This is a genomic window from Janthinobacterium paucivorans (assembly GCF_051380805.1).
Lineage (GTDB): Bacteria > Pseudomonadota > Gammaproteobacteria > Burkholderiales > Burkholderiaceae_D > Janthinobacterium > Janthinobacterium lividum_D.
Genome location: NZ_JBNYXR010000013.1, coordinates 1 through 114,284 on the forward strand (window position 1 = coordinate 1; position 114,284 = coordinate 114,284).

Genomic DNA, 114,284 nt, shown 5'->3' on the forward strand with positions numbered 1-114,284 from the left:
GTTTGCGAAGTACTCAAAATCGTGGTGTGGCTCGACCTGGGACGGCCACGGCGCGTCATCTTCCCAGCGATGGCCAGCGGCTGGCGTACAGTTATTGACAGGACTCCAAGGACGGCAAACCCGAACGTCAACAGCAACCCCGACGCGGCGCCACGTGTAGCGGCTAGATGCGTAATTCACGTCCGGCGCGGCCCTGAAATGCACGCCTATCGGGCAATCGCGGTCCTGCATGCCGTAGCGGCCCGCTACGGCGCGCAACTCGCTGGTGATCGCTATGCGGTAGTGGCGGCCCATGTTGACGCCGCCCTGCGCCCGGATATAGGCCGCCCATGAGCATTTTTTCTGTCCGGCTATCTCGCCGGTTTCCTCGTCCACCAGATCGAGGCGATTGCACGCCACCCAGGCGGCGCGCACGTGTTCCGGCGCGTCAGCGATGATTTCCTCATCCACGCGGCGCACCTCGCGGTATGGCGTTACCGGGGGTTGGCCGAACGCCTGAAACTGGCGAATGCCCCACACGCCCGCCCAGGCGTTGACGCGCATTTCCTTCGTGATGATGTCGCGCCCGTTTTTGTCTTCCTGTATCTCGCTGGCGTCAATGTTCTTGCCGGTGTACTTCATCATGTATGCGGCGGCGGTTCCCTTGCTCGGGTCCAACTTTTCGAACTTCACGCGGCGCGTCTGCGCGCCCGCATCGTTTGCGCCCTCTTTCAGCGCGTACTTGCGCAGGTTGCGCTGGAATATCTCGATATGGTCAGCAGGCATGAAAACCATCATGTGCCAGTGCGTGCAGCCGTCATGGTGCGGTTCAGCGACGCGGAAGCCGTAGGGGGCGATACCGTCACGGGCGTTTTGCGCCCGTGTTTGCGCCCACACCTTGCGCATGTAAAGCTGTGTTTCGCGTGGCGTAGCGCCGTTATATTTCGGGTTCGGCATGCTGCTTGATTCCAGCACTGCATGGTAGGCAGACGGCGCTGTCAGCGTGACGAACAGGCCCTCATGGCCATCCTCTATCGCTACCTCATCCACGCCGTCCATGCGCAACATCAATTCATTTTGACGATTTACCGGGTTTGCCGTGCTTTTGTCCACCAACTCATCGAGCGCGAACTGCTGGCCGGTTTCGACGTTCTCCAGTGTGGTGTTTTCCAGCACGCGCTTATTGCGCCGGCGCTGGCCGATGCGGCTTTTTACGGCCTCGTCGCTGCAATACTTGCCCTTGCGACTCGATACGAAGCCGAGGCGCATGGCTGCATACTCGCGGGCGCGGCCATGGATGATGCGCAGGCCACGACGCCACCACGCCGGGTCTGTGTAGCGCGCCACAGCCTGGCGATCGTCTTTTATCTCGGACGCTTCCATGTTGTGCATGCGCACCACCAGTTCGACGCACACGCGCATGGTCGGTGCGTCATGCACGTCCAGGGCGACATTCATGCACTCGTTCGCGCACCGTTCGGCCAGCATCGTCAGCTGGGCTTCGGTGCTGTCCAGCGGCAACGGGCAAGCCGTCACCTCGTCCAGCATGGCCGACAGGCGCTTGTAGCCCTCTGGCATGGCACCAATCGTGCCCGCCTGCGCCGCATGCAATTCGCGGTAGGCAGGAATACCCCAGCGCAGGGGCAAGCCCTTTACGCTACGGATACCGTTTTCTTGCTGGATGATCGGCATTAGTGCAGCACCGTCGTTGTGCTCGTCGTCACGTCGCTGTCGTTCATGCACGATTCAGCCACAGATAGGTGCGTCATCATCGAGCGCAACGCGGCAGTGATGCGCGCGCGCTCGATGCGGGTGAAGGCCGTCAATTCGTCATTGGATCGGGCGTCTGGCATATCAGCGAAGGCCAGCACGAGGCGGCGCACCGGATGCGGCAACAGCAGCCATATCGTTATGCGGGCCTCTTTCCGGCTGTTTTTTTGCGCAGTAGCGAAGGCAGTTTTCATATGGCAACACCTGCTACACTGGATGCTTTTTTGCCAAGGGTAAATATGGACGAGGAAATCCACATCAAAAAAACCGGCCCAAGTGGCTGGGAAAGTCCTGAAAATGTTGAAAGAATCATCTCAGTTCTTCCCAGTATGTTGTCTGGATTGCTTGCCCAATCGCAAGAAACGAACAAGGCAAATACCGAGGCCGCGAATGTGATGCATCGCCGTTTGGTCATACTGACGAGCATTATTTGCGTCGGTTTCGTCGGCACTGCTGGCTATGCTGCCTACACTGGCAACTTCGACGTGGCTGAGAAGCTGCTCATTCCCCTTATCAGCTTTGCAGGGGGCTTTGGCTTGGCATCGCGCACAAAGTAACTTCATCATCAACGGGTCTTGTTCTAACACTTGCGTCATCGCCACGAAGACGAAGGCCCGGCTAATCACATCGGTACTTGCCATGATTAACGTTTCCTCAGCAATTGAGTGCGGATCAGATGGGCGAGTACTTCGGACTGTTTTTTTCCCTTCGACGTGAGCCAGGTCATGAACTCAGCGTGAAGCGCTTCCGGTAGCTGGACAGTCATTGGCACAATGCCATTACGCGCCATGTAGGCGCGCTGGCGGGCGGCAGGGTCGGCATGGAGGGCCGGACGCCCCCGCTTTTTCGTCACCATTGGCGGTTTGATGCCGGGTAGTTCCGGCTGGTCGGCTTGGCGCATACTCAAAACTCCGTCGTGAGACTGCCATCAGGCAGGCGGAACATCACATCGAATTTGACGTGGCAGGCACTAGCTGACCGCAAAGCCTCATGGAATGTGCCGAACCTTGCGTGGTCCCAAACGTCTTCATCCTCCGTTCCGGGATTCTGGACGACTACCCAGCGCCTCGCCTCATGTTTTGCGGCCTCACGCTCCTCGCGTAATTTGCACTGCTCAACGCGCTCCTCGCGTGTCACATGCCGCACTACGCGTGCCTCTGGTGGAAGCATATCGATGGCCTTGCTGTCGTCCGCCGTTCTCATGACGAGAATTCCACCAGGGCGGCGCGCAGGGCCGCCAGGCGCTGCCGTTCATACGGCGCAGCCGTCGCCAGATGGTGATACTCGGCCAGGCGGTTTTCCAAACCCGCAATTTCCAGGCGGATGGCCATTTCGATTTGAACGAATGCCCCCGTGGAAATGGTGATTGTTTTGTAATAAATTGTTTCGGACATGGTTGCCTCCTCAGGCTGTTTTGTTCCTCAGGCGAGAGTGCCGGGCGGGCGGCAGGGCCGCTAGTTGCCTGAGGAGGGACGGAAGAATCCGCCCGACAGAACGGAGAATACGCTTCAGTTGAAACACGTGTCAACAGAAACATGTTTCAGCTGTGCAGCTTGTCGCGTGACTTGTAAGCGTGTATGTTGCGGAAATACCGTCCATACAGGCGGCAAAGCCCTGAGGAGGAGCTATGAAAACCACTATTGAATTCCTTGATGCCGTTAAGGTAAAACTTGGCGTAGAGTCCGATTACGCCCTTGCCAAGCGGCTTGGCTTCTCGCTTTCCACGGTCAGCAACTACCGCACCGGGCGCCGCGTCCTCGACGATGATGCCGCTCTTACTGTCGCCCTTGCGCTTGACGTGCATCCATTTACCGTGATCGCATCTGTGAACGCCGAGCGCGCAAAAACGCCCGAGCAGCGTGCGCGCTGGTCGGGCGTCATGGAAAAATTCTCACTGTCTTTTAATGCCCTCCTATTGGGCCGTGGCCCGCATGCAGCCTTGTTCTAGCATGCGCCAATAGGTAGTAAGTGCCCGGTGAACACTCTATAAATTATGCGAAGTTACGGATGGATTTGAAAAAAACCGCATTTCCCCAACTTTCCAATCGCAAATGCGATTTCCCCCTTCCGTGCGCTGCTGTCGCCGCCGCTGGGCGCCAACGCTTGGATAAGCGGCATGAAGTACGGCTCGTCCCCTGTCTGTATTTTGTTTGTTCACGCCCAGGTTGGCGTGCTGTTGCAAGTCTGGCGCTTCGATGATGCAGCCGATCAAGTCTTCCACTGTCCTGCGCGACACGACGTTGCCTTTGAGTGGCGCGTAGCGCATTCATCTTCATTTGTCATCGGCGCCGGGCGCACGATGATGTCGCCATGCTCAACGCTTAGATGGCGTCGGCGGCGCGATGCAATGGCATCAGGCCTTCGGCCAGCATGCGGTTGTTCGATGCGCCAAACTTGCAGAGAACTTTGTCATAGATACTTTGTCTTAGCGGCGCATTGATAATAAAAAAGCCAGGCCTTCGACGCCAGCGGCCTGATCGGTAGTTGTCAACAATGATACTTGGCGTTGACACCGTGCTCGCGGCCTAGGCGAACGACCGAAGTTGCCGGCTCCAGCGAGGCGCCACCAATGCGCGTTTGAAAACCCAATGGATGCTGACCTTAGTGCTCAATGGTGAAATGACGAAACAGGAAAATCGTACGCCGAGGATTTTTCGGTTTTCCTGACTATTTTGTTGACTTGTTGCGGGCCAGTTAGCGGCGCTGTGATTTTTAAAAGAAAATAGGAAACAAGCCAAACTTGCTTTTATTTCAATGCGTTTTAATGTGGAGATTCCGAACTGACACGTCCACGCCCTGCCGCCTTTGCCAAATATAGTTGTGTATCCGCTGCCAACGGCGAGCCGTTGCGCCGAACGCGTTGCGTTTCACTCAACATTGCCTGCACGGTGCAGTACTGACATGGCTCATGAAAACTGCGCACGTAATTGCTCGCAATGACGGCGCGCAGCGGGGAAATCCAAGCGCGCGACACTGGCAGACAGCTCGGCCAGATGTGCTCCGCCATGCATGAGCTCAATGCGCTCCATGACGGCGAGCGCACGCATGTTCGACCCCTTCAGCAATAATGCCAACTCATCGAGCAGATCGCGCATCGGCAGCGATACCGGCGATGCTACTGATGTTGTCGTGCCCTCTGCCCGCAGCGCGTCTGCTAGCTTGGCTGTCACGTTGGCAAGTTCTGCGATGCTGGCGTGTACCAATCTACCCATTTCGGCCAGCACTCGGCTAACGTCAGAGGGGTGGATATTGTGACGTAGTTGCTGTTCCAAAGCGGCGCAGTACGACTGCAACGGTGCGGCGCCGACAATGCCGGCGGCGCTTTTAAATGTGTGTAAAAGGTCAGCAGCCGAGCGTATATCCGGCGATGGCAACTGTTCGCTCAAAGCGGCGATAAAGGCCTTCGCCTCAGTGGAAAATGTCACCGCCAGGCTGAGAAACAGCGTACGGTTGCCCCCGAGCCGGGAAAGAGCCGCAGGGAGGTCGATGAATGACGGCTGGTCGAAACCAGGCAATGGTTCTGGCGCTGGTGGCGTCGAGTCCGTTGTTTCCGAGACAGCCCCCTGCGCAAGACTGGCTCGGCAGTGGGTCTGCAAAAGGTCGACCATCATATCAATATCAATCGGCTTTCCCATATGCGCGTCCATGCCGGCAGCCATGCAGGCGTCGCGTTCCCGCGCCATCACGTTGGCAGTCATGGCAATGATTGGTGTGCTGCGCAGTCGCATGCTCGAACGCATGCGCATGGCACAGGCATAGCCGTCCATTTCCGGCATCTGAATGTCGAGCAGCACGGCATCAAAGACAGGCTCGGCCTCAAGCGCCATCGACAAGCCTAGCGCTCCACCGTTGGCGACGCTGACTTCAGCGCCTTCGTGCAGGAGCAGTTCGCGCGCCACTTGCAGATTCATCGCATTGTCATCGATGACGAGCACGTGCAGGCCAGATAGGCGCTGCAAACGCAGCGGGGGCGCCTGCGCTTCGGTTGTCATGACATGTCCTGCTTGCGCCGCGACGATCGCTTCGCGCAGCATGCAGGGCGTCACAGGCTTGGTCAGAAAACCGTTTAACATTCCACGTTCTGATTCCAGGCGCTCGGCCAGCGCATCGCGCCCGTGAGCAGTCACCATCAATACCATCGGTGCAGCGCTGGAGTGCGAGCGGATCCGGGCTGCCAACTCCCAGCCATCCATCCCAGGCATGCGCCAGTCAATCAAGACGGCATCGAACGCCAGTTTTGCCCTCGCGCTCTCGTCGAGTGTCGTCAACGCTTCGCTGGCGTTGCCCGCCGTCACGGCTGTCCAGCCGAAAGAAGTAATGATGGCGCTTAGCATCGTGCGTGCCGATGGGCTATCGTCCACAATCAGCACGCGCAGGCGGGTTGGTGCAACTGTATTTTCAGGCAACGACAGCGGCGCTATGGCAGGCACTGCAAGAGTCACCTGAAAGTGAAAGCAACTTCCGACGCCAACGGTACTTTCAACCTGCAGCTTGCCGCCCATCAGGCAGACCAGGCGCTGGCTGATCGTGAGACCCAATCCGGTTCCGCCAAAGCGACGCACAGTCGAGGCCTCGGCTTGCGTAAATCCCTCGAAGATGTGGTCCATATTATCAGCAGCGATGCCGATTCCCGTATCATTTACTTCAAACCTGATGTCACTCCCATGCTCGCCGCGCCGCAGCTGGGAAATGACGATACTTACCTCCCCCTGCTCGGTGAATTTAAGCGCATTGCTGGCCAAATTGATCAACACTTGGCGCAAGCGCGTCACATCGCCCATCAGCCATGGCGGCAGCGCCGGATCGACCGAGAACAGCACCTCGACGTCTTTGTCGCCAATCAGCGAGGAAAGGATGGTCGACAAATCGCGCAATAGCGCCTCAACGGAAAAGGCGGCGGTTTCGAGCTCTATCCGGTTCGCTTCTACCTGTGAAAAATCGAGGATATCGTTCAGCAAGCCCAGTAGCGAACTGGCAGCCGAGCGTGACTTATCGGCATACTCGCGCTGGAGTGCCGACAGTTGCGTGTATCGCAGCAAATCGAGCATTCCCAGCACTGCATTCATGGGAGTGCGAATTTCGTGGCTCATATTGGCCAGAAATTGGCTCTTGGCCAGGCTAGCTTGTTCCGCCTGATCGCGTGCATTGGCCAGCACGCTGCGGATATCTCGCTCAACGCTGATGTCTTTGGCAATGCCAAGATAGCCGTCGATCTGGCCATCCGCATTGCGTATTGCGGTGACAGTCAGATTGACGGGCAGATGCATGCCATCTTTACGCACATAGGTCCAATCGTGCGACACGGAAATTCCATCTCGCGCTTCGGCAATTAATACCTCGAAGCCCGATATCTGCCTGTCGTACTCAAGCGTTAAGGCCGCGCCGCGCGTCAGCAGCTCGTCTTCCAGGTGCAGGATGGCTGGCGTGAACAGTCCCACCATGTCGGCAGCAGCGTAGCCGAGCAAACGTTCGGCGCCGGGACTGAAAAGTTCGATGATACCGTCAACGTTGGTCTGAATGATCGAAAAGTCGCGCGCTGCATTCAAAACGCCTTGCAGCTTGCTTAAAGCATGAGCTTGCCCGGCTTCGGCCCGCTTGATTTGAGTGACATCACTGATAACACCGTATATGCCATCAATCCGGCCAGCCTTGGTGTCGGGTGTATAAGAAAACATGGCCTGGCGCCGCTCTCCCGATGCCAGGGTGATCGTGTCCTCGAACAGTTCGCTATTGCCTGACAGGACGGAATTAAGACGGGGGGCCATGTCAGCGAAAGCCATCGGTCCAAGGACCTGCGATAAATGCCGATCGCGCATTTCCTCTGGCGACAGTCCAAACCATTCCACGCTGGCTCGGTTGGCGAATCGGTTACGCAAATCGCGATCCCAGTACACCACCAACGCTGGCGTATGGTCGAGAATTGTTTGTAGATCTGCCTGGGCCTGCTCGAGTGCCTCTTGGGCAATACGCCGTTGCTTGTTTTCGGACTGCATGGCATCGACGAGCATGCGCTGCTTCGTTATGTCTTGCAAGGCGCCAAACAATCGTACCGGTTTGCCGGCTTCAAATTCGGCTTCACCGACTGAACGCACCCAGATACGCGCGCCGTCGGCGCGCAGGAAAGGCGCTTCCACATCCCATGGCGCTCCGGTTGCCATGGCAGTTTCCACCGCTGTCTGAATCAGATCTCGGGCTTCCGGCGCATAAAATGCGATTGCTTGAGCAAGATCTGGCACAAAATCTGGCGCCACGCCATGGATACGGCAAGTTTCCTTGGACCACTCGATGTGTTGGCTCGTCAAATCGACCTTCCATCCTCCGACACCGGCAACCTCGCCCGTGCGGTTGAGCAAAAGCTCATTCGATTTAAGACGCGACATGGTGTCGTCAAGGGCAGATACGGTCGCATGGGAAAACGCGGTGATCCGTCTCTCCTCGATCAGGGCACGGCGCCCCTCAAGCAGCTTGACGGCCGCGTGTGCCAAGTGCCGCAGCACTTCGCGTTGGCGATCGTCGAGCTTGCGCGTGCGGCGGTCGATGACGCAGATAGTACCAACGTTGGCGCCATCAGATAGCGTGAGCGAAGCACCGGCATAAAACCGAATATAGGGTTCCTTGAGCACTAAATCACTATCGCGGAACCGAGGATCTTGCAGGGCGTCTTCAACTTCGAACAGGTCGTCCTGAACAATCGTGTGTGCGCAAAATGCCAGTTTCCGCTCAGTCTCGAACACGCCTGGCAGCCCGATATTTGCCTTAAACCACTGACGGTCATGCGCAACGAGGCTAATCAACGCTATCGGTACTTCGCAAACCAAGGACGCTACACGCACCAGACTGTCAAATTCTTTCTCTGATTCAGTGTCAAGAATCTGCAGTTTATCAAGTGAATCGAGGCGTTCCACTTCGTTGCTTGGAAAGGGAAAACGCGTCATATAATTTTCCTTAGTCTCAGCTTTCCCCATGCCCGCCAGCGCCAAATGCAGCTTGGCGGGAATCGGCTGGAAGGGAGGCCCTTCGCTATGTCCTCTGGCCCACCTTAATGTAACAGAAATTCGACCAGTATTGTCTTTTTGAGACGTCTTGTACCGGCCTACCTTGCATACCTTCCCTCGGCGCTTCTTGCACGCACAAGCGAGCGAACGGCGCGCCTGGGTTCAAACTCTTCGATCCACTCAAGTTTGACGGTAATTGTGCCGCCGCCAGCATGGACAACGCTACGCCTTCCGCCAATAAGTACGAAGTCATAGATGCAAGCTATGAGTCCGGTTGGATTATTTTTCTTCCTTTTGCAAATGAGAATCGTTACTATTCAAGTCAGGAGTAAGCATATTCAACAAAAAGGAGCATCCCTTGTTCACCGCCATCAAAACATTCAGCCAGGTCAGCACGCACATGTCGATCGCCTTCAGCCTAGCCTATCTGCTGACGGGATCACTGGCGCTCGGTGGCTTGGCCGCACTCATCGAACCGATCATCAACGTTGCCCTGCTGCCGTGGCATGAAAAAGCCTGGCACGCAATACGCCGCCGCTACGCCGCCAGCCGCCGGGGCTTTGTCGCCCTGGCCGGCGAAAAGCTTAGCCAGACGGCCCTGCATATGGGCGTCGCTTTCAGCGTCATGTACTGGGCCACGGGTTCCATGGCCTTCGGCGGCTTGCTGGCAGTAGTCGAGCCGATCTGCAACGTGATTGTCCTGCCTTTTCACGACCGACTTTTGGAACGAGTCCGCTCTCGCCTGGCATGCCGCGGTGCTGCGCGCCTCGCCCCCCTGTAATCACCGATCTCGAGGCGCTGCTCATACGAGCGTCGCCACATCAGCGGATGCGCGTGGCCAACTGGCGGCGCGATGCGGATACCACACTAGCATCGCGATAGTCGGCAACCTACTTTCTCCTATGAAACCCCGGTTTTTGCCAGGTGCACGCGCCGTTGCAAAAACGCCCGCCTGAAAAAATATATGTTGCACCAATGCATGTTTGCCAGCATCGCGCTACCATGCAACGTCGGCACGCCGAGTGGCGCCGCCCCCAGCACCGGTTTCGCGCCGGCTTTCCCCTGCCGCAATGTGAAGGAGATTTTCATGCCCAAGTTTGCCCCCGCCGTTTGCCTGTCGTTCATCGTTGCCGCCTGCGCCTTACCGTTGGTGGCCGCTGCTGCCGAAGGCGGCGCGACACGCGCCGATGCCGAAGCCATGGTCAAGAAAGGCGTAGCCCAAATAAAGAGCGCCGGCGAAGCGAAGACGTATGCCGATATCACGGCAAAAGCGCCCGATTTCATCAAGCAAGATCTGTACTTGGTCGTCTATAAACTCGACGGCACGGTCGCCGCGCATGGCGCCAACCCGAAAATGGTGGGTAAGAACTTGATCGAACTGAAGGATATCGATGGCAAGGCCTTCGTCAAGGAACGCGTCGAGCTGGCCAGGAGCAAGGGTACGTTCTGGCAGGAATACAAATTCACGAATCCGGAAAACAAGAAGATCGAGCCGAAGATCATGTATTGCGAAAAGCTGGCCGAGACCGTCGTCTGCGGCGGCATTTACATGTAGCGGGCGGGCCGCCATCGCCGCCATCGCCGCGATGGCACACCGATTTCTCAACGATAGGGACCTCATGTGAAAATCGCACAGAAGATGTTGATCGTCCCGCTGGTCGCGCTGGCTTGCCTGCTGGCCATGGGGGCCTTGTCGTATTTCGCCATGCAGCAGAACGAGCAGCGCATGCGCGAACTGAAAGATGTCACCCTGACGGCCGAGCGGCTGGCCAATCATCAAGCGATTGCCCTGGGCCAAGTGCATGCCGATGTGTATGCGAAGATCGCCATCGCCGCCAGCCTGTCGGAGGAGCAATTCAAGCAATTCGGCACGCAAACGGATGGCCAGTTGAACGCCATCGTGCAAGGCTTGACGCAACTGAAGACATTTTCGGGCGCCGCGACGGAAGCGGCCCAGGCCCTGCCCGGCATCGAGCGCTACCGTGCCAGCGTGGCGCAGGCGCTGGACATGGCTTCGATGGACCCGAATACGGGCGTGGCCGCAATGCAAAATGCCGCCACGCACTACCAGCAAGTGCGTGGCCAGCTACGTCAGGTGATGCTCAACCTGGACCGCCACACTGCCGATGCGCTGCTGGAGACAAAAAACGCAGGCCAGCGCGCCGCTTGGCTGTCGCTCGGCTGCATGGCGCTCGGCTTTGCCCTGCTGGCCCTGATCGCTGCCTGGGTGGCGCGCTCTGTGGTGGGCCCCATCGACGCGGCCTGCCGCGCCGCCGAAAGCCTGGCCGCCGGCGACCTGACCATGCGTCTCGATGTTCGGGGCAACGACGAGGTAGGCAAGCTGCTGCGGGCGTTGGCCACGGTGCTGAAAAACTGGAACACTTTATTGGGCGAGATCCGTCAGGCGGGCTCGACCATCACGGTGGAAGCGAGTGAAATTGCGCTGGGCAATGCGGACTTGTCGGCCCGCACGGAGTCGCAAGCCCATTCCTTGCAGGAAACGGCAACGTCGATGCATGCCTTGACCGATACCGTGCGCGAAAACGCCAGTCATGCGCACCAGGCCAACCAGATGGTGCTGTCAACCTCGAACGTGGCGCTCGAGGGGGGCCGTGTGGTGGGCCAGGTAGTCGAGACGATGGGCGCGATCAAGGCCAGCTCCGGGCGCATCGTCGATATCATCGGCGTCATCGACGGCATTGCCTTCCAGACCAACATCCTGGCCTTGAACGCGGCCGTGGAAGCGGCGCGCGCGGGCGAACAGGGGCGCGGCTTTGCCGTTGTCGCCACCGAAGTGCGCAGCCTGGCGCAGCGCTCGGCCACGGCGGCGCGCGAAATCAAGCAGTTGATCGAGGATTCCGTTGGCAGGATAGAAACAGGTAGCGAACTGGCCGACAGCGCCGGGCGCACCATGGGCGACATCGTCGCCTCCGTCCAGCAGGTAACGGACATCATGAACGACATCACGGCGGCCAGCCAGCGCCAGAGCAAGGGCATCGAGGAAGTCAACAATGCCATTACGGAAATGGACGGATTGACCCAGCGCAACGCCGCCCTGGTCGAGGAATCGGCCGCCGCCGCGCAAAATCTGCAAGACCAGGCGCACGACTTGCTGAGGGTAGTCGACGCCTTCCGCCTGGGCGAAGGCAGTGCGCCGCTGCCGGCGCCTTAGCGCTGGATCTGCATGGCCGCTAGCGCGCAGTCGGGCATGGCTTGCCTGCCGCGGCCGGCGCCGGGTCGTCCTCTTCCTGCAGCAGCGTTCCCGCGGGACCTTGGCCGCTATAGCGCTGCCAGGTCACAGTATTTGCATGCATCACAACGATCAATGGAGTTCGGTATGGCAGGCGCAGTCGTGGCCGCTGGCCGCCCCGGACAGGTTTTGCAGTATGGCGCAGTCTTGTGACGGCTGCGGCTGGTCGCACTGGTGGCGCAGGGTCACTAGTTGCTGCTGCAAGGTGTGCAAATTGGCCATCTGCTCGGCGATGCGCAGAATGTGATGATCGAGCAATTCATTGACGCTCTGGCAGCCTTCGGCAGGATTGTTCTTAAACTCCAGCAAGGCGCGGATATCGGTCAAGCCGATCTGCAGCGAACGGCAATGACGGATGAATTGCAGCCGTTCCCGGTGTTCTTCGCGGTATTCGCGGTAGCCGGCGCTGTTGCGTCCCGGTTCCTGCAGCAAGCCCGCCTTTTCATAGTAACGCACGGTTTCCACGTCACAATCTGTCCGTTTGGCCAGTTCCCCGATACGCATGGCATCCCCTTTTCAGTCTTTCGTGCAAATTTCGCTTGACCCTGTAGCGGCTACAGGGTTTCTAATGAAAGCATACACGAATCCTGAAAGATAATGCGATGCCGCACGATAGCCATAAACACGCGCAGGACCACGACCATCAGCACGACCATCAGCATGAGCATGAGCACAAGCACGAAGGCGCCCCGGCCGCTGCGCACAAGGCGGCCAGCTGCTGTGCCAGCGAGCATGCATGCGCTGCGGCGCCGGCCGCCCCGCCCTCGCCTGCCCTGCCCAGCGCCGCCATCGCCGGCGCGAGCACGGCCAAGTACCGCATCGCCAACATGGATTGCCCTACGGAAGAACGCTTGATCCGCAACAAGCTGGCCACGATGGCCGGCGTGGTGGGCCTCGATTTCAATCTGATGAACCGCGTGCTCGATGTGCACCACACCCTGCCCTCGCTGGCCACGGTGGAAGCGGCCCTGCACGCCATCGGCATGCAGGCGATTCCCATGCAGGCGGACGCCGTTGTTGCGCGCGACCCGCACGAAGGCAGCCTGTCCGGCAGGCAAAAAGGCTTGCTGCTGGTGTCCGGCCTGGCCGCTGCCGCTGCCGAAGCGCTGGCGTGGACCACGCAGGCAGACAGTTCGCCGCTCGTCATCGCCCTGGCCCTGCTATCGGTCGCCACGGGCGGCTGGCCGACCCTGAAAAAGGGCTGGATCGCCCTGAAAACGTTCACGCTGAACATCAACTTTCTGATGAGCCTAGCGGTTTTCGGCGCCATCGCCATCGGCCAGTGGCCGGAAGCGGCCATGGTCATCTTTCTGTTCGCCATTGCCGAATTGATCGAAGGCTTGTCGCTGAACCGGGCGCGCAACGCCGTACAAAGCCTGATGCAGCTGGCGCCCGACACGGCGACGGTGGCCGACGCCAGCGGCGCCTGGCAGCCGGTAAGCGTGGCCACGGTAGCCATCGGCACCTTGATGCGCGTGAAACCGGGCGAGCGCATTGCCCTCGATGGCGTAGTCGCGAGCGGCGCATCGTCCGTCAACCAGGCGCCGATTACCGGTGAAAGCATGCCGGTGGACAAGGCCGTAGGCGACGTCGTGTATGCGGGCACCATCAATGAACGGGGCTTACTCGACGTCACCGTGACGGCCAACAGCGGCAACAGCACGCTGGCCAAGATCGTCAAGGTGATCGAGGAAACGCAAGGAAAACAGGCGCCCACGCAGCGCTTTGTCGACAATTTCGCCCGCTACTACACGCCCGCTGTCGTCGTGTTCGCCATCCTGGTGGCCGTGCTGCCGCCTTTGCTGCTGGGCGCACCCTTTATGGCCTGGGTGTATAAGGCGCTGGTGATGCTGGTGATCGCCTGCCCGTGCGCGCTCGTCATTTCCACGCCCGTCACGGTGGTCAGCGGCCTGACGGCTGCCGCGCGGCGCGGCATCTTGGTCAAAGGCGGACAATTCCTGGAAACGGGCTACCGCATCAAGGCCATCGCCGTCGACAAGACGGGCACCTTGACCATGGGCAAACCGGCCGTCACGGACGTGGTGGCAATGGAGGGCGGCAATCGCGACGCCATTCTTTTGCTGGCCGCCAGCCTGGACGCCAATTCCGCCCACCCTTTGGCCGCGGCCATCGTCAAGGCCGGTCCGCCCGCCAGCAGCCACTTGGCCGTGACCCAGTTTGCCGCCCTGCATGGACGCGGCGTGCAAGGCGACATTGCGGGCCAGACCTATTATCTGGGCAATGCGCGCCTGATGGCGGAACTGAAGCTCTTGACGCCGGCACTGCAAGCCATCCTGGCGCGGCTGGAACAGCAAGCGTACACAGCCATGGTGCTGGCGACCACCGCCGGCGCGCTGGGCGTGATCGCCGTGGCCGACGTGCTGCGCCCCACGGCGGCGGCGGCCATCGCCAAATTGAATGCGCTCGGTGTCACCACGGTGATGCTGACAGGCGACAATCTGTTGACGGCGCAGCGCATCGCTGCCGAGGTGGGCGTGAGCTTGGTCAAGGCGGAATTGCTGCCGGAAAACAAGCTCGATGAAATCAAGGCCTTGCAGCAGCAATTTGGCGTGGTGGCCATGCTGGGCGACGGCGTCAACGACGCCCCGGCCTTGGCGCAGGCCGACATCGGCTTTGCCATGGGCGCGGCCGGCAGCGATACGGCCATCGAAACGGCCGATGTTGCCTTGCTGGACGATGAACTGGGTAAATTGCCTGAATTCATCAGCCTGAGCCAGCGCACGCGCAACATCCTCGTGCAAAACATCAGCTTCGCCATCGGCATCAAGGCCGTCTTCTTTGGCCTCGCCCTGGCCGGCATGGCGACCCTGTGGATGGCCGTGTTTGCCGACGTGGGCGCCAGCTTGCTGGTGGTGGCCAATGGGCTGCGCTTGCTGCGTAATAAGCGCAACTGAAAAGATAACTTAAAAGAAAGAGCAACTAAAAAGAAAGACTCAGAACAGTAACGAAAGTGGGTAATATGCGTGGGCAACATACCAGGCATGCAGCTGCTGGAGCGTGGCAATAAGATGGCGCCGCGACTCAAGCGCTGATCGATCAAGCCACGCAACGCACCCGCAAATGCAGGTGGCGAATCGCCATGGCCGAGACTATCAAAATGCCCGACGCCGTGGCCAGCACGACAATAAACGCCTTGTCGAAGGCCGAACGGGCCAGCGCCGACACTTGCACGCCCAGTTCGGCCGGCAATTGCTCGGCGGCCAGCAGTGCCGCGTCGAGCGTGTCATGGGCATTGGGCAACAGGCCCGCGCTTTCCGGGATCACCAAAGTGGCGCTGTAGACGGCCGACAGGATGGTGCCCAGCACCGTCACGCCGATCACGGCGCCCAGTTCGTACGACACTTCCTCGATCGAGGCAGCCATGCCGGCTTGCTGGGGAGCGACGTTGAGCATCACGGCGCTGGAGGCGGCCGTCATGACGGCGCCCAAGCCCAGGCCCAGAGTCACCAGGCTGACCACTTGCGCCGAGACGGCGGCGTCATGCAGCACCAGATACAATGCCATGCCTATACCGGACAGCAACAATGAACCCCACAGTACCATGGCCTTGTCGGCGCGCGGCAGCATGAAGCCCGTCAATGGTCCCGCAAACACAGAGGCCAGCGGCAGTGGCAACAGCAGCAAGCCCGCTTCCAGCGGCGACAATTCACGCACCAGTTGCATGTGCTGGCTCAGCGCCAGTTCCATGCCGATCAGGGCTGCGGAGGCCACCATGGCGGCAGCGACGGCGCTGGAAAACGGCAGTTCGCGGAACAGGGCGAAGTCGATCAGCGGCTTGGCTTGCCGCTTTTGGCGGCGCACAAATTTGAGCATGAAGAAGGCGCCCACGGCGAACGAGGCGGCAGCCAGCGCATACGAAGGCTGCGACTTGCCCAGCTCCTTGATCGCATACACGCCACCGAGCAGGCCCATCATGATTTGCAAAGAACCGGCCAGATCCCACGGCTTGTCGCGGTTACCAGCCCGTTTCGGCAGGACGACGGTGGCCAGCACCAGGGTCAGCAGGACGATGGGCACGTTGATCAGGAAGACGGAACCCCACCAATAGTGTTGCATCAGGAAACCACCGAGCACGGGACCGAAGGCGGCGCCACCGGAGGCAATCGCCGCCCACACGCCGATGGCGAACGAGCGCTCGCGGTGGTCCGTAAAGGTCAGGCGGATGATGGACAGGGTGGCCGGCATCATCAGGCCAGCACCGATGGCCAACAGCACGCGGGCAAAGATCAGCCATTCGGGCGCGGGCGAAAACGCGGCGCACAGCGAGGCGGTGCCAAACACGGCCAGGCCGGCAAGGAAAACGGGCTTGTGGCTCAAACGGTCGCCGAGCGTGCCGAGGCCGGGTAGCAGAGCGGAGACGACCAGCGCGTAGACGTTGATGATCCACAGTTTTTGCGAGGATGTGGCCTGCAAGTCGCGCGTCAGCGCGGGCAAGGCGGTGTAGAGCACGGTCATGTCGACCACGATCAGGAACAGGGCGCTGGAGACGATGGCCAGCGTCAGCCATTTTTTCATTGGATGCATAAACAACTCATGTATTATTTAACAACTATCGGTTTGGATGAATTTGGTGCTGCGCAAATATTTACGTTCCAGGCTGCCACGGGCCTGGCCTTGTCGGGGGCGGCGGGCGTCAGCCACGGTCGCCATCCTTGTCATCCACGGCGGCGCTCGCTGTGCCAGCGTCGAGTTCGCGCAGCATGACGACGGACACTTGCTTGAAGCCACGGCCCCGGAAAAATGTTTGCGCCGTCAAATTGTGCGCGCCGCATTCGAGGAACAAGCGGGCGATGCCGTGGCTGCGCAGCTCGTCGGCGACCCACTCCACCAGCTGACTGCCGATGCCGCTGCCGCGCACGGAGGGCAGCAAGACCAGGTCATCGAGCGCGGCGAATGATTTCGAGGCGCGCTGGCGCGTATCGATAGAGACCAGGGCCATGCCGACGATGGCGTCGCCGGCAGTGGCGACGGCAAGCAGGGTAGAATCGCCATGCGCCCAATCGTGCGACAGGGCGGCGCGGATTTCGCCGCGTATCACCTCAGGCAAGTCAGCGCGCCAGTTGCCAGGCGCGTCGGCGCGTTCGCCCTGCAGTTCCGAATGGGAAATATAATCGGCGCTGACGTTGTCAAGATATAACTTGCACAAGGTATCTTCGGCGCTGGCGTCGTGACACCAGTTGAAGCTGATGGCGGGGGTATGGGCTTGGGCGTTTTTCATGGCGGATCTCATGTTGTTGAATTGGTAAAGACATTTTATGTCGCCCCTGAATGGCATTCAAGTTAAAATCCATCTGAAAAACAGATAGGTGATAGCCATGCAATGGACATTGGAACAAATGCGCTACTTTGAAGCGTCCGTCGCGGCCGGTTCTTTCTCGGGCGCGGCACGCCGGCTGGGGCGTGCCCAATCGGTGGTCAGTACCTCGATTGGTCTGCTGGAGGCGGAATTGGGTGTGGAACTGTTCGACCGCTCGCGCCGCAGCGCCGTGCTGACGGAAGCGGGCAAGGTGATGCACCTGGAAGCGTGCGAACTGTTGCGCCAGGCCGAGCGCTTGCAGCTGCGCGCCCAGCTGTTGAGCGCGGCGCCGGAAGCCCAGCTGACCCTGGCCCTCGACGAAGCCCTGCCCTACTTGGCCATCAGCAAGTTGGTCAAGGAGTTGGCGGCGCGCTATCCGGCACTGGAACTGGTGATGCTCAACGCCACCGCGTCGGAAGTGGCGCAATACGTGGAGCAGCAACAAGCCGACGTGGCCTTCCACTTCGACCGTGGCCCTATTTCGCCTGTGCTCGAACAGCAGCATATCGGCAGCGTGGCGCAAGGCGTGTTCGTGGCAAAAGGCCACGCGATGGCGCATGGCCAGGAAGTGAGCCGCAACGAGCTGACCCGCTACCGCCAGCTGATCATGGATTCCGAGCTCAATCGCGAACACGCCTTCAGCCCCGCCGTCTGGTTTTCCGACAGCTTTTACAGCATTGCGGAAATGGTCGCCGACGAGCTGGGCTGGGCGATTTTGCCGCTCAACATCGCCAACTACGACAATTACAAGGGATATCTGCAGGAAGTACCCTGCCCTGCGCTGGCCCTGTCGCGCCTGCCCGTGCGGCGCCTATCGATTCATGGCAAGAAGCTCAGCGAGACGAGTTTGTGGCTGACGAGCAGATTGGCAGAATTATTGCTCGATGGGCCACGGCTGGGATGATATGCGCGCACCGCGCCGCAATCGGGCGGCGCTGGCCATCGGCTGCATCGGCGGTATCGTCAAGCCGACGCGCGCGCCGAGTATCTGGCGGCAATCTTGTGCACACTGGCACACTGCCCGATGCCAGAGCGACCCACACCTTGAAAACTTGCTGCGCTTGATTTATTACGCATGCGTAGTAATATGCTGCGCATGCGTAACAATACCTCGCCCCAGCCAGACCTCCCCGATGCCGTAGCCTGCCCGCTAGGAGAGCGTTCGCCGCACCTGTTTAATCTGCTCAACCTGGCGCGCCAGAACTTGTTTCGCTCGGCCGATGCCGTCTTGAGCGGTGAACTGGGGTTTTCCGGCACGCAAGTCGTCGCCTTGTTTGCCCTGAAGAGCGAGGAAGGCTGCCAACTGAAGGATCTGGGCCGCGCGCTGCAACTGAAAAACTCGGCCGTGACGGGCCTGGTGGCGCGCATGGAAGAGAACGGCCTGATCATACGTGGCCAGTGTGCGCTTGATGCGCGCGCCGGTGCCTTGCACCTGTCGCCCAAGGGCGCTGACGTACTGCGCGCCGCCCTACCCTTGCTCGACAGCCTGAATACTCAATTGCAAGCAGGTTTCAGCGAAGCAGAGCTGGCCGTCGTCGCCCGCTTCCTGCTGCATGCCTCGCGCCTGCGTTTCCAACAAGACATTTAACCTTACCCTTACCCTTACCCTTACCCTTACCCACAGGAGTTACCATGCACCCCAACGACATGACCGGCTTGCAATTGATGCAAGCTTTCGCGCAAGGCTTGTTTCCCCGGCCCGGCATTTCCAAGACCATACCCATGGATGCGCACACGGTGGAGCACGGCAAAGTCATTTTCACGGCGACGGCGAATGAAAACCACACCAATGCCATGGGTGGCGTGCACGGCGGTTTCGCCGCCACCGTGCTCGACACGGTGACCGGTTGCGCCACGCACACAGTCTTGCCCGCTGGCGAAAGCTATGGCACGACAGACCTGAACATCAAGATGTGCCGTCCCCTGCCGTTCAACGTGACCGTCTTCGCGGAAGGCAAGGTCATCAATGCGGGGCGCAATCTGGTCATTTCGGAAGGCACGATCCGCGACGAGGCCGGCAAGGTATACGCCCATGCGACGGCCACCTGCATGATCATCCGCCCGCGGGAGCAAGCCGGCGCATAATGTGCACTGGCCGCAGCGCCGATGCGCAAGGCCAGGCGGACCGTTTCAGGCCCGGTGAATGCGCCGATAAAGTCTCTTTAGGCCAGCAGCACTCTTGCATGACCTGGCCAGGACGGCACTTGTCGCCTTACGCTAAAGGCGCGAGATTGGACAGTGCAATACGGAGTGATGCAGATGCTCTTGCCGACGATTTAGCCGAATGGGGGTGCGCTGGCGTTGCGCTGTGGCGCTGAGCATGGACGCCGATCTGGAATAGGCTGACGGTCTGCACCAGATTTCCAGCTTGATCGCGCAGCGATTCGGCGGCAGCCGCAGCTTCTTCAACCAGGGAGGCGTTTTGCTGCGTGACACTGTCCATCGCACTGATCGCCTGATTTATTTGTTCGATGCCCGTCGTTTGCTCTTCGCTTGCGCTAACGATCTGCGCAATCACATCGGTGACGCGTTTCACGCTGCCCACCACCTCAGACATGGTGACACCGGCATCGTTAGCGAGCTTGGTGCCGAGATCAACACGTTCAACCGAATTGTCTATCAATACCTTGATTTCCTTGGCGGCACTGGCGCTGCGCTGTGCGAGGCCGCGCACCTCCGAAGCGACCACGGCAAATCCACGTCCTTGCTCGCCGGCTCTGGCCGCCTCCACCGCTGCATTGAGGGCAAGAATATTGGTTTGAAAAGCGATTCCGTCGATAACACTGATGATGTCAACAATTTGGCGCGATGCTTCGCTGATTGAGTCCATCGTGCCGACCACCTGGCTAACGACGGCACCGCCTTTGGTGGCGATATCGGAGGCATTGATTGCCAGCATGTTGGCCTGGCGTGCATGTTCTGCATTTTGTTTCACAGTCGATGTCAGTTCTTCCATCGAAGATGCCGTCTCTTCCAGTGCGCTGGCCTGTTGCTCAGTGCGGTTAGACAAGTCGTTATTTCCCGCTGAAATTTCTGCTGCTGCCGTCAACACCGTGTCCGAATCCTGACGCACGGACGCCACTACCTTGGCGAGCGAAAGCTGCATGCGCTGCAGTGCAGCCAAGATGCTGGTGCTGTCGGTGGCTTTGACCTTGAGGTCTGCGGTCAAGTCGCCACTGGCCACCTTGCTCACGGCGTCGCACAAGACTAAGGGTTCCGCCCCCAATGCTGCCAGCAGACGGCGCGAAATCAGCGCTCCAGCGGCAATGGCCAGTACGGTGGCGAGGATGCTGAAAAAAATGAGCTTGTTTCTTGCCGACTTAAAGTCTTCCTCTGCTTCCTTGATCAGCTCGCTTGAACGCAGCGCTGTTGATTTCCCATAAGCATCCATTGCGGAGACCAAGGCCATTAACAAGGGGCGGCATTCCTTATTTATTTTGCTAATCGCCTCATCCCTTTTGCCTTGTAGTGCAAGGTCCACGATACCCAAGGCGACGGGCGCATATTGGCTTTCTATCTTGTCAATGTTGCCTATCATGCCGCGCGCCTCTTCAGACGTAGAAGATTGTTTCGCGAGCTGCTTGAGTGTATTCAAATTTGACACTACAGCCGCATGCGCCTGGGACACCAACTGCTTCTCAGTGTCCATGTCTGCCGGCGAGCTGACGATAACAAGATTCCTTGCGGCGACTGCGCGCAAGCCAACGGATTCCAGCACCAGATGCGCAAGGTCAGCGCGCGCCCGCACCCCATTGACATACTTTTCAAAGCCGGAAGCCTGATTCGAGATGCTGGAAATAGCAAAAATGGCAATGCCTGCCAATAAGATCACCAAGCCACCGAAGGCCACTGCAAGCTGAGCGCGTACCGATAAATTCTTCACAATATTCCCCTAATGTCAGATTTGAACCTTGCTTGCGCACTCTGCTTGAAGATCAACGTAGATATGTTGTCAAAACTTCACGACACTCGGGTGATCGAGTCTCGCCATGCACGGTGCAGCGTGAACAACATTTCAATGGACTAGCGCAATGAACAGGCGTAGCGGGCCAGGTAGGCGCTATGCAATCAGCGGCGCTTTCAAAAGGCACGGGGATGGGTGCACTATAAACGAGATATATTATTTGGCTATTTCGTTTTATTTGTTGTTTTCTTTTTATTTGATGTATTTAGTTTCTCACGAAAAATCACAAAAATCAATCCAAAAACTAGTTTTTATTGCGTCAAGTTAAGTTTTTCGCGCTCAAGGGCTGAAGTGGCAATGTTGTGGCATCTAGTCAGCCTTGCACTGCGCGTAGTGCGCTTCCAGTCGGCCTTATTGGGCTTTGAGCAGCCGTGGAACGTCAAACCCGCTTAAGTCACTGGCACATGGTCAACGTCTGCACCAGCGGGTGCAGATCGTCCACGTTGCGCGCTGGACCGTCGCGGCTGCGCACCATTACCGTGTCGCTTTCGCGGGCGAACACAAGCAAGGCGTGGAGCTGCGCCCGCTGTGTGTCGTTGAAGACATATGTCAAGTCATTGCGACGTAACTTCTCAGTCAGAGAGTGTTTGTCAGCGCCTTAAGGATTGCAGTAAGCACAATGCGCAGGGTCAGCTGCTGACCGGTCTGTCCGCTCAGCGATGCGCCTATGCTCACAGCGCAGGCACGTCCACACTTCGCTGCGATAACTTTGGGTTGGCAAGCGACACGATGCGCACGGCAGTCCCGGTTGCCGTGCGCTGATCCAAAAACCGGGGGCGCTGCATGCGGGGCAGGTCGATTGCAGGCGCTGCAAAAGATCGCTGGCAGCCTGTTCGATGTATTTCATGCGGCGAGGATGGGCGAAGGCGCGCAAATCCAATTCGACAAACACCTTGCCGCAACGTGATTGCGCAACACACCTGTCGAAGCACGTTTTGAGTCGCGTCCAATCGGCAATGTCCTTGCAGATGCGCGTATCGCTTTGCCCATCGGGGCGCAACACCAAATGGTGCTCTGGGAAGCCGACGCGTTTGGCAAACTCAGTAACTGTCTGCCAGTCGCCGCTCTGGATATGATCGTTCGGCGCGGCACCCTGGGCCATGCCGACAACTTCGATTCCCAGGTGCTCATCGATCCAGACCACGAGCTCCACATTCCAAGGAAACATGCCCGTATGGGGATCAGGACCGAAGCTGCCTTCACTGGCGATTCCCTGCAAAGCATGCGCAAGCTCCATCCCTTTTCTTGCCTTGCGCCTGGCCGCCTCCAGTTGGGTGCCGTGCCGTGGCGTCTCCCTTGTGAAGGTGCCAAGCTGATCAGTATCGAATCCAGTAACAAGTTCGATCGAACAACCCAGGATAGGCTCAAGCACAGGTGCGATCACAGCTTCCTTTCCATGCTGGGTCAGCAGGGCCACCCGGCTTCCTTTGTAACAGGACGGCTGCGCCATCATTCGACCTCCAGACACAATGGAAGCCATGTTCCGTGTTCGTAACGCTCGAAGCGAGCGAGCGCGAAGCGCCATAGGTGGAGCCAGCCGTTGTCGAGCAGTTGCCGGAGCACAGCATGTTTGCCGATCACCATGTCAATGGCCGCCTGCGGCGCATCGATCACCACGGTCAGCCGCAAGGGCTCGTGCACCCAGCGTTGGCCGTCATGGAGCGACTGACGGGACAGCCCGATGCGCAGATCGCCGCCGTTTCCCTCGAAGACGCCGAGGTTGCCACCGACCACGTTGTGCAGCAACTTATTGCCGCTGCCGAGCCGCAGCGGATCGCAGGTAGATGCATGGTATTGCCAGTTGATCCAATGCGCGACCAACATGGGCGCGGTCATCAGCAATTCCAGTACGCTTCCATCACCATCTTGGCTGGCGTCATAGTCATGCAGGAAACTGCGTCCATCCATCACAACGCCGCGGCTTCTGTGCCGGGGTGCGATCAGAAAAGCCGCATTGCCCGCGAGCCCCCATTCTGGTCGCGTTTGCGCGCCGTCGTTGGCACGGCGGCGCAGCTGAGCTAACAGCGCATCATGCGGTGCGTGCGGGTCTAGTTGCAGGCTGGGCGCACGCTCGCGGCGTACCTGATCGCAGGCCTGGGAAAACACCACTTGCAGGCGCTCCCAGCGAGCGCGCGAATGTTCGGGCAGCAGATCAAGGTCAAAGCCCTCGATTTCATCGGTGGTGGTGTTATGCAGCGCTGCCACGAACACGGTCGATTCGGGAATGCTGAGCGCTTTCGCTTGCAAACCTTGGCGCACTGCTGGATCGTTGAGCAATTGCGTCAAGCTACGCGCATTGACTTCGCCACTCTGTCCGCAGCAGGCGCCACAGTCCAATGCGGCCGCGTGGGCGTTGTTGGCGCACTGACTGCCGTGCCCGACGAGAAGCACCATCGGCGCTACGTTTTGATCCAGACCCATGGCGTGAAGTACCCGCGCCGCAAGCGTCACTTTGGCTTCAAGGTTTACACCCAGCAGTTGCGGGCGACAGATGGGGCGATAGCGCGCTGGCAGTCCTGCCAGGTCATCGTTGGCGCGACCACGCTTACTCGGCAGCAGCCAAGTCCCTAGCTTGCCAAGATAGCCCAAACCGGCCGCCTCGACGAAAGAGAACGCTGCCCCAGGCCAGCGGCTTGCAGCCTGCCATTGACTTGCCATGGCGAATCGGACTTGACGTTCGCGACTGGCGGCGCTTTGCCGTGCTGGGTCGGCTGCGCGCTCGGCTGAGTCTGTGCTCATGATGCAATCACCGGCCTCGATGGAAGGCGCTAGCAAGCCAGGCAACTGCGGTCGCCGGGCTTGCGTCGACAATGGCGTGTAAGCCACTGGGAGACCGAAAAAACCGGCAAAGCCAAGCGTCTGGACGCCCGGCCATGCGGTCTCCAGGGCGCGGCGCAGTGGCTCGCTGCGGACGTCGATGCAAAAGGCCGCCTGGACTTCAATCTCTTGCGGCACCAGGCTTATGCTGCTTGCCACGGCCAGTTGCTGCGCCAGGTTGCGCTGATAAGCAAGCTCCAGGGCCAATTGCCATACTTCGTCGATCAAAAAAGCCTGCTCGGCCTGCTCAAGCAGTAAGGGGGCCTGGCTCCAGCCTTGCTGAAGTGCGACAAACGCCTGCCCGGTCGCGCCGTCATCCTTGCACTCCAACAGCAGTGCGCCCCAAGCTAAACGAATTGCCAACAGCTCACGCAGGTGTGCGTCGGCCGTGCCCCGCTCCAATCGCGCCTGCCAGGCCAGGTAGGCACACCATGAAGCCCAACCGTTGACCGTGAGTAGCACCGATTCAAGGTAGTCCGCCCACACTGCCTGCGGCAGACCCAGGCGCTGCATCACCCAGCGCTCTGCCTCAATGGCGGTGGCCGGCAAGGCGCCGACGGCACTGCCCAAACGCGGCAAGCCCATCAACAAACCGATTCCATGGTCGTGTTGCAAGGTGTCTCGCCAAAAGCCGTACAAGCCCTGGGTGCGCTCTGGCTGCCAAATGGCCTGATGTACATCGAAGTAAGCGGCGCAGGTTTGGCTCACCTGGTGCGTGATGGCCTCGCGCCAGGACAGCCGCGCATGGCGGTTGGGATCGTTGTCGAGCACATCAATGAGCAAGGGCAATTGCGCTGGCGGGGCGCTCGCTTGCAGCGCATGGGCGCACTGCTCAGGCCCGAGCCCGGTCGCCTGCGCCTCGGGCAACCGGCGCAAAGCGAGCGCCAGATCGGCAGCGCAAATTCGCCCTTCGCGCCACGCCCGCAGTTGCTGTTCTCGCGGTGGAAAGACCTTGATGCCGCCGAGTACGGCCATGCGTGCGGCCACTCGGCGCACTGGCATGTTGATACGGGACCAATGTGGATTGACAGCAATGGCCCTATCGAGCGGCCATGCGGGTGCAATTGCGTGGCAGGCCTGGCTGCACGCGTGCTCGATCGCGCCATGTAGCGCCGCAAGATCGGCAAGGGCTTGCGTGGTGTTCGCCTTAGCCGGCGCGGCGTCGTTGGCAAGTATGTCTGTCATGAGATTGTCCTGTTTGGCAATTTAGCGCACAGCATCGGTGCGCGGCGATGTGGCCGATTCTGGCGCACACTGTGGGGTGGCCCTGGGCATCCAGCGAGTGGGCCAAAGGTGGAGCGCCAGACGCGTGTAGGCCTCGTCCAGATAAAATCCCGCATAGCTCCAGCGACGCCAGTTAGCCAGCAATTGCGGTCGCACTTGCAGCAGCGCCTGAAAGAAATACAAGGCCGCCATGCCGATCAAGGCGATCAAACCGAGCCCTTGGTGAGGAATATTCTGGAGGCCAAGAGGCAGCGCGTGCCCTGCAGTGGTGGCCAGCGTGAGGCCAACGACCATCACGCACCCGAAAAAAGCTTGCGCACTGCGTGCTTGCCAGTCGGTGTGCACAGCGGGTAAGCACAGCAAGGGAGCCCAGGCAAGGCCAAGCACCACGCTCCACCACCAAGGCCAGAATGCATGGCCTGCCAGTTTCAGCACCAACAGGACAGCGCAAATCGTCAGCACCGGTGCCAGCACCAGGCTGGTGATACTGGGTGATGGCGTACCGCGCAAGACCTGCAATCGGGTCTGACGCACGGCGCTCGATGCCGACAGGAAGGCATGGGCCTTGTAGAGTGAATGGCCAATCAGATGGAGAGCGGCCAGAGTGTAGAGGCCCAACGCGCACTCAAGCAACATGAAACCCATCTGGGCAACGGTTGACCAGGCCAGGCGGACCTTGATACTGATGCGTGTCAGCATCACCATACCGGCCAGTACGGTCGTCGCCAGGCCGAATACCAACAGCAGCATACGCGCTGGCGGGGCTTGTTCGAGCATAGGCGCAAAGCGGATCAGCACAAAGCCGCCAAGATTGACCACGCCAGCATGCAACAGTGCAGAGACCGGGGTGGGAGCTTCCATCACCTGGATTAACCACCCATGCACCGGCAGCAAGGCAGTGCGAAGGATGACGGCCAACACGAGTAAGACGGCGCTTACTTGCAGGGATACGGACAGGCCCGGCTTTGCCAAATGCAAGTACAGAGCCGAGAGCGAACCGCTGCCGACCTCTAGCCATGCCAGCGCGCTGGCGCCAAGCAGCATCACATCGGCTAGCCGATCGGCAATGCGTTTTTTGTGCGCCGCCAGCAGGGCGAAGGGGCGATCCGGGTAGAAGCACAGCAGATGCTGCAATGCGATGCCGACGGATGCCCAGGCCGCGATGAGCACGAGCCAGTGATCGGCCATCAAGAGCAGGTGGACACTAGCGAGCACAGTGGCCAGCACGCCTACATAGCGTCGCTGGCCGACCTCCCCCTCCAGATAACGGGCGGAAAACGCAGCGATGACCGTGCCAAGCAGCTGCACCAGCAAAGCCAAAATCAGACTCAACGATGTCGCTGTCACAACGCCTGGCCAAGGTGCGCCATTTGCGCCCACCAGAAGCGACATGCCGGTGCATGCCAGCGCGGAAATCGAAACCAGCTGAAACAGGCGCCACAGTCGCGGTATCGAGATCGAATCAAGTCGCGTCAAGCCGGCCAACGCAGCCATCAAAGCGATCGGTGCCAAGGCACAAGTTAAATACAAAACGTGGGTAATATCCATCGCATAGCCTTACTTATATTTGTTGCGAGGATGATGCTCTGTAAAGAAACTTCTGTAAAATAGATTAATAAGAACGATTAAATACTCAAAACAGAACGATGAAACTCAATCAACTCAATTTTCATCACCTATTTTATTTCTGGCGCGTTGCCAAGCTCGGACATCTGACCCGGGCTGCCGAGGAGCTACATACCTCGCAATCAGCGGTCTCGGCGCAGATTCGCCAGTTGGAGGCCCGGATAGGCGAGCACTTGTTTATCCGCGAAGGTCGTCGGCTGATCCTGACCGACGCGGGGCAACTTGTGCAGGCGTATGCCGACAATATCTTCGGTCTCGGCCAGGAAATGCTGGGACGCTTGGAAGGCCGCTCAGCAGGGATTGCCCGCCTTCGTGTGGGTAGCGTGGCCACGCTGTCGCGCAATTATCAGGAAAACTGGATTCGACCCGTGCTGACAAACCCCGCCGTTGTGTTGACACTGGAGTCCGGGCTGCTCGAGGGCCTGCTGACTCGGCTGGTAGAGCATCAGTTAGATGTGGTGCTCGCCAATGAGACCGTGCCGGCTGATCCTGATCGCCGTTTGCACTGCCGTTTTTTGGGCAGCCAGTTGATCTCGCTGGTCGGTCCTGCGAGCAATTGGGCATCGCAAAGCCTGCGCATTCCGGAAGATCTCAATGGCTTGGATATTGCGTTGCCAGGTCCTCGTCATGTCTTGCGCGCCCAATTCGACGCGCTATGTGCCACGGCAGGCGTGAGTCCCAGACTACGCGCCGAGGTCGATGACATGGCCATGCTGCGCCTGATTGCGCGCGACAGTGGCTGGCTGACATTGTTGCCCGAAGTCGTGGTTCAAGATGAGCTGCGTTCCGGCATTCTCGTCGTTGTGGGCCAGTCAACAGCCTTGCTTGAGCGCTTCTACGCCATCACCACATCGCGTCGGCTCCGTATTGAAGTGCTTGAGCAGTTGCTTGCTGGCGCGCCCGACACCTGATCGCTAGACAAATGCGGCAAGCTTATCGATGGCAGCTTGTCCAAGCCTGGCGCGCTATTTTCACCTGAACGACAGCGGCCATGCGCTGATCGCGCAAAGGCGCGGCGCATACGCTCCAGCACACCCCCAACCGGCTGGGCTTGGCTGCCCAGCCCGGGAGCCGGATGGAAAAATTTTCCGAGCTTCCGGCTCAGCCCTCCCCCTGAACCCGCTTTGGCCTTCCATTGCACCGCAAACCCATTATTTAGCGGCACTCCGGACACGCTGGGCGTGCCGTGGCGGCGACATTAGCCGTATCTAGCGGCCTGTTCGCGTATTTGTTGCCGGTACGCTGGCAGGTCTGGTCGCGCGCTGTCAGGTCGCCGGTTTTTTCTTGGCCTTTAGTAAACTGCCGGCCGCATTCTCTTCGAAGCGGCTCGCCTCTTCGATATAGCCATGCACGGTGCCGTCGTGGCGCCAGCCGCCCTGGCGCTTGATGGCCTGGAAATCGGCGCCCGCCCGGTACGCGCTGGTGGCCATGCCGCGGCGCAGACTGTGGCTGGACAGTTGCGGCACGTAATCGAGTTGCGCCAAGCTCGCGCAGTTTTCCAGCAATGTGTTGATGCTGCTCGCGTGCAGCGCTTTCGCACTCACATGCCCCCACTGGTTGACGGGGCGCAGCAGTGGCCCGGAGCGGATGTGCGCCGCCGCCAGCCAGGCGCGCAAGGCGGTGGCCGGGCAGCACACGGCGTCGCCAAACGGAATGGCCTTGACGATGCCCTCGCCTGCTTGGTCCGTTTTTGAGCGCGGCAGTGTAATGACCATGCCCTGCGGCTCCCAGCTGATGTCTTCCAGCGTCAACCCCACCAACTCGCTACGCCGAAAACCACCAAAGAATCCCAGCTGCAGCAAGGCGCTGTCACGCAGGGCCTTGATGCCGCCCAGCGCCGCCAGTCTCGTGACGATCACTTCCAAATCTTCCAAAGGCAGGGCCTTGGCCTTCTTTTTCGGCTTGCCATGCACGCGGGCGATGCCGGCTAAGGTCTTGCGCACGGTGGGTGTGGACGCAGGATCGCCAAAGCCTTGGTACACATGCCATTGCGACAGGGCTGTCAAGCGCAGCGCCAGGGTGCGCGCGTTCAGGCTATCGGCGTAGGCCAGCAGATAGCGGATGACGGCGGACTCGTCGGCCGGCAGCGCGCCGCCCCAGCACTGGAAGTGGCGGATGGCGCAGCGGTAGGTGCGGCGCGTGTTATCGGACGTCGCGGCGGCGAGAAAAGCTTGCTGGCGCGCGGCCAACTCGGCATCGACCAAGGCGCCGCGTAATGGCAGGGCCGGGATGTTGGCGCTTTTCGGCACGGCGGGACGGCGTTTAGAGAGGGGTAAATCAGGCATGGCGGCAGTGAAATCGCGGTTTTGTACTGGGGGAGCCACAGAATAGCATGTAAAACACGGCCATAACACGCGATAAGCGATCTTATAGCGACTTATATTTTTCAAAAAATATGAAAATTTAAGTCGTAATATTACACCGTATTACGTATCATGTAATACGTTACTAAATTTCGCTCATAGGTGGTTTTATGGCCCGCACCGGCATTCTGTACTCTGATGTTATGAAAGCAGCCCAAATCGTCGCTGCCGATGGTCGCAATCCCACGGTCGACAGCGTGCGTGAAGCACTGGGCAGCACTGGCAGCAAGAGCACCATCGCTCCCCTGCTCAAGCGCTGGAAGGAAGAGTTCCAGGGTGCGGGCGCCGTGAAAACGGAGGCCGGCTTGCCGGCCGAACTGATGCAGGCGATGCGTGGCGTGTACGACAAGCAGCAGCGCGACGTGGCGCAGCAGCTGGAAACGGGCATGCAGCAGAACCGCGCCGAGCTCGAGGCGGCACTGGAAAAACTCAAGAAGACGGAAGCGCAACGGTTGACACTGACCGAGGTGCGCGCCGCGCTCACCCAGGAATTGCGCGCCACTCAACAAGCGCTGGCGCAACTGAAGGAAGAACACCATTTTCGCGCCGTCACCCTGGCCACCCTGCACAGCGACAACGCCGGCCTGACGCAGCGCCTGGCCGACCGGAGCGAGGAAATCGCCGCTTTGAACCGTCAACTGGCCCAGGTGCGCGCGCAGTTCGATCATTATCAGGAAGCGGCGGCGACCCAACGCAGTGAAGATCGGACCCAGGCGCAGCAACGAATCAGCCGGCTGGAACAGGAAAACGCGCAGTTGCAACAGCGTTTGCAAGGCCAGCAAGCGACGCTGGTGCAGCAAGACATGCGCTTGGCGCAGCTGCAGGTGGAGCAGACGCGCCTGACGGGCGAAGCGGCTGCCGACCGCGCCGCCCTGGCTACCGTGCGGCCCGAGCGCGACCAGTTTGAATTTCAGTATCTGCAGGCGGCTGCATCGGCCGACGCCCTGTTGGCCAAGCTGGACACGGCCTTGCAGGCGCTCAGCGATGCCAAGGTGGCGCTGAGCGCGCAAGAACGCCAGCTCGACATGCTGGCGGACAATGCCCAGGTGGCGCAGCAGAAGGCAGCAAGCCTGGCGCAGGAGCGCGACGGTTTGCTGCGCGACAACGCCGGCATGGCGGCGCACCTGGCGCTATTGCTCGACAACAAGCAGCAACGCACTGTTTGAACTTGGCGACATGCTCGGGCCTGGCGAGCGTGCCTGCGTGACGCGCTGCGCCAGCCTTCAAGCCTTGCTCCATTGTTTCGCCTGCCACATGGGGCCGCAGGGCACGCGTCTGCGCAGTTGGCTGCATCAACCGCAAGCCTTGAATATGTCGTCAAAGCTTGTCCATGCTGGCGCGCTCAGTGGCAGCCTGGCTGTAGCGATCTGCAATTAAAACAGCGCCAACTCGCTGGCATCCGCGCTGACCTGCATTGCATGCGCGCGCCGCGATGATCTGCGACGCATCGTATGGCCATTATATGAAGGTGAGCATTTTTTGATTGTTGACTAAAATATTGCCCGGTGGAAAGACGATCGGCGTGCTATAGTGGCCGCAGGAGAGCAACCATGACGAGCAATTTTCGATCCAGCAAAATTGCAAGCTTGCTCGCTGGCTTCCTGGTCTTCGCTATCGCCGCAACGGTCGGTTCCGCCGTGCTCATTGCGCGCGAGCAATCGGCCAAGGAATGGAGTACGCAGCTCGATAATTTGTCGCTGCTCCTGGCCGAGCAAACGGCGCAGGAGGTCAGATCGGCGATTCTGGTGTTGAACAGCATCGCCGAAGGCGTCACCGTCAGCGGCGCGACGACGGACGATCAATTACGCCTCAAGATGGGTACTGCGGCGCAGTTCGCCAGCATGCGCGACAAGACGCAGGGATTGCCACAGGTGGACGTGGCTACCATCGTCGCGGCGAATGGCGACGTCATCAACTTCACGCGATCACATCCGGCGCCATCGATCAATCTGGCGGACCGCGATTATTTTCAGGCGCATTTACAGCAGCCGAATCTGGGCATTCACGTATCACGACCAGTGCGCAACAAGGGCAACGGTCAATGGACGTTTTACTTGAGCCGCCGCCTGACGGGCCCCAAAGGCGAGTTTCTCGGCCTTGCGCTGGTCGGTTTCTCGAGCACTTTCCTTAGCGATTTTTACAACAAGATCAATCTGGGCGCCGACGCGACAGTAACCTTGTACCGCCGCGACTACATGGTGCTGGCGCGCTGGCCACATGACGACAAACTGATGGCCGAGCTGAACCCGAGCGGCAGCAGCTTCAAAGTGATCGATGGCCTAAAGAAATTGCACGGCGTCGTGCAAATCGAAGGCCCGCGCTTTTCGCAAGGCGGCGAGCGCGTCTCGCGCCTGGGCGCAGCGCGGCTGATCGACAATTTCCCCCTCATTATTAACGTCACCGTGACCGACCAGCTTTATCTGGCGCAATGGCGCAGATTCTCGCTAGCGCTGTCGCTGGTAGGCGGGATCAGCGCCTGCGCCATGCTGGCGGCGTTCATGGTACTGATACGCTCCCTGAAATGCCGCGAGCGGGACCTGGACAGGACGCGCGCCTTGCAAGCCGAAGCCGAGGCGGCCAGCACGGCGAAATCCGAATTCTTGGCGATGATGAGCCATGAAATTCGCACGCCCTTGACCGCGATCATCGGCTTTGCCGAAATTATTCAGCGCACCGTCATCAGCGGCCCGGCCAGCGATGCCGGGTCCATCATCGTGCGAAATGGTCGCCACTTGCTCGACATTATCAACGGCATACTCGATATTTCCAAAATAGAAGCGGGCCGCATGCATCTTGAGTACTTGCCATTTTCCCCCGTCGATGTCGCCAGCGGCGTAGAAACGATGATGGCGGCACAAGCAGCCAGCAAAGGCATCGGTTTCAGCCTGCATGTCGCTTATCCGTTTCCCGCGCAGGTCATGGGCGACCCCACACGCTGGAAGCAGATACTGTTCAACTTGACTAGCAATGCCGTCAAGTTTACGGAACTTGGTGCGGTGGCGCTCGAACTTGAGTACAACAGCGAGCAACAGCGCCTGAAGTTGCGCGTGCGCGATAGCGGCATCGGCATGTCGGACGATCAGTTGACAATGCTGTTTAAGCCGTTCAGCCAGGCCGACAGTAGTACCGCGCGAAAATACGGCGGTACCGGCCTGGGACTGCATCTGGTGCACCAACTGGCAACCAAGATGAAAGGTGCTGTGCAAGTGCGCAGCAAGCTCCAGCAAGGCGCAGTGTTCGAGCTAGAGATCCATGCGCCCATGGTGGAGCAAGCCGGTTGGGTCGATAGCGCACCTGCGACACTTAATGCGGCGCGCGAAATGGCGCACGACATGCTGTTGTCCGGTCACGTACTGCTGGCCGAGGACGGCCCCGATAACCGCCTGCTGATCGTGTCGCTGCTGCACCGGCTGGGATTGACGGTCGAGGTCGTTGAAGACGGTGCACAGGCAGTGCAGGCAGCGCTCACCGGCCAGTTCGACCTGGTATTGATGGACATACAGATGCCCGTGATGGATGGCGTTCAAGCTGCCACGGTGTTGCAGGGCGCCGGATATGGTCGCCCCCTGGTAGCGCTGACCGCCAATGTGATGCAGGAAGATATCGAGGCGTACAGGGAAGCTGGCTTTGCGTGCAGCATCAGCAAGCCGATCGACGTCGAGGTGCTGGCGCGCCGCTTGTCTCAATTATTGGTGCAGGACATCAACACGGCAGCGCTTGGCGGCCTGGAAGATTTGCCTGGCTACGCCGACATTCGCCGCGCGTTCATCGACTCCTTACCGGCAAGCCTGCAACAACTCGATGCACACTTGCGGCAAAATTCGCTGCATGCGGCAGCCGAACTCTGTCATACGCTGCGCGGCACCGGCGCCTCGTTCGGCTATCCTGGCCTCAGTCAGTTGACAGCAGCAATCGAGCGCGCAGCTAGGGCTGGCAATACTGACGCCGCTCGCGATGCATATGCACAACTGAGGGCGCTGGAAGAACTTATCGATTGCAAGGATTGTTAAACCATGAAAAATATCCGCTTGTCCACGCCAGTGATCATCGCCGAGGATGAACCCTTGATGCGCGAAGTGCTGGCATCGGCGCTGCGTGCTTTCGGCTACCACTCCATCGCGTTCGCTGTCGACGGCCGCCAGGCCGCCCAACTGCTGGAGCTGCCGGAGTATCGGTCCGCACTGGTATTTCTCGACATACATATGCCGAAAATGGATGGCATGGCCGTGCTTGAACATGCACGTTCGGTCGGCAGCAATGCTTTCATGGTGATGGTCAGCGCGGACAGCTCACTGGACCGTGTTCTGGCAGCGCTCAGCGGAGGAGCAAAAGGCTTCGTGATCAAACCTTACACGACGCAAAAAATTCTCGACATCACCACTAAATTTGAGCGGGCCCTTATTGGGTGAGCGCAGGCATGTCGACGCGCAGCCGCTGATCCTGCTGCTCGATGTCTACCCTCCCCTGTTCGCTTTGCGTGCAAGCGCATAGCGGCAGCTGTGGCTTGCGTAAGCCCTCCCCCGCCCACGCTGATTCAAACGGCAGTTTATCCAGCCCATAAGGCATCGATGAGCGCCGCATCGTATTTATCCCGGGGCTCACGTCCCACGATACCTTCACGCTCTCCCGCAATCGATAGATCGATTTTCTCGATAGGTATGCGCGCCCCGGAATTACTTGAGAGAAATATTTTTACGATCGGTTTGGTCAGCGCAGATGCATTTTGTTCGACGACCACGGCCAGTGCTCCACTACGTAATTTGACCAGCGATCCACTTGGGTATATGCCGACTGTCTTGATAAAGGCGTTCAGCACTTTTTTGTCAAAATGTCCGTGCCAAGACAACATTTGCGCGATCGAATCTGCTGGATCCCAACCCGGTTTATAAGCACGGTTCGATGTGATGGCATCGTACACATCGCAAACGGCACCCATGCGTGACAGCAAGGAAATGTCATCCCCCTTCAATCCCTCGGGGTAGCCGCTACCGTCGATTTTTTCATGGTGATGCAAGCAGACGTCCAGCACTGCTGCATTGCTGAGCTTGCTTTGCACAAGTAAATCATGTCCGTATTGCGGGTGACGCTTCACCATGTCGTATTCGGCGGCGCTGAGCTTGCCTGGTTTGTTCAACACGTCAAGTGGCAAGCTAGCCTTGCCCAAGTCATGCAGCAGGCCAGCAAGGCCGGCGTCGCGGCAGCCGTTTTCATCCATCCCCAGGTTTTTTGCCAGTGCCACCATCAGCGCGCAGACGGCCACTGAATGCATATACGTGTAGTCATCATTCGTTTTCAGACGCACGAGGCTAATCAGGGCGTAGGAATTATTCGAAACCGACTGCGTAATTTCTTCGATCAGCGGAAGGCATGAGTCAGGATTGATGGCCTTGCCTAGGCGCGCTTCGTTGAACATGGCTGCTGTGGCATCGCGTGCCTGACCGCAAATCAATCTCGCCCGCGATAATTCTTGCTCGAAGCTGACCGCGACGTTCGCTTGCACGGTGCCGGGCGGCTCCGCGAGTGGCAGCGCCTGTCCCTTTTCTGTGTCCGTTGTCGCTTCTTGCTTGCTGCGCGCCGTATCGATCCAGCACTCATCTAGCCCACATTGCTGCGCCGCCAGAAGGTCGGCAGCTTGCGTCAGCAGAAACGTGGACCTCCAGAATGGGTGCTTCAGCCAAGGTCCGTCAAACCCGTGCAGGAACATTCCCAGCCTGAGTTCGACAACTTTAATTTTTTTCAACTGGGTCATACCTGGCTCCTGCGATTACGTGCCCGCTAAGTCGCGGCGCGGAACTCGGTCTTCGATGTGATGGGCATGTTGCCTGCAATAGCTAAGCAGGATCATGCTTAAGGTTAAGTTTCTGAGTTGCTGGGGAGCGGACGACGCCTCCAGATCGTTTTGTCTCTACGGCTGGACTTGGGTGTAAATCAGCGGCGGCAGCGTGCTCACATTTCCTCGATCCTGCCATTGCTCGCGCCGCGCCACTGCTTTTGCGCTAGTACACGCTAAAGCAGCAAGCTACTGAGGCACCCGAAGCATAACTGCTGCGGGTGCACCCCGGAGTGGAATTGGGTGAATGTTTTTGCGATGTGCACACCACCCCTAGTAACCGTTTCACAATTGCTACTAGCCCTGTGCGCCCTGGCGAGCAAATAGCTGTTTATCGGAAAATCCTTGACACGGCATATTTTCCTGGCATAATCTTACCTACCAACTGATAGGTAAGTAGATTAGGCGCGAAAACACCATGACGACATTACAAGAACTCTCCCCATCGGCTGAGCGCATCGCAGATGCGGCGCAAGTGTTGGTTCAGCAAGTCGGTTATAACGGGTTCTCGTTTGAGCACATTTCCCAATTGGTGGGCATGCGCAAGGCCAGCATTCATCATCACTTTGCATCCAAAGTGGATTTGGGCGTGACGGTGGCTCAGCGTTACACCCACCAATTTGACGGCGCCTTGCGCCAGATTCTCACGGCAGTCAAACCGGCACCGCAACGGCTGCAAGCCTACGCGGATCTATTTGAAACGACCTTCATGAATGATCATCACCTGTGCGTTTGCGGCATGCTGGGGGCGGAATCGAATTCACTGGACGCTGCAGTGAACCTGGAAGTGCGGCATTTCTTTCAGCTCAATGTGGCATGGCTCACGGATGTGATACAGGATGGCTTGGCAAGTGGCAGCCTGAAGAGCGCACAGGGCGCCCCAGTGTTGGCGGAAACCTTGCTATCGCTGCTTGAAGGGGCCATGTTGGTCGGGCGCAGCCTGAAGTCTCCGCTGGGGCCACGCCGCATAAGCGATGTGTTTCTTTCCAGCTTGATTGTGTAATTTTTTTAAACGCATTGCCTACCATTTAGTAGGTAGGCAATGCGAAAGGGTAACACTGGCTGAAGTCTTTCAGCCAGTGTTGCAAAAGCAGGGGGCGAGTACTGGTACACGCATCTATTTTTTGATATCGAAATGCCATTGCGGCAGAGGAGTTTTTCATGAGCACAGCTAATAAACAAAAGCGCGTTTTATTGGTCATGTCGTCGGTGGACGAAATGGGCATCAGCGGCAAACACACGGGCACTTGGTTTACCGAGTTGGCTGCGCCCTATTACATCTTGACCGAAGCGGGCTACGAGGTGGTGCTCGCTTCACCTCACGGTGGCGAGGCGCCAATTGACTGGTTGAGCATGAAAGCGCCGTTCACCACCGAATACACCCAACGCTTTATGGCCGACGAGGTGGCGCAACACGCGGCCAAAGCAACACGCAAATTGCGCAACATCAACTACGACACCTTCGACGCGGTCTTTTTCCCAGGCGGCTACGGTTTGCTGTGGGATTTGGCCCACGATGCACACGTGATCAAATTGATCGAGGATTTTTACACCAGCAATCGCCCCATCGCGATGGTGTGCCACGCCCCGGCCATTTTGCGCGATGTGAGACTGCCCAACGGCGAGTATTTGGTGAAGGGCGTCAATTTGACCGGCTTCAAAAATGACGAAGACACTGAAATTGAGTTGCTCAAACACCTGTTGTTCTCGTTGGAAGACGAGCTTAAAGGCCGTGGCGCAAAGTACCAGAGCAAAGCCAACTGGGAAGCCAACGTCGTCGTCGATGGTGCTTTGATGACGGGCCAAAGCCCGGCCTCGGCGCCGCCTCTGGCCGAAGCCCTGGCCTTGCGACTCCAAAGCTGATCGAGCAAGTCTGCCCCGTTCGGTGCGTCCATAAAAGCGTGTTGAACGGGTCTAAGGCGCCATCTCTCTTCACCAGTGGCGACACGTTCGCCAGTGCTCGCTCAAACGAGAACACACCATGCAAGTGAAAAGCATGCTGATCGCCGCCGGCAGCGTAGTATGCTCCCAAGTGACGTGGTCCAGCGCTACTGGCAATTTTTGAACACCCCCCAAGCACCCGGATGCAAGAGCTTGACCTGCGCCCCCAGGGCGGCAGTTATTTAACCCGTAAAGGTTCTACCCCCTATGATGGACACTTCTTTTCGTGCCCCGCCAGATGCCGTGATTGTCATCGGCGCGGGCCTGGCTGGCTTGCTCAGTGCGTACTTGCTGGAGCAACAGGGACAATCGGTGCTGCTGATCGAGTCGCGCGAGCGCATCGGCGGGCGCGTGCTCAGCGATGCCGCCCACACCGGCGCACCGTTTGTCGACCTGGGCCCCAGTTGGGTATGGCCCGAGATCAATGAACGACTCAGCCACTGGAGCGCTACGCTGGGTTTGAAGCTGTTTGCGCAACACCAGCACGGGGCAGCCGTCATGGAAATGCAAAACCACGCTGTGCTGCGCCAAGAAACGACTTACGTGCAAGTACCGTCGTCCCAGCGCTGGGAAGGGGGCGCGGCGGCGCTCTTGAATGCGCTGTCGGCGCGGCTGGAACGCACGCAGATGTTGTTCAACGCACAGGTCACGCTGATACGCCATGCGCCTGACAACGCGGTGAGCGTCGTCGTCGACGGCCCGCAGGGCCAACAGCAGTGGCGCGGGTCTGCGGCAATCATCACCTTGCCGCCGCGCCTCTTGGCCGAACGCATCCGCTGGGAGCCAGAGCTGCCCGCGAGCTTGACTGCGCAGTGGCAGCGCTCGCCCACGTGGATGGCGGGGCAAGCAAAATTGGTGGCCTCCTATAAAACGCCGTTCTGGCGCGAGGCGGGCTTGTCGGGCGACGCTGCCAGCAAGGCCGGGCCCTTGGTGGAAATCCACGATGCCAGCGATGCCTCAGGCCTATCGGCTGCACTCTTTGGTTTTGTGGGAGTGTCTGCGTCATGGCGCGCCAAAATGGGTGAGGCCGAGTTGGTTCAGCGCAGCTTGCAACAACTGGGCCGATTGTTCGGGCCAGAAGCAACTGCGCCAGAATGGGTGCATCTCAAAGATTGGGCGCAGGACCCGCACACCGCGACGCCTGCTGATGCCTTGCCGGTCAACAGCCACCCGACCCAGCCGCCGAGAAAGCTGCCGGCGCCGTGGGACGCGCTGGTGTATCTGGGCGGCTCGGAATTTGCCGACGACTTCAATGGTTACCTCGAAGGCGCGGCGCGCTCTGCCGAAATGGTGGTGCAGGAATGGCGTGGGCAGGCCTTATGCTGATCCATGCCGACCACACCATCCGTGCCTTGGTGCATGCCCAGGATTTGCCGTGGGTGGCGTCACCGCAAGCGGGCGTCGAGCGGCGCATGCTGGCGCGCATAGGCGACGAGGTGGCGCAGGCCACCAGCATCGTGCGCTACGCCAAGGGCTCGATGTTCCCAGCACATACGCACGACATGGGCGAGGAGTATCTGGTGCTCGATGGCGTGTTTCAAGACGAAATGGGCGATCACCCGGTGGGCCGCTACGTGCGCAATCCACCGGGCAGTCGGCACACGCCGGGCTCGCAAGCTGGTACCGTCATTTTTGTCAAGCTGCGCCAATTCCATGCCCATGACCGCCAGTTCGTCGAAGTTGACCTGGGCCGTGCACCGCAGCACGGCGATGCCCAGCGTCCCGGGGTGTTGGTGCAAGATTTGCACCACGATGCACGTGAAAGCGTCACTGCACAATATTGGCAAGGCGGCCAGACATGGCAAGAAACTTTCCCCTATGGCGCAGAACTGCTGGTGTTGCAAGGCCAGGTGCGAGAAGGCGCAGACACCTTGCGCGCCTGGAGCTGGTTGCGCCTGCCGGCGGGCGCCCGCCTCGATGCGCGCATCGTCTCCGAGACGGCGACGCTTTGGGTGAAACGCCATTTGACGAAGACCTAAATCACCGGGCATCTTTGCGCCTGATGCCTCGCTTACCCACGGCACAGTGATATGCGCATACCGATTTGGGCAAAGCCGGTGCCATCATTCTTGCGCGCATGCTGCAGTGAAGCAAACGTTCAGCCGCTCGCGGATGCAGTCGAGCGGGTGCGGCGCTTGCTGTAAAAAGTGAGAAAGTCCGCGGCCGGCAGCGCTTTCGCAAACAGCCAGCCCTGGCCGAATTCCACTTTGCGCTCGCGCAAATAATCGGCTTGTTGCTGTGTTTCGATGCCTTCAGCGACGATCTGCATGCTCAAGGCGCGGGCCATGTCGATGATGTGCGGCGTGACGCTACTGGTGGCGGCGTCCGTGCCGATGGTGTCGACGAAGGATTTGTCGATTTTAAGGGAGTCGAGCGGCAGGTTTTGCAGGCTCGACAGGCTTGAGTATCCCGTGCCGAAGTCGTCAATCGATACCTGATGGCCGCGCGCGCGGGCTTTTTCGATGGTAGCGCGGGCCGCTTCCACATTGATGAAACCGCGTTCCGTCGCCTCCAGCCAGATCTGCTGCGCCTCGATACCGGTGCCGTCGAGCGCCCGTTCGAGCACATCGAGCACCCTGCCCGTTTCAATATCGCTGGCGCACAGGTTGATGGCGATGTGCAGCGCGCGGTCGGCCTGCAGCGCGGCGCGCATATCGGCGATGACGCAATCGATCACTTGGTCGGTAATGGGCAGCATCAAGCCACCTTCCTCGGCCACGGGGATGAACAGGTCGGGCCGTATCATGCTGCCGTCGGGACGGCGCCAGCGTATCAGCGCCTCGGCGCCCACGCACAAGCCCGTGTCGAGCGCGATGATGGCTTGATAATGGACAAAAAATTCGCGCCGCTCGATGGCGATCTTAAGTTCACCGAGCAGTGACAAACGGCGGCGTGACAGCCAGATGACGATGCCGACGATGAAGGCGGCCATTAGCAGGCCCAACGGCAAGAGCAGCAATTGTTCGCGGCGCAGCCTCGCGTTCAGCTTGCTACGCGGCTCTATCATGATGGCCGTCAAGCCATCGCGGTACAGCAGCGCATGAATGCTGTCAGCGTGCATGGCGTCGTGCACCGCTCGGTCGTCGGCGAGCAAGCGGTGCACCAGCACAGGGTCGGGATGATGCAAGGTGTCGAGCACGCCGCGCTTGCCCATGGCCACGGCCATCTGGATGTCATCGTCGATGATGACATCGGAAAAGCTCACGGGATCGATCAACACTTTATAGGCACGGTAAGACAGCCCGACCATGCGCTTGCCGCCGCTAACGACGGGGTACAGTTTGAAATCGAGGCCCATGCCATTGTCCATCGTGTACTGTGCTGGCTTGACAACGATGCGCGCCTGTTCGATGCCCGTAGAGGTACATTTGAGCAAGCCATTTTCGACATAGCCGATATCGTCGATGCTACGCTCGGTGATGGTGATGCGGCGCAGTTGCTCAATATGCGCTGCCGAACAGGGTAGCAGGTCGAGCGCATCGGCGCGGCGCAGGACGGCCCCAGCCGAAGTGATAGCACGGTGGGCACGTTCGAGGGCGTAGCGGCCCAGCAGGCGCAGGCGTTCCTGCTCGCCCTGTTCGGCGCGCACGGACGACAGGTAAAAAGCGAGGCTCAGGGGGGCCGCCACGCCGATGACTGCCGCCAGCACGCTGGTAATGATAATGCGTTTGTTGCGCATGCGCGCCTCCCGTGCCGTCACCGAGGATTAGCTGCGGTAGTGATATGATTGCTATGAATTGCTCGATTGCATCATATTACAAGTGCAGACGGCGCACACGAAACTGTCTGAATAGTTACATTTTTTTTATTTTTTTTACCGGCAGTGCCCGAACGAAACAGGTGCTAAGCCCAACTGCGCGCGGCGGCGACCATCAATTGATTCAAGACGATGCTGCTTCAGCCCTGCTTCAGCACGGCCACGGCATAAGTGCAATCGACCGACGTTTCATTCTTGAACACGCAATCGGCGGGCGCACCCAGCTCCAGGCAATCACCTTCGTCCAGCACGTGGCGGGTGTCGCCTTCGATGAAGACGAGCTTGCCGGCCAGCGCCCAGATCAGCTGGCGCCGCGCCACATAAGCGGCCGCTGGCATCGCCACCACCGCGCCCGGCGGCAAGCTGATATGCACCAGGTCGAGCGGTATGCCCGACGCGGGCGACACGTGGCGCCGCACGTAGCCGCTCTGCGGGTCGATCCACACAGGCTGCTCAGCCTTGCGCAGCAAGCGCCCTTCGCGCAGTTCCGCACGGGCGATCAGTTCGGACATGCTCAGGCCGAAGGCACCCGACAGCCGTGCCAGCAAGGTGGCCGTGGGGCTGCAATCACCGCGTTCCACCTTGTGCACCATCGCGCGCGACACGCCCGAACGGGCTGCCAGGTGCGTCAGCGACCAGCCCAGGCTATCGCGCTCGAGGCGCACCCGGGCCCCGATGCGCTGGTTCAATTCGTCTGGTTTAGTGGACATACATCGGATTCTAGTGGACAAGGCGGGGTCGCCAATCTATGATTTGTCCATTATAGTAGACGCCCAGCGAGGAAATCAATATGCATATACGCGACGCCCTGATCGGCGATATCGAGGCAATTACGGCCATCTACAACGATGCCGTGAGCAACACCCTGGCTATCTGGAATGAGCGGACCGTCGATGTAGCCAACCGCGCCGCCTGGCTCGCTGAGCGCGCGCGCGCCGGCTATCCGGTGCTGGTCGCCATCGATGCGCAGCAGCAGGTGGCAGGCTACGCCTCGTTTGGCGACTGGCGCCCATTCGAGGGTTTTCGCCATACGGTCGAGCATTCCGTATACGTGCGCGCCGATAGTCGCGGCGCCGGCGTCGGCAAGGCCCTGATGCGGGAATTGATTGTGCGCGCGCGCGGCTTGGGCAAGCACGTGATGGTGGCGGGCATCGAGGCCGGCAACGCCGCCTCGATCGCCTTGCACAAGCAACTGGGATTCGACGAAGTGGGATTGATGCGTCAGGTGGGCACCAAGTTCGGCACTTGGCTGGACTTGGCGTTCTTGCAGCTGCAACTCGATACGCGCAGCGATCCGGACGGCGTGACGCCGCCCGGCTAAGCTTACACCAGCATCACGGATCGAGCTCCGGCGGTAGACGGCGCAAGGCAGTATGTTCCCACGCAGCCACCAGGACCAGCACGCCGCTGGTGATGCAGGCCAGAGTCAAAGGCGTGTACAGGCGACCGTAAGCCATCGGGATCAGCGCCAGGATGATGCCGATGCCCAGCAAATGCGACAGCGGCGGCGTGGCACGGTCGTTGCTGACCCATTTGAATAGCGCATTGCCCAGTAAATACAGGATCGGCCCGCCCAGCAAGGCGCTGATGCCGGCGAAGCTCGCTTCGTCCGGACTCACGAGAGCCAGCTCATCGGCCACGGCGCTAACGATCACGCCGCCCACGATCAACACGTGGATATATGTGTAGGCCTTGCGGGCGATGCTGCCCGAGTCTTTCGCATGGGCGATGCGGTGGCGGCCCGCTTCGGCACCCGTGTCAAAATACAGCCACCACATGGCGACACTGCCGACTAGGGCCGAGAAAAAGCCCAGCCAGTTGGCAGCCGTCCACTCCAGGCCCGCGAAGGTGGTGCCCGTCACCAGCAGCGATTCGCCGAGGGCGATGATGACGAACAGGGCGCAGCGTTCGGCCATGTGGCTGCCATCAATATCCCAGTCGGCGATCGTCGAGCGTCCCAGGCCGGGCAGGCTGAACTGCATCCATGGACCGGCCAAGTCGATCAGCAAAGCCGCGCCCCACCAAAACATGCGCTGCTCGGGCGATGCGACGCCGCCGGCGATCCAGAAAACGCCGGACAAAGCGGCCCACAGGGCGATGCGCTGGAAATTGCGGCGGCGCGCCACGGTGTCGGCGCGCACGGCCCACCAGGCAAACAAAGGACGCCCCACTTGCATGGCGACATAGGCGCCTGCAAAGGCCAGGCCGCGCGTGCCAAACGCTTCCGGTATCGAGGCCGACATGATCAGGCCGCCCAGCATCAGCACAAACAAGCTGATGCGCACGGGAATGCGCTCAGGGTCGAGCCAGTTGGTGATCCACGATGTGAAGATCCATACCCACCAGACGGCAATGAGCAGCAAGCCTGTCTGCAACCAGCCCATGGCGCTCAGGTGCGCCAGCAAACCGTGTGACAGTTGCGTCACGGCAAACACGAACACCAGGTCGAAGAACAGTTCGATCATGCTCACCTTGCCGCTGTCATGTCCGCCGCGCGTGCGCAGCAGCGATTTAGTTAATTCCATACATCTCTTTCATTCTTATTGGTAAAAGGTGAGAGCCTGGGCGTGCCTGGCCTCAATCAGGGCAAGCGGACCAAGTGTGCCGCCAGAAGATCGAGCCGCCATTGCGCCAGCGCCTGATGCGTGTTCAAGCCGCCAGGCGTTGCGCTCGTGCACCGGCATTTGCCAGCCGTGGTGACGGCTGTATTGCTGTTCCAGCTGCGCATAGACGGCAGCCGAAGGCCTGGGGGCGAGCATGAGAAGTTCGGGCAGCATGGGCATCTTGGTTCGTTTCAACATGAAGTGCAGAAGCAACTTAGCATATTTGACGACCAGCCGTGGAGCAAGCCCTGCAATGGGCGTAAAAACCGTGTGCCTTGGGCGCTCTTTAGCCTGGGCAAGGCACGCGTTTTACCTTGCCGCCCGTCTTGAATGGATCGGCGCCTGCGCCCGGATTCGCCTCCATGCCATAGCAGGTGGCACCGCCGGGGCTGACGACACGCGTGGCGGGCCGCCCATCGGCCGTCAGGTATTGCTCCACGCGGATAAGCGGACCGCCGCGCCACGCCGAGGCGACCAGATTCTGGAAGCTGCTTGCGCTCTTGAGCTCGGTAGTGGCCAGCCATGGTTGTTCCTGCTTCAGCTCGGCACGCACGGCCTTGTCGGCGGCGCCTGCGGCGAGTCGCGCACGCGTGCGCAAGTCGGCGCTCGACGGCGCCGTGACGGGCGCGGCGGGCAAGTCGTCGACCGGCAAGTCGTCGACCGGCACGCTGATCGCCTGCGCTGTCACGGGAGCTGTCTCGATGGTAACGGGCCGCGTACTGCCCCGCGCGCGCGGCATGGGCATGGGTCTGAGAATCGGCATAGGCATCGGCATGGGCAAGGTCATCGCTGGTGCTGGCGGCGGACGTACCGGCAGCAGGGTCATGAAAGCCACTTCGGTATATTGTTTGAATTGTCGCGCCGGCAAGAGCAGGAAATACAGACCCAGCGCGTGCATGGCCAGGATCAGCGCAACGGCCGCGCCTTTCAGGCTCAAGCTCCAGCGTATCTGCCTGCGCGTGAAAACGACTTGTAGATGGTGGTGCAATGGCATACGGTTTCCTGTGGGCGCCGGGCGCGATAGCCTATTCTAGCGACACTTGCGCTTACGAATTGATAAATTTGCAAGGTGTCGCCTGCCGCGCCTTTTTCTGGCGCAATTCGGCACCTGGCAGCTATGCATCACCAGGGTATCGACAGAGCAGCGCATGAGGTGGGTGCCATGCTTTGCCGCTATTGCTCAGCATTCCCAGTCCGCTGCTGCGCAAAAGCGAGCTGCCTGCCCGTATGCCGCCTGGGAGCGCGGCGTCAAGGGCACGTGGGGGATCGCTGCTTTCCACGCCGAACTCGATACAGGCTTTGCGCCTGCTCATGATGATCCACAAAACTTTTCCCTGGACGTATAGTCAGCCTCCTTTTCCGCTTGCAGCCTCCCCTGCGGTAGCGCGATGCCGGGCAATAAGGCGTTCCCCCGATGGCGCAATTGGCGCATACTATCGAAAGCATAGCCATTGCTGTGAGGGAGTTCGGGTGAATATTGCCACCGATCATGCGCTGCGGCGCCAGGCAGGCAGACGCCAGCGACTGCAGCGCGCGCAGCGCATCTTCGCCATGCGCGACGCCGTTCTTAACGCGTGGGAGACGCGCGTGCGCGCCAGTGTGCGCGGCGCGGACCAATTGCTCACGCCCATACTCATCAATACCTTGCCGGCCTTTTTCCTTCATCTGGCAGAGGCGCTGACGCCGGGCCACCCGCGTGGCAACGCCACCAGCAACAGCAACGTCCCTGCTGCACATGGCAATGAACGGGCGTGCATGACCAATTACGGGCCGGAACAAGTGATCCAGGAATACCAGATTTTTCGCGACTGCTTTGCCGCCGTCGCGCAGGACGCCGGCATCATGTTGCGCAGCAAAGACTGGCGTGTGCTCAACGAATCGATCGATATGGGCATCCGCGTATCGATACGCGAATTTACCAGCATGCACGAAGGCTTCCGGCGACGCATCGCCGCTGGCCTGTCGCATGACATGCGTAACCCCCTGGCCGTGATCAGCACCAGCGCCCAGTTGCTGCTGCGGCCGGCGGACCCGGAACGGATGGTATTGCTGGCGCACAAGATTGCCGAGCATTGCAAACGGCTTGACAGCATGATCGAGGAATTGCTCGATAGCCTCAGCTATTACCATGGCCAGCAACTGCCGCTGGTGCTGAGCCAGTTCGATGTGATGCCCCTGGTGCACGCCGTGGTCAGCCAGGTCAATCTGCAGCAGCCCGACAAATGCCAGGTCAGCGGCCTGACCGTCGTCGGCTGGTGGTGCGAGAACTCGCTGCGGCGGGCGCTGGAAAACCTGCTCGGCAATGCCCTCAAGTATGGCGCCGACGCGCCCATCAATGTGTACGTGGAAGCGGTGCATGAGCGCCTGCTCATCACCGTTCATAATGGCGGCCGGGCCATCGCGCCGGAACAGGCCGAACGCATTTTCGACTATCTGCGCCGCGAGAATGGCAGCGCCGCGCCGGGCTGGGGCATCGGCCTGCCCTTCGTGCAAAACGTGGCCGAAAGCCACGGCGGCAGCGTCGCCGTCGACAGCGCGCCTGAAACGGGCACCCGCTTCATTTTCGACGTCCCCATCGATTGCCGCCCTTTCGTGCAAACCGCCGACGCCGTCAAGCGTGACAGCTAGCGCCCTAACAGCAAGAGAAAATCAGCATCAAGCCAGACACCATGCACGCCGAGAAAATCAACAAAATGGCCCATTTGCGCTGGGAAATGCAGGCAATTTCCATCATCCCCGACATTTGCATGCAGTTTGCCGGTGTCGATTTCCTCGACCCGCGAGCCTTCTGCTCCGATTCCGTGCCGGGCGTGACGGTCCTGCTGTCCGAGTACCGCGCCGGCAGAACGATTTAGGTCTACGTCATTGGCACTGGCTTGGCCGCGCTTGTTGCGCGGGAAGCTGGACAAATCGCTTTGCGCGTGCTTTTATGGCAATATAAATCAATATTCAATGTATAGTGACCTGAAAGGCAGGTGGCATATGGACTTGATCACTTCCGCCGTGCTGGCGGCCATCGAACATGGCGTGCCCAGCCATGCGCCCGAGGCTGTCGCCGGCCAATATCAACGCCTGAAGCTGGCCATCGGCAAGTGCGACGGCGCTGCCGCCATCCTGGCCACCATCACCGCGCTGGAAGCGGCGCCGGCCAATCCCCAGCTGCAACTGGCGCTGTCGGCGGCCCTGGCCGCGGCAAACGTGCCCGATGACATGGGAACGCTGTTTGCCGCGCAGCGCTTGCTCGATACCCTGCAGCGCCTGCCTTCACCGCTGCCTGAGGTAGAAACGGCAGCCGCGCCAGCCGACAAGAGCGCCGTGGTGTCCAATTATGCGGTGGTGAAAGTGTATTTCGCCACCGACCGCCAGCGCAATGTGGGCAAGCCGCCGGCCCAGCGCTTCAGCGGCGAACGCAGCAAAGGCATGAGTAGCGGCAATGGCGGCGGCGATGGCCAGCTCAGCTATGGCAGCTGCGACATCAGCATCCCCCGCGACCACCGCATGGGCCAGCTGGAGTCGCCGTCGCTATGGCGCCTTGAGTTTCGCAACGACCCGGCCAAACACGTCGTGCTGCTGACGGCCGAAGTGCAGGGCCGCGATAATTTCTTTGCCGCCCTGAAAACGCAGATACGCGCCTCGGCTGGCAAGAGCGCCTTTGTCTTCTTCCACGGCTACAATGTGAGCTTCGAGGATGCGGCCCGGCGCACGGGCCAGATGGCCTACGACCTCGGTTTCGATGGCGCCCCCGTATTTTATAGCTGGCCGTCGCGCGGCGACGTGGCCGGCTACACCATCGATGAAAACAATATCGAATGGAGCACGCCCCACATCACCAACTTTCTGGCCGACTTTCTCGCTAGCACGGAGGCGGCGCAAGTGTATCTGATAGGACACAGCATGGGTAGTCGCGGGCTGACGCGGGCCGTGGCCGACTTGCTCGCCGCGCAGCCGCAGCTGGCGCAAAAAATCACGGAACTCATCTTGTCTGCGCCCGATATCGACGCAGCCATCTTCAAGCACGATATCGCGCCGCAACTGGCCGGCGCGCGCAACCCCGTCACTTTGTATGCCTCATCGCAAGACTTGGCCCTGGCCGCCTCGCAAGCCGTGCACGGCTACCCGCGCGCAGGCGACAGTGGTGCCGGCATGCTGATCGTGGCTGGCGTGGAAACCATCGACGCCACGGGCGTCGACACGAGCTTCATGAAGCACGCGTACTTTGCGGAAAAGCGCTCGGCTCTTGCCGACATGTTTTACTTGATACGCGACAATACGCGTGCCGACCAGCGCTTTCTCGACCCCGTCGATACCGTAGCCGGTCGCTATTGGGCGTTCAAAACATGACGCGGCTTCATGCTTGTCGGCACGCATGCTAAGATACGGCCCATAGGGTGGCAAAGGCACGGCGATGACGCCGCCCGCCGATCCGCCGCAAGCAGGCCATATCATGTTGACAACATCCTCTACACCGCAAGCCGAATCGTTGATACGCAACACCAACGCCCGCGTCACCAAGACGCGCGTGAAGGTGCTCGACTTTTTAATGCTGCAAAGCCGTTCGCTGACCCACCATGAAATCCAGCAGGCACTGTCGCAAGACAGCGATATCGATTCCGTCACGCTGTACCGGGTGCTCGAATGGCTGACGGAAAATGAACTGGTGCACCGCATCGCGGGCGCCGACCAGGTGTGGCGCTTCAGTGCGGGTGCCGGCCACCAGGCGCACGAACACGCACACTTCCAGTGCACCAAATGCGCGAACGTCACCTGTTTCAATGAAGTCAAGCTGCCTGCGCCGGTGCTCTTGCCCGAAGGTTTTAGCGGCGACGAAGTCGATTATTTGATCAAGGGCCTGTGCCCGCGCTGCAAGTAAGGCCATTCTGGCATCAGCTGAGCACGCAGCGATCCAGTCCACGCGTCAGCATCTGCTGCGGCAAATCGCGACCGATGAAAATGATCTTGCTGGCGCGCGTTTCGCCATCGCGCCACGGTGCACCCAGTTCCGATCCCATCAGCATGTGCACGCCCTGGAAGACGGCGCGGCATGGCACGTCGGCAACGTAGAGAATGCCCTTGTAACGCATCAGCTGACTGCCGAACAGCTGCACCACGGCATCGAGAAAGTTTTCCACCTGGAGTAAATCAAGGGCCTGAGACTGGTGGTAGACGAACGATTGCACGCCGTCGCCATGGCGGTGGCCTAATTCTCCCAGGAAATCGGGCTCCAGCTCAACGATGGCGCTCAAATGGAAGCCACGAATATTCAGGATATCGCGCAGCGGTACGTGGCCAAAGCGCACCTTCTGTATGCGGGCGCGGCCATTGATGGCGAACAAACGCTGGCGCAGTGCGGCTAGCTCATCCTTGCCGACCAGGTCCGTCTTCGACAACAAGATGCGGTCGGCAAAGCCTACCTGCTCCTGCGCTTCCTGGTGCAAGGTCAATTGCTCTTGTGCGTGGCGCGCGTCCACCACCGTCAAAATGGCGTCGAGCATGTAAAACTCGCTGACAGACGGCTCGGCAAAAAAGGTTTGCGCCACCGGGCCAGGCGCGGCCAGACCCGTCGTTTCGATGATCACGTGGTCGAAAGCGATCGTCTGCGCTGCGCGCTTGGCTTGCAACTGCCCCAGGATGCGGATCAGGTCGCCTCGCACGCTGCAGCAGATACAGCCATTGTTCATTTCCACGATCTGCTCGTCGCTTTCTCGCAGCAGCAAGTCATGGTCAATGCTTTCTGCCGCAAACTCATTTTCAATCACGGCGATGCGCACGCCGTGATCAGCCTGCAATATGCGCTTGAGTAAGGTGGTTTTCCCGCTGCCGAGAAAACCCGTGATGATGGTCACGGGGATCAATTCTGTCATGAGGCATGCTTTCTTTGTACGCTTAGTCTTCCAGTTCTTCCATGCGCTGCCATTGCGGGAAGGGGTCGGGCAGCTTGCGCCAGGCGGCCATGCCCTGGCGCGTCTCTGTATCGTTGAGTTGACACTGTCTCAAGGCCGCCTCGATGGCGGCCTGGTCCATGTCCTGCCCGATGAAGACAAGCTCCTGGTAGCGGTCGCCGTATACCTCGCTCCAGCCCGCCTTCACTTCCGCCAGCGAGACCGCATCCGTGGGCCAGCGCTCCTTCGGCACGCAAGCCCACCACAAGCCCACGGGCTCGATATTCATCAGTTTGCCCGCGCCAGACAGGCTCGCTACCCATTCAGGGCGGCTGGCCAGCCAAAAATATCCCTTGCTGCGTACCACGCCGGGAATCGGCTGGGAAATATAGTCATGCAGACGCTGCGCATGAAATGGCTCTCTCGCCCGGTAGACGAAGCTGCCGATGCCATACGTTTCGGTTTCTGGCGTATGGATCCCCGCCAGCTCTTGCGCCCAGCCCGGCATGGCGGCCGCCTGCTCCAGATCGAACAGATTTGTGCCCAAAATGGCGTCCAGGGGCACGACAGACTGGTTGGTTTCGATGATGCGTGCTGCCCGATTCAAGGCCTTCAGGATGGCCAGTACGCGCAGGCGCTCATCGGCCTGCACCATGTCAACCTTGTTGAGGACAATGACATTGGCAAACTCGATTTGTTCCGTCAATAAATTGGCCAGTTGACGGTCGTCGCCCTCGCCTGCGGTTTCGCCGCGCTGCTCCAGGCTGTCTTCGCTATGAAAATCGGCCAGCAGGTTGGCGCAGTCGACCACGGTAACCATGCAGTCGATGCGCGCCACATCGTTCAGGCTGTCGCCGTGCTCATCCTCGAAGTCGAAGGTGGCGGCCACGGGCATCGGCTCGCCCACGCCCGTCGATTCGATCAGCAAATAATCGAAGCGGTCTTCGGCAGCCAGACGCCGTACTTCCTGCAGCAAATCGTCGCGCAAGGTGCAGCAGATGCAGCCGTTGGACATTTCCACCAGTTTTTCTTCCGTGCGCGAGAGGGCCGCGCCGGCCGCTGCGGCGCTGTCCTTGACCAGCGCGGCGTCGATATTGACTTCGCTCATATCGTTGACGATGACGGCCACGCGTTTGCCTTCGCGGTTGCGCAGTATGTGGTTAAGCAAGGTAGTCTTGCCGGCACCGAGAAAGCCGGACAGGACGGTGACGGGGAGTTTGCGCTGCAACTGGGGCATGGGATTCCTTCAGGGTGGAGCCAAATAGGGCTGGTCATGGAGCTTAAACCATCAAATGCAATTTACCTGCATTAACAATTATAATGCAACTCTATTGCATTATGGTGGCAATCGTTGCCTGTCGCTCCCGTCTCTGGCCTGCAGCTGCCATCGCACACGCATGGCGATGCCAATCAGGCCAGCATTAGGCTTGACTTCAGGTCACTATCTTCGTCTTGGGGTATGGCGGGCAGACAGCAATGGCGGGCAGCTTGTCGCCGTTGATGCTGGGCCTGCTGGCGGCGAACGGCGAAGGCGTAGCGAAAAATTCAAGTATCGCGGCGCGCTGGCTGGAAAAATCGAGCGAACTGGGCAATCGACACGCCATGATCCTTCTGTACAACGCCTAGCGCGAAGGCCGCAGCGTGCCGCGCGACCAGCTCAAGGGCCGTGCAATGCTGGAAGAAGCGGCTCAGCACGAATACCCGCCCGCCATCGAGGAACTGGCCATGACGGTGCAAGCGGACGACGCCATCCGCGCGGGCCACCTGATGAAGGAAGCGACGGAAGACCGGCACAATAACTGCAACAGGTTTCAAGCCACATGAAGGCTGACCTATATTGCCCAGCGGAATACCTGCTGGAAGCATGAGTTTGCCGGGCACGCAGTGTGTTCGTGGGCAAGCTGATGGGATGACATGACAGCGGCGCGGCGGCGACCAGCCCGGCTTGGCACTAATCTTATGCGACGCCCGCCCAAGCGCGGTGAGCCTGGCATACAGGCTCAGCCCTGACAGTGCAGGGACAGGTCCTGGCGAGACGGCTGGGCAGTCCTGGAAACAATGCTTGCTCCCTAGCACCTTGCGCCCCGGCTCCCAGTCGTCAAAGCAGCCGGGTCTACTTACTGTCTACCAGCGCTGGATATCGATCTGGCCCGTGAGGCTCGTCTCTACCGGGTAGCCATCGACCTGCAAGGGCACGCGCCGCTTGACGGACGCGTCGCGCAGATACACGATGATCGCGTCCTGACCAACGGCAGTGCGCCCCAGGCTGACGCCTTCCACGCCGTCGATGGCCATCAACGCCCGCTCATTGCGCTGCCTTGCCGCTTCCAGGCGCCCCTGGGGCGCTGCATGGACGTAGGGTCCCCCTGCAATCGCAGGGCCAGGAGATTCATCTGGCAAGTACGGCATGGCGGCGTCCTCAAAGACGGTATATGGCGATTGTGCAAATTTACTGTTTGACATGACACATCCTCCTGATGCATTCCATGATACACCCCAGCATCGGGCCATCCGGCGCAGCGATGCACGATGGCCCGATAAAAGCAAGGCTGGCCGCTACGCGCTACCCACGGCCAGGCAGCGACGCTATCTATCATCATCGTGCAAAAGGCAGCGTTATGCAAGGCGGCATGCCGCCGCCGCACCATCTCCTACCAGCTTGTTCAGGTGTACAGATTGACGTCGAGCGCCACCACCACCCGCCGCATCTGGTTGGCGAAGGTGATGTTGCCGCCGCCGGCGAATAACAGGCCGACGGGATTACGCTGCTGGTTCCAGGTCCAGATGGACGAGCCGGAATCGCCACCCGCACTGAACGCTCCGCTCACGCCCGTGATAGCAATCTGGTCCCGGAACAAGGCGATCCTGCCACCGCCGTAATTGACGTTGATGGTAGCGCCTAGCCCCGTAATGCGGCCCTGCGTCAATTGTGTGGTGCGCCCGGATTTGCCGACCAGCATGCCTAGCGAGGGTGCCACCAGCGCATTGCTGATGCGGAAGTAGGCTGGTACGCCGCCGCTCAGGTAGACCAGTTCGGGCCGCACCCTGTCTGGCCAGGCCCAGCCGGTGGCGCAATCGACAAAATTGACGCCGCCGCTGAAATTGATGGGCACGAAGCGCTCCAGCACGGCCACCTGATCTTGCGGGCAGCGGCCACCGTCGATGGGACCCGGCTGCACGATGCAGTCGTTGAACGCGGCGCCGTTGGAATTGGCCAGCACGTGATTATTGCTAAGAATCATCAAGCGGCTGTTGCGCGGCGCGCTGCGCCCGACGGCCAGACAGCCGATAGTGCCGGCCGTGATGCGGAAATGCCCGACCGAGACGCCGCCCGGCGCTGGGCGCAAGCGGAAACGATGCGGCTGCGCGTCGATCACGCCCGTGACGACGATGTTGACGGGCACCCTGTCGCTGGCCACGGCGCGCACACCCATGGCCCCCACGATGGCCGCCTTGGCGCGGTCGACGGAAGTGGGTTCGGCCACGTACAGAGTCAACGCTGGCAAGCCCGGTTCGCCAGACGAGCTGTCGCTGGCGCCCTCGCCCAGGCCGATGGATACACCCTGGATATTGCCGCCGTCGCTGAAGGCATCGGCGGCGCGCACGCCGCCTGCCTGGGCCAGGCTCTGATGCATGCCGTCTTCGATGCTGCGCTTGATTTCCAGCAATTCCATACTGACGCCGCTCAAGGCGTCGGGCAGGTCGGAGACGGACGCGCTCTCGACCATATTATCGTCTTCGCCGGGGGCGGAAAATTGGCCGACGGCCTCTTCGTCATCCGCGTTTTGCCCCCTGCCACTGCTGCCTGGTGGGGCACTGAAACCATTGTCATTGCCTATCATCATGTACTCCTCGTGGGTCGCTCTGAATATTCAGTGTGGGCGGGCTGCGGCAAGCCGTATTGATCTAGATTGAACTGTGCTGACGCATGACGGCACCGCGCCGCCTGTGGCAAGGAAGGAAAAAATAGTTCCGCTGTCAACGTTGAGCGAAATCAGGCATGCGGGCGTAGGCGGTGCCGTATGCTTGGAATCTAGAATTTAAAATTTCAAACTTTATACTTGACCCTGCTGATCGGAGTCCGAGTCAATGCAGGTATTGCGTAGCATGGGCCTTGGCTGCCAGTGCGGACATCGCGCAGGCACTTCCTATGCACCTCTTGCAAACCTCTTGCACCCGTTGCACACCTCCTGCGCATTACCTCAACCGCCACGCGCAAGTGATCAACAATTGATGCGCACCTCAGGCCAGGCCCGCCTGCGCCACATACCAGGCGATGGTGTGACGCAAGCCTTGCGCCAGGTCATGCGTGGGTACATAGCCCAGCAAACGGGTGGCCTTGGTGATGTCCGCCTGCGAATGGCGCACGTCACCAGCGCGAAATTGGCCATATTCGGGCGCCAGCGGCACATGTTGCGCTAGTGTAGCGAGCAACATCTGTTGCATGGTGGCGTGCAACTGCGTCAAACTGGTGCGGGCGTTGACGGCGACGTTATAGACCTGGTTGACGGCGTTCGGGTCCGTGCGCGTGGCAGCGAGGATATTCGCTTGCACCGCATTATGTACAAAGCAGAAATCGCGGCTGGTGGCGCCGTCGCCATGGATGTGTACAGCCTGCTTATCGAGCATGGCGGCAATCCAGCGGGGAATGACGGCGGCATAGGCACCCAGCGGGTCTTGTCGCGGACCGAAGACATTGAAGTAGCGCAGCCCGATCGTTTGCATGGCGTAGCAGCGCGCGTACACTTGCGCATACAGCTCATTGACATATTTACTCAAGGCATACGGCGACAGGGGCGCGCCGATATGCTGCTCCACTTTCGGCAGGGCCGGGTGGTCGCCATAGGTAGCGCTGGACGCGGCATATACGAAGCGCTGCACGCCCGCAGCATGCGCGGCGGCCAGCATGTTCAGGTGACCGTTGATGTTGACGCCATGGCACAGCAGCGGGTCTTCCAGCGAACGCGAGACAGAACCGAGCGCCGCCTGGTGCAACACATAGTCGACAGGGCCGCCAGTATCGGCACGACTGCTGCCGGCCAGGCTGCCGCCGGCAGCGTCGTGATCAGCATAAACCGCGTTGGCGCCTTGCGATCCGCAAGCGCGCGCGCAGGCCTGCGGATCGCGGATATCGCCTTCGATAAAAGTAAAACGTCGCCATGCCGCTACGCCCACGCTGGCACGCACTTGCTCCAGGTTATGCCGGTGGCCGGTCAGGAAATTGTCCAGGCCGCGCACTTCCTGGCTTAGTTGCAGCAAGGTTTCCAGCAGGTGCGAGCCGATGAAACCGGCCACGCCCGTCACCAGCCAGCGGCGCGGCGTCCTGGCCAGTTGCGCACAGGTTTGCGCGTAGGCACTAGCAGCCGGGTCTGCCATGGCGCCGGCTACGTCCTGCGCCGTCGCTGCTGTCACATCGCCAGCGTCGGTCAGCATCACAGCCGCCACACATGCAGGCCGCCGTCCTGTAGCGGACGCGGGTCAAAATGCGACTTGATGTCGATGAAGCAACCGTTTTCCAGCACCTTGCTCTGGAAATCGGCCAGCGGGCGCGCCAGCAGGGCCTGGTGCGAGACGGCGCTGATGATGGCTTCGGCGCGCGGCAGTTGCTCCCAGCTCTCCAGCAATAGATCGTATTCTTCCAGTGCCTCGCGGCGATCGGCGACGGGGTCGTGCACATGCACCTGCACACCGTACGATTGCAGTTCGTGAATCATGTCGACCACTTTAGAATTGCGCAGATCCGGGCAATCCTCCTTGAAAGTGAGGCCCAGCACGTTGATGTGCGAACCTTTCAATTTGAAACCGGCGCGCACCATTTCCTTGATGGTTTTTTCCGCCACGAACTTGGCCATGCCGTCGTTGATGCGGCGCCCGGCCAGGATCACGTGCGGGTGGTAGCCCAGCATTTCCGCCTTGTGCGTCAGATAGTAGGGGTCGACGCCGATGCAGTGGCCGCCCACCAGCCCGGGCCGGAATGGCAAAAAATTCCATTTCGTGCCCGCCGCCTGCAGCACTTCCTCGGTGTCGATGCCGATACGGTCAAAGATGATGGCCAGCTCGTTCATCAGCGCGATGTTCAGGTCGCGCTGCGTGTTTTCGATGACCTTGGCCGCTTCTGCCACGCGGATGCTCGACGCGCGGTGTACGCCGGCTGCGACCACGCCTTCGTACAGGGCAGCGACCTTGTCCAGGGTGGCAGCGTCGTCACCCGAAACCACCTTGCGGATGCTGTGCAGGGTATGCGCCTTGTCGCCAGGATTAATGCGCTCGGGCGAAAAGCCCACATGAAAATCTTCCTTCCAGCGCAGGCCAGAATGCCGCTCGAGGATGGGGATGCAGATTTCCTCGGTGGCGCCCGGATACACGGTGGACTCATAGATGACGATGGCGCCGCGCCGCATATGGCGCCCGACGGCAGCGCTGGCGCCGGCCAGGGCGGAGAAATCGGGATTGTGCGCGCTGTCGACGGGCGTGGGTACGGCCACGACGATGAAATCGGCCAGTTCAAGCTGGGCCGGATCGCAGCCCACGCTCAGCCACTGCGCCGCGCGCAACTGTTCCGTACTGACTTCGCCGGTGGGGTCGACATGGTTGCGATAATTCTCGACCTTGCGTGTCGACAAGTCAAAGCCGATGGTGCGCTGGCGCATGCCAAACGCCACGGCCAGCTGCAAGCCGACATAACCGAGCCCTACCACCGCCACCACGACCGCCTTGCTATCCACGCTGCTGTCCATGTGCATGTGCTCCAAATGGTTGCGGCCTGAGCATCGCCGTGCGGGAAATTCTACGGTCGCCGGCCCGGTCATTCTTGAGCGGGAACAAGAAATGCGGATTGACGATAAGCAGGCGCGTGCAGAATCGGCACCTAGTTGAGCGCAATCAAGGAGAGCGACGGCCATTTTTTTAAGCTAGGCCATGCCCATCGCTGATGCACGCCGCTACCGGAGACTTCCATGGTCCGTTCCCTGCCCCGCCCTTTTCCCGGCTTGCCGGCCGCCGCGCTGTGCTGCACCCTGCTGCTGCCCTTGCTGGCGGGGTGCCACGGCACGCAGAGCAGCGCTTCCCTGCTGGCCGACGCGCAGCAGTACCGCCAAAGGGGCGAGGCACGCGCCGCCATCATCCAGTTGAAGAACCTGTTGCAAAAGGAGCCGGACAGCGCGCCAGCGCGCTTACTGCTGGGCAGCATCTATATCGACACGGGCGAAGCGCTGTCTGCCGAGAAAGAATTGCGCAAGGCAAGGTCGCTGGGGCTAGGATCGCAGCAAGTCATGCCACTGCTGGGCAAGTCCTGGCTGATGCTGGGCCAGTTCGACAAAGTCCTGGCCGAGATCGCCGACGATGCGGCGCAGCCCGGCAACGTGCTGGCCCTACGCGCCGATGCCTTGCTGGCCCTGGGTCGCCAGGACGAGGCGCGCGCCGTGTTTGCGCGCCTGCTGGAAGCCCATCCCGGCCAGGTCGAGGCCTTGCTGGGCCTGGCGCGGATGGCGGCGCAGGAGCAGCAATTGTCGGCGACCGAGTTGCTGCTGGCGCAAGCGTTGAACAACGCGCCCGCCAACCTCGACGCCTTGCGCCTGCAGGGCGACCTGCTGCGTCTGCAAGGCAAAAACGGCGCAGCGCGCCTGGCCTACATGCACATTCTCAAGCTCAAGCCGGACAATACCCAGGCCCATATCGACCTGGCCAACCTAGATATCCTGGAAAACCGCTACCTGGAAGCGGCCGCCCAGCTGGCCACGGCGCGCAAAACGGCACCCAACAGCCTGGGCCTGCTGCAAGCTCAGGCAATGCTCGATTTCCGCCAAGGCAAGAACAAAGCAGCCCTGCAATCGTTGCAACTGGTGCTCAGGGCGGCGCCCGAGCACATGCCAGCCATCTTGCTCGCTGGCGCCGTGCAACTGAAGCTGGGCTCGCCGCAATTGGCGGAAACCTATTTGCAGCGCTTCCTGGCCGTCTATCCCACACATGTGTACGCGCTCAAGATGATGGCGTCGATCGAACTGATGCGCGGCAAAACGGACGCCGCCCTCGACCTGCTACAGCCGGCGCTATCGACCTTTCCCAACGACGTGGAATTGCTGTCGCTGGCGGGCGAGGCGCATTTGCGCGCGCGCCGCTATGACAAGGCTGCGGCGTTTTTTGAACAGGCCAATACCCTGGCGCCGGACACGGCCAGGCTGCATGCAGCGCTGGGCATGAGCCACTTGGGCATGGGCGAGAACAGCCGAGCCATCGACGAGCTGGAACGCGCCAGCGTGCTCGACAAGAACACGCCGCAGGTGGGCACCATACTGGTGCTGACCTTGCTGCGCCACCAGCAGAACGACAAAGCCTTGGCCACCGTCAAGATGCTGGAACAGCAGCAAGGCACGAATCCACTGTTGCTGAACCTGAAAGGCGGCGTCTACCTGGCCTTGCGCGACGTGCCTGCCGCGCGCGCCAGTTTCGAGCAGGCCCTGGGGATGGACCCTGTGTACTTACCGGCCCTGAACAACCTGGCGCAACTCGACCTGGCCGGAAAAAAACCACAACAAGCGCAACAGCGCTTCGAGCGGGCGCTGGCGAAAGCGCCAAAAAACGCCGACCTGTGCGCGGCGCTGGCCAAGCTGGCCGCCTCGCAGGGCAAGACGGACGAGGCGCGGCGTTGGCTGGAACGTGGCCATCGCGACAATCGCGACGCCGTTGCGCCGGCTTTGCTGCTGAGTAACTTTTACCTGCAGACGGGCGCGCCGGACAAGGCGCTGGAACTGGCGCGTACCCTGCAGGCTGGCCACCCGGGCGACGCCGATGCACTGGCCATGCGGGCGCAGGTCGAATACGGCGCCGGCCAGACGCAGGCGGCGCTCGATAGCTACAGCAAGCTGGCCAGCATACAGACGACGTCGGCACCGGTGCAGATGCGCATTTCCAGCCTGCACCTGGCGCTGGGTGAGCACCAGAATGCGCTGCAGGCGGTCAAGCGGGCGCAAGTGCTCGATCCTACGCTGCTCGAAGCGCGCGTGGTCGAAGTGGCGCTGCTGCTGGCCCTGAACCGCCAGCACGACGCGCTGGCCGTGGCGCGCCAAGTGCAGCATCAGCAGCCGAAGCTGGCGGCCGGCTACAAGCTCGAAGGCGATGTGCTGATGGCGCAGAAACTGCCGCAGGACGCCGTCAAGCTGTACCAACACGCCCTCCAGCTCAGCAATATCGGGCCTATGCAGGTACAGCTATACCGCGCCTTGCTGGCCGCCGGCCAGCTGCGCGAGGCCGATGCACGCATGGCGGCCTGGCTGCAAGACAAGCCCGATGACTTGGGACTGCGCAGCTACGTGGCCGGCGTCAAACTGGCGGCAAAGCAATACCGCTCGGCCATCGAACAGCTGCAGTACATCGTTGCCAAGGACGCGGCCAATGTGGCGGCACTGAACGACCTGGCGTGGGCATATCAACAGCAACAAGATCCGCGCGCGCTGGCAACGGCCGAACAGGCGCTCAAGCTGGTGCCGGACAATCCCATCGTGCTCGATACCCTGGGCTGGATCGTGCTGGAACAGGGCGATGTCAAGCAGGCGACTACCCTGCTGCGCAAGGCCGCCGGCCTGGCGCCAAAGTTAGCTGAAATACAATACCACCTGGGTGCGGCACTGGCCAAATCGGGCGACAAGCCGGGAGCGCGCAAGCAACTGGAACAACTGCTTGCCGCTCACAAGAATTTCCCGCAGCGGGCCGAGGCGCAGGCCTTGCTGACCCAGCTCTAGGCCATGCTGGCGCCCGCAGCCCTGCCCGCCCTGGCAGCACGACTGCTGGCCTTGCTGGCAGGCGCCGCCTGCATGCTGGCACTGCGCCACTATCCGCTGGGACATGGCTGGCCGGGCCTGCTGTTTGCTGCCCTGCTGCCCGCCTATTTTTTACTGCTGCGCTGGCGTCCGGCCTGCTGGCTGTTTTGCGTGCCCGCCTTGCTGCCCGTGCTGGACCTGGCACCGTGGACGGGCCGCTTCTTCCTCGAAGAAATTGACGTGCTGCTAATGCTGACGGTCGCTTGCGGCTATTGGCGCCTGGGCGGACCGGCCCAGAGCGCAGCGATGCAGCTAGCGCCTTGCGCCCGCGCCTGCCTGCTGCTGTGCACCCTGGCGTGGCTGGCAGCGCTGCTGCGCGGCGTCCTGCCGCTGCCGTCCCTGGACGTGTATGCCTGGGATAATTACCTGAGCCCTTACAACAGCTTGCGACTGGGCAAGGCCTGGGCCTGGAGCATGCTGCTGTTGCCGCTGTTACTGCGCGATGGCGACGCGTCCGCCCTGCGCCGCTACGCGCTGCCGGGCATGCTGGCCGGGCTGGCCATGGTGTCGCTGTTCGCGCTGTGGGAAAGGGCCGTGTTTCCCGGCTTGATGAACCTGTCCAGCGACTACCGCATCACGGCGCCGTTTTCCGCCATGCACACGGGCGGCGCCGCGCTGGATGGCTATCTGGCCCTGAGCCTGCCATTTGCGGGACTGTGGCTGGCGCGCGCGCGCAGCCGCTGGCAGGCGGCGCTGGCCTTGCTACTGCTGGCATTGGCCCTGCACGCGGCATGCGCCACCTTTTCACGCGGCCTGTATGCAGCCCTTGCAGCGGCCTTGGCAGCGCTCTTGCTGCTGGCCTCCTGGCAAACCTTGCGCGTAGCCTCCGGCGCGGCGCGGCAACAGGCTCGCTGGCTAGCCGTGCGTGGCATCATGCTAAGGCTGCTGTTAGCCGGCCTGGGCAGCGTCCTGCTTGTATACATGTTCAGCGTGGCCGGCTACCGGGGTTTGCTCGCCGCCGTGCTGCTGCTCGCGGCCAGTTTCGTGCTGGCAGCGCGGCCCTTGCCATGGCGCCTGGCGCCGGCCAGCGTGCTGTGCGCGCTATGCTTGCAGGGGCTGCTGGCCAGCTGGTGGCCGCTAGGGGAAGGCCAGCAGGCAAGCGGCTTGCTGAAAGGTCCGTATTTCCTCTTTTCGCTGGCCGCCGTGCTGCTGGCGGTCGTGCTGCTGCCCGGCCCTGTGGGGCCGTGCAGCAGCGATGCCAGCCAGCCAGCCAGGCTGAGCCTGGCGATGATGGCATGGACCATGCTGGCGTGCAATGTCGTCTGGATAGGCTGGCACTGGGCCGGCGCTCGCGCCTTGGCGCCAGCCGGGCTGGTCGTCCTGTTGGCCATGCTGATGCTGTGCAATGGACGCTTGCATCCACCACTGTGGCGGCTCGATCGCACCAGCCTGAGCATGGCGGGCGCGGGGGCCATCGTACTGCTGCTGGCCATTCCCATCTCGGCCAGCTATTACGCCACCGAACGTTTTGCCAACACCGCCTTCGACATGCAAGGCCGCTTGCGCCATTGGCGGCAAGTACTGGCCATGCAGCCGTCCGACTGGGAAGATCAGCTGTTTGGCATGGGCATGGGCAGCTTTCCTGCCACGTATTACTGGCATAATCCCGCGCGCGAAGTGCCGGCCAGCATCGCGTATGCGCCGCAAAACAGCGCGCCTGGTAACTATTATGTGCGTCTGGCCAGTCCCGGCTACAGCGCCGGCTATGGCGAATTGCTGCGCCTGTTGCAACGCCTGCCCGTGCAGCCTGCCACGCGCTACACCCTGGCGCTCGACGCGCGCCGAACCGGCGCCATGCCCTTGCTGCTGGTGCACCTGTGTCAGAGACAATTGCTGTATGCACAAAACTGCGCGCCTATCGCGCTGCGACTGCGCCTGCCACAGCCCAACGCTCGGGTCAACGCGTGGCAGCACTACGAAGTGCCATTCGACAGCGGCTCGCTGGGCGCCGGCGCCTGGCTGCTGCGCCCGCCCGTGCAGCTGGAACTGGCCGCCAGCGGCACGGCCACGTCGTCCGTGATCGACATCGACAATCTGAGCCTGCGCGCGCCCGGCGGTGAGGAATTGATCGCCAACGGCGACTTTGCGCAGGCCAACAATTACTGGTTTTTCAGCAGCGACCATCATCACTTGCCGTGGCATATCAAGAGCCTGGCGCTACACTTAGTGGTGGAAACGGGCTGGTGCGGCGCACTATCCATGCTGGTCCTGCTGGCCCTGGCCGGTCTGCGCCTGCTGCGCCAGGGCGTACGGGCGCAGACCGGCCAGGGCGCGCTGGCCTGCGTCGCCGCCCTGTTGGGCTTTCTCGTCGTCGGCCTGTTCGACAGCCTGCTCGACGTACCGCGCATCGCCGTGCTGTTCTATCTGATGCTGCTGTGTGCCTTGCTGCAGCCCCCGCCACCGCTTGCCGCTGAAAGTGAGCCGCCATGAAAGCCCTGCCATACACATTTTTCTTTGCCCTGCTATCGTGCCTCGTCCTGGCTTGGGTCTCCACGCCCTGCCGCGCCGACGACACCCTGGCGCAAGTCGTTACGCGCGTGAAACCGTCCATCGTCGGCGTGGCCAGCCTGGAAAAGACGCGCACGCCGCCCATGCGTTTCGTCGGCACAGGCTTCGTGGCAGGCGACGGCTTGAGCGTGCTTACTTGCGCCCATGTCATCGAGAACATGCTCGACGCCAATCCCGGCGAAGTCATCGGCATACTCACGGGCCAGGGTCAGACGGCGCAATTTCGCCACGCCAAGGTACAGGCGCTGGACGCGGAGCACGACCTGGCCTTGCTGCGCTTCACGGGCGCGCCACTGCCCGCCCTGACATTGGGCGACGCGGCCACCGTGCGCGAAGGCCAAGCCATGGCCTTTACCGGCTTTCCGCTGGCTACCTTACTGGGCTTATATCACGTGACGCACCGCGCCATCATATCGTCGCTGACGCCGGTGGTCATACCGAGCGAAAATGCACAGCGCCTGGACCTGCGGCGCCTGGCGCAACTGAAAAAAGCACCGTACATCGTGTTCCAACTGGACGCAACGGCATATCCGGGCAGCAGCGGCAGCCCCCTGTACGACCCCGAGACCGGCATCGTCTACGGCATCGTCAATATGGTCTATCTCAAAGGTTTGAAAGAGGCCGCCATCAGCGCGCCGAGCGGCATCAGCTATGCGATTCCGGGCAGCCATATGCAATCGATCTTGCTGAAAGAAAAATGACCCTCAGGTGCGTCCCTGTCGCAGCCGCTCGGTCATGCCAGGCTCATCCCATGTCGGAAAGAAATAGGGGTAAAACGAGCGTTCCCCTCCGTGCTGCTCCATCATGCCGCCGTATTTGTCGATCTGGGCTCGCATATAGTCGAGGTTCAGGCGCAGCAGCACGGCCGGCGCGCCCACGCGCGTGCACTCTCGTTCGCCGCCAAAATCGTTGAAACCGAGCATGCGCTTGTAAAACACCACATGGCGCGGATTGACTTCGATCACATAATCGGTAAAACCGTGAATATTATGGGCGTAGATATAAGAAATATGGATCAGCGCCGCAAACACACGCTTGCTCACGCCCTTGTCGATGGCCAGGCGCGACGGTTCGCACAGGCGCCGGCCTTCCTCACGCAGCACGTCTAGCTTGTCGCGGAAGTTTTCATCGGCGGGCAAGCCCGTCTCGTCATTGTCCAGGCACAAAGTCATGGTACCGACGGTGGCGCCTGCCGTTTCTGCAAACAGGGTGATTTTATTGAGCACATGCGCGGTGCCGGGATTGACGGCATAGCCGCGCCAGCCATACATCTTGCGGATCAGCAAACTGGCCGCCTCGCGCCGACCACGCGAATTGGCCATGCGAATATGAAAGCGCTGCAGGTCGAGCTCGTGCTCCATGGCCGGGTCGATCTTGCCTTCGCCCACCACCAGGTCACTGAAAGTACCTGGCGTGTCGAAGGAAATAATGGGTTCATCTTCAAAGCTCATCTTGTCCTCACGTTCATCGGCAACCATCGGGATGGATTGGGGGCCTATGCCTTGTGACAAGATAAAAACTTAAAAAGTTCCCAGCATCAGTTAAAAAAGCAAAAGAATTGACCTTTAGGCGTCATTAGGGCGCGCTGAAATTTGCCGAAAAGCACGAATATCATGACTGTTTTAGCGTTGTTGAGCTCACGCTTAAAAAAAACTCTCCGGTATCAACAGCACGTCGCCCGGGCGCATCATGACGTTGGCGGAAATATCCCCATCCTTGAGCAGGTCGTCCAGACGCACACCGAGCTGCTGCTGTCTGCCATCGCGCATGCGGATGATGCTGGCCTTGTTGCCGGCGGCAAAGTCGGTGATGCCGCCGACGGCGATGAGCACGTCCATGAGCGACATGCCCAGGCGGTAAGGCAGCGCCTGCGGCTTGGCTGCCTCGCCGATGACCCGGATCTGTTCGCCGTACGGGCCCGAAAAATTGGTGACGATGACCGTCACCACCGGTTGCTGGATGAACTTGCTCAACGCTTGTTCAATGTCGCGCGCCAGTTGGGTCGAAGTCCTGCCGCTGGCAGGCAAATCCTCCACCAGCGGGGTGGTGATCTTGCCGTCCGGCCGCACGGCCACCGTCAGCGACACTTCCGGATTGCGCCAGACAATGATGTTGACGGTGTCGCCCGGGCCGATCAGGTAGTCGTGCATGGGGGCGCTGTCGTCGGCCGGTGCCAGTGCATAGCGTGTGCGGCAGCCCCCCAGCATGCCGGCGGCGCCCGCCAAGACCAGCGTGTGGCATACAAATGCACGGCGTAAGCGATTCATGCGGGGCCTCCTCGATTCGATGGCGCGTCCATGTCCGGCCCCGCAGAACCAGTCTGGGCCGCGAACTTCCTATGATTATTAAAACCCGGCAAGCGAACCTTGAGGCGTATCAAGAAGCAATCATCTGAGGAAATCTTGCTGCGTGGGGGTCCTATACTTTGCTTACTCAACGGGCAAGCATTTCTTGCAAGACGCCATTGTTCGTGCCGCTCGGACATCGAGCGTGCAGCACCGTCACCGGAAGGAAGCGACATGGAGGAATTGATACAGCAGCTGCTTTCCAGCCTGAAAGGCATCTGGAAATACCGCTGGCATGCCGTGCTGGTGGCGTGGCTGGTGGCCATCGGCGGCTTCATCAAGATCATCAGCCTGCCCGACGACTTCCAAACGTCGGCGCGCGTGTTTGTCGATACGCAAACCATCCTCAAGCCGCTGCTGGCGGGCATGACCAGCGTGCCGAACACGGAACAGCAGGTGGCCATCATGAGCCGCACCCTGCTCAGCCGCCCGAACGTGGAGCGCGTGATGCGCATGGTCGACCTCGACCTGGGGACGAAGACCGTGCGCGAACACGAATCCCGGCTCGACGAACTGATGAGCCGCATCAAGATCAGCGGCACCAATGCCTACGATATCTACACCATCAGCTATAGCGGACGCGACCCGAAGCTGGTGCGCGACGTGGTGCAAAGCCTGCTGACCATCTTTGTCGAAGGCAGTTTCCAGGGCAAAAAGGGCGATTCGCAGAAAGCCGTGCAATTTATCGACGAGCAAATCAAGAATTACGAGGACAAGCTCAGCGCGGCTGAAAACCTGGTGAAGGAATTCAAGATCCGCAACCAGTTGCTGCTGCCGCGCCAGGGCATCGACTATGGCAGCCAGTTGCTGATGTCGTCCGATAGCCTGAACACTGCCAAGCTGGAGCTGCTCGAGGCAGAACAGGCGCGCAAGGCCATCCTCAGCCAGATCGAGGGCGACGAGCCGGTGCTCGACCTTGAGCCGAACGCGTCGGCTATCACGCATCCGGAACTCGACGAGCGCATCGCCTCACTCAACAAGAACCTCGACAGCTTGCGCATGCAATTTACGGAATTGCATCCCGACATTATCGCCTCGAAGCGCCTCATTGCCCAACTGGAAGAGCGCAAGATCGAGGAAAGCAAGCTGAAAACGGCGTCCGGCGACCCGGGCAAGAACTACAGCCCCATGCTGCAGCAACTGAAGGTGGCGCTGACGGAGGCGGACGCCAAGGTGGCCGCCATCCGCGCCCGCGTGCAGGAATACAACACGCGCAATGAGCGTCTGCTGGCAAAAAGCAACGCCGTGCCCGAGGTGGAATCGCAGCTGGCGCAGCTAAACCGCGACTACATCATCAACAAGGAAAACTACGAAAAGCTGATTGGCCGGCGCGAAGCGGCGAAACTCTCGGGCGAACTCAGTTCCAACACCGAGATGATGGCCTTCAAGATCATCGACCCGCCCACGGTGCAATATGCGCCCGTCGGCCCGAACCGTCCGCTGCTGTTCAGTGCGGCGCTGGGCGCAGCCCTGGTGACCGGCATCGCCACGGCCCTCTTGATCAGCCAGGTACGCCCCACCTTTCTCAGTCCCGCCGAACTGCGCGATGCCACGGGCTTGAACGTGCTGGGCACGGTATCGATGAACTGGACGCCGTTGCAGCAAGTGCGCCGCCGCCGCGCGCGCTATGCCTTTAGCGCCTGCCTGGGCAGCCTGTTGCTGCTGTACGGCGGCGTCATGACGGCCGCGCTGCTCAAATTCTAGACCACGCCACGGGAGCGACGATGACCAGCAAGGAGCGCAGCAGCAAGGATGGCGGCAGGCAGGCACCCAGCATCCTGGGCGTGGCCGAAGTCCCCGTGCCGTATATGGCGAACAGTGCCGATGGCGTGGAGGGCGCGGCCAGCGTGGAGGGCAAGGCTAACACAGACAGCACAGACAGCACAGATAGCGCTGATTGTGCAGACATCGCGGCAGCGGCCGGCAATCCGCAGTACCGCAGCCTGAATCTGACCCGACTGGCGGAGCAAGGCATGCTTACGCAGGAAGGCGGACGCAGTTCGGTGGCCGAAGATTTCCGTATCATCAAGCGCCCGCTGCTGCGCCAGGCGCGCGCCAGCGGCGCCGAGGCCATCCGCCACGGCAACTTGATCGTCGTCACGAGCGCCATGCCCGGCGAAGGCAAGACGTATTGCGCCATTAACCTGGCCATGAGTATCGCCATGGAAATGGATATCACGGTGCTGCTGGTCGATGCCGACGTGGCGCGCCCGTCGGTGCTGAAAGTGCTGGGTCTGCCGCCCGAACCGGGGCTGATGGACGTACTGCTCGACCCGCAACTGGCGATGGCAGACGTGATCCTGAAAAGCAATGTCGCCAACCTCAGCATCCTGCCCGCCGGGCGCAGCAACAAGCACGCGACAGAATTGCTGGCCAGCCGGGCCATGAGCCGGCTGCTGGCCGAGATCGCCAGCCGCTACGCCGATCGCGTCGTCGTCTTCGACTCGCCGCCCTTGCTGATCACCAGCGAAGCGCACGCGCTGGTGGGGCAGATGGGCCAAGTGGTGATGGTCGTCGAGGCGGAAACGACGACCCAGCACGCCGTCAAGGAAGCGCTGCGCCAGATCGATTCGTGCGAACACATACATTTAATCTATAACAAAACCAAATCGTTCCCCGGCAACAACTACTACGGCTATGGCCATTACGACTAGCCGCTGGCTGCCCTTGCTATCGTTGCTGCTGTCCGTGCCGGCCTTAGCGGTCGACTGGCTGGTGAAACCCTCGCAGCGCCTGCGTGTAAGCTACACCGACAATGCGCTGCGCGCGCCGCCAGGCCAGGCGCAAGCTGATTTCATCACGGAAATCGCGCCCGCCATCGCCCTCATCGGCACGGGCCCGCGCCTGCGCGTCGATCTCGATTACAGCTGGCATAAGTTGCTCTCGGGGCAACGCGGCAATAGCGACAATCACGCGCTGCATGCCGCGGCCGATGCCGAGCTGGCCAAGGACTGGTTCTTCATCGATGCCAACGCCAGCGTCAGCCGGCAGAACCTCTCGCCATTCGGCCCGCAACTGATAAACGCGCTGCCCGACACAAACAATACCGGCACCGTGCGCACCACCGGCATCAGCCCCTATTTGCGGCACCGCTTCCGCGGCCTGGCCACGGCCGAACTGCGCTACACGCGCAATACATTCAACAGTGGCGGCGAATTGCAGTCCGTACACAGTGACGAGCTGCAATTGCAGCTCAGCGGCGAGCCGCACAGCATGGGCTGGGGCTGGAACGCCAGCCACAACGTGCGCCGCACGCAGGACAGCAAGCTGGCGCCGGTGCGCATGCAGCGCAGCAGCCTGGGTTTGCGTTACACGTTGAGCAGAAAATGGGCGACCACGGCCAGCGGCGGCATGGAAAAGGAAGGCTATATCGCGCGCAGCGGCAAGGCACCGGAAGGCCGTTTCTGGTCGTTGGGCGGCGTGTGGACGCCTTCACCGCGCACCAGCCTTGCCTTCAGCACGGGCAAGCGCTTTTTTGGCAACACCTACAGCGTCGATGCCACATTCCTGCAGCGCCATACCAACTGGCAACTCAATTACAGCGAAGATATCACCACCATGCCGATGCAGTTCGCGCGCCTGGGCGAGCGCGACGCGGGCCAGTTGCTCGATCAATTATGGCGCGGCATGTTTCCGAATGCACGCGAGAGGCGCTTGCGCATCATTGCCTTCCTGCGCTACGCCAACAGCCTGGGACCGGAACAGGGCGCCATCCATTATTTCAGCCACAGTTACTTCCTGCAAAAGCAGTTGAAACTGACGATGGCGCGCGCCACGCCCAAAAGCACGATGATCTTTGGTGTCACAGTCGTCGAGCGCACGGCGCAAACGGCCAGCGGCATCGACAGTGTCTTGCTGCCAGGCCTGGAGTTCGGCAGCGAAGAGCGCACGCGCCAGATTGGCAGCAACGTCGGCTGGAGCTGGCAAGCCAGTACGCGCAGCAACGTTAATATCAATGCCGGCTACGCCAGCGTGCGTTCGCTGAGCGTGCCACGGCGTGACAACAACATCAGTGTGACGGCCGGCTATACGCGCCTGCTGCAGCCAAACATGACGGCCAGCATCGACGTGCGGCACACGCGGCACGCCAGCAACCGGGGCGACGGCTATCACGAAAACGGCGTCAGCGCGACGCTCACCATGCAATTCTAAGGAGGCCGCAGCATGTCCAGCATGTCCAGCAGGTCCAGCAGGTCCGATCGTTCGCCACCGTCCAGCGCGCGCCTGCACCTGCTGTGCGTGGTAGCGGCGCGCCCCAACCTGATGAAAATGGCGCCCATCCTGGCCGCCCTGGCACGCCAGGCGCCTGCCGTGCGCATAACTTTATTGCACACCGGGCAACATTACGATGCCGCCATGAACGACCAGCTGTTTGCCGACCTGGGCCTGCGCGCGCCCGACATCGCCCTCGACGTCGGCTCGGCCAATCACGCGCAGCAGACGGCCGAGATCATGCGCCGCTTCGATGCCGTGCTCGACGCCGCACCGCCGCTGGCACCGGACGCCGTGCTGGTGGTGGGCGACGTCAATTCCACCCTGGCCTGCGCGCTGGTGGCGGCCAAGCGGGCCATCCCCGTGATCCACGTCGAGGCGGGCTTGCGCAGCGGCGACCGGCGCATGCCCGAGGAAATCAACCGCGTGCTGACGGATCAACTGTCCAGCCTGCTGCTGACGAGCGAAGAAGGCGCGCGCGCCAACCTGCTGCGCGAAGGCATCGCCGCCGAGCGCATCCACTTTACCGGCAACGTCATGATCGACAGCCTGCGACAGCAGTTGCCGCGCGCCGTGCCACCTGCCACCACGCTGCGCGCGCACGGCTATGCCTGTCCACCCGCGTATGGCCTGCTGACGCTGCACCGGCCGTCGAATGTGGACGACGTGGCGCAGCTGCAAGCGCTGCTGCAGGCGCTGGGACAATTGGCGCAGCAGTTGCCGCTACTGTTTCCCATCCACCCGCGCACCCTGGCCGGCTTGCGCCTGGCAGGCCTGGAACCCGTGCTGGCGCGCCATGCCATCGTCTGCCTGCCGCCGCTGGGCTACCTGGAATTGCTGGGCCTGATGCAAGGCGCGCGCCTGGTACTGACCGATTCGGGCGGCATCCAGGAAGAAAGCACGGCCCTGGGCGTGCCTTGTCTGACGCTGCGCGCCAATACGGAACGGCCCGTCACCGTCAGCGCTGGCACGAATACACTGGCTGGCACTGACCCGACCGCCATCCTGGCGCTGGCACGCGCCATTCTGGAGACAGGCGGCAAGCGTGGCTGCATTCCACCGCTGTGGGATGGCCATGCAGCCACGCGCATCGCCGCCGTCATCGCGCCCTGGCTGGCAGCGCGCCGGAGTCTGCCATGACGCCGCCAGCAATATTACGCAACGCCCTGACCATCGACGTGGAAGACTATTTCCAGGTATCGGCCTTTGCGCCACACATTGCGCGCGCCGACTGGCCCCGCCTCGAATGCCGGATCGAGGCCAATATCGAGCGCATTTTGCTGCTGCTCGAGAGCCGCCGCATCCACGCCACTTTTTTTACCCTGGGCTGGATCGCCGAACGCTATCCGGCCATGCTGCGCCGTGTGGCCGAGGCCGGGCACGAAGTGGCCAGCCATGGCTATGCCCACCTGCGCGCCAGCGAGCAGTCAGCCTCACAGTTCGCCGACGATGTCTGCCATAGCAAGACCATCCTGGAACAATTGACGGGGCTGGCCGTGCGCGGTTACCGGGCGCCCAGCTTTTCCATCGGTGCGACCAATCTGTGGGCCTTCGACGTATTGCAGGAAGCAGGCTACCGCTACAGTTCCAGCATCTACCCTATCCGCCACGACCATTACGGCATGCCGGACTCTCCGCGCTATGCATGGCGCCCGCGCGGGCCGCACGGCGTGCTGGAACTGCCCGTCAGCACCGTGCGCCTGCGCGGGCGCAACTTGCCGGCCGGCGGCGGCGGCTATTTTCGCCTGCTGCCGTATGCACTGTCGCGCTGGCTTTTGCGACGCATCAATTCGTGCGACGGGCAAGCTGGCATATTCTATTTTCATCCCTGGGAACTCGATCCAGGCCAGCCGCGCCCGCCGGGCCTGAGCATGAAGACGCGCTTTCGCCACTACCTGAACCTGGGGCGCATGGAAGCGCGGCTGACGCGCCTGACGGCCGACTTCGCTTGGGACCGTATGGACCGTATTTTTCTCGAAAGCACATGATGCACGAGGCCAGCCTTCCGCCCGATCCCGCGCGCCCCAGCGCCGCCTTCTGCGCCCAGCCCGAGCTTGCGCAGGCCGCTGCCATCGTGGTGCGCTCGCTGCAGGCGCACGAGCATGAGCGCTGGGATACCTTTGTCGAAGCTTGTCCCGAGGCCACCTTCTTTCACCGCGCCGGCTGGCAAACCATCGTGCAGCAAGGTTTCAAGCATGACTGCCATTTCCTGTACGCGCAACAGGACGGGCGCATCGTCGGCGTGCTGCCGCTGGCCCACATGCGCAGCCGTTTGTTCGGCTCGTCCCTCGTCTCGCTGCCATTCTGCGTGTACGGCGGCATCGCCGGCGCCAACCCGGCCGCGCGGCTGGCCCTCGACGCCGCCGCGCAGGCGCTGGCGCGGCATCTTGGTGTGGGGCACCTGGAATACCGCTGGCGCGAGCTACAAGACGATGTGCAGGGCAATGCGCAAGACAAGACGCAAAACAAGACGCAAGACAAGGTACAGGACGATGCGCAGGACGGTGCGCAAAAAAATACGCGGGAGAGCGCCGCTGCAGGCTGGCTGCACAAGCCCCTGTACGCGACCTTCCGCCGTCCCTTGCAGCCGGATGCCGAACAGAATCTGCTATTGATTCCCCGCAAGCAGCGCGCCGTCGTGCGCAAGGCCATGGCGGCCGGCCTGCACAGCACCGTCGAAGATGACCTCGCGCATTTCTACCCAATTTACGCAGCCAGCGTACACCGGCTGGGCACGCCCGTCTTCGCGCGCCGCCATTTTGCGCTGCTGCGCACGGTCTTCGGTAGCGCTTGCGAGATCCTCACCGTCTATCACGGCCGGCAGGCGCAAGCGAGCGTGCTGCTATTTTATTTCCGCGATGAAGTGCTGCCGTATTACGGCGGCGGCACGCCACTGGCGCGCAGCACGGGGGCCAACGACTTCATGTACTGGGAAGCGATGCGCCGTGCCTGCGCGCGCGGTTACCGCCTGTTCGATTTCGGCCGCAGCAAGCTGGGCACGGGGGCCTTCGACTTCAAGAAAAACTGGGGTTTTACCGCGCAAGCGCTGCCGTATGCCTATCGGCTCGTGCGCGCCAAGGCCTTGCCGGAAGTCAACCCACTGAACCCCAAATACGCGCTCTTCATCCGCCTCTGGCGGCGCCTGCCGCTGCCGCTGGCCAACCTGCTGGGGCCGCATATCGTGCGCCAGCTGGGCTAAGCAAGGGGATACGCGATGCGCGAACTGTTATTGCTCACCCACCGCCTGCCGTATCCGCCCAACAAGGGTGACAAGATACGCGCGTGGCACATGCTGCAATACCTGAGCCGGCATTTCCGCGTGCATCTCGGCTGCTTCATCGACGATGACGACGACTGGCAACATGCGAGAACCGTCGCTGCCCTGTGCGCCAGCACGCGCTTCATCGACTTGCGGCGCGCCACTGCCCGCTGGCGCGCCTTGCAGGCGCTGCTGTCGCGGCAAGCCATGAGCGTACATTACTACCGCGATGCGCGCCTGCTGCAATGGGTCGATGGCTTGCTATATAGCGGCAAGGTGCGTCATGCGCTGGCCTTTTCCGGGCCCATGGCGCAATACATCGATGGCGCCGCGCGCCACGCCCTGCACCGCGTGATCGATTTCGTCGATGTCGATTCCGACAAATGGCGCCAGTACGGCGATAGCAAGCCCTGGCCCATGTCGCTGCTGTACCGGCGCGAAGCGCAGCTGCTATTGCAGTACGAGCGCCATATCGCCCAGCAGTTCACGGCCGCCAGCTTTGTCTCGCCGGCCGAAGCGGCTCTGTTCCGCCAGTGCGCGCCCATGGCGCAGCGCAAGACGGGGCATGTCAACAACGGTGTCGATACGGCGTATTTCAAGCCCATGCCAGCCCAGCCCGGCGTGTATCGGCCCGGCGTGCAGGCACTGGTATTTACGGGCGCCATGGATTACTGGCCCAATATCGACGCCGTGCAATGGTTCGTGCGCCACGTCTGGCCCACGCTGCGGCGCCAGTTTCCCCAGTTGCAGTTTTACATCGTCGGCAGCGCGCCCGTGCCCGCCGTAACGGCGCTGGCCAAGGTGGCCGGCGTGGTGGTGACGGGCAAGGTGCCCGATGTCCGGCCCTATCTGGCCGGCGCGGCGCTGGCCGTGGCACCGCTGCGCATCGCCCGCGGCGTGCAAAACAAGGTGCTCGAAGCGATGGCGATGGGCAAGATCGTGCTGGCAACGCCGCAGGCGCTCGAAGGCATCGCCGCCCAGCCGGGCCTGGAACTGCTGCTGGCGCGCGACGATGCCGAATTCATCCACCATGCCGCGCGCGTGCTGCGCAACGCCCACGATGGTGCCGCCGAAGGGAGCTGCGCGGCCATCGGCGTGGCGGCACGCCGGCTGGTCGTGCACGATTACGACTGGGAACGCAACCTGCGCGGCCTGGGCGTCATGCTCGGCTTGTCTGCCGAGGCCGAGGCCGGCGGCAGCGCCGCAGCGCCGACTGAGCCCGTGCGGGAGATCTCCACATGAGCCTGCGGCGCAACAGCGTCGCCCGTTTGCCAGACGCGGCCGTCCTGGCGTGCGGCCCTGGCCAAGGCCTGACGGCCCAGCCCGCCCTGACGCCCCTGCTGCCGGCCTTGGCCGCCGTCATTCTGCTGTATCACGCCACCTTCTGGTCGATGCTGGAACTGTGGTCGCGCTCGCAGACGTTCGCGCACGGTTTCTTGATCGTGCCCATCAGTGGCTGGCTGGCCTGGCGCCAGCGCTCCCGCCTGGCCGCGCTGGCGCCCCAGCCGTCGTCGCCAGGCTTGCTGCTGCTGGCAGCCCTGGGGCTTGTCTGGCTGCTGGCCGACGCCGCCAACGTCCCCGTGGTGGAACAAACTACGGCCACGGCCATGCTGCCCGCGTGCGTGCTGGCCATCCTCGGCTGGCCAGCCGTGCGCCTGCTGGCCTTTCCCCTCGGCTATCTGTTTCTCGCCGTGCCATTTGGCGAATTCTTCCTGGCGCCCCTGATCGACTTCACGGCCGCGTTCACGGTGACCGCGCTGCAATGGACGGGCATACCCGTGTTTCGCGATGGCAATAATTTTTCTTTGCCTAGCGGTAACTGGTCGGTCGTAGAAGCGTGCAGTGGCTTGCGCTACCTGATCGCTGCGCTGGCTCTGGGCGCCCTGTTCGCCCATCTGCACTGCCAAAGCACGCGGCGGCGCATGGCCGTCATGGCTGCCGCCCTACTTGTGCCCATCCTCGCCAACGGCCTGCGGGCCTACCTGATCGTGATGCTGGGCCACCTGAGCAATATGCGCCTGGCCGTGGGTCTCGACCACCTGATTTATGGCTGGCTGTTTTTTGGCCTGGTGGCGCTGCTGCTGTTTTGGCTGGCGACGCGCTGGCGCGAATTGGCGCCCCAGAGCGGCGTGCCGCGCGCGCCGCCCTTGCCCCCTGGCGCTGCTAGGGCCGGCATGCGTCCCGTCATACGCGCCAGCCTGGCTTGTGTACTGCTGGCGGCGCTGTGGCCGGCGCTGGCGCTGGCCACCCACCGAGCAGCAGCGCCGGGCTCGGCCGTCGTACTGACTTTGCCCGATCCGCCCGCCTGGCGACGCCTGCACGGCGCGGTCCCGGGCGGACCAATCTGGCAGGCGCCGTATGCGGGCGCGCCTGCGCTGTTTGCCGCCACGTATGTGCGCCAGGCGGGCGACGGCGCGCCAGTGATGTTGCAGCTGCACTGGTATGCGCGCCAGGCGCGCGATGCCGAACTGCTGACGCATCAGTCCGCACCATATGGCGCGCGCTCGATGGCGCTGGCGCAGCGCATGCAAGAGCTCACACTGCCCAGCGGCTCCCTGGCCGTACGCGAAAGCGTGCTGGCGCACGCCGGCGAACGCTTGCTGGTGTGGCGCGTGTATCGCCAGGGCGGCATCGTCACGGCCCGGCCCGTGCTGGTGAAACTGTTGCTGGCGCAAGCGAAGCTGCTGGGCACGCGCCAGGATGGTGCCGACATCATCGTCTTTGCCACCTACGACGAGCTGGCGCCGCCGCCGCGCGCGCGCCTGCAAGCGTTCCTGCAGGCAGCGCTACCGGTCATCGAACAACGCTTGCAGGAGCTGCCGCATGGCCCCTGACACTGACACTGCCACCTACCGCACGACAGCGGCCAATGCCGCCCCCCTGATCGTGCATGTGATCCACCAGCTTGACGTGGGCGGGCTGGAAAACGGCCTGCTCAACCTGATCAATCATTTGCCGCCGCAGCGCTACCGGCATGCCATCGTCTGCCTGAAAAACGCCACCGCATTTCGCCAGCGCCTGATCATCCCCGGTGTCGATATCATCAGCCTGGACAAGCGCGAAGGCAAGGACTGGCGCCACTATCTGCACCTGTACCGCGTACTGAAGCAGCTGCAACCGGCAATCGTGCACACGCGCAACCTGGGCTGTCTCGAAGTGCAGCTACTGGCCTGCATGGCCGGCGTGCGTCTGCGCGTGCATGGCGAACACGGGCGCGACATGAGCGACTTGCACGGCACCCGTCGCAAATACCGGCTGCTGCGCAAATGCATGCTGCCGCTGGTGCAGCACATCATTGCCGTCAGCGCCGACCTGCGGCAATGGCTGGTCGATGCCATCGGCGCGGCGCCCACACAGGTATCGCACATCGGCAATGGCGTTGACAGCATGCAATTCCATCCGCGCCTGGGGCCGCCGGCCGTCGTGGGGCCGCCCGGTTTCCTGTGCGATGACGCCTTCGTCATCGGCAGCGTGGGGCGCATGGTGGCCGTCAAGGACCATGCGTCGCTGGTGCAAGCGTTCTTGCTGCTGTTGGCGCAGCCGCGCGCGCGCGCGCGCCTGCGCCTGATCCTCGTGGGCGACGGGCCGTGTCGCCAGGCATGCCTGAGCCTGCTGCAGCAGGCTGGCGTGGCCCATCTGGCCTGGCTGCCCGGGACGCGTGACGACGTGGCGCAGCTGCTGCGCGCCATGGACCTGTTCGTGCTGCCCTCGCTGGCCGAAGGCAGCTCGAACACCATCCTCGAAGCGATGGCGACCGGGTTGCCCATCGTCGCCACCCAGGTCGGCGGCAACGCCGAACTGGTGCAGTCGGGCTGGAGCGGCACTCTGGTGCCGCCCGGTTCGCCCGAGATGCTGGCCGACGCCATGCTCGACTACTACCGCATGCCCGAATTGGCTTACTGCCATGGCGCGCGCGGGCGACGCCAGGTGCTGGCCGAACACAGCCTGCCCGCGATGGCCGGCGCCTACCTGGCCGTGTACGACCGCCTGACGGGCGCGTGCCAACCCTCTCCCCTGTCCACCTCTGCCTGAAAGGCTTCCCATGTGCGGCATCAGCGGTATCTTTGATTTGCAGGGCCAGCGCGACATCGACGTGCTGCTGCTGGCGCGCATGAACCATAGCCTGCGCCACCGGGGGCCGGACGAAGCGGGCTTGCACCGCGAGCCGGGGCTGGGACTGGCGCACCGGCGCCTGAGCGTGATCGACCTGGCCAGCGGCCAGCAACCGCTGTTCAACGCCGAGCGCAGCATCGCCATCGTCTTCAATGGTGAAATCTATAACTATCGCAGCCTGACGGCCGAACTGCGCCAGTTTGGCCACCAGTTCCGCACCAGCAGCGACACGGAAGTCATCGTCCGCGCCTGGGAGCAGTGGGGCGAACATTGCGTGCAGCGCCTGCGCGGCATGTTTGCCTTCGCCCTGTGGGACCGCCGGCGCCATCTGCTATTTCTGGCGCGCGACCGCCTCGGCGTAAAACCGCTGTATTACGCCGAGGCGGACGATGGCACCCTGCTGTTCGGCTCCGAACTGAAAGCCCTGCTCGCCCATCCAGCCATGCCGCACGCGCTAGACCCGCTGGCCGTGGAAGAGTATTTTGCGTACGGCTACGTACCCGAGCCGCGCAGCATCTTCCAGCATGCGCGCAAGCTGCCGCCCGGGCATACCCTCTGCATCCGCGCGGGCCAGCCCTTGCCCGTGCCGCAAGCGTACTGGGATATTCCGTTCACGCCGAATCCACCCGCCAGCGAAGCGCAGGCAGCCGACGAATTGCTGGCGCGCCTGCGCGAAGCGGTGCACATCCGCATGGTGGCCGAAGTGCCACTGGGAGCCTTCCTGTCGGGCGGTGTCGATTCCAGCGCCGTCGTGGCGCTGATGGCCGGCGCAAGCACCACACCCATCAACACTTGCTCCATCTCGTTTGGCGACCCGGCGTACAATGAAACGCGCTATGCCGAGCAGGTGGCGCGCCGCTACGCCACGGCGCACCACGCACGCCAGGTGGAGCAAGATGACTTCGAACTGATCGACCTGCTGGCCAATCTGTACGACGAACCGTTCGCCGACAGTTCCGCCCTGCCCACGTACAGAGTCTGCCAGCTGGCGCGCCAGCGCGTCACCGTGGCCCTGTCGGGCGACGGTGGCGATGAAAGCCTGGCCGGCTATCGACGCTACCGCCTGCACGCGCGCGAGGAAAGGGTGCGCAAGGCGCTGGCCCCCTTGCTGCCGGCGGGCTTGCGCGAGTCGCTGTTCGGCACCCTGGGGCGGCTCTACCCGAAAGCCGACTGGGCACCGCGCTTTCTGCGCGCCAAGACGACCTTCGAGGGCCTGGCGCGCGACACGACGGATGCGTATTTTCATGGCGTCAGCCTGCTCGGCGACGCCATGCGCGCGCGCCTGTTCAGCCCCGAGCTGCGGCGCAGCCTGCAAGGCTACCGCGCCGTGGAAGTGCTGCGCCGGCACGCGCTGGCCAGTCCCGCGCAAGATCCCCTGTCGCAAGTGCAGTATCTGGACCTGAAAACCTACCTGCCAGGCGACATCCTCACCAAGGTGGACCGGGCCAGCATGGCGCATGCGCTGGAAGTGCGTTCGCCCCTGCTCGACCACGAGCTGGTGGCGTGGATGTCAGGCCTGCCGCCGCATTTCAAGCTGCGGCGCGGTGTCGGCAAGTACTTGCTGAAAAAGGCCCTGCGCCCGCTGCTGCCCGACACTCTGCTGTACCGCCAGAAGATGGGCTTTTCGGTGCCACTGGCCGCCTGGCTGCGCGGCCCGCTGCGCCAGCGCCTGCAACAGCGACTGCTGGGCCCCACCCTGGTGCAGTGCGGTCTGTTCGACATGGATTACGTGCGCCTGCTGCTCGATCAGCACGCCAGCGGACGGCGCGACTACAGCGCGCCCCTGTGGGCGCTGCTGATGTTCGAGGCTTTCCTGCGCCAGGTGCTGCCGGTGCACGGCCGCAAGACGCCGCTGCAGGCCCCGGCCATGGCAATGGAGTGAGTCCATGCGCATCCTGCACATCCTCGACCATTCGCTGCCCCTGCATAGCGGCTACACCTTTCGTACCCTGGCCATTTTGCGCCAGCAGCGTGCACTGGGCTGGCACACCATGCAACTGACCAGTGCCAAGCAGGGAGCGTCCGATGGGGCGCAGCAGCTGGTCGATGGCTGGCATTTCTACCGCACGGCGCCGAATGCCTGCTGGTGGGCGCGTCTGCCCGTACTGAGGCAGGTGGCCGTCATCATCGGTCTGGCCGTGCGCCTTCGCCAACTGGCACAGCGCCTCAAGCCAGATATTTTACATGCGCATTCGCCGGCCCTGAACGCCATCGCCGCCCTCAACGCGGGGCGCGCGCTGGGCATTCCCGTCGTGTATGAAGTGCGCGCCTTGTGGGAAGACGCGGCCGCCGACCAGGGTAGCAGCCGGCCAGGCGGCCTGCGCTACCGCCTCACGCGCGCGCTGGAAACGTATGCGCTGCGCCGCGCCGACGCCGTCACCACCATCTGCGAAGGCTTGCGACACGAGCTGTGCGCGCGCGGCGTGCCTGCGCACAAAATCACGGTCATTGGGAACGCCGTCGATGCCGCAGTCGTCGATGCCATTGCCGATCCCGCGCTGGTCCACAGCCTGGGTTTGGACGGCGGCCCTGTCATCGGCTACATCGGCTCGTTTTATGCCTACGAGGGCCTGGCCTTGCTGCTGCGCGCCATGCCGTGCCTGCTGGCGGCGCAGCCAAGCCTGCGCCTGCTGCTGGCAGGTGGCGGTCCGCAAGAAAAGGCGCTGCGCGCGCTGGCGGCGCAATTGGGTCTCCAAAGCGCCGTGGTCTTCGTCGGTCGCGTGCCGCATGCGCAGGTGGCCAGCTATTATCAGCTGCTCGACATCTGCGTGTATCCACGCCTGCCCATGCGCCTGACGCAGTTGGTGACGCCCTTGAAACCGCTCGAAGCGATGGCGCAGGGCCGGCTCGTGGTCGCCTCCGACGTGGGCGGGCACCGCGAACTGCTCGAACATGGCAAGACAGGCATGCTGTTTCGCGCCGGTGACGCCGAGGCGCTGGCGCAAGCCATACTGGCGCTGCTGCTGACACCTGCCAGCTGGCCGGCGCTGCGGCGCCAGGCGCGTGTCTTCGTCGAGACGCAGCGCAGCTGGGATGCCAGCGTGCGCCGCTATGCGCCCGTGTATGCGCGTTTGACTGCGGCGCGCAGGGGTGCGGGAGTGCCGGGAGGGCTGCCATGATCTTCGCGGGCTTGCGTATCGCCCTGGTCGGCCCGCTGCCGCCGCCAGCCGCCGGCATGGCCAACCAGACGGCGCAGCTGGCGCGCCTGCTGCGCGACGATGGTGCCCACGTGCAGCTGCTGGCCGTCAACGACAGCGTACTGCCGCCCTGGCTGGCGCGCATCCGCTACCTGCGCGCTGCATTGCGGCTGCCCGTGTTCCTGTGGCGTTTGTGGCGCATGGCCAATACGGTCGACCTGTTCCACATCATGGCCAATTCCGGCTGGTCCTGGCATTTGCACGCGGCGCCCGCCATGTGGATCGCCAGTCTGAAAGGCAAACCTGCCCTGCTCAATTATCGCGGCGGCGAAGCGGCCGCCTTCCTGGCCCGCTCGCCGCGCCTGGTGGCATTGAGCCTGCGCCGCGCCAGTGCCATCGTCGTGCCCTCGGTCTATCTGGCCGGCATCTTCGAGCAATATGGCCATACGGCCCACATCGTGCCGAACGTGGTGGACTTGCAGCGCTTTGCACCGGCCACGGCGCGCGCGGCGTCGCCCGACGGTCCGTGCATCCTCGTGGCGCGCCACCTGGACACCCTGTACGACAATGCCAGCGCCGTGCGCGCCTTTGCCATCGTGCGACTGGCCTTTCCCACGGCGCGCCTGGTGCTGGCAGGCGGCGGGCCGCAACGCGCGGCGCTGGCGCGCCTGGCCAAGTCGCTCGGCGTTCTGGACTGCGTGCGCTTCGCCGGCCCGGTCGACAACGCCGCCATGCCCGCGCTGTACCAGGCCAGCGATATCGTGCTTAACCCCAGCCTAGCCGACAATATGCCCATTTCCGTGCTTGAAGCGCTGGCCTGCGGCGTGCCCGTCGTCAGCACCAACGTGGGCGGCATCCCGGCCCTGCTGCAGGACGGCGTGACGGCGCTGCTGGTGCCACCCGGCGAGCCGGCCGCCATGGCGCAGGCCATCGTGGCGCTGCTGCGCGACCCGCCGCGCGCACAAGCGCTGGTCGACGCGGGCCTGGCGCACGCTTCCACCTTCAGCTGGAAGCGCATCGCGCCCGGTCTGGCCGTACATTACCGCCGCATCCGCGCCACGCCGCGTCCGGGCGCCTACACACGCTGCGTCGCGCACTGGCTGTTCCCCCTGCATGAATGGTGCAAGGGTCATCACAGCGCACGTCTGCTGCGCCGGCTGGAACGCTCGCAGTGGTGGAGCGCGCAGCAATTGCAGCAATGGCAGCTGGCGCGCCTGCGCGCGCTGCTACGCCACGCGGGAGAGCACGTACCGCATTACCGCGCCCTGTTCGCGCGCAGCGGTTTCGACCCCGGCCAGGTCAGGCAGTTGGCCGATCTGGCGCGCCTGCCGCTGCTGCGCAAGAGCGATATTGCGCGCGCGCGCGACAGCTTCAAGTCTGCCCGCGCCGTCGGCTTGCGCCCTTTCGCCACGGGCGGCTCGAGCGGCGAGCCGCTACAATTTTTCCTCGGTCGGCGCAGGATCAGCCACGACATCGCGGCCAAGTGGCGCGCCACGCGCTGGTGGGGCGTGGACATCGGCGACCGCGAAGCCGTGTTGTGGGGTTCGCCCATCGAGCTGCATGCGCAGGATCGCCTGCGCCGCCTGCGCGATGCGCTGCTACGCAGCATCCTGCTACCCGCGTTTGCCATGTCGCCCGTGCGCCTCGATGGCTATGTCAGGCAACTGCACCGCTGGCGCCCGCGCATGCTGTTCGGCTATCCATCGGCCCTGTGCCGCATCGCCAGCCATGCCAGCGCGCGCGACCTGCCGCTCAACGGCCTGGGCGTGAAAGTGGCGTTCGTGACGGCCGAACGTCTGTACGACGAGCAGCGCGCACAAATCGCCGCCGCTTTCGGCTGCCCCGTGGCCAACGGCTACGGTGCGCGCGACGCGGGCTTCATCGCGCACGAATGCGCGGACGGCGGCATGCACATCACGGCAGAAGACCTCATCGTCGAAATCGTCGATGCCCGGGGCCAGCCGCTGCCGCCAGGGGCCACGGGCGAAATCGTCGTCACCCATCTTGCCACGCAGGACTATCCCTTTATACGCTACGCCACGGGCGACATGGGCGCGCTGGGCACGCAAGCGTGTTCCTGTGGACGTGGTTTGCCCCTGCTGCAAAAGATCGAAGGGCGCAGCACGGATTTTCTCACGGCCTGCGATGGCAGCGTCATGCACGGCCTGGCCCTCGTCTACATCGTGCGCGAACTGCCGCAGGTACGCAGCTTCAAGATCATCCAGGAAAGCCTGCTGCGCACGCGCGTGCTGCTGGTATGCGTGGTGCGCCTGGACGACGCCACCCGCAACGCCATCGTGACCGGCTTTCAGGCTAGGCTCGGTGCCCAGGTAGACATCGTCATCGAGGAAGTCGACGAGATCGCGGCGGAAGCGTCGGGCAAGTACCGCTATGTGGTGAGTGAGGTGGTGTGAGGTGACTAAGGAGGGATTGCCAGCCAAGCGGACCTGGCCAGCATCGGCAACAGCCTGTACATCAGCGTCACGCGCCGGACGCCGCGAAGTATTCGATGCCGATGTACTCGATGCCGATGTGCTCCATCATCAGGTGCGCAAGCGCGCGCCGCGTAGCCATCGCCATGTCGGCAAGACCCACTTGACGCACTCGAACCAGACGATGCTGAGCGCGGCGACCAGCGCGCACGGCAGCAACAACAGCATGTCCGGCAGCGCGAAGGCGAACAGCTCGCGGATGGTCGCCACGCCCAGTACCAGCAGCAGCAATAGCGAGGCCGCGAGGCCTATCCATGCGAATGCCCGGTTCGACTTCAACCCCCTCTTCCATGACGGCTCGGTCCACTGGCGATTGACATAGATCAGTCCCAGGTTCGACGCCACCAGGCTGAGGAAGGTCGTCGTGCGCGCCACCGCATCGGAATAGTCCATCGAGCGCACGCACACGTGGAAGGCCAGCAGCATGGCCAACAATCCTGCGCCCTGCAGCAAGCCGCGCACGAGTATTTCACGGTCGAACAAATGCATGTCCGGCCGTCTGGGCTTGCTTACCATGGCATCGGCTTCGATCGGCTCGGCCTCAAACACGATCGAACAGGCGGGGTCGATCACCATTTGCAAAAACAATATGTGCACGGGCATCAAGAGCAAGGGCCAGCCCAGCAGCACCGGCACGATGGACAGGCCGACGATGGGGACATGCACCGCGACGATGAAGACGATGGCCTTGCGCAGATTGGCAAACAGGCGCCGGCCATGCTGCACCGCAAGCAAGAGGGAAGAAAAATCATCGTTGAGCAATACCAGCGCTGCCGCCTCGCGCGCGACATCGGTGCCACGCGCGCCCATGGCCACACCGATGTTGGCCGCCTTCAAAGCGGGCGCGTCATTGACGCCGTCACCGGTCATGGCAACAATCTCGCCACGGCTGCGAAAAGCTTGCACCAAGCGCAACTTTTGCTCTGGCGCGATACGGCAAAAGACATCGGTATCAACCAGGCGCGCCTGTAGCGCCGCGTCGTCCAGCGCGGTCAGCTCCACGCCGGACATCAAACCGCTGGCGATGCCGGCGACACCGGCCTGCTGCGCGATGGCAAGCGCTGTGGCGGGATGGTCGCCCGTGATCATCACCACGCGTATGCCCGCCGCATGACATTGCGCCACTGCATCGGGCACTTCTGGTCGCAGCGGATCGTGTAAGCCCAGCAGCCCAAGAAATTGAAAATCAAAAACGTGCTGGTTGTCCGGCAAGGGCGACGCGGCAAAGGTGGCACTGGCCACGCCGATCACGCGCAAACCGTCGTTTGCCATGGCCAGCACCTGCGCCGCGATGCTGGCGGCGCGCGCTGGCGGCAAATGGCATAAGTCGATGATGGCCTCGGGCGCGCCCTTCGCCGCCACCAGGAACGCGCCATGGTCCGGCGATCGCCACACCCGCGACATGGCCAGCATCTGGCGCGACAGCGGATAATCGTCAATCAGCTGCCAGTCGGCATGCAGGTGCTCGGTATGGGCCAGCAAGCGCGCGCCGGTCTCGACGATGGCCGACTCCATCGGGTCAAACGCGCGTCGATGGCTAGCCAGCACGCCATATTCGAGCAAGCCGTGCAGCTCTTCCGGCAAGGCAGCGGCGGGACTGCGCTGGCAATCATGGGCCGACTGCTCCGACCAAAGCCGGGCTACGTCCATGCGGTTGGCCGTCAGTGTCCCCGTCTTGTCTACGCACAGCAGTGTCGTCGCGCCGAGTAATTCGATCGCCGGTATGCTGCGCGCCAAAATGCTTTCCCGCCCCAGGCGCCAGGCGCCCAAGCCCAGGAAAAGCGTCAAGATGACCGGCAATTCTTCAGGCAGGATCGCCATGGCCAGCGTCAGTCCAGCCAGCAAGCCTTGCAAAGCGTCGCCACGCAGCCACCAGTAGGCCAATGCCAGGCCTGCGGCGAGGCACAAGCCGCCGATGGCGACATGGCTGACGACACGGCGTGTTTCCAATTGTATCGGTGTCAGCTCGCTGCCCATGCTGGCAAGCGAGGCGCCGATGCGACCGAGCGCGCTATCGGGTCCGGTGGCGACCACCAGACCGCTGGCCGTGCCTTGCGTGATCAGGGTGCCGGAATACACCAGGCAGGCCGGACTGTCGCCAGTGTCGCCAGTGTCGCTGCGGCCATGCTTGGCTACCGGCATGGACTCGCCCGTGAGCATGGACTCATCGGCCGTCAAATTCGATGCATTGAGCAGTTCGATATCGGCCGGCACGCGGTCGCCCTCGGCAAGCAGCACCAGGTCGCCAGGCACCAAGTCCCTGCCGGCGATGCGCTCCTGCTTGCCATCGCGTATCACCAGGGCGCGTGGACAGGAAAGGTCGCCCAAGGCATGCAGCGAGCGTTGCGTGCGCCTGCGCTGAAAAAAGGTGGTGCCCATGACGAGACACACAAAGCCCAGCAGCATCAGCGCTTCATTGCGGTCGCCAAGCAGCAGATAGATGATGCCGCAGGCCACCAGCAGCAAAAACATCGGTTCGGATACGACATCGAGCAGCAGGCGTGCGGCACTCAAGGGACGCGAGGCAGGCAAGGCATTCGGCCCACTTTTCAGCAAGCTTTCTGCAGCCTGCGCGGTTGTCAATCCTCCACTGCCTGGCTGGAGCGACATATCATCCCGCCTTTTCCGGCGTGGCCGACGGCGACGCACTTGCGTGATCCAGATCCGGTCGCCGCCATGGATCGATATGCGTCATCAGATTGAGAACCCGATGACGCTCGAGCACGCGGCGGCGCGCATCGACAGCAATCGTATGTCCCGCTTCGACCGTCAGTGATGCCTCGACCTCGATGTGGACATCGGCGATGATCATGTCGCCCATTTTTCGCGTGCGCAAATCATGCACGCCACTGATGCCGGGCGTCGTCAATAGCGTCTCGCGTATGGCACTGAGTTCTATCTCGTCCACCGCCCTATCCATCAAGTCATGCAGCGCGTCCCAGGCAAAGCCCCAACCCATTTTCAGAATCATGAGTCCAACGATCAGTGCAGCAATCGGGTCAAGTATGGGATAGCCGGCGAGATTGCCGATGATGCCGACGCCAACGACAAATGAGGACGCAGCATCCGAGCGGGCATGCCACGCATTGGCGATCAGCATGCTCGATTTGATGCGTTTGGCTATCGCCAGCATATAACGAAACAGGCACTCTTTGGCCAATAGTGCCAGACCAGCCATCCACAAGGCAATGCTGTGTACTTCGGCGATGCTCTCTGGCGACTCAAGCTTCAATATTGCGCTCCACACCATGCCTGCGCCGACGACCAAAAGTAAGAGGCCGAGAATGAACGAAGCGGCGTTTTCAAATCGCTGATGCCCGTAGGGGTGGTTCTCATCGGCATCCTTCTTGCTGTGGTGACTGGCGAACAAGACGACAAAGTCTGCCACGAGATCGGTGAGCGAGTGAATGCCATCGGCCACCAAGCCTTGTGACTTGGCATAGATACCGATGCAAATCTGTGCAATGCTCAAGCAAAGGTTGACGGCGACACTCACCCAGGTGCTACGCGACGCTGCAGCTGCTCGCTCCAAGGCGAAGTGTGAAGAATTCTCGTTCTCATCTTCGAATTCTGTTGGCGTCATAGGGGTTCACAATGGCAAGGTTGATCGATCAAGTCTGTGCGGCTCAGCATACTGGCAAAGCCAAATTATCGTGCACGCCGGAGCAAAATAAAAATTATATTTTTATTATCTTAATGCTTCTCATTTAATGGCAGTAGTTGCAATATTGCAAGATTTTGATAAACACTGCTGCAGACATTGTGCACCGCGCCTTGCGATGTGCAGGGCTGCGGGGATAGGTTCCAATGCGCAAAAATATGGTATTAATATCAATATTGCGACAGCACCGCAAGCCTTGCCATTTCGGTCTTTTTTATAAAAAATTTCATCCTATCGCGTGTTTTCAGCCCCAACTATGGTGATAATAGTGGGACATCCTCGACTATGGAGCGCAAATGCGTCGCATATTGTTGGCAATGAGCTTGATCCTGCAAGACGTCTCTGCAGAGCAAGCCGTGATGACCTGGCTGATTCCGGATTTGCCACCGATATCGATACGCAGCAATGACAAGCCTGGGTCCGGCATTGTCGACAAAGAAATCGCCTACATCGTTGCGCATTGGCCGCAGGTCGAGCACCGCTTCGTCTACGCCAATTTGAAACGCAGCTGGGCCATGCTAAAAGCGGGCCAGCCTGCCTGTTATTGCTTCACCTTGAGCAACCCCGAGCGGCTGAAAAGCGCCTATATTGTCGAAACAGGCGTGCTGCCGCCCTTGCATTTGCTGGCGCGCTCCGAGGTGGCGGGCGCGCTGCCACTCAATGCCAGGCAGGAAGTCGATTTGCCGCTGCTGCTGTCCAAGCACAAACTACGTGGCTTGATCAGCGAAAAGCGCAGTTTCGGCAAGCAGCTCGACAACATGCTGCGCCAGCGGCCTGCGGATGCCCCGCTCACGCTGACTACGATCAGCAACTACGGCGAATCTATCTTCGCGATGATGCTGCTCAACCGTGTCGACTATACGATCGACTATGATTTCATCCTCTCTTATTACCAAAGCCGTAACGACAAACTGGCTGCGGTGCGCAGCTTCCCTATCGCCAGCAATGGAGAACCAATCAAGTTTGGTTTCGCCTGCCCGAAGACCGCATGGGGCAAGGCGACAGCACGAAAGATAGACGACATTCTGGGGACCCGGGAAGGGGCGCAGGCGATGCGTGAAAGCGTGGAGGCCTGGCTGAGCGAGGATACCCGCCGACGCTACGCAGATCAATTCGGCGCCTTTTACCGACGGCGCGAAAAACCGATGCTGCATCTTGATGGGCCATAAACATGCAAGCGTGTGTCGCATTGTTGAGCGAAACACGGATTTTTCCATGCCCGGCACAGCTGAACTCATGCTGCCACGTTCCAGCGCGCTATCATGATCATTCGCACCTTGTTCCCTAATGAACAGCATAGCTAATAGTTAATTACTACCAATTTGATAAATACAATTGATTTTACCAATCAATCGTTGGTGCTTATACTCGGTACATATATTTCGATTTCGAACTATGTTGCATTCTCCCCCCCTTTTTTTAAAGACAGGATCAGCGATGAGTACAGAAAAAACAGTAGCTAAATGCCCCTTCAATGCTGCAGCGGGTGTGGGCACGACTAACCGCGATTGGTGGCCGCAGCAGTTGCGCCTCGATTTGCTGCACCAGCATTCGTCGAAATCGGACCCGATGTCGCAGCAATTCGATTACGCGGCGGCCTTCAACACGCTCGATTTGCCATCGTTGAAACAGGATCTCACCGCCTTGATGACTGATTCACAGGATTGGTGGCCGGCCGACTTCGGGCACTATGGCGGTCTGTTTCTCCGCTTGGCATGGCACAGCGCCGGTACCTACCGTACAGGCGATGGCCGCGGCGGTGCCGGCCGTGGCCAGCAGCGCTTCGCGCCACTGAACAGCTGGCCCGACAACGTTAACCTCGACAAGGCACGTCGCCTGCTGTGGCCCATCAAGCAGAAATATGGCAAGCAAATCTCCTGGGCCGACCTGTATATTTTGAGTGGCAACGTGGCGCTCGAAAGCATGGGTTTCCAGACGCTGGGCTTCGCTGGCGGCCGAGCAGACGTGTGGGAACCGGACCAGGATGTGTACTGGGGTCGGGAAAACAAATGGCTGGCCGGCGACGTGCGTTACTCACAAGGTTCGCCCGGAGTCGACAAAGTCAACGCCGTGCTGCCAAAAGATGACGATAGCGAAGCGCCGCAGTCGCGCGATCTCGAAAATCCCTTGGCCGCCGTGCAGATGGGACTGATCTACGTCAACCCGGAAGGTCCGGACGGCAAGCCAGATCCGCTCGCCTCTGCCATCGACATCCGTGACACCTTCGCGCGCATGGCAATGAACGATGAAGAAACCGTCGCACTCATTGCCGGCGGCCATACCTTCGGCAAAACCCACGGCGCCGCCGCCGCAGAGCACGTCGGCTCCGAACCTGAAGGCACCGGTATCGAAGCGCAAGGATTGGGCTGGGCCAACAGCTATGGCACCGGCAAAGGTGGCGACACCATCTCAAGTGGCCTGGAAGTGACGTGGACCAGCACGCCTACGCAGTGGAGCAACAATTATTTCGAGAACCTGTTCGGCTTCGAATGGGAATTGACGCAAAGTCCGGCTGGCGCACACCAGTGGGTCGCCAAAGGCGGCGACGGACTCATCCCGGATGCACATGACGCCAGCAAGCGCCATCGCCCTACCATGCTGACAACTGACTTGGCGTTGCGCATGGACCCGGCGTACGAAAAAATCTCGCGGCGATTCTTTGAAAACCCGGACCAGTTCGCTGATGCGTTTGCGCGCGCCTGGTTCAAGCTGACCCACCGCGACATGGGCCCGCGTTCGCGTTACCTTGGCGCCGAAGTGCCAAAAGAAGTCTTCATTTGGCAAGATCCTGTCCCCGGCGTCGAGCACGCTCTGGTCGATGAGCAGGACATTGCGGCGCTGAAAGAAAAGCTGCAGGCATCGGGCTTGACGGTGGCCCAGCTCGTCGCCACGGCGTGGGCTTCGGCATCGAGCTTTCGCGGCTCGGACAAGCGCGGTGGCGCAAACGGCGCCCGGGTTCGCCTCGCGCCGCAAAAAGACTGGGCTGTCAACCAGCCGGAACAACTCAGTGAGGTACTCGCCACCCTGGCGCAGATTGCCCAGGCCTTCAACACCGGCGGCAAGTACATATCACTGGCCGACCTGATCGTCCTGGCAGGCAATGTTGGCGTAGAGCAGGCAGCAAAGAATGCTGGCCATGCGGTCGTCGTGCCGTTCACCCCAGGGCGCACGGATGCTACCCAAGAGCAAACGGATGTGCAGTCATTCGAGCCACTCGAACCGATTGCCGACGGCTTCCGCAATTACCTGAAGACGCATTACAGTGTACCTGCCGAGGTATTGCTGGTCGATAAAGCGCAACTGCTGACCTTGACGGCGCCAGAATTGACGGTACTGATTGGCGGAATGCGGGTGCTGAACACGAATGTCGGCGGCAGCCAGGATGGCGTGTTCACCCAGCGCCCTGGTGCTTTGAGCAACGACTTTTTTGTCGAACTGCTCGATATGAATACGCAGTGGGCACCGGTTTCGCGCACCCTGGACCGATTCGAGGGACGTGATCGCAAGACGGGTGCGCACAAGTGGAACGCCTCGCGCGTCGATCTGGTGTTTGGCTCGCACGCCCAACTGCGCGCAATCGCCGAGGTATACGCCAGCGCCGATGCGGACGCGAAGTTTGTGCACGATTTTGTGGCGGCATGGACCAAGGTGATGAACCTCGACCGTTTCGACACAAATTTGGCCCCTACTGTGAATTAAGCAATTCAATGCCATGGTCCGCCTACCAGGCGGACCATTTACTATCATGACGACGCACTCGCCTTAGCTTGTACTGACAGCGTCTGGAAAAAAGCTGCCTGTCGGGGAACACAACTTACACGACAGGCTCGCCCCCCCAAAAAACTTCCACTCATTGAGGCAAAAGCCAGCGGCGCGCAGCGTGCCGCATCTAGCCACAAAAGGTTTTGCTCAGCAACACGGCATCGATCAATTCAACGGCAAACAATCATTCCCTGCACAGCTGCTCGAGCCGCAGCTGGTCGCCCGCGGCCACAAAACACGCCGATTGCCAGCGCTGCGTGTGCAGTGCCTGGGCTGATTTTGGCGTACACCACGGCGGATACACGCGCAGCGCGCGCTTGCCGCCGCTGCCCGCGCGCGACATCACGCCGCGTTCGATCAGCACGGCGCGGGAAAAGACAAACAAGCCGTGCTGCGCTTCATCGCTCACGGCGATGATGAGAAAATCGACACTGTCAGCTGCATCGAGCGGTGCGATCTCGGCAGCGGGGTGGAGTCGCTTCCAGACGGTGACGAACTGGCCGGTTTTCGTCGGCGTGGTTTTTGCCACGCGCAAGACCAGTCGCTTGCCGTGCAGTTCGGCGCGGCAGGCGCCGTAGTCTGCGCTTTCCGCTTCCGGCACGGGCGCTTGCGGCAATCCCAGGCAAGCCCACGGACTGGCCTTCATTGCGCGCTGAATTCGGCCGCTGCCTTGGCCGCCCACAGCGCTTCGGCACGGCTGGCGAACGGGCTATCGTAGCCGTCGAGCGTGCCGTCTTGGTCCATAAAATACAGCCACCAGCCGTCGTCCTGCTCGCGGATGGCCGTCTGGCCGGGCGCGCAGTGGGCTGCCACATCCTGCGCCGAGGTGAGGGTAATGATGCGGATGCCGCGGTGCGTAATCAGGTGATGTGTCATGGAAAAATATAGATTACTAAAAGGATAAAGCCTGAAGTGCAGCTGCAGCGGCTGCACCTAAAAACCGGCGTCAGCCAGCCAGGACGCTATTTTCGCACGCCTTGCCCTGCAGGAAGCATTGCAGGTTGTGATAGGTGATGGCGGCGATCTCGCGCAGCGCTTCGATGGTGAAAAAGCCCTGGTGGCCCGTCACCAGCACGTTCGGCAACGTCATCAGGCGCTGGAAGATGTCGTCATCGATGATGTCGGACGAGCGGTCCTGGAAGAACAGATTGCTTTCCTGCTCGTACACGTCGATGGCCAGCGAACCGAGCTGGCGCGATTTCAGTGCTTCGATGACGGCGCCCGTGTCGATCAGGCCGCCGCGCGAGGTATTGACCAGCATGGCGCCCTGCTTCATCAGCGGCAGCGTCGCTACGCCTATCATGTGGCGCGTGCTTTGCGTCAAGGGGCAATGCAGGGAAACGATGTCGGACTCGGCCAGCAATTGCGGCAATTCCACCATGGTGCCCAGTTGCGCAAACGCGGGCGCCGGATACGGGTCGTGGCCCAGCACCTTGCAACCGAAACCTTTGAAAATGCGCGCCGTGGCCAAGCCGATCTTGCCCGTGCCGACGATGCCCACCGTCTTGCCATGCAAGGTCGCGCCGAGCAAGCCGTCGAGCGAGAAATTGCCTTCGCGCACGCGCGCATACGCGCGGTGCGTATGGCGATTCAGGGTTTGCACCAGGGCCAGCGTGTATTCGGCTACCGCTTCCGGCGAGTAGGCAGGCACGCGGGCGACAAACAGGCCCAGGCGCTTGGCCGCTTGCAAGTCGAGATTGTTGTAGCCGGCGCAGCGTAGCAGGACGGCGCGCACGCCGTAGCCGTGCAGCGCTTCGAGCACCGGCGCGTCGAGCACGTCGTTGACGAAGACGCAGACGGCTTGGGCGCCTTGCGCCAGGACCACGGTTTCCTCGCTCAGCAAGGCGCTGTGATACACCAGTTCGATGCTGGCGGAATCGGGCTGGGACGCCAAGGCTTCATCGAAGAAGCGACGATCGTAGGGCTGGCTGGCAAAGAAGGCGATTTTCATGGTGAGTCCTGGAAATAGCTCGATGTAAATACAGCATCATAGCGCAAGCACCGTGGCCCCCGGCGTACGCCTGCTACCGCTGGGCGCCTATTTGGGCGCGCGCGGCAAGCTCAAGGCATGGCGCAGATACGCCGTTTCGGCGGCGTGCTGCGCATGATAGCGCTCGCGTGCGGCGCGCATCGCCGCCTGGTGCGCCGCGATGCCGGTATCCGTCAGCTCGATGCCGAAGTCCGCCGGCGGCTGCGGCGCGCCGCCGAACAGGCGCGCCAGGATGAACTGGCCCACATTGTCGCGATAGTGCGACGCTTCCCAGTAATAGCGCATCGCGGGCACACCCGTCACTTGCGGGATCGGTTCGCTGGTGATGCTGTTGAAACCTGAAAAATCGTACAGGCGCACGTCGCAGCCCTGGCGCCGGTAGCGTCCGGCCATCTGCGCCAGGTCGCGCTGCCACTGCTGCATGGCATCCCACTTGCCGCGCCAATACAGGGCGTCGAGCGTCAGCGCGTGGGTGGGATTGATGTACAGGCGCAAGCGCGTGCCACCCCGGCACAGCTTGCCGACGCTGGTGTCGAAGGCGAGCAGCGCGGGCGCCGTCGGCATCGGGCCGTCGCCAAACTCTTGCAAGCGCGGCGTGAATGCGCGCGCCGTGCCGGCCCAGCCATGCTTGCGGCTGGTAATGCACGCCTGGTCGCGCTGGCCGTGCAGGGCTAGACTGGATAGGCAGACGCCGTCGTAGCTGCCGCTAAGGATGCGCCAAGAGTCGTGCGTCATGTCCACGCTCAGGCCGCGTTTGATGTTGAGCAAGGCACGCCGCACGAAAAAGGCGGGGCCATCGTCCGTCAAGCCCGGCTCCACGCCGGCCGAACCGCGCGCCAGGGAAAACGAGGGTGCGTCGATGCCCCACACCATGGTGTCGACACGGCTGACTCTGGCCGCATGCTCGGCCAGCAAGATGGCGTCGCCGATCGAAGCGCCCGACACGGCGCTGTTGAAGACGCTCTTGCCCTCGAACAAAGTACGCATGCGGCTCGCCGGCAAGCCCATTTCCGTGCGCGAATTGCCGATGTAGACGACGGCCGGCCGATAGCGCGCCACGGCATAGGTCTTGCCCCACACGGACAGCTTTTCAGCCGTCGGGCGCAGGCGCTGCACCAACGGGCTGTCCCACTGATGCAGCAAATACGGATCGACGTGATAATTCATGCCCGAAACAATGGCCAGCACGGCCAGCACGCAGGCAAGGAAGATGGCGAGGTAGCGGCGGGCGTTGGTATCCATGCTCAGAATTGGAAGTAGAGAAATTCGCTGACGCGGTTCATGCTGAAGATGCAGGCAACAAACAGCGCTGCCAAGCCCACGCTCCAGCGCCGCGTGAGTTGCCAGTTGAAGTTCCAGCGACCTGCAGGCTGCAATATTCTTTCAATGGCGGGCTCGTAGAGAAAGAAAATTTCTTGCGTGTTTGGCGCCCTGAACGCCAGCAGCATCGCCACCAGCAGCACCGGCAAGCCCGGCCCCGCCAGTTCGATCCAACGGATGCCGTCGAAGGCCGGATGCAGGCCCCACTGCGCGAGGAGGCCCGCGTGACTGACCAGGGCGCGCGGCAAGCTCACGCCGTTCGCCCCCACCAGCGCGCCGGCGATATCGGAGGCCGTGGCCACATCGGGCGCGCGGAAGTAGACCCAGGCCAGCATGACGGCAAGAAAGGTCAGCAAGCTTGAGCACCAAGCCGGCCACCAGCGCGCCTGCGCCGCGCCAAAGACACTCTGCCACGCCTGCAGCAGCACCAGGTACAGGCCGTGCAAGCCGCCCCAGACGACGAAGGTCCAGCCGGCGCCATGCCACAGGCCGCCCAGCAGCATGGTCAGCATCAGGTTGCGGTAACGCATGGCCTCGCCATGGCGGCTGCCGCCCAGGGGAATGTATACATAGTCGCGCAGGAAACGCGACAAAGTCATGTGCCAGCGGTGCCAGAACTCGGCGATATTGGCCGCCTTGTACGGCGAGTTGAAATTGAGCGGCAATTTCACACCGAACAGGCGCGACAGGCCGATGGCCATGTCCGAATAGCCGGAAAAGTCGAAGTACAGCTGGAAGGTGTAGGCCAGCACGCCGATCCACGCCTCGATCAGGGTGGGGGTGGCGCCGGCCGCGAAGACGGGAATGGCGAGCGGTGACAGATTGTCGGCGATCAGCACCTTTTTTGCCAGGCCAAGAGTAAAAATTGACAGGCCGATGGCGAAGTTGGCCGCGCGCGGATGCACATTGGCCGGGTCGGCGAACTGCGGCATCATCTCGCGGTGGTGTAGCACGGGGCCGGCGATCAGGTGCGGGAAATAGCTGACGAACAGCACATAATGGATGAAGCGGTATTCGCGCAGCTCGCCCCGGTAACAATCGACGAGGAAGGCGATCTGCGTGAAGGTAAAGAAAGAGATGCCAATCGGCAAGATGATGTCGAGCGCGTGCAATGGCAGGCTGCCACCACTACCACCACTACCGCCGGCGATAGCGACCGCGTTCACGCTATCGATGAAGAAATTCGCATATTTGTAGTAGGCAAGCAAACCCAGGTTCAGCGCCAGCGCCGTCAGCAGCACGCGCTTGCGCGCTGCGCCAGCACTGGCGCCGAGCAGGCGCCCGGCGCCGTAATTGACGCAAATCGATGCCAGCAGCAGCGGCAGATAGCGCACCTCCCACCAGGCATAGAAGAACAGCGAGGCCAGCGCCAGCCACATGGCCGGCGCCAAGCGGCGCCAGCTGGAAGGCGCACTGCCTGCGGATGCCCGGCGACCGAGCAGAAAATAGCCGGCCAGCACGATGGGCAGATAGCCGAACAGGAAGGCGAAAGAATTAAACAGCATATTGCCTCCTGGGAGGCAAGAACTGGACCTGGTAGTAACATTCGGCAATCTGCGCCGCCACCCGTTCCCACGTAAAACCTTGCACCAGCGCTTGCACGCGCGTGCGCTCGGGCGGGTGCGCCAGCAGTTCGAGGATGGCCCGGCGCTGCGCGTGGCCATCGTCCCAGCGCAGCTTGCGCAGCGCGAACGCGGAATCGGGCAAATCGAGCGCGCTTTGCGCCGTCATGACGACGGGCGTACCGGCCGCCAGCGCTTCGAGCACGCTCAAGGGCAACACTTCGCCCTGACTGGGCAAAGCCACTACGCCGGCCGCATGGTAGGCGCTCGCCAGCAGCGGGGCGGCGTGCTCCAGCGTGCCGAGCCAGCTGACGTGTGGCAAGTCCAGCAACTGCTGGAAATACGCGTGTTGTTCGCGCGGGGCAGCGCCGATCAGCACCAGGCGCAAGCCCGTCCCTGCCAGCGCCAGCGCCAGTCCCAGTTGGTTTTTATACGGCGAAATGCTGCCCACCATCAGCACGAAGGGCTCGGAGATGCCCGTTTCACGCAAGAACAGATCGCCATTGGCTGTAAAAAAGTGCGCGTTAATCCCGTTCGGCAAGACGCGGATGGCCTCGGCGCGCATGGCGAAACCTTGCACGATGGCGTCGCGCTCGGCCTCGCCCAGCGCAATGACCATGTCGGCCAACTGCAAGGCGCGCCGCGTTTGCGCATAACTGGTTTGCACCATCCACTGCGTCAAACGCCCTGCCAGCCGGTCGGCAAGCCGCGCGCGCCAGGCGCAGGCGCGGCCCCATTGAGGTGATAGCAAGGGCGACAGTACCACAGGGACACCTTGCTCGCTGGCCGCTTCCATGATGCGGTAAGTGCCATTGCTGGCCGAAAAAACATGCAGCACGTCAAAATCGGCCAGCCGCTCATGGTTGGCATCGACCAGTTGCACTTCCATGGGGGGCGCCGCCTTGGCTGGCAGCCGGTTCAGGGCGGCTATGGTTTCGCGCACCTGGATCTGCAAGCCGCCGTCGCGCTGGAACAGCATCGGGTAGGACAAGATACCGACACGCATGGTCATCCTTTCGTGCGCCCGCGCCGCTGATAGCTCAGTGCGATGATTTGACGGCCAGCCAGCGGTCGGCCAGCTTGCGTTGCAACAACAGTAATTCGCCGGCGAGCTCATGTTTCAACAGAAAAATTGCGCCCAGCCAGCACAGCAAGGTGAGCAGCGCCGTGCCCGTCAGCGCCAGCAGCGCCGGCGCATCCATGGGTAGCCACAACAGCGCAGCGACAGGCGCCATGCCGCTGAGACCGCAGAGCAGCAAACTCTTGTGCAATGTCCGCGCCAGGATGCGCCAGTCGAGTGCGCTCAAGCGCCGCAGGCAGCGATAATTAAGCCAGCTGCGCAGCACATTGCTGAGCACCACGGCCCAGGCCACGGTTACCAGACCGAACGGTGCCGCCGCCAGCAGCAATGCCACTTTGATGACGCCAGCGCAGGCATCGAGGCGCACCTGCGCCTGCAACTGGCCCGTCGCCACGAACAGGTAGCGGGCCATGCTAAACATGCTATACACGGCCGACGACAGACATATGATGCGTATCAAGGGCACACATCCTAGCCATTGCGTGCCATACAAGACCTTGATCAGAGGTAAAGCCATGCAGGCGAGAAAGAGAAAGAAGGGCCAGGCCAGCGCTGTCATGTAGCTGATCGTGCGCAGATACACGAGTTGCGCCCCACCCTGCCCTCCCTCTCCGCGCGCGCGCGCCGCGAACAGGGGAAATACCACGGGAGAAATGGCACTGGTGATGGCCTGATTAAAAATATTCAGTACGCTTTGCGCCTTGCCGAACAAGGCCAGGCTTTCAATGCCGAGCAGCTTGCCAATGATGAGGTCAGGCGCCGCCACGCCCGCCTCGTCGACCAGGCTGCCACCGGTCGCATAGGCGCCAAAACGGGCGATGGCGCCCATGCCGCGCCATCCCGGCAGCCACGGCAGTTCACGCGGGCGCACCAGCAAGCTCAATGCCAGCGAGGCGCAAGAACCGGCCAGCGCCGCCCACACCATGCTCATATAACTGTAGCCCTGCAGCGCCAGCAGCACGGCCACCAGCACGTTGGCCACACTATTGGCGGCATTAATGGCGTAGATGGCGCGAAAGCGCAGTTGCCGACGCAACATGGGTAAGGTTAAGGCGCTAAACGGAATCAGTAAAAAATTGATGGCCAGCAGGCGCAGCACCAGGGTCAGCCGTGGTTCGCCATACCACCGCGCCAGCGGCGCGCTGAGCAGCAGTACCAGGCTCGCCAGCAGCCAGGCAACGAGCAAGCTGGTCGCCAGCGCGGCCCGCAGTTTCACGGCATCGAGCTGCTTTTCCTGGATCAGGTATTGTCCCACGCCAAAATCGCGCACCACTTGCGCCAGCGCCACCAGCACGGCAGCGAGCGCATACACGCCCACTTCGGCCGGCGTCAGCAGGCGCGCCAGCACCATGCTGGCGATAATGCCCAGCAGCATTGCCGTGTATCTTTCGGCGAACGAAAAGGAAAACGACGCGCGGGTGGTGCTCATGCGGGCCGCCCGCGCCTACACCAGGCCCGCATAGAACTGCCGCAACTGGCGTTCCAGGCGTGACATCGAATAGCGCTGCACGGTTTCTTCGCGCGCCAGCCGTCCCATGCGCGCGCGCCGGGGCGCGTCCATCAGCAGCTTGGCCACGAGCGCGCAAGCAGCGTGTTCGTCGTCGAGCGGCAGCAGCAGTCCCCCTGCGCTATCGTGCAAGATATCGTGGGTGCCCGGCACATCCGTGCCCACAGCCGGCACGCCGCAGGCCATGGCCTCGATGGTGGCAATGCCGAAGCCTTCGTTTTTACTCAGCAGCACATGCAAGTCGAAGGCAGGCATCAACAACTCGACGCGCTGCTGGAAGCCGGCAAACACCACGCGCTCCTGCAATCGCGCCTGTTGCACTTGCAGGCGCAGCATGGCTTCCAGCGGCCCCGTGCCTACCAGCACTAAATATAACTGAGGGAATTGCACGGCCAGGCTGGCGAACAGGGCCAGCAGCGCTTGCGGACGCTTTTGCGCCGACAGTCGCGCCACGCAACCGAGGACCAGCGCGTCGGGCGGCAGCCCGAGCTGGCGCCGCGCCAGCACTTTGCGTTCCGGCGAGACAATAAAAGTGTCCGTATCGACGCCGTTCGGTATCACGGCCAGCCGCGTCTGCGGCGCCAGCATGTCACGGTACAAATCAAGAAAATGGCGCATGGCGGAGGAAGAGACGGCATACACGCCCTTCACGCTACGAAACGCTTCCTGCAGCAGTGGCCGCTGCCAAGTACTGAACGGTTCCAAAGGAAACGCATTGTGCACGCTGATGACGGCAGGCAGGCGGCACTGCCGCGCCAGCCACACGATGGAAGCGCCATAACTGGTCCAGCAAAAGGCCACATGGACCAAATCAGGCCGCAACTGCCGCAGCCGCCAAGCCCCCGTCAGCCGCGCGCGCAATAAATTCCAACGGCGCCACGCCCAGTGTTCAAGAAATAGCGGCGGTTCATACACGCGCACTTGCATCTGGCTGGCGCGCAAGTGTTGCGCCCAGGCTTGAAAACCGGGAAAGCGCCGCAGGGCCAGCACGCTGTCATAGCCGCTCGAAGCAAGTACTTTTGCCTCTTGCGCCAGGCGCAGCTCCATGCCGCCCAGCTCGCCCGAATAACTACTGATGACGATGCGCGGCAGGCGTTTGCGCCGTCCCCGCCATGCTTCATGAAAAAACCCTCGCAACCAGGCCCGTTCCCACTGGTGCAAGAACAGCGCGGCGTGGTCGCGCCGCAGCCAAGCGCGCACGGCGCCGAGCGTATCGCGCACGTATCGGCCCAGCATCCAGCGCGGCACGCCCAGCAGCTCCACGCTGGGCCCAAGCGTGGCCAGCCGGCACTGACCACGGCCAAACAGCATGGCACGGCGCAGTATCGACGCGCGCTGCACTTGCGCGACGCGAATGATGTGCGCCACGCGGGCCTGGGGACAGAACCAGGAAGGGTTGCCGGCCGCATGCAGCTCCAGGTTGAGGCGGGTTTCGCTGCCCATCGCGTAATTGTTCCCTTGCGGACCGATACTCTCGTCATAGCGGGCGCCCGACTCGAAGATGCGGCGGCGAATCGCCATGTTGGCGCCCCACACCAGGCCCGGATAGATGGGGGCGTCGCGCAGGTCGGGGCTGGTGATGCCCCATGTCACGCCGACGGGCGTCAGGCGCAGCAGCCATTGCGCCGGAGGTTCCCGCCAGGCGGGCACGATGGCGCCGCCAAACAGGGCGTAGCCCGGGTGATCGCGCGCGCAGCGCTGCAAGCGGCACAGCCAGTCGGGTGCCGGCATGGCGTCGTCGTCGCCAAAGACGAACAGCTCGCTGCCATCGCCGCCCTGTCGCAAGGCATGCTCGACGGCGCCGTTCAGGGCGGGACTGCGGCCGCGCCGCGCCACATAGATTGAACTCAAGGGCAAGCACCCGCGAAAAGCGGCGATCACCTGCGCCGTGCCGTCCGTGCTGCCATTGTCGGCGATGAGCAGGCGCCAGCCGCCTGCAGGCGGGCGTAGCCGCATGTAGGCGCGCAATACCTGGGGCAACGTGCCGGCGCCATTGTAGGTCGCCATGAGAACGGTCAACAAGGACATGCCTCCTTGGTCTTAGCATGACAAAACTGGGTACTGAAAAGTATTCACCGAGTCAATCGCGTCAATCGAGTGTACCGAGCCTGCCCGACAGCAAGTTGAGCGGCATCAGTACCATGCAGGCAAAACCAGGAGCATCCCCGTTCATGCGCGACATCGTGATCACCATCATCATCCTCGGGTCGCTGCCCTTCATCCTGAAGTCACCGGCCATCGGCGGCCTGATGTGGGTATGGGTCAGTGTGATGAATCCGCACACGCAAGCGTGGGGCTTTGCCAACCACTTGCCGTTTGCCTTCATCATCGCCATCGCCACCATGCTCAGCCTGCTGATAACGCGCGAGCCGAAAAGCCTGCCGCTCACGCCCGTCAGCGTGCTGCTGCTGCTGTTCGTCGCGTGGATGAATGTCACGGCGCTGTTCGCCCTGCTGCCGCAAGCGTCGTGGGTGCAGTGGAACAAGGTGATGAAGATCATGCTGATGAGCTTTGTGATCATGATGGTGATACGCACGCGGCGCGACATCGTGCGTCTCGTATGGGTGCTGGTGGCTTCGCTCGGCTTTTACGGGGTGAAAGGCGGCCTCTTCACTATCCGCAGCGGCGGTACGGAACGCGTCTGGGGCCCGGAAGAGACGTTTATTGGCGATAACAACGCGCTGGCCCTGGCCCTAGTCATCACCATCCCCCTCATGTATTACCTGCAGCAAAACACTGATAAACGCTGGCTGCGCCACGGCCTGTCGGCGGCCATGCTGCTGTCGGCACTGGCTGCGCTGGGCTCGTATTCACGCGGCGCCCTGCTGGCCATTGCCGCCATGAGCCTGTTCATGTGGGTCAAGAGCGAGCGCAAGTTGGTGCTGGGCGCGCTGCTCGGTGCGGTCGCGCCGCTGCTGCTGGCCTTCATGCCCGAGCGCTGGGCCGAACGCATGGACACCATCAACACGTATCAGGATGACGTGTCCGCCATGGGCCGCCTGAATGCCTGGCGCATGGCCTGGAACCTGGCGCGCGACCGCTTTCTCGGCGGCGGCTTCGATGTCTCCGACGCCGCCATCTTCGCCCGCTACGCGCCGAACCCCATGGATGTGCACGCGGCGCACAGCATCTACTTCCAGGCGCTGGGCGAACACGGCTTCGTCGGCTTGTTGATTTACCTGGCGCTGGGCATTGCCACCTGGCGTACTGCCGCCGCCATTATCGGGCGCACACGGGGCCAGCCGGCACTGCGCTGGGCGCACGGCCTGGCCACCATGAGCCAGGCCAGCCTGATCGGCTTTGGCGTGGGCGGCGCCTTCCTCAGCCTGCTGTATTTTGACATGCCGTACTACCTGATGGCAGCCCTGATCGCCACGCGCATCATCGTCGAGCAGCCAGCGACAGCGACTACGCCCGGCACAAGCCAGGGCAAGGCCAAGGCCCGGGCCTCCATCGCGGAGCAGCCATGACGTCCAGCCTGTCCATTTTGATCTACCACCGCGTGCTGGCACGGCCAGATCCCCTGTTTCCCGGTGCAGTCGATGCGCGCCTGTTCGAGCGCCAACTGCGCCTGTTGCAGCGTTTCTATACGCCGCTGCCGCTGGCCGTGGCCGTGCAGCGCTTGCAAGATGGCAGCCTGCCGCCGCGCGCTGCCTGCATCACCTTCGACGACGGCTATGCAGACAATGCGCAAGTCGCCCTGCCGCTGCTGCAGCGTCTGGGCTTGCACGCCACTTTTTTTATCGCCACCGGCTACCTGGACGGTGGACAGATGTGGAATGACACGGTGATCGAGGCGGTGCGCCATGTGACCAGGCCCGTGCTCGACTTGCGAGAGATCGGCTTGGACTGCCTGCCCGTCGCCAGCCTGGCGCAGCGGCAAGCGGCCATCGCCACCTTGCTGGGCCAGCTGAAATATCTGCCGTTTGGCCGGCGCCAGCAGTTGGCCATGCAGATACGCCGCCAGGCAGGCACCGGCTCCGCTCCGCCCGCCATGCTCAGCACGGCGCAGTTGCGCCAGTTACACGCGGCCGGCATGGGCCTGGGCGCGCACACGGCGAGTCACCCGATTTTGTCTACCCTGCCCGAGCGTGCCGCGCGGCTGGACATCGCCAACGGCAAGCGCCAGCTGGAACGTTTGATCCAGGCGCCCGTCACCCTGTTTGCATATCCGAACGGCAAGGCCGGACGTGATTATGGCGCGAAGCACGTGGCAATGCTTGACAGCCTGGGTTTCCAGGCGGCCGTGGCTACGGACTGGGGCGTGGCGCGTCCCGGCGCGGGGCTGGACCTGCTGCAACTGCCGCGCTTTACGCCGTGGGGTCGAGGACGGCTCGCGTTTCTGTGGCGCTTGCGGCAAAACCGCCTGCAAGCGCACCGAGCGCGCCCGGATGCTGGCTGAGCCACTGTTCGAGCATCAGCAGCAGCCATACCATGGTACCGTGATAGGCCGGATGTTCGGCCAGCAAGCGCCCTTGTAAATCGTCGATGAAGACGGGGCGCACGATGCCGCGCCCGCGCAGCTGCGTCAGGTTGTCAAACGCAAATTCGCGTAGCGGCGCATGACTGTGCAGCCACTGGCCGAAAGGCAAGCCGAAGCCGTGCTTTTTTTTGCGCACGATGGCAGCTGGCAATATCTGCGCCAGCGCCCGCTTAAAGAACGGCCGCAGCTGCCTGCCATCGAGCTTGTCGCGCGGTGCCAGACGCGCGGCAAACGCCACCATCGCATCGTGCAGGAAGGGAAATGTGGCTTCTACGCCGGCCAGCTCGCAAGCCTTGCGCACCTTGAACAGGTCGTTGTCGGCCAGCGTAAAGCGCATGTCCAGCGCCAGCAATTCATTGATCTGGCTCAAGCCCTGGCCTTGCCGCTGCCAATAGGCGCCATTCACATAGCCGGGCGCCAGGCCCGGGTCTATGCTGTCGATAAAGCTCTCTTCCAGTACCGTGCGGTGGCCATGGCGCAGCAGCAAGTTATAGCCGTCGAGCCTGGCCGGCAGCAACTGGCTCGCTTGCGTGATGTAGCTGCGCGCCTTGTCGCCCAGCCGCCACGGCTTGCCCCTGCGTTGGCGAAATAGCAGCGGTTCGATGATGGCTAGGCGCAGCATGACGGGCAAGCGCTGGTACTGCGACAGCAAGGCTTGGTGCGCATAGCGCTCATTGCCGCCAAACAATTCGTCGCCGCCATCGCCGCCCAGCAAACGCGTGACGCCGTCCTCGCGTGCCATCTGCGCGCAATAGTAAGCGGGAATCGCCGAGGCATTGCCGAAAGGCTGGTCGAAAATGGCCGCCATGGCGGGAATCGCTGCCAGCACGTCGCTTGGCGTCACGTAGCGCTCGTGGTGGATGCTACCGGCGTGGCTGGCGGCCAGGCGCGCATAGGCCATTTCGTCATAGCCGGGGACATCAAAACCGATGGAATAGGTGCGCGCGGGCCGACCCGTCACTTGCCCCATGATGGCGGCCAGCGTGGAACTATCTGTGCCGCCGCTCAGAAACGCTCCCGTGTTGCTGCTATCGGGGCCCAGGCTGCTTTCGACGGCCAGGCGCAGCAAGCGCAGCAACTCCTGCTTGTTGGCGGCAAAGCTGGCACGCGCGCGGCGCGCGCCTGGTTCCTGGAAGACCAGCTGCCAGTAACTGCCCTTGCATTGCTTGCCGCCGCGCATCAGTAGGTATTCGCCCGGCAGCAAGCGCTGCTGGCCTAGGTAAGCGGTGGCCGGACCTGGCACCATGTGGAAATACAGATAGTGATACAGGGCTTGTGGGTCGAGCACGCCACGCACCGACGGATGGGCCAGCAAGGCGTCCATCGAGGTGGCAAAGAACAGGCCCTGCGCATTGCTTGCATAGCTGAGCGGATGCATGCCGGCGCGGTCCACGGCCAGCAAGAGCTGGCCAGAAACGGCGTCGAGGATGGCCAGCGCGAATGGCCCCGACAGGCTGGTGCAAGCGGCCACGCCCCGGCTCAGCCAGAGACAGGCCAAGCGGCTCGCCACGTCCTCGGCCGAACCGTCGAGCACGGGCCGGCCCCAGATGGCTACTTGCAAGCCATCTTGCTGGTGCACATGGCCGCTGCCATCGATGGCGGCGACGGCCACGCCGCCCACATCGCTGACGCTGATGGCCAGGGGCGCGCCATCGAAACGCGACAGCGGCGCTGCCATGTTCTGCAGCGCGGCGCTACTGGCATCGGCCACGGCAACGCCCGATGCGCCGCCCGCCGCCCCGCTCGCTATAGCGCCGCTCGCTGCAGCGCCAGCCGCCGCCAGCCAACCGCACAGGCCGCTCATACCAGCACCTCGGCCGGCAGCGGATGGCCGAGAAAGGCGGTCGGGCTGGCCGTCAAGCCATACGCGCCCGACTGGAACACCACCACCAGGTCGCCCTCCTGGGCGCGCGCCATTTCCATCTGGTCAGCCAGCAAGTCCAGCGGCGTGCACAACGGTCCCACGACGGACGCCACTTCGCGCGCTCCGCCTTGCAGGCGGTTGCCGATGGCGACCGGATAATTCTTGCGTATCAGCTGGCCAAAATTACCGGACGCGGCCAAATGATGGTGCAAGCCGCCATCGGTGACGAGAAATACCTGTCCATGCGACACTTTGCGCTCGAGCACCGTGCACACATAAATGCCTGCCTCGGCCACCAGGTAGCGGCCCAGCTCCAGATTCAGGCGCGCGCCGGGCGCCGCCCGGGCCAGGATGGCGAGTTGCCGCTGCAAGCCTTGCGCCACGGGCGCCAGTTCCAGTGCCTGGTCGCCGGGAAAATATGGCACGCCGAAGCCGCCGCCGATATTTAAGGTGCGCAAGGGCGCTGGTGCGCTGTCGGCCAGTTGCAAAGCCAGTTGCACGCTCAGAGCCTGCGCTTCGACCAGCGCCGCCGCCGACAGGTTTTGCGAACCCGCATACAGATGCAAGCCATGAAAATCGAGTCCCATTTGGCCGATGCGGCCCAGTAGCGCTGGCACCAGCGCCGCATCAACGCCAAACGGTTGCGCGCCCCCGCCCATGCGCATGCCCGTGCGACGCAGGGCGAAATCGGGGTTCACGCGCACGGCCACCCTGGCCGTCACACCCAGCCGTTCACTGGCCAGCGCCACCCTCTCCACCTGCGCGCCCGATTCCACATTGATCAGCACGCCGGCGGCCACGGCCTGCGCCAGTTCGCCATCGCGCTTGCCCGGCCCCGCAAAACTGATGCAGTGCGGCGCCATCGGCGTATCGAGCGCCGTCGCCAGTTCGCCGCCCGAGGCCACATCGATGCCATCGACCAAGCCTGCCAGACATTGCACCACGGCCGGCATGGGATTGGCCTTCATGGCGTAATGCACATGCACACCAGCAGGCAAGGCGGCGCGCAGTGCGCTCACGCGGCGCGTGATATGCGCACGTTCATACGCGTAGAATGGTGTGCTGCCGACCCTCTGCGCCAGCCGGCGCAAAGACACGCCGCCAAGCTCCAGCATGTCGCCTTGCACGGCAAACTGGCCCAAGGGCGCATGCGAAGGCATATGAGAAGGCACGTGCACAGGCGCATTCGGGGGCGCAAGCAAAGAAAAATTCAAGGGAACATCCGAGAGCACACCCGTGCTGTTTGGGCGGATCGAGTCCTTCATGCGCCATCTCCTGATTGGACCGCATAGACGCGCGCCAGTTCCCTGGCCAGCAATGGACGGTCGATCTTGCCATTCGGATTGCGCGGCAGCGCGCCGTCGCGAATTTCCACCCACAGCGGCACCATATAGCTGGGCAGTCGCGCGCGGCAGGCGGCCAGCACGCTGTCGCGCAGCAATTCCATGCCCTGCGCAGGAGTGACGAGCAAGGCGATGGCCTGGCCCAGTGCGGCATGGGGCAGGCCCAGCGCGGCCGCCTCGCCTACCAGCCCGCTCGCATACACGACCTCTTCGATCTCGGCCGGACTGACCCGGTAGCCGGACGTCTTGATCATGTCATCGCTGCGACCGACAAAATACAGGTAACCTTCGGCATCGCGGCGCACGGTGTCGCCCGACCAGACGGCCAGTTCCGGCAACACCAGCCCGCTCGCCCGCGGCGCCAGGGGCTTGAAGCGCTCGGCCGTGCGCGCCGCATCGTTCCAGTAGCCGAGCGCCACCAGCGCGCCACGGTGCACCAGTTCGCCCGGCTCGTCGTCTTCGCAGACGCTGCCATCGGGGCGCAGCACCAGCACTTCCGCGTTGGGGATCGCTTGCCCGATGGAATCGGGGCGCCGCTCCAGCTGTTCCGGCGCCAGATAGGTGGAGCGGAACGCTTCCGTCAAGCCATACATCAGGTAGAGCTGCGTGCGCGGCAGCGACTGGCGCAAGCGCTCTAGCGTGGCTCTGGGCATCACGCCGCCCGAATTGGTGATGTAGCGCAGCGTCGTGGAAAGGGGCCAGCTCAGCTGCGATAGCTGTAACCACAGCGGTGGCACGGCGGCCAGGCCCGTGATGGCTTCCTGCTCCACGGCTTCGACGATATCGCGCTGCAGCAGGTAATTCATCAGCACGGCGCAGGCGCCGCTGGCAAACGCCGTCGTCAGCTGGCTCAAGCCGTAGTCGAAACTGAGCGGCAGGACGCACAAAATCCGGTCCTGCGGCGTGTTGCGCAAATAACTGACGACGCTAAGCGCGCCGGCCAGCATGTTCCGATGCGACAGCACCACGCCTTTCGGGCGCCCGGTGCTGCCCGATGTGTACAAGATGGCGGCCATGTCCGTATCGATCACGGCGTGGCGCAGGGGGGTGGGTGTAGATGCGCCGGCGGCGACGCCACGCCACGCCAGCAGCCGCACGCGGCCAAGGCTGGTTTGCGGCCGCGGTTCCCCCGTCAGCAGCACCGTCTGCAAGTCCGGGCAGGCGGCCAGCGCGGGACCCAGCTGCGCCAGGCGTTCGCGCGAAGTGACAAGGATGGTCACGTTGCAGTCGGCCAGGATGTACGCCACCTGTTCCGGCTTGAGCAAGGGATTGACGGGCACGAACACAGCACCGGCGGCCGCCGCGCCAAACATGGCGCTGACGTTTTCCGGGCGTTTTTCCAGGTACACGGCCACTCGCGCGCCACGCTGCAAGCCCAGGGTCAGCAAGTTGCTGGACGCCTCGCGCACGGCTTGCGCCAGCGCGGCATAAGACATTTCCTCGCCCTGCCAGGACAACGCTGGCGCGTGGGGCGCGCGCTGCGCCGCGTCGAAGATCAGCTCGTGTATGAGTGTCGCCATCGTCTCGCCCCCGGGTTGCCATGATCGCCATGCATTCCCCTATGATTCAGACAAACGGCCACAGCGGTCTTGATTTTGATCAGTTAACAGTTTCAACAACACAGCTTGAGGCGGCGCAAAACCGCCGCTCGCCGCTGCGCTCTAATGGACAGCGTTGGCTGCATAGCCGCCCCATCCTTGATCGCCATGATTAGCTTCACGCGTTTTCCACGGTTACAACGGCTTGCGGCCAGCTTTCGCCAACTGGGCTGGTGCGACAGCAGCTGGCTAGCCCTGGCGCGCCTGCTGGCGATGGTGCCAGGCGGGCGCTGCGCGCTGCATCGCTACCAGTTCGTGGCACAAGCCGTGGCACCCGGCTCGCTGTGCCTTGGGCGCGGCCAGTCGATCACAGTCACGCCCTGCCTGACGCAGGCCGATTTGCTGTCCGGTCCCGAACGCCGACCCGGTGCGCTAAGCGAACGCTACCGCCAGGGTGCGCAATGCCTGGTGGCGCGCAGGCAGGCAGAGACCAGCAAGGCAGACATGGCTGGCTGGATCTGGCTGCTGCGCCACGGCTACCGGGAAGACGAGGTGCGCGCCCGCTATGCGCTGGCCTCCAGCCAGTCGTCCTGGGACCTGGACGTTTGGGTGCATCCCGCACAACGGGGCGGCCTGGTCTTTGCCCGCCTGTGGGAAGAAGCCAATGCCGTGCTGTATGCGCAGGGCGTGCGCTGGTCGTGCAGCCGTATTTCGCGTTTCAACCGCGCCTCGCTGGGCGCCCATGCGCGCCTGGGCATGCACGCGCTGGGCACGGCCACCTTTCTTCGCTGCGGCCGCTGGCAATGGATGGCCGCCAGTCTGCCGCCCTATCTGCACCTGTCGCGCCGCCCCGACGATCTTGTCTGCCTGGACTTCGATACCAGCAGCCTGCCGCACTACCCTTCCCTGGAGCTCACATGTCGCATCTTGAAGCAGTAAAGCACATCCTTGATCGCACGCTGGGCTTGAACGGGCGCGCGTTGGAAGCGCACACGCCGCTGCTGGGCAGCGTGCCGGAACTCGACTCGATGGCCGTGATCGGCGTGATCGCCGCGCTGGAAGAGCATTTCAGCATCAGCGTGGCCGACGACGATATTCACGCGCGCCACTTCGCCACCGTGGGCACCTTGCACGATTTTGTGTTTGCACAGCTACGAGCATGAGCAGCGCCGCCCTCGACACGCTGGCGCTGCAGCCTTTCTTCCTGCCCGCCAGCGGCGGCCAGCGCTACTGCCTGCTGCACCTGCCGCCACCGGGCCGCCGAGCGCGCGGCGCCATCGTCTACGTGCATCCGTTTGCCGAAGAACTCAATAAAAGCCGCCACGTGAGTGCCGCCCAGGCGCGCGTCTTTGCAGCCGCCGGCTACTGCGTGCTGCACATCGACCTGTTTGGCTGCGGCGACAGCGACGGCGAATTCGAAGAGGCGCGCTGGGACATCTGGCACAACGACTTGCACCTGGCTTGCGCCTGGCTGGCGCAGCGCGTCGAAGGCCCCTTGACCGTGTGGGGTTTGCGCCTGGGCGCCCTACTGGCACTCGATTTTGCCAGCCGCGCGCCGCTGCCACTGGCGCGTTTGCTGCTATGGCAGCCCGAACTCGATGGACGGCGCAGCATCGACCGCTTCCTGCGCATGCGCCTGGCAAGCAGCATGCTGGCCGGCGGCACGCGCGAAGCGCCGGGCCAAGCGCGCGCCGCACTGGAGAACGGTGCATCGGTGGAAGTGGCCGGCTACCTGCTGGCACCAGCGCTGGCGCTGGCCATCGATGGCGTCAGCGCAGCGGCGCTGCTGCCCACGGTGCCCGTCTACTGGCTCGAGTATCAGGCGCCGCAGCAGGCCTGTACGCCAATGCTGCCATCGTTGCCATCGCCGGCGCTGGCGCAGCAGTGGCGCGAACAAGGTGCAGCCGTGCACGTGGCCAGCTTCGGCGATGGCCCGTTCTGGCACAGCGGCGAGCTGCTCGCTTGTCCGCAATTGCTGGACGCGACGCGAAAACTTTGCTGCGACTGGCTCGACGCGCCATGGATGACGCCATGAAACGCGACCAGGTCGCCAGGCCCACCGTGTACCAACTGGCGCTGCGCTTTCGCAGCGCCGCCAGGGATGCAGAGACTGAGACCGAGGCGCAAGCGCGCATGGTCGGCATCCTCAGCCTGCCCGCCGCACCAGGCCCACGCGGCATATTGATCGTCACGGGCGGGCCCCAATACCGGGTGGGCAGCCACCGTCAGTTCGTCTTGCTGGCCCGGGCGCTGGCCGCGCAAGGCTGGCCCGTGTTGCGCTTCGACCTGCGCGGCATGGGCGACAGCGAGGGCAGCGCGCGCGATTATCGCGCCGCCAGCCCCGATATCGGTGGCGCACTCACGCAATTCTTCGACGCCGTGCCATCCTTGCGCGAAGTGGTGCTGTGGGGCTTGTGCGATGGCGCCACGGCCGCCGCCTGCTATGCGCCAGATGACCCGCGCATCAGCGCCCTGATCCTGCTCAATCCGTGGGTACGCAGCAGCGGCAGCCTGGCGCGCGCCACGCTGCGCCATTATTATCTGCCACGCTTGCTGCAAGGCGCGTTCTGGCGCAAGCTGGCCGGCGGTGGACTGCAGCTGGGCGCCAGCCTGGCGTCGCTGCGGCAGGTGGCTGCCGCCATGCAGGGACCGGCAACACAGGAAAACGATGCGCCCGCGCCTGCCTTGCTGCGGGCGTTGGCGCAATTTCCGGGCAAGATGCTGCTGATCCTCAGTGGCGACGACCTCGGCGCGCGCGAGTGGCAAGCCTTGCTCGATAGCGATGCTGCCTGGCGCGCCGTCACCGCGCGCGCGCAATGGACGCAGGCGCAGGTGCATGGCGCCAACCACACCTTCGCCAGCGCCGCCTGGCGCGGCGAAGTCGAGCAGCTGTGCGCACGATGGCTGCAGTCATGGTAGAGATTGCGCCAAAACGGCTGCTGATGGTGGCCTACCACTTTCCGCCGCTGGCGGGTGGCAGCGGCATTTTGCGCACCCTGGGCTTTGCGCGCCATTTGCCCGGCTACGGCTGGCAGCCGCTGATACTCAGTCCCGCACCGCTCGCGTACGCGCAGCGCAGCGATAGACAGCTCAAGACACAGCTCAAGACAAAGCTCAAGACAAAGCTCAAAACAAAGCTCGATACCCAGCTAGATGCGCAGCTGGCGCAGATCGGCACGCAAGCCACCGTGCGGCGCACCCTGGCGCTCGACGCGGCGCGCCACCTGGCCATCGCCGGGCGCTATCCGCGCTGCCTGGCGCTGCCCGACCGCTGGAGTTCCTGGTGGCTGAGCGCCGTGCCGGCCGGCCTGCGGATGATACGGCAATACCGCCCCGACGCCATCTGGTCGACGTACCCGATCGCCACGGCGCACCTGATCGCGATGACCCTGCAAAAACTCAGCGGCCTGCCATGGATAGCCGACCAGCGCGACCCCATGCTCGATGACAGCGACCCGCTGGCACCGTATCCGCCCGACGCGCGCCTGTACCGCATGCATGCCTGGATAGAGCAGCGCATCGCGGCGCGCAGTGCGGCCATCGTCTGCACCACGCCGGGCGCCATCGAGGCACACCAGCGGCGCCTGCCACAGCTGCGGCGCGAACGCTTCAGCCTGATCGAAAACGGCCACGATGATGATGATGACGAAGGCGCAGAGGCCACGCCACTGGAGGTGCCGCCCAGCCAGCATAGCCAGCGCAGCGACCATGCACGCTTCCTGCTGCTGCACAGCGGCGTGATTTATCCATCCGAGCGCGATCCGCAAGCCCTGTTCGAGGCCTTGGCCAAGTTGCGCCACGACGGCGTGCTGCATGCGAGCAATTTTCAGCTGGTGCTGCGCGCCACGGGCCACGACGCATGGCTGGCCAGCCTGCTCGAGACATACCGCATCCCAGACCTGGTGCGCCTGGAACCTTTGCAGTCGCATGGCGCGGCGCTGCGAGAAATGCTGGCCGCCGACGGCTTGCTGCTGCTGCAGGCAGCCAACTGCAATGCGCAAATTCCCGCCAAGCTGTATGAATACCTGCGCTGCCGCCGGCCTATCCTGGCGCTGACCGACCTCGCTGGCGACAGCGCGGCCAAGCTGCGCCACTGCGGCATCGACACCATCGGCCAGCTCGCTTCCAGCGCCGACTGCGCGCGCGCGCTGCTGCGCTTCCTGGCACTGGCGCGCCAAGGCCGCGCCCCGCTGGCCAGCGCCACCGCCATCGCCCAGCAATCACGGCAAGCCCGCAGCGAGGCCCTGGCCAATTTGTTGGACCAGATCAGCCACAGGAGACCCGCATGAAGCATCGCTTATTTGCCTGCACCCTCGCCGCCTGCTGCGTCCATGCCGGCGCTGCCGTTTGCCCACCCTACGTCAAGCATACGCCGGGCGGCGACTACACGAGCGCGGAAGACCGTGCCGGTCTGCCCGTAGTCGAGAACTTCCATTTCTCGCGCGCCGTGGAAACGCTCACGCAAGGCATGACGGGCAGCCTCGGCGCCGATATCAGCTACACCTTGGAACACTTCCCGAACCACCACCGGGCGCTAGCCTCGATGGCCAAGCTGGGCTTGCGCCTGAAAAGCGCGCAGCCAGCGGGCGCTCGCTATACGGTCAGCTGCTTTTTCGAACGGGCAATCGGCTTCGCGCCGCACGACGTGACGGCGCGCATGGTGTACGGCAACTACCTGCTGGCCACGGGCCAGGATGCGGCGGCGCTAGAGCAGCTCGATGCGGCCGGCCGCCTGGCGCCGGAACAAGCCACCATCCAGTACAACCTGGGCTTGATGTATGTCAAAAAGAAGGAGTACGAGAAGGCCAACGCGCATGCACAAAAGGCCTATGCGCTGGGTTTTCCGCTGCCGGGACTGAAGAACAAGCTGAAAGCGGCAGGAAAATGGCGCGAAGCACCGCCCGCCATCATTGAAACGCAGAAAGCGGTGCCAGTGGCAGAAGCGGTAGAAGCAGCAGAGACAACAAAAGCGGCAGAAGCGGCAAGGCCACCGCTCATGCCGCCAGCCGTGCCGCCGGTCGAGCAGCCTGGCGGGGAATAACGGCGAACCGCGCAGCCAGGCTGGCGTCTGGCATCAGCGCAGCACCGGTTTGACTTTCGACGCGGCCAGCACGGCGCGTGCGCGGGCCGTGTCGGTATCGTCGGCCGTGGCCAGCGCCACGCCCATGCGGCGCCGGGCGAACGATTCGGGCTTGCCGAACAGGCGCAAGTCAGCGCCCGGCACGCTCAAGGCGTCGGCCACGCCTTCGAAGCCGATGCCTTTCGCTTCCAGCTGGCCATAGATGACGGCCGAGGCGGCGGGCGAGCGCAGCGCCACATTGACGGGCAAGCCCAGGATGGCTTTCGCGTGCAGTTCGAACTCGCTCTGCACCTGGCTGGCCATGGTGACCATGCCGGTGTCGTGTGGCCGGGGGCTCACTTCCGAGAACCACACCATGTCGCCCTTGACGAACAGCTCCACGCCAAACAGGCCCAGGCCGCCCAGGTTGTCCGTCACCTTGCGGGCGATCTCGCGCGAACGCTCAAGGGCCAGCGGCGCCATGCGCGCCGGCTGCCACGATTCCACGTAGTCGCCCTGCACCTGCAAGTGGCCGATCGGCTCGCAAAACTGCGTTTCAATGTGTCCCGCAGCGCCCACGGCGCGCACGGTCAGCAGCGTGATTTCATAATCGAAGTCGATGAAGCCCTCGACGATCACGCGGCCCGTATCGACCCGGCCACCGCTGGCCGCATATGCCCACGCCGTTTCCACATCGGCGGCGCTATCGAGCCTGGACTGGCCCTTGCCCGACGACGACATCACGGGTTTGACGACGCAGGGGAAGCCGATTTCCTGGCACGCCAGCTGCAACTCTTGCATGCTGCTGGCGAAGCGATATGGCGAGGTCGCCACGCCCAGCGTTTCGGCCGCCAGCGTGCGAATGCCTTCGCGGTTCATCGTCAGCACGGCCGCGCGCGCGTTCGGGATACAGGTGATCTGGCCCGCCGCTTCCAGCGCCGCCAGGGTGTCGGTGGCGATGGCTTCGATTTCCGGCACGATCAAATCGGGCTTTTCCAGGTCAATCAGGGCAGCGAGCGCCACGCCGTCGCTCATGTCGATCACGTGCGAGCGGTGCGCCACGGGGTGGCCCGGTGCGTTCGGATAGCGGTCGACGGCGATCACTTCCACGCCCAGGCGCTGCAGCGAAATGATCACTTCCTTGCCCAGTTCGCCCGAGCCCAGCAGCATGACTTTGATGGCGGTGGAAGACAGGGGCGTGCCGAAGGTGCGCGGCGCGATGGTGCTGCTATTGTTTGAGGTCATGGCAGGGTCAGGTGGCGTTGGAAAGATGGCTGGGACTATAACAAATGCCGGCCCTCTTGGACAGGGCGCGGGTGCCGTGCTCGCTCAAGCTTCAAGCTTCAAGCTTCAAGCTTCAAGGCCATAGAATACGGCGATGAGGATGGCAATATTGGTGCAAGCGCGGGAAAATGTCGTCGTCGCGTAAGCGACAGCCACGCAGGGAGCGCGGTAGCGCAGGTAGACAAAACTGAACATGGCACCCGAGCCCAGAGCGACGATGGCATGCAGCAAGCCGCCGCTGATGTAATGCACAATGCTCCACAGCATGGCGCCGATGACGATGCTCAGATGGCGGCCGGCGCCCAGGCGCTTGAGTATTTCCAGCGGCAGCAGCTGGCCGAGGAAGGTTTCCAGGATGGGCGAATAGATGACGACCCAGAACACCAGCAGGGGCAAGGACATTTCGCGCTTGAACTTGGCCAAGTCGGTTTGCGCACCCCAGTATTCGGGCGGCAATAGCCATTTGGAGAGGAACAGGATGGCAAAGCACAGCACGCAGGTAAGTAAGCCCCAGCACAGGCCGGCAAGGGCTAGCTGCAGCACGGGCGGCGCTGCTTTGTCGTCGTCCGCGCTCGATAGATCATGGCTGCTGCGCACTTGCATGAGAAGTCCTGAAGGTGATCCAGCACTCATTGTAGCGCGCAATATCGCTGTTGGCGCGCCGTTCTGGTGCGCCAACCGCCTCAGGCCGTCAAGCCGTCAGGCGCAGGGGAGCGTTGGCCGACTGGGCCAGTTTGAAGATGCCCACTTCCTGTTCCAGCTGCGCCGCCTGCTCCTGTAGTTCTTGCGCGGCAGCGGCGGCCTGCTCCACCAGGGCCGCGTTTTGCTGGGTGACGCGGTCCATGTCGACGATGGCGCGGTTGACTTGTTCGATGCCGGTGCCCTGCTCCTGCGTGGCGCGGCTGATCTCGGCCATGATGCCCGTCACCCTGCCAATGCCGGCCACTACCTCATGCATGGTGGCGCCCGCCTGCTCGACGAGCAGCGTGCCCGTGCCCACCTTGCTGACGGAATCGTCGATCAGGGACTTGATTTCGCGCGCGGCGGCGCTGGACCTCTGTGCCAGGTTGCGCACCTCGGTGGCGACCACGGCGAAACCGCGTCCCTGCTCACCGGCGCGCGCCGCTTCCACGGCTGCATTCAGGGCCAGGATATTGGTCTGGAAGGCAATGCTGTCGATCACGCCGATGATGTCGACGATCTTGTTCGACGATGCATTGATCAGGCCCATGGTGTGCACCACTTCGGCCACGGCCTTGCCACCTTGCTCCGACACGGTTGATGCTTCGCGCGCCAGGCGGTTCGCCTCCTGCGCGTTGTCCGCATTCTGGCGCACGGTGGAAATCAGTTCTTCCATCGACGACGCCACTTCTTCCAGCGAGCCGGCTTGCTGCTCAGTGCGCTGCGACAAATCCCGGTTGCCTGAAGCGATCTCGGTCGAGGCCGTGGCGATGCTTTCCGTACCCAGGCGCACCTTGCCGACGATGGAGGCCAGGTTGTCGCGCATGGTCTTGATGGCAAACAGCAAGCTGCTGTCGTCACCGTGGCGCGTGTGCACGTCGATGGCCAGTTCGCCCAGCGCGATGCGTCCGGCGATAGCGGCTGCATACGCCGGTTCGCCGCCCAACTGGCGCAGCAAGCCGCGCGTGATGACGGTGGCGACCGCAATGCAAATGAGCACGCTGAGCGCAGCGAGCACACCAATCCAGCGCAGCGACTGGCCGTAGATGGCGCGCGCGGCCAGGTTGGCCTGCTCCGATTCGCGCTGCACGCTTTTCAGCATGGTATCGATGTCGGCGACGATCTTGCGCCGCAAGGGGCTGCACTCATCGACGAGGAAGGCGCCATACTGTGCCATCTGTCCCGCCGTGCGGAACTGGCGCGGACGCTGCAGTTCCTGCGCCATGCTTTTCAGGCCCGTGCTGACTTTCTCGAATTGGGGATCGCCGGCAAATTGCGGCGCCAGTCGGGCCAGCGCCTCCAGGTACAGCGCCTTCTGACTGTCGAGGATGGCCAGCTCTTTTTCTGCGGCAGCCTGGTCAGAAAAAATATACGCATTGCGGGCGGCCAGGCCCGTCTGGTCGAGTGCTTCGCGCGCCACGTACAGCGGGTCGAGCTTTTCCAGTTGGACTTTATCTTGCGCGTCCATGGCGCCAGAGATGGCAGCGATGCGCAGCAAAGCGAAGGTAGCGAGCACCAGCATGAGTAAAACCAGCAGCCCAAAGCCTGCGCTTAGGCGCACGCCTATCGTCAAACGATTGAATGACATCATTGTTGTTCTTGTCCTGTATAAAGTTGTTTATTGCCGGTTTCGCTAGAGCAAGCGATCTGCTCGCCGTCGTGTTGCCTGTCCTGCATGGCGCAGAACGGCTCGCTAACTGGCGTTTTTTGGGCAGTCAGTTTTTAATTTCGGACAATGTGGGCGCGCGGGAGACGCCCCACGCCATACAAAAGCGGCCTAAATTATAAGCGAAGCGCAAAATTAATGCTTTGAGGCAAGTAACGGCGCATCGATGAGGGCCGCTGTGTCATCTTTCCTTGACCGTGGCACGGCGTGGCGCTGGCATTAACTGGTTATAATTGCCGCATTCTTAAAAAACGAGGTTGTGTATGAAGTGGGCCTTACTGGGCATT

Annotated in this window: 95 protein-coding genes (1 of these 95 running past the window's edge); 50 read left to right on the top strand and 45 right to left on the bottom strand. The window is 62.1% G+C overall.

Annotation, left to right across the window (positions count from 1 at the left end; genetic code table 11):
* Together ACQ4V8_RS15715 and ACQ4V8_RS15720 are read right to left on the bottom strand one after the other, a co-directional pair.
* Window positions 1-1,671 (bottom strand): replication endonuclease (locus ACQ4V8_RS15715; protein ID WP_436571784.1); only part of this gene is annotated, 1,671 nt, incomplete at its 3' end.
* Complete coding sequence (locus tag ACQ4V8_RS15720) at window positions 1,671-1,943, bottom strand: hypothetical protein (protein ID WP_436571785.1); 273 nt, start codon at window positions 1,941-1,943, stop codon at window positions 1,671-1,673. The genes ACQ4V8_RS15720 and ACQ4V8_RS15715, both read right to left, overlap by 1 nt.
* Between ACQ4V8_RS15720 and ACQ4V8_RS15725 the strand changes: the two genes are divergently transcribed.
* Complete coding sequence (locus ACQ4V8_RS15725; protein WP_436571786.1) at window positions 1,944-2,306, top strand: hypothetical protein; 363 nt, start codon at window positions 1,944-1,946, stop codon at window positions 2,304-2,306.
* An 86-nt stretch (window positions 2,307-2,392) separates the two neighbouring features.
* On the opposite strand, the gene ACQ4V8_RS15730 is transcribed toward ACQ4V8_RS15725, so the two are convergent.
* Both ACQ4V8_RS15730 and ACQ4V8_RS15735 read right to left on the bottom strand, forming a co-directional pair.
* Window positions 2,393-2,650, bottom strand: a complete 258-nt coding sequence (locus ACQ4V8_RS15730) for a hypothetical protein (protein ID WP_436571787.1) — start codon at window positions 2,648-2,650, stop codon at window positions 2,393-2,395.
* Between the two features lie 298 nt (window positions 2,651-2,948).
* Entirely contained in the window at window positions 2,949-3,143 is a 195-nt protein-coding gene (locus ACQ4V8_RS15735; RefSeq protein ID WP_436571788.1) for a hypothetical protein, read from the bottom strand.
* A gap of 233 nt (window positions 3,144-3,376) precedes the next feature.
* On the opposite strand from ACQ4V8_RS15735, the gene ACQ4V8_RS15740 reads away from it, so the two are divergent.
* On the top strand, window positions 3,377-3,697 hold the full coding sequence (locus tag ACQ4V8_RS15740; protein WP_436571789.1) for a DUF3693 domain-containing protein: 321 nt from the start codon (window positions 3,377-3,379) through the stop codon (window positions 3,695-3,697).
* Window positions 3,698-4,655: 958 nt separating this feature from the next.
* Here the strand turns inward: ACQ4V8_RS15740 and ACQ4V8_RS15745 are convergent.
* Window positions 4,656-8,684: a response regulator gene (locus ACQ4V8_RS15745; protein WP_436571790.1), complete on the bottom strand. Its 4,029-nt coding sequence runs from the start codon at window positions 8,682-8,684 to the stop codon at window positions 4,656-4,658.
* Between the two features lie 418 nt (window positions 8,685-9,102).
* On the opposite strand from ACQ4V8_RS15745, the gene ACQ4V8_RS15750 reads away from it, so the two are divergent.
* Window positions 9,103-9,525 carry a DUF2061 domain-containing protein gene (locus tag ACQ4V8_RS15750; protein WP_010398276.1) on the top strand — a complete coding sequence of 141 codons (423 nt, stop codon included), beginning with the start codon at window positions 9,103-9,105 and terminating at the stop codon, window positions 9,523-9,525.
* Window positions 9,526-9,644: 119 nt separating this feature from the next.
* On the opposite strand, the gene ACQ4V8_RS15755 is transcribed toward ACQ4V8_RS15750, so the two are convergent.
* Window positions 9,645-9,833: a hypothetical protein gene (locus tag ACQ4V8_RS15755; RefSeq protein WP_436571791.1), complete on the bottom strand. Its 189-nt coding sequence runs from the start codon at window positions 9,831-9,833 to the stop codon at window positions 9,645-9,647.
* On the opposite strand from ACQ4V8_RS15755, the gene ACQ4V8_RS15760 reads away from it, so the two are divergent.
* Together ACQ4V8_RS15760 and ACQ4V8_RS15765 are read left to right on the top strand one after the other, a co-directional pair.
* Window positions 9,832-10,299 carry a cache domain-containing protein gene (locus ACQ4V8_RS15760; RefSeq protein WP_050855920.1) on the top strand — a complete coding sequence of 156 codons (468 nt, stop codon included), beginning with the start codon at window positions 9,832-9,834 and terminating at the stop codon, window positions 10,297-10,299. The genes ACQ4V8_RS15755 and ACQ4V8_RS15760 overlap by 2 nt on opposite strands.
* A gap of 66 nt (window positions 10,300-10,365) precedes the next feature.
* The gene (locus ACQ4V8_RS15765) at window positions 10,366-11,916 is read left to right on the top strand and encodes a methyl-accepting chemotaxis protein (RefSeq protein ID WP_436571792.1); all 1,551 of its coding nucleotides are present in this window, start codon (window positions 10,366-10,368) and stop codon (window positions 11,914-11,916) included.
* 150 nt (window positions 11,917-12,066) lie between these two features.
* On the opposite strand, the gene cadR is transcribed toward ACQ4V8_RS15765, so the two are convergent.
* Complete coding sequence (gene cadR / locus ACQ4V8_RS15770) at window positions 12,067-12,498, bottom strand: Cd(II)/Pb(II)-responsive transcriptional regulator (RefSeq protein WP_010398270.1); 432 nt, start codon at window positions 12,496-12,498, stop codon at window positions 12,067-12,069.
* 98 nt (window positions 12,499-12,596) lie between these two features.
* Between cadR and ACQ4V8_RS15775 the strand changes: the two genes are divergently transcribed.
* Window positions 12,597-14,909, top strand: a complete 2,313-nt coding sequence (locus ACQ4V8_RS15775; RefSeq protein WP_436571793.1) for a heavy metal translocating P-type ATPase — start codon at window positions 12,597-12,599, stop codon at window positions 14,907-14,909.
* 142 nt (window positions 14,910-15,051) lie between these two features.
* On the opposite strand, the gene ACQ4V8_RS15780 is transcribed toward ACQ4V8_RS15775, so the two are convergent.
* Together ACQ4V8_RS15780 and ACQ4V8_RS15785 are read right to left on the bottom strand one after the other, a co-directional pair.
* Window positions 15,052-16,539, bottom strand: coding sequence for an MFS transporter (locus ACQ4V8_RS15780; RefSeq protein WP_436571794.1), 1,488 nt, complete (start codon window positions 16,537-16,539; stop codon window positions 15,052-15,054).
* A 109-nt stretch (window positions 16,540-16,648) separates the two neighbouring features.
* Entirely contained in the window at window positions 16,649-17,233 is a 585-nt protein-coding gene (locus tag ACQ4V8_RS15785) for a GNAT family N-acetyltransferase (protein ID WP_196855733.1), read from the bottom strand.
* A gap of 97 nt (window positions 17,234-17,330) precedes the next feature.
* On the opposite strand from ACQ4V8_RS15785, the gene ACQ4V8_RS15790 reads away from it, so the two are divergent.
* The 3 genes from ACQ4V8_RS15790 (at window position 17,331) to ACQ4V8_RS15800 (ending at window position 19,396) form a co-directional block, all read left to right on the top strand.
* Complete coding sequence (locus ACQ4V8_RS15790) at window positions 17,331-18,215, top strand: LysR family transcriptional regulator (RefSeq protein WP_043461937.1); 885 nt, start codon at window positions 17,331-17,333, stop codon at window positions 18,213-18,215.
* A gap of 171 nt (window positions 18,216-18,386) precedes the next feature.
* Window positions 18,387-18,899: a MarR family winged helix-turn-helix transcriptional regulator gene (locus ACQ4V8_RS15795; RefSeq protein ID WP_222838452.1), complete on the top strand. Its 513-nt coding sequence runs from the start codon at window positions 18,387-18,389 to the stop codon at window positions 18,897-18,899.
* A gap of 44 nt (window positions 18,900-18,943) precedes the next feature.
* Entirely contained in the window at window positions 18,944-19,396 is a 453-nt protein-coding gene (locus ACQ4V8_RS15800; RefSeq protein WP_010398249.1) for a PaaI family thioesterase, read from the top strand.
* Between the two features lie 127 nt (window positions 19,397-19,523).
* Here ACQ4V8_RS15800 and ACQ4V8_RS15805 read toward each other — a convergent pair whose 3' ends face one another.
* The 5 genes from ACQ4V8_RS15805 to ACQ4V8_RS15825 all read right to left on the bottom strand — a co-directional run bounded on the left by ACQ4V8_RS15805 (window position 19,524) and on the right by ACQ4V8_RS15825 (window position 26,864).
* On the bottom strand, window positions 19,524-21,194 hold the full coding sequence (locus ACQ4V8_RS15805) for a methyl-accepting chemotaxis protein (RefSeq protein ID WP_436571795.1): 1,671 nt from the start codon (window positions 21,192-21,194) through the stop codon (window positions 19,524-19,526).
* Window positions 21,195-21,669: 475 nt separating this feature from the next.
* Entirely contained in the window at window positions 21,670-21,828 is a 159-nt protein-coding gene (locus tag ACQ4V8_RS15810) for a hypothetical protein (protein WP_196855736.1), read from the bottom strand.
* Window positions 21,829-21,873: 45 nt separating this feature from the next.
* Window positions 21,874-22,728: a DUF6671 family protein gene (locus ACQ4V8_RS15815; protein WP_436571796.1), complete on the bottom strand. Its 855-nt coding sequence runs from the start codon at window positions 22,726-22,728 to the stop codon at window positions 21,874-21,876.
* On the bottom strand, window positions 22,725-25,277 hold the full coding sequence (locus ACQ4V8_RS15820) for a YbcC family protein (protein ID WP_436571797.1): 2,553 nt from the start codon (window positions 25,275-25,277) through the stop codon (window positions 22,725-22,727). Before ACQ4V8_RS15820 ends, ACQ4V8_RS15815 begins: the two co-directional genes overlap by 4 nt.
* Before the next feature lie 21 nt (window positions 25,278-25,298).
* The gene (locus ACQ4V8_RS15825; protein WP_196855738.1) at window positions 25,299-26,864 is read right to left on the bottom strand and encodes an NADH-quinone oxidoreductase subunit L; all 1,566 of its coding nucleotides are present in this window, start codon (window positions 26,862-26,864) and stop codon (window positions 25,299-25,301) included.
* Window positions 26,865-26,962: 98 nt separating this feature from the next.
* Between ACQ4V8_RS15825 and ACQ4V8_RS15830 the strand changes: the two genes are divergently transcribed.
* The gene (locus ACQ4V8_RS15830; RefSeq protein ID WP_010398233.1) at window positions 26,963-27,853 is read left to right on the top strand and encodes a LysR family transcriptional regulator; all 891 of its coding nucleotides are present in this window, start codon (window positions 26,963-26,965) and stop codon (window positions 27,851-27,853) included.
* A 354-nt stretch (window positions 27,854-28,207) separates the two neighbouring features.
* Here the strand turns inward: ACQ4V8_RS15830 and ACQ4V8_RS15835 are convergent, their stop codons facing one another.
* Window positions 28,208-29,227, bottom strand: a complete 1,020-nt coding sequence (locus ACQ4V8_RS15835) for a tyrosine-type recombinase/integrase (RefSeq protein WP_261981051.1) — start codon at window positions 29,225-29,227, stop codon at window positions 28,208-28,210.
* 221 nt (window positions 29,228-29,448) lie between these two features.
* Here ACQ4V8_RS15835 and ACQ4V8_RS15840 point away from each other — a divergent pair, with 221 nt between their 5' ends.
* The 3 genes from ACQ4V8_RS15840 (at window position 29,449) to ACQ4V8_RS15850 (ending at window position 33,714) form a co-directional block, all read left to right on the top strand.
* Window positions 29,449-30,471: a DNA-binding protein gene (locus ACQ4V8_RS15840; RefSeq protein WP_436571798.1), complete on the top strand. Its 1,023-nt coding sequence runs from the start codon at window positions 29,449-29,451 to the stop codon at window positions 30,469-30,471.
* 384 nt (window positions 30,472-30,855) lie between these two features.
* Window positions 30,856-33,315, top strand: coding sequence for a hybrid sensor histidine kinase/response regulator (locus ACQ4V8_RS15845; RefSeq protein ID WP_436571799.1), 2,460 nt, complete (start codon window positions 30,856-30,858; stop codon window positions 33,313-33,315).
* A 3-nt stretch (window positions 33,316-33,318) separates the two neighbouring features.
* Window positions 33,319-33,714: a response regulator transcription factor gene (locus ACQ4V8_RS15850; protein ID WP_436571800.1), complete on the top strand. Its 396-nt coding sequence runs from the start codon at window positions 33,319-33,321 to the stop codon at window positions 33,712-33,714.
* A gap of 137 nt (window positions 33,715-33,851) precedes the next feature.
* On the opposite strand, the gene ACQ4V8_RS15855 is transcribed toward ACQ4V8_RS15850, so the two are convergent.
* Entirely contained in the window at window positions 33,852-35,054 is a 1,203-nt protein-coding gene (locus ACQ4V8_RS15855; protein ID WP_436571801.1) for an HD-GYP domain-containing protein, read from the bottom strand.
* Between the two features lie 499 nt (window positions 35,055-35,553).
* On the opposite strand from ACQ4V8_RS15855, the gene ACQ4V8_RS15860 reads away from it, so the two are divergent.
* The 4 genes from ACQ4V8_RS15860 to ACQ4V8_RS15875 all read left to right on the top strand — a co-directional run bounded on the left by ACQ4V8_RS15860 (window position 35,554) and on the right by ACQ4V8_RS15875 (window position 39,055).
* Window positions 35,554-36,138 (top strand): TetR/AcrR family transcriptional regulator, encoded by a 585-nt coding sequence (locus tag ACQ4V8_RS15860; protein WP_010398216.1) that lies wholly within the window; start codon window positions 35,554-35,556, stop codon window positions 36,136-36,138.
* Window positions 36,139-36,296: 158 nt separating this feature from the next.
* A complete protein-coding gene (locus ACQ4V8_RS15865; RefSeq protein WP_436571802.1) occupies window positions 36,297-36,998 on the top strand; it encodes a type 1 glutamine amidotransferase domain-containing protein in 702 nt (233 codons plus the stop codon).
* 285 nt (window positions 36,999-37,283) lie between these two features.
* On the top strand, window positions 37,284-38,402 hold the full coding sequence (locus ACQ4V8_RS15870) for a flavin monoamine oxidase family protein (protein WP_436571803.1): 1,119 nt from the start codon (window positions 37,284-37,286) through the stop codon (window positions 38,400-38,402).
* A complete protein-coding gene (locus tag ACQ4V8_RS15875) occupies window positions 38,396-39,055 on the top strand; it encodes a cupin domain-containing protein (RefSeq protein ID WP_070346910.1) in 660 nt (219 codons plus the stop codon). Before ACQ4V8_RS15870 ends, ACQ4V8_RS15875 begins: the two co-directional genes overlap by 7 nt.
* 119 nt (window positions 39,056-39,174) lie before the next feature.
* Here the strand turns inward: ACQ4V8_RS15875 and ACQ4V8_RS15880 are convergent, their stop codons facing one another.
* Complete coding sequence (locus ACQ4V8_RS15880) at window positions 39,175-40,755, bottom strand: EAL domain-containing protein (RefSeq protein ID WP_436571804.1); 1,581 nt, start codon at window positions 40,753-40,755, stop codon at window positions 39,175-39,177.
* Window positions 40,756-40,973: 218 nt separating this feature from the next.
* Window positions 40,974-41,543, bottom strand: coding sequence for a helix-turn-helix domain-containing protein (locus ACQ4V8_RS15885; protein WP_010398206.1), 570 nt, complete (start codon window positions 41,541-41,543; stop codon window positions 40,974-40,976).
* An 80-nt stretch (window positions 41,544-41,623) separates the two neighbouring features.
* On the opposite strand from ACQ4V8_RS15885, the gene ACQ4V8_RS15890 reads away from it, so the two are divergent.
* Entirely contained in the window at window positions 41,624-42,154 is a 531-nt protein-coding gene (locus ACQ4V8_RS15890) for a GNAT family N-acetyltransferase (protein WP_436571805.1), read from the top strand.
* 13 nt (window positions 42,155-42,167) lie between these two features.
* On the opposite strand, the gene ACQ4V8_RS15895 is transcribed toward ACQ4V8_RS15890, so the two are convergent.
* The 3 genes from ACQ4V8_RS15895 to ACQ4V8_RS15905 form a co-directional block, all read right to left on the bottom strand.
* Window positions 42,168-43,358, bottom strand: coding sequence for a low temperature requirement protein A (locus ACQ4V8_RS15895; protein ID WP_010398203.1), 1,191 nt, complete (start codon window positions 43,356-43,358; stop codon window positions 42,168-42,170).
* Between the two features lie 15 nt (window positions 43,359-43,373).
* Window positions 43,374-43,634, bottom strand: coding sequence for a hypothetical protein (locus tag ACQ4V8_RS15900; protein WP_029496404.1), 261 nt, complete (start codon window positions 43,632-43,634; stop codon window positions 43,374-43,376).
* Between the two features lie 88 nt (window positions 43,635-43,722).
* Complete coding sequence (locus ACQ4V8_RS15905; RefSeq protein ID WP_436571806.1) at window positions 43,723-44,430, bottom strand: hypothetical protein; 708 nt, start codon at window positions 44,428-44,430, stop codon at window positions 43,723-43,725.
* Between the two features lie 476 nt (window positions 44,431-44,906).
* Between ACQ4V8_RS15905 and ACQ4V8_RS15910 the strand changes: the two genes are divergently transcribed.
* From ACQ4V8_RS15910 to ACQ4V8_RS15925, 4 genes are all read left to right on the top strand, one after another.
* A complete protein-coding gene (locus ACQ4V8_RS15910; protein WP_436571807.1) occupies window positions 44,907-46,064 on the top strand; it encodes a sensor histidine kinase in 1,158 nt (385 codons plus the stop codon).
* A 41-nt stretch (window positions 46,065-46,105) separates the two neighbouring features.
* Window positions 46,106-46,291, top strand: a complete 186-nt coding sequence (locus ACQ4V8_RS15915; RefSeq protein ID WP_436571808.1) for a hypothetical protein — start codon at window positions 46,106-46,108, stop codon at window positions 46,289-46,291.
* A gap of 127 nt (window positions 46,292-46,418) precedes the next feature.
* Window positions 46,419-47,777, top strand: coding sequence for an alpha/beta hydrolase (locus ACQ4V8_RS15920; RefSeq protein ID WP_010398195.1), 1,359 nt, complete (start codon window positions 46,419-46,421; stop codon window positions 47,775-47,777).
* A 103-nt stretch (window positions 47,778-47,880) separates the two neighbouring features.
* Window positions 47,881-48,306 (top strand): Fur family transcriptional regulator, encoded by a 426-nt coding sequence (locus ACQ4V8_RS15925; RefSeq protein WP_029496403.1) that lies wholly within the window; start codon window positions 47,881-47,883, stop codon window positions 48,304-48,306.
* A 13-nt stretch (window positions 48,307-48,319) separates the two neighbouring features.
* On the opposite strand, the gene ACQ4V8_RS15930 is transcribed toward ACQ4V8_RS15925, so the two are convergent.
* Complete coding sequence (locus tag ACQ4V8_RS15930; protein ID WP_070346919.1) at window positions 48,320-49,297, bottom strand: CobW family GTP-binding protein; 978 nt, start codon at window positions 49,295-49,297, stop codon at window positions 48,320-48,322.
* Between the two features lie 22 nt (window positions 49,298-49,319).
* Entirely contained in the window at window positions 49,320-50,552 is a 1,233-nt protein-coding gene (gene zigA, locus ACQ4V8_RS15935) for a zinc metallochaperone GTPase ZigA (protein ID WP_010398191.1), read from the bottom strand.
* Between the two features lie 239 nt (window positions 50,553-50,791).
* Between zigA and ACQ4V8_RS15940 the strand changes: the two genes are divergently transcribed.
* Both ACQ4V8_RS15940 and ACQ4V8_RS15945 read left to right on the top strand, forming a co-directional pair.
* A complete protein-coding gene (locus ACQ4V8_RS15940; RefSeq protein ID WP_208760771.1) occupies window positions 50,792-50,941 on the top strand; it encodes an SEL1-like repeat protein in 150 nt (49 codons plus the stop codon).
* A gap of 15 nt (window positions 50,942-50,956) precedes the next feature.
* Window positions 50,957-51,139 carry a hypothetical protein gene (locus ACQ4V8_RS15945; RefSeq protein ID WP_010398190.1) on the top strand — a complete coding sequence of 61 codons (183 nt, stop codon included), beginning with the start codon at window positions 50,957-50,959 and terminating at the stop codon, window positions 51,137-51,139.
* 300 nt (window positions 51,140-51,439) lie between these two features.
* On the opposite strand, the gene ACQ4V8_RS15950 is transcribed toward ACQ4V8_RS15945, so the two are convergent.
* From ACQ4V8_RS15950 to ACQ4V8_RS15965, 4 genes are all read right to left on the bottom strand, one after another.
* The gene (locus tag ACQ4V8_RS15950; RefSeq protein ID WP_196855757.1) at window positions 51,440-51,778 is read right to left on the bottom strand and encodes a hypothetical protein; all 339 of its coding nucleotides are present in this window, start codon (window positions 51,776-51,778) and stop codon (window positions 51,440-51,442) included.
* A 200-nt stretch (window positions 51,779-51,978) separates the two neighbouring features.
* Window positions 51,979-53,160, bottom strand: coding sequence for a chymotrypsin family serine protease (locus tag ACQ4V8_RS15955; RefSeq protein ID WP_128089305.1), 1,182 nt, complete (start codon window positions 53,158-53,160; stop codon window positions 51,979-51,981).
* A 397-nt stretch (window positions 53,161-53,557) separates the two neighbouring features.
* Window positions 53,558-54,748, bottom strand: a complete 1,191-nt coding sequence (locus ACQ4V8_RS15960; RefSeq protein ID WP_436571809.1) for an SDR family oxidoreductase — start codon at window positions 54,746-54,748, stop codon at window positions 53,558-53,560.
* Window positions 54,748-56,052: a nucleotide sugar dehydrogenase gene (locus ACQ4V8_RS15965; protein ID WP_436571859.1), complete on the bottom strand. Its 1,305-nt coding sequence runs from the start codon at window positions 56,050-56,052 to the stop codon at window positions 54,748-54,750. Before ACQ4V8_RS15965 ends, ACQ4V8_RS15960 begins: the two co-directional genes overlap by 1 nt.
* Window positions 56,053-56,271: 219 nt before the next feature.
* Here ACQ4V8_RS15965 and prsT point away from each other — a divergent pair, with 219 nt between their 5' ends.
* Genes prsT through ACQ4V8_RS15980 form a run of 3 tightly spaced genes read left to right on the top strand, consistent with a single transcriptional unit; the run spans window position 56,272 to window position 62,339 of the window.
* Window positions 56,272-59,052, top strand: a complete 2,781-nt coding sequence (gene prsT, locus ACQ4V8_RS15970; protein WP_436571810.1) for an XrtA/PEP-CTERM system TPR-repeat protein PrsT — start codon at window positions 56,272-56,274, stop codon at window positions 59,050-59,052.
* A gap of 3 nt (window positions 59,053-59,055) precedes the next feature.
* Complete coding sequence (locus ACQ4V8_RS15975) at window positions 59,056-61,560, top strand: hypothetical protein (protein ID WP_436571811.1); 2,505 nt, start codon at window positions 59,056-59,058, stop codon at window positions 61,558-61,560.
* Window positions 61,557-62,339, top strand: a complete 783-nt coding sequence (locus ACQ4V8_RS15980; protein ID WP_436571812.1) for a S1 family peptidase — start codon at window positions 61,557-61,559, stop codon at window positions 62,337-62,339. Before ACQ4V8_RS15975 ends, ACQ4V8_RS15980 begins: the two co-directional genes overlap by 4 nt.
* Before the next feature lie 3 nt (window positions 62,340-62,342).
* On the opposite strand, the gene ACQ4V8_RS15985 is transcribed toward ACQ4V8_RS15980, so the two are convergent.
* The gene (locus ACQ4V8_RS15985; RefSeq protein WP_043461907.1) at window positions 62,343-63,089 is read right to left on the bottom strand and encodes an N-acyl amino acid synthase FeeM domain-containing protein; all 747 of its coding nucleotides are present in this window, start codon (window positions 63,087-63,089) and stop codon (window positions 62,343-62,345) included.
* Window positions 63,090-63,281: 192 nt separating this feature from the next.
* Window positions 63,282-63,905 (bottom strand): XrtA/PEP-CTERM system exopolysaccharide export protein, encoded by a 624-nt coding sequence (locus ACQ4V8_RS15990; protein WP_010398170.1) that lies wholly within the window; start codon window positions 63,903-63,905, stop codon window positions 63,282-63,284.
* A gap of 252 nt (window positions 63,906-64,157) precedes the next feature.
* On the opposite strand from ACQ4V8_RS15990, the gene ACQ4V8_RS15995 reads away from it, so the two are divergent.
* The 12 genes from ACQ4V8_RS15995 to ACQ4V8_RS16050 are packed head-to-tail and all read left to right on the top strand — an operon-like array spanning window position 64,158 to window position 81,118.
* A complete protein-coding gene (locus ACQ4V8_RS15995) occupies window positions 64,158-65,687 on the top strand; it encodes an XrtA system polysaccharide chain length determinant (protein ID WP_010398168.1) in 1,530 nt (509 codons plus the stop codon).
* A gap of 20 nt (window positions 65,688-65,707) precedes the next feature.
* Window positions 65,708-66,637 carry an XrtA-associated tyrosine autokinase gene (locus ACQ4V8_RS16000; protein ID WP_010398167.1) on the top strand — a complete coding sequence of 310 codons (930 nt, stop codon included), beginning with the start codon at window positions 65,708-65,710 and terminating at the stop codon, window positions 66,635-66,637.
* On the top strand, window positions 66,621-68,135 hold the full coding sequence (locus ACQ4V8_RS16005; RefSeq protein WP_436571813.1) for a TIGR03016 family PEP-CTERM system-associated outer membrane protein: 1,515 nt from the start codon (window positions 66,621-66,623) through the stop codon (window positions 68,133-68,135). The genes ACQ4V8_RS16000 and ACQ4V8_RS16005 overlap by 17 nt, the downstream gene beginning before the upstream one ends.
* Before the next feature lie 21 nt (window positions 68,136-68,156).
* Window positions 68,157-69,335, top strand: a complete 1,179-nt coding sequence (wecB, locus tag ACQ4V8_RS16010) for a non-hydrolyzing UDP-N-acetylglucosamine 2-epimerase (RefSeq protein ID WP_436571860.1) — start codon at window positions 68,157-68,159, stop codon at window positions 69,333-69,335.
* Window positions 69,332-70,183, top strand: coding sequence for an XrtA system polysaccharide deacetylase (locus ACQ4V8_RS16015; RefSeq protein ID WP_436571814.1), 852 nt, complete (start codon window positions 69,332-69,334; stop codon window positions 70,181-70,183). Before wecB ends, ACQ4V8_RS16015 begins: the two co-directional genes overlap by 4 nt.
* Window positions 70,183-71,394: a FemAB family XrtA/PEP-CTERM system-associated protein gene (locus ACQ4V8_RS16020; protein WP_436571861.1), complete on the top strand. Its 1,212-nt coding sequence runs from the start codon at window positions 70,183-70,185 to the stop codon at window positions 71,392-71,394. The genes ACQ4V8_RS16015 and ACQ4V8_RS16020 overlap by 1 nt, the downstream gene beginning before the upstream one ends.
* A gap of 15 nt (window positions 71,395-71,409) precedes the next feature.
* Window positions 71,410-72,696, top strand: coding sequence for a TIGR03087 family PEP-CTERM/XrtA system glycosyltransferase (locus ACQ4V8_RS16025; RefSeq protein ID WP_010398154.1), 1,287 nt, complete (start codon window positions 71,410-71,412; stop codon window positions 72,694-72,696).
* Window positions 72,693-74,288 (top strand): exosortase A, encoded by a 1,596-nt coding sequence (gene xrtA, locus ACQ4V8_RS16030; RefSeq protein WP_010398151.1) that lies wholly within the window; start codon window positions 72,693-72,695, stop codon window positions 74,286-74,288. Before ACQ4V8_RS16025 ends, xrtA begins: the two co-directional genes overlap by 4 nt.
* Window positions 74,278-75,486 (top strand): TIGR03088 family PEP-CTERM/XrtA system glycosyltransferase, encoded by a 1,209-nt coding sequence (locus tag ACQ4V8_RS16035; protein WP_436571815.1) that lies wholly within the window; start codon window positions 74,278-74,280, stop codon window positions 75,484-75,486. Before xrtA ends, ACQ4V8_RS16035 begins: the two co-directional genes overlap by 11 nt.
* Window positions 75,487-75,496: 10 nt before the next feature.
* The gene (locus ACQ4V8_RS16040) at window positions 75,497-77,449 is read left to right on the top strand and encodes an XrtA/PEP-CTERM system amidotransferase (protein WP_436571816.1); all 1,953 of its coding nucleotides are present in this window, start codon (window positions 75,497-75,499) and stop codon (window positions 77,447-77,449) included.
* A 4-nt stretch (window positions 77,450-77,453) separates the two neighbouring features.
* Complete coding sequence (locus ACQ4V8_RS16045) at window positions 77,454-78,686, top strand: TIGR04063 family PEP-CTERM/XrtA system glycosyltransferase (RefSeq protein WP_436571817.1); 1,233 nt, start codon at window positions 77,454-77,456, stop codon at window positions 78,684-78,686.
* Window positions 78,683-81,118 carry a glycosyltransferase gene (locus ACQ4V8_RS16050; protein WP_436571818.1) on the top strand — a complete coding sequence of 812 codons (2,436 nt, stop codon included), beginning with the start codon at window positions 78,683-78,685 and terminating at the stop codon, window positions 81,116-81,118. Before ACQ4V8_RS16045 ends, ACQ4V8_RS16050 begins: the two co-directional genes overlap by 4 nt.
* Window positions 81,119-81,247: 129 nt before the next feature.
* Here the strand turns inward: ACQ4V8_RS16050 and ACQ4V8_RS16055 are convergent, their stop codons facing one another.
* Both ACQ4V8_RS16055 and ACQ4V8_RS16060 read right to left on the bottom strand, forming a co-directional pair.
* The gene (locus tag ACQ4V8_RS16055) at window positions 81,248-83,806 is read right to left on the bottom strand and encodes a cation-translocating P-type ATPase (protein WP_436571819.1); all 2,559 of its coding nucleotides are present in this window, start codon (window positions 83,804-83,806) and stop codon (window positions 81,248-81,250) included.
* Window position 83,807: 1 nt separating this feature from the next.
* Window positions 83,808-84,779, bottom strand: coding sequence for a cation diffusion facilitator family transporter (locus ACQ4V8_RS16060; protein WP_029496398.1), 972 nt, complete (start codon window positions 84,777-84,779; stop codon window positions 83,808-83,810).
* Between the two features lie 374 nt (window positions 84,780-85,153).
* Between ACQ4V8_RS16060 and ACQ4V8_RS16065 the strand changes: the two genes are divergently transcribed.
* Both ACQ4V8_RS16065 and katG read left to right on the top strand, forming a co-directional pair.
* Entirely contained in the window at window positions 85,154-86,026 is an 873-nt protein-coding gene (locus tag ACQ4V8_RS16065; RefSeq protein WP_142303377.1) for a TIGR02285 family protein, read from the top strand.
* A 268-nt stretch (window positions 86,027-86,294) separates the two neighbouring features.
* Complete coding sequence (gene katG / locus ACQ4V8_RS16070; RefSeq protein ID WP_436571820.1) at window positions 86,295-88,556, top strand: catalase/peroxidase HPI; 2,262 nt, start codon at window positions 86,295-86,297, stop codon at window positions 88,554-88,556.
* A 247-nt stretch (window positions 88,557-88,803) separates the two neighbouring features.
* Here the strand turns inward: katG and ACQ4V8_RS16075 are convergent, their stop codons facing one another.
* From ACQ4V8_RS16075 to ACQ4V8_RS16110, 8 genes are all read right to left on the bottom strand, one after another.
* Window positions 88,804-89,265: a MepB family protein gene (locus ACQ4V8_RS16075; protein ID WP_010398132.1), complete on the bottom strand. Its 462-nt coding sequence runs from the start codon at window positions 89,263-89,265 to the stop codon at window positions 88,804-88,806.
* Complete coding sequence (locus tag ACQ4V8_RS16080; RefSeq protein ID WP_436571821.1) at window positions 89,262-89,495, bottom strand: hypothetical protein; 234 nt, start codon at window positions 89,493-89,495, stop codon at window positions 89,262-89,264. The genes ACQ4V8_RS16075 and ACQ4V8_RS16080 overlap by 4 nt, the downstream gene beginning before the upstream one ends.
* Before the next feature lie 70 nt (window positions 89,496-89,565).
* Window positions 89,566-90,570, bottom strand: coding sequence for a 2-hydroxyacid dehydrogenase (locus tag ACQ4V8_RS16085; protein WP_436571822.1), 1,005 nt, complete (start codon window positions 90,568-90,570; stop codon window positions 89,566-89,568).
* 87 nt (window positions 90,571-90,657) lie between these two features.
* Complete coding sequence (locus ACQ4V8_RS16090) at window positions 90,658-91,851, bottom strand: hypothetical protein (protein WP_070347314.1); 1,194 nt, start codon at window positions 91,849-91,851, stop codon at window positions 90,658-90,660.
* Window positions 91,852-91,853: 2 nt separating this feature from the next.
* Window positions 91,854-93,434, bottom strand: coding sequence for an MBOAT family O-acyltransferase (locus ACQ4V8_RS16095; protein ID WP_070347315.1), 1,581 nt, complete (start codon window positions 93,432-93,434; stop codon window positions 91,854-91,856).
* Window positions 93,424-94,497 (bottom strand): glycosyltransferase family 4 protein, encoded by a 1,074-nt coding sequence (locus tag ACQ4V8_RS16100; protein ID WP_436571823.1) that lies wholly within the window; start codon window positions 94,495-94,497, stop codon window positions 93,424-93,426. The genes ACQ4V8_RS16095 and ACQ4V8_RS16100 overlap by 11 nt, the downstream gene beginning before the upstream one ends.
* Window positions 94,498-94,531: 34 nt before the next feature.
* Entirely contained in the window at window positions 94,532-96,001 is a 1,470-nt protein-coding gene (locus ACQ4V8_RS16105; RefSeq protein ID WP_436571824.1) for a lipopolysaccharide biosynthesis protein, read from the bottom strand.
* Window positions 96,002-96,016: 15 nt separating this feature from the next.
* Window positions 96,017-98,101 carry a glycosyltransferase gene (locus ACQ4V8_RS16110; RefSeq protein ID WP_436571825.1) on the bottom strand — a complete coding sequence of 695 codons (2,085 nt, stop codon included), beginning with the start codon at window positions 98,099-98,101 and terminating at the stop codon, window positions 96,017-96,019.
* Window positions 98,102-98,250: 149 nt separating this feature from the next.
* Between ACQ4V8_RS16110 and ACQ4V8_RS16115 the strand changes: the two genes are divergently transcribed.
* On the top strand, window positions 98,251-99,549 hold the full coding sequence (locus ACQ4V8_RS16115; protein ID WP_436571826.1) for a putative O-glycosylation ligase, exosortase A system-associated: 1,299 nt from the start codon (window positions 98,251-98,253) through the stop codon (window positions 99,547-99,549).
* Entirely contained in the window at window positions 99,546-100,481 is a 936-nt protein-coding gene (locus ACQ4V8_RS16120; RefSeq protein WP_436571827.1) for a polysaccharide deacetylase family protein, read from the top strand. The genes ACQ4V8_RS16115 and ACQ4V8_RS16120 overlap by 4 nt, the downstream gene beginning before the upstream one ends.
* Here ACQ4V8_RS16120 and ACQ4V8_RS16125 read toward each other — a convergent pair.
* From ACQ4V8_RS16125 to ACQ4V8_RS16135, 3 genes are all read right to left on the bottom strand, one after another.
* Window positions 100,390-102,366 carry an asparagine synthetase B family protein gene (locus ACQ4V8_RS16125; RefSeq protein WP_436571828.1) on the bottom strand — a complete coding sequence of 659 codons (1,977 nt, stop codon included), beginning with the start codon at window positions 102,364-102,366 and terminating at the stop codon, window positions 100,390-100,392. The two genes, ACQ4V8_RS16120 and ACQ4V8_RS16125, sit on opposite strands and share 92 nt — an antisense overlap.
* Window positions 102,363-103,586 carry a pyridoxal-dependent decarboxylase, exosortase A system-associated gene (locus ACQ4V8_RS16130; protein ID WP_010398107.1) on the bottom strand — a complete coding sequence of 408 codons (1,224 nt, stop codon included), beginning with the start codon at window positions 103,584-103,586 and terminating at the stop codon, window positions 102,363-102,365. The genes ACQ4V8_RS16125 and ACQ4V8_RS16130 overlap by 4 nt, the downstream gene beginning before the upstream one ends.
* Window positions 103,587-103,687: 101 nt before the next feature.
* Window positions 103,688-105,289, bottom strand: a complete 1,602-nt coding sequence (locus ACQ4V8_RS16135) for an acyl-CoA ligase (AMP-forming), exosortase A system-associated (RefSeq protein WP_436571829.1) — start codon at window positions 105,287-105,289, stop codon at window positions 103,688-103,690.
* A gap of 186 nt (window positions 105,290-105,475) precedes the next feature.
* On the opposite strand from ACQ4V8_RS16135, the gene ACQ4V8_RS16140 reads away from it, so the two are divergent.
* The 6 genes from ACQ4V8_RS16140 to ACQ4V8_RS16165 are packed head-to-tail and all read left to right on the top strand — an operon-like array spanning window position 105,476 to window position 110,348.
* Window positions 105,476-106,246, top strand: coding sequence for a GNAT family N-acetyltransferase (locus ACQ4V8_RS16140; protein WP_436571830.1), 771 nt, complete (start codon window positions 105,476-105,478; stop codon window positions 106,244-106,246).
* Window positions 106,225-106,470: an acyl carrier protein gene (locus ACQ4V8_RS16145; protein WP_010398099.1), complete on the top strand. Its 246-nt coding sequence runs from the start codon at window positions 106,225-106,227 to the stop codon at window positions 106,468-106,470. Before ACQ4V8_RS16140 ends, ACQ4V8_RS16145 begins: the two co-directional genes overlap by 22 nt.
* Window positions 106,467-107,342 (top strand): hydrolase 2, exosortase A system-associated, encoded by an 876-nt coding sequence (locus tag ACQ4V8_RS16150; RefSeq protein ID WP_436571831.1) that lies wholly within the window; start codon window positions 106,467-106,469, stop codon window positions 107,340-107,342. Before ACQ4V8_RS16145 ends, ACQ4V8_RS16150 begins: the two co-directional genes overlap by 4 nt.
* Window positions 107,339-108,226 (top strand): hydrolase 1, exosortase A system-associated, encoded by an 888-nt coding sequence (locus ACQ4V8_RS16155; protein ID WP_436571832.1) that lies wholly within the window; start codon window positions 107,339-107,341, stop codon window positions 108,224-108,226. The genes ACQ4V8_RS16150 and ACQ4V8_RS16155 overlap by 4 nt, the downstream gene beginning before the upstream one ends.
* Complete coding sequence (locus ACQ4V8_RS16160) at window positions 108,220-109,596, top strand: glycosyltransferase (RefSeq protein ID WP_436571833.1); 1,377 nt, start codon at window positions 108,220-108,222, stop codon at window positions 109,594-109,596. The genes ACQ4V8_RS16155 and ACQ4V8_RS16160 overlap by 7 nt, the downstream gene beginning before the upstream one ends.
* A complete protein-coding gene (locus ACQ4V8_RS16165) occupies window positions 109,593-110,348 on the top strand; it encodes a hypothetical protein (protein ID WP_010398093.1) in 756 nt (251 codons plus the stop codon). Before ACQ4V8_RS16160 ends, ACQ4V8_RS16165 begins: the two co-directional genes overlap by 4 nt.
* A gap of 33 nt (window positions 110,349-110,381) precedes the next feature.
* On the opposite strand, the gene purT is transcribed toward ACQ4V8_RS16165, so the two are convergent.
* The 3 genes from purT to ACQ4V8_RS16180 all read right to left on the bottom strand — a co-directional run bounded on the left by purT (window position 110,382) and on the right by ACQ4V8_RS16180 (window position 113,922).
* Window positions 110,382-111,611 (bottom strand): formate-dependent phosphoribosylglycinamide formyltransferase, encoded by a 1,230-nt coding sequence (gene purT / locus ACQ4V8_RS16170; RefSeq protein WP_070347372.1) that lies wholly within the window; start codon window positions 111,609-111,611, stop codon window positions 110,382-110,384.
* A gap of 105 nt (window positions 111,612-111,716) precedes the next feature.
* Window positions 111,717-112,253 (bottom strand): CPBP family glutamic-type intramembrane protease, encoded by a 537-nt coding sequence (locus tag ACQ4V8_RS16175; RefSeq protein ID WP_010398089.1) that lies wholly within the window; start codon window positions 112,251-112,253, stop codon window positions 111,717-111,719.
* An 88-nt stretch (window positions 112,254-112,341) separates the two neighbouring features.
* Window positions 112,342-113,922, bottom strand: coding sequence for a methyl-accepting chemotaxis protein (locus tag ACQ4V8_RS16180; protein WP_436571834.1), 1,581 nt, complete (start codon window positions 113,920-113,922; stop codon window positions 112,342-112,344).
* 338 nt (window positions 113,923-114,260) lie between these two features.
* On the opposite strand from ACQ4V8_RS16180, the gene lpxO reads away from it, so the two are divergent.
* Window positions 114,261-114,284 carry the 5' end (the start) of a lipid A hydroxylase LpxO gene (gene lpxO, locus ACQ4V8_RS16185; RefSeq protein ID WP_010398083.1) on the top strand. 876 nt of this gene lie beyond the right edge of the window, so only the first 24 of its 900 coding nucleotides appear in the window; the start codon lies at window positions 114,261-114,263; its stop codon lies off the right edge, out of view.

What these genes read in the sequence shown, in the direction of transcription:
- ACQ4V8_RS15745 (WP_436571790.1), bottom strand. Translation starts at nt 8,684, where the DNA reads ATGACGCGTTTTCCCTTTCCAAGCAACGAAGTGGAACGCCTCGATTCA.
- ACQ4V8_RS15855 (WP_436571801.1), bottom strand. Translation starts at nt 35,054, where the DNA reads ATGACCCAGTTGAAAAAAATTAAAGTTGTCGAACTCAGGCTGGGAATG.
- ACQ4V8_RS15790 (WP_043461937.1), top strand. Translation starts at nt 17,331, where the DNA reads ATGCAATGGACATTGGAACAAATGCGCTACTTTGAAGCGTCCGTCGCG.
- ACQ4V8_RS16155 (WP_436571832.1), top strand. Translation starts at nt 107,339, where the DNA reads ATGAAACGCGACCAGGTCGCCAGGCCCACCGTGTACCAACTGGCGCTG.
- ACQ4V8_RS15955 (WP_128089305.1), bottom strand. Translation starts at nt 53,160, where the DNA reads ATGATGATAGGCAATGACAATGGTTTCAGTGCCCCACCAGGCAGCAGT.
- ACQ4V8_RS16040 (WP_436571816.1), top strand. Translation starts at nt 75,497, where the DNA reads ATGTGCGGCATCAGCGGTATCTTTGATTTGCAGGGCCAGCGCGACATC.
- ACQ4V8_RS16120 (WP_436571827.1), top strand. Translation starts at nt 99,546, where the DNA reads ATGACGTCCAGCCTGTCCATTTTGATCTACCACCGCGTGCTGGCACGG.
- ACQ4V8_RS16125 (WP_436571828.1), bottom strand. Translation starts at nt 102,366, where the DNA reads ATGAGCGGCCTGTGCGGTTGGCTGGCGGCGGCTGGCGCTGCAGCGAGC.
- ACQ4V8_RS15950 (WP_196855757.1), bottom strand. Translation starts at nt 51,778, where the DNA reads ATGTCAAACAGTAAATTTGCACAATCGCCATATACCGTCTTTGAGGAC.
- ACQ4V8_RS15940 (WP_208760771.1), top strand. Translation starts at nt 50,792, where the DNA reads ATGGCGGGCAGCTTGTCGCCGTTGATGCTGGGCCTGCTGGCGGCGAAC.
- ACQ4V8_RS16180 (WP_436571834.1), bottom strand. Translation starts at nt 113,922, where the DNA reads ATGATGTCATTCAATCGTTTGACGATAGGCGTGCGCCTAAGCGCAGGC.
- ACQ4V8_RS16065 (WP_142303377.1), top strand. Translation starts at nt 85,154, where the DNA reads ATGCGTCGCATATTGTTGGCAATGAGCTTGATCCTGCAAGACGTCTCT.
- ACQ4V8_RS15980 (WP_436571812.1), top strand. Translation starts at nt 61,557, where the DNA reads ATGAAAGCCCTGCCATACACATTTTTCTTTGCCCTGCTATCGTGCCTC.
- ACQ4V8_RS15985 (WP_043461907.1), bottom strand. Translation starts at nt 63,089, where the DNA reads ATGAGCTTTGAAGATGAACCCATTATTTCCTTCGACACGCCAGGTACT.
- ACQ4V8_RS15890 (WP_436571805.1), top strand. Translation starts at nt 41,624, where the DNA reads ATGCATATACGCGACGCCCTGATCGGCGATATCGAGGCAATTACGGCC.
- ACQ4V8_RS16055 (WP_436571819.1), bottom strand. Translation starts at nt 83,806, where the DNA reads ATGTCGCTCCAGCCAGGCAGTGGAGGATTGACAACCGCGCAGGCTGCA.
- ACQ4V8_RS16035 (WP_436571815.1), top strand. Translation starts at nt 74,278, where the DNA reads ATGGCCCCTGACACTGACACTGCCACCTACCGCACGACAGCGGCCAAT.
- xrtA (WP_010398151.1), top strand. Translation starts at nt 72,693, where the DNA reads ATGAGCCTGCGGCGCAACAGCGTCGCCCGTTTGCCAGACGCGGCCGTC.
- ACQ4V8_RS15830 (WP_010398233.1), top strand. Translation starts at nt 26,963, where the DNA reads ATGAAACTCAATCAACTCAATTTTCATCACCTATTTTATTTCTGGCGC.
- ACQ4V8_RS16085 (WP_436571822.1), bottom strand. Translation starts at nt 90,570, where the DNA reads ATGAAAATCGCCTTCTTTGCCAGCCAGCCCTACGATCGTCGCTTCTTC.
- ACQ4V8_RS15845 (WP_436571799.1), top strand. Translation starts at nt 30,856, where the DNA reads ATGACGAGCAATTTTCGATCCAGCAAAATTGCAAGCTTGCTCGCTGGC.
- ACQ4V8_RS16135 (WP_436571829.1), bottom strand. Translation starts at nt 105,289, where the DNA reads ATGGCGACACTCATACACGAGCTGATCTTCGACGCGGCGCAGCGCGCG.
- ACQ4V8_RS15875 (WP_070346910.1), top strand. Translation starts at nt 38,396, where the DNA reads ATGCTGATCCATGCCGACCACACCATCCGTGCCTTGGTGCATGCCCAG.
- ACQ4V8_RS15860 (WP_010398216.1), top strand. Translation starts at nt 35,554, where the DNA reads ATGACGACATTACAAGAACTCTCCCCATCGGCTGAGCGCATCGCAGAT.
- ACQ4V8_RS15840 (WP_436571798.1), top strand. Translation starts at nt 29,449, where the DNA reads ATGAAAGCAGCCCAAATCGTCGCTGCCGATGGTCGCAATCCCACGGTC.
- ACQ4V8_RS16025 (WP_010398154.1), top strand. Translation starts at nt 71,410, where the DNA reads ATGCGCGAACTGTTATTGCTCACCCACCGCCTGCCGTATCCGCCCAAC.
- katG (WP_436571820.1), top strand. Translation starts at nt 86,295, where the DNA reads ATGAGTACAGAAAAAACAGTAGCTAAATGCCCCTTCAATGCTGCAGCG.
- ACQ4V8_RS15800 (WP_010398249.1), top strand. Translation starts at nt 18,944, where the DNA reads ATGCACCCCAACGACATGACCGGCTTGCAATTGATGCAAGCTTTCGCG.
- ACQ4V8_RS16045 (WP_436571817.1), top strand. Translation starts at nt 77,454, where the DNA reads ATGCGCATCCTGCACATCCTCGACCATTCGCTGCCCCTGCATAGCGGC.
- ACQ4V8_RS15795 (WP_222838452.1), top strand. Translation starts at nt 18,387, where the DNA reads ATGCGTAGTAATATGCTGCGCATGCGTAACAATACCTCGCCCCAGCCA.
- ACQ4V8_RS16005 (WP_436571813.1), top strand. Translation starts at nt 66,621, where the DNA reads ATGGCCATTACGACTAGCCGCTGGCTGCCCTTGCTATCGTTGCTGCTG.
- ACQ4V8_RS15885 (WP_010398206.1), bottom strand. Translation starts at nt 41,543, where the DNA reads ATGTCCACTAAACCAGACGAATTGAACCAGCGCATCGGGGCCCGGGTG.
- ACQ4V8_RS16000 (WP_010398167.1), top strand. Translation starts at nt 65,708, where the DNA reads ATGACCAGCAAGGAGCGCAGCAGCAAGGATGGCGGCAGGCAGGCACCC.
- ACQ4V8_RS15835 (WP_261981051.1), bottom strand. Translation starts at nt 29,227, where the DNA reads ATGCCTGATTTACCCCTCTCTAAACGCCGTCCCGCCGTGCCGAAAAGC.
- ACQ4V8_RS16145 (WP_010398099.1), top strand. Translation starts at nt 106,225, where the DNA reads ATGTCGCATCTTGAAGCAGTAAAGCACATCCTTGATCGCACGCTGGGC.
- ACQ4V8_RS16175 (WP_010398089.1), bottom strand. Translation starts at nt 112,253, where the DNA reads ATGCAAGTGCGCAGCAGCCATGATCTATCGAGCGCGGACGACGACAAA.
- ACQ4V8_RS16095 (WP_070347315.1), bottom strand. Translation starts at nt 93,434, where the DNA reads ATGCTGTTTAATTCTTTCGCCTTCCTGTTCGGCTATCTGCCCATCGTG.
- ACQ4V8_RS16050 (WP_436571818.1), top strand. Translation starts at nt 78,683, where the DNA reads ATGATCTTCGCGGGCTTGCGTATCGCCCTGGTCGGCCCGCTGCCGCCG.
- ACQ4V8_RS16020 (WP_436571861.1), top strand. Translation starts at nt 70,183, where the DNA reads ATGCACGAGGCCAGCCTTCCGCCCGATCCCGCGCGCCCCAGCGCCGCC.
- ACQ4V8_RS15850 (WP_436571800.1), top strand. Translation starts at nt 33,319, where the DNA reads ATGAAAAATATCCGCTTGTCCACGCCAGTGATCATCGCCGAGGATGAA.
- ACQ4V8_RS16100 (WP_436571823.1), bottom strand. Translation starts at nt 94,497, where the DNA reads ATGCGTGTCGGTATCTTGTCCTACCCGATGCTGTTCCAGCGCGACGGC.
- ACQ4V8_RS16140 (WP_436571830.1), top strand. Translation starts at nt 105,476, where the DNA reads ATGATTAGCTTCACGCGTTTTCCACGGTTACAACGGCTTGCGGCCAGC.
- ACQ4V8_RS15965 (WP_436571859.1), bottom strand. Translation starts at nt 56,052, where the DNA reads ATGGACAGCAGCGTGGATAGCAAGGCGGTCGTGGTGGCGGTGGTAGGG.
- ACQ4V8_RS15780 (WP_436571794.1), bottom strand. Translation starts at nt 16,539, where the DNA reads ATGCATCCAATGAAAAAATGGCTGACGCTGGCCATCGTCTCCAGCGCC.
- ACQ4V8_RS16150 (WP_436571831.1), top strand. Translation starts at nt 106,467, where the DNA reads ATGAGCAGCGCCGCCCTCGACACGCTGGCGCTGCAGCCTTTCTTCCTG.
- ACQ4V8_RS15920 (WP_010398195.1), top strand. Translation starts at nt 46,419, where the DNA reads ATGGACTTGATCACTTCCGCCGTGCTGGCGGCCATCGAACATGGCGTG.
- ACQ4V8_RS15930 (WP_070346919.1), bottom strand. Translation starts at nt 49,297, where the DNA reads ATGACAGAATTGATCCCCGTGACCATCATCACGGGTTTTCTCGGCAGC.
- ACQ4V8_RS15915 (WP_436571808.1), top strand. Translation starts at nt 46,106, where the DNA reads ATGCACGCCGAGAAAATCAACAAAATGGCCCATTTGCGCTGGGAAATG.
- ACQ4V8_RS16015 (WP_436571814.1), top strand. Translation starts at nt 69,332, where the DNA reads ATGACGCCGCCAGCAATATTACGCAACGCCCTGACCATCGACGTGGAA.
- zigA (WP_010398191.1), bottom strand. Translation starts at nt 50,552, where the DNA reads ATGCCCCAGTTGCAGCGCAAACTCCCCGTCACCGTCCTGTCCGGCTTT.
- ACQ4V8_RS15900 (WP_029496404.1), bottom strand. Translation starts at nt 43,634, where the DNA reads ATGTTGAAACGAACCAAGATGCCCATGCTGCCCGAACTTCTCATGCTC.
- ACQ4V8_RS15735 (WP_436571788.1), bottom strand. Translation starts at nt 3,143, where the DNA reads ATGTCCGAAACAATTTATTACAAAACAATCACCATTTCCACGGGGGCA.
- ACQ4V8_RS15895 (WP_010398203.1), bottom strand. Translation starts at nt 43,358, where the DNA reads ATGGAATTAACTAAATCGCTGCTGCGCACGCGCGGCGGACATGACAGC.
- ACQ4V8_RS16080 (WP_436571821.1), bottom strand. Translation starts at nt 89,495, where the DNA reads ATGACACATCACCTGATTACGCACCGCGGCATCCGCATCATTACCCTC.
- ACQ4V8_RS15960 (WP_436571809.1), bottom strand. Translation starts at nt 54,748, where the DNA reads ATGCTGACCGACGCTGGCGATGTGACAGCAGCGACGGCGCAGGACGTA.
- ACQ4V8_RS15870 (WP_436571803.1), top strand. Translation starts at nt 37,284, where the DNA reads ATGATGGACACTTCTTTTCGTGCCCCGCCAGATGCCGTGATTGTCATC.
- ACQ4V8_RS15815 (WP_436571796.1), bottom strand. Translation starts at nt 22,728, where the DNA reads ATGATGGCGCAGCCGTCCTGTTACAAAGGAAGCCGGGTGGCCCTGCTG.
- ACQ4V8_RS15925 (WP_029496403.1), top strand. Translation starts at nt 47,881, where the DNA reads ATGTTGACAACATCCTCTACACCGCAAGCCGAATCGTTGATACGCAAC.
- ACQ4V8_RS15990 (WP_010398170.1), bottom strand. Translation starts at nt 63,905, where the DNA reads ATGAATCGCTTACGCCGTGCATTTGTATGCCACACGCTGGTCTTGGCG.
- ACQ4V8_RS15825 (WP_196855738.1), bottom strand. Translation starts at nt 26,864, where the DNA reads ATGGATATTACCCACGTTTTGTATTTAACTTGTGCCTTGGCACCGATC.
- ACQ4V8_RS15760 (WP_050855920.1), top strand. Translation starts at nt 9,832, where the DNA reads ATGCCCAAGTTTGCCCCCGCCGTTTGCCTGTCGTTCATCGTTGCCGCC.
- ACQ4V8_RS15720 (WP_436571785.1), bottom strand. Translation starts at nt 1,943, where the DNA reads ATGAAAACTGCCTTCGCTACTGCGCAAAAAAACAGCCGGAAAGAGGCC.
- ACQ4V8_RS15755 (WP_436571791.1), bottom strand. Translation starts at nt 9,833, where the DNA reads ATGAAAATCTCCTTCACATTGCGGCAGGGGAAAGCCGGCGCGAAACCG.
- ACQ4V8_RS16115 (WP_436571826.1), top strand. Translation starts at nt 98,251, where the DNA reads ATGCGCGACATCGTGATCACCATCATCATCCTCGGGTCGCTGCCCTTC.
- wecB (WP_436571860.1), top strand. Translation starts at nt 68,157, where the DNA reads ATGTCCAGCAGGTCCAGCAGGTCCGATCGTTCGCCACCGTCCAGCGCG.
- ACQ4V8_RS15730 (WP_436571787.1), bottom strand. Translation starts at nt 2,650, where the DNA reads ATGCGCCAAGCCGACCAGCCGGAACTACCCGGCATCAAACCGCCAATG.
- ACQ4V8_RS15995 (WP_010398168.1), top strand. Translation starts at nt 64,158, where the DNA reads ATGGAGGAATTGATACAGCAGCTGCTTTCCAGCCTGAAAGGCATCTGG.
- ACQ4V8_RS15905 (WP_436571806.1), bottom strand. Translation starts at nt 44,430, where the DNA reads ATGCCATTGCACCACCATCTACAAGTCGTTTTCACGCGCAGGCAGATA.
- ACQ4V8_RS15785 (WP_196855733.1), bottom strand. Translation starts at nt 17,233, where the DNA reads ATGAAAAACGCCCAAGCCCATACCCCCGCCATCAGCTTCAACTGGTGT.
- cadR (WP_010398270.1), bottom strand. Translation starts at nt 12,498, where the DNA reads ATGCGTATCGGGGAACTGGCCAAACGGACAGATTGTGACGTGGAAACC.
- ACQ4V8_RS15820 (WP_436571797.1), bottom strand. Translation starts at nt 25,277, where the DNA reads ATGACAGACATACTTGCCAACGACGCCGCGCCGGCTAAGGCGAACACC.
- ACQ4V8_RS15725 (WP_436571786.1), top strand. Translation starts at nt 1,944, where the DNA reads ATGGCAACACCTGCTACACTGGATGCTTTTTTGCCAAGGGTAAATATG.
- ACQ4V8_RS16090 (WP_070347314.1), bottom strand. Translation starts at nt 91,851, where the DNA reads ATGGATACCAACGCCCGCCGCTACCTCGCCATCTTCCTTGCCTGCGTG.
- ACQ4V8_RS16160 (WP_436571833.1), top strand. Translation starts at nt 108,220, where the DNA reads ATGGTAGAGATTGCGCCAAAACGGCTGCTGATGGTGGCCTACCACTTT.
- prsT (WP_436571810.1), top strand. Translation starts at nt 56,272, where the DNA reads ATGGTCCGTTCCCTGCCCCGCCCTTTTCCCGGCTTGCCGGCCGCCGCG.
- purT (WP_070347372.1), bottom strand. Translation starts at nt 111,611, where the DNA reads ATGACCTCAAACAATAGCAGCACCATCGCGCCGCGCACCTTCGGCACG.
- ACQ4V8_RS16130 (WP_010398107.1), bottom strand. Translation starts at nt 103,586, where the DNA reads ATGCCTTCGCATGCGCCCTTGGGCCAGTTTGCCGTGCAAGGCGACATG.
- ACQ4V8_RS15975 (WP_436571811.1), top strand. Translation starts at nt 59,056, where the DNA reads ATGCTGGCGCCCGCAGCCCTGCCCGCCCTGGCAGCACGACTGCTGGCC.
- ACQ4V8_RS16165 (WP_010398093.1), top strand. Translation starts at nt 109,593, where the DNA reads ATGAAGCATCGCTTATTTGCCTGCACCCTCGCCGCCTGCTGCGTCCAT.
- ACQ4V8_RS16075 (WP_010398132.1), bottom strand. Translation starts at nt 89,265, where the DNA reads ATGAAGGCCAGTCCGTGGGCTTGCCTGGGATTGCCGCAAGCGCCCGTG.
- ACQ4V8_RS16105 (WP_436571824.1), bottom strand. Translation starts at nt 96,001, where the DNA reads ATGAGCACCACCCGCGCGTCGTTTTCCTTTTCGTTCGCCGAAAGATAC.
- ACQ4V8_RS15880 (WP_436571804.1), bottom strand. Translation starts at nt 40,755, where the DNA reads ATGCGCAACAAACGCATTATCATTACCAGCGTGCTGGCGGCAGTCATC.
- ACQ4V8_RS16060 (WP_029496398.1), bottom strand. Translation starts at nt 84,779, where the DNA reads ATGACGCCAACAGAATTCGAAGATGAGAACGAGAATTCTTCACACTTC.
- ACQ4V8_RS15865 (WP_436571802.1), top strand. Translation starts at nt 36,297, where the DNA reads ATGAGCACAGCTAATAAACAAAAGCGCGTTTTATTGGTCATGTCGTCG.
- ACQ4V8_RS15740 (WP_436571789.1), top strand. Translation starts at nt 3,377, where the DNA reads ATGAAAACCACTATTGAATTCCTTGATGCCGTTAAGGTAAAACTTGGC.
- ACQ4V8_RS15775 (WP_436571793.1), top strand. Translation starts at nt 12,597, where the DNA reads ATGCCGCACGATAGCCATAAACACGCGCAGGACCACGACCATCAGCAC.